Raw genomic sequence first — 112,791 nt, forward strand, 5'->3', positions numbered from 1 at the left:
GCGGAACAGGCCTGACCGTCCCGGCGGAGGCACTGCTCAGCCTCTTCTGAGAGTCGCGGCGCGGTCGGCGGGACACCTCTTCTGAGAGTCGCGGCGCGGTCGGCGGGACACCTCTTCTGGGAGTCGGGGCGCAGCGCGGCAGGCGGTCACGGCAGGTGGCGCCGGGAGCGGGTTCGGGGGCCGCCGAAGCTCGCCGGGGGGCCGCCGTCCGGATCCTCTGCCAGAAGGATGCCGCCGAGGAGGGCGCCGGTGAGGCCGGTGGCGTGGCCGTCGGGGAACGGGTTCCCATGGGCGCGCACGTCCCGTTCGGCCAGCTCCCGGGCCTGCCGGGCGAGCACGTCCGCCTCCGTACCCGAGTCCAGGGCCCTGACCGCCTGCGCCAGCCGGGCCCGTGCCTCTGCGCCCACCGCCCCCCGGTGCACGGCGACGAAGCTCTCCGCGGCGTCGACCGAGCCGCGCGACACGAGCAGCGCGGCGGCGTCCAGCACCCCGGACCGTCCCGCCTCCAGGCGCTCCACGGCCCGCGTGATCCGGCGCAGCGCGTCCAGCGGGTCGTACCGGCCGCCGGTCAGCTCGGCGCGCACGGCGGCCGGCGCGGCGTCGGCGTGCGCGAGGCGCGCCCGCAGCTCACCGCCGGTCAGGGAGGTGCGCCCGCCCTCCTTCCGTGCGCCGGCGATCACCGCCTCCGCTCCGGTCAGCGCGGCCGGCACCAGCGCGGCCGCCTCCCGCAGCCGGGCGGCGAGCCGTTCCACCCCGCCCACCAGGACGCCGGCCTGGGTGACACCGCCCTCGGCGGCGCGCAGCTGCCGGGCGGCGCGTGACAGCTCGCCCGAATCGGCGTCCTGACGCGCCTCGTTGAGCCGTTCGGTGGCGAACACCAGCCGGTCCTTGGCCTGTTCCAGGTACCCGGTGACGGGCGCGCCCGCCGAGGGCCCGTACCGCTCCCGCAGTCCGGCCGCCGTCGCCTGCGCCGCCGCCGTCCGCGCGGCCAGCCCACGGAACCGCGCCTCCGCGACCTCGAGGGCCGCGCTCACCCCCTGCTCCAGACCGCGCAGCCGGTCCAGCTCCGCCGCCTCGGCGTCCAGTCGCCGTCCCGCCTCCGCGCACCGCCCGATCACCCCCACCAGTGCCTGCCGCCGGGCCGTCGAGTCCCCCGGGACCCCCTCCTCGTACCGTCGCCATATCGCGAACGCGGCCGACAGTTCGGTCTCCGCGGCCCGCAGGGCGTGGGCGAACGGCTCGACCGCAGCCGCCCCGAACAGCTCCTCGGCGTAGGAGAGTTCCTCCCGGCTGCCGCGGACGCAGTCGTCGGCCAGCACCAGCGCGGCGCGGGCCTGCCGCTCGCTCTCGGCGGGAGTGGGCACGGGCGGCGCCGCCGGCACCACGCCCGGTGTGGTGCGGGTCCGGGCCCGCCGGGTGCGCCGCAGATACCCGTAACCGGCCAGCGCCCCGGCCGCGCCGAGGGCGGCGAGCGGCAGCACGAGGTCGGTCGTGGACGTCTCGTCCTGCCCCGGCGCGGCGGACCCGGCGACCGGTTGGGCCGGGGCGGCGGGAACCGGATCACCGCTTCCCGTCGTCATCACCGGCAACGCCAGCCACCCGGTACCCACGAGCGCACCGGCCGCGGCGAGCGCCAGACGCACCCGTACGGGCGCGCGAGTGTGCCGGGGCCGGCCGCGGATCGGGGAGGACGTCACATTTCGGAGCGTATGGGCAGGTAGGCGCCCGCGCGAGTGGGGCGGACGCGGCTGGGGGAACGCGATGACAGGGGGTCGGATGGGCACGGAACGGCGCGACCGGGAGACGGAACCGGACCAGGGGACACCACGAGACCGGTCCCTCGAGACCCCGCCCGCCCCTGACGCAGATCGGCCCGTGCCCGACGAACAGTCTGCCCCCGCCCGCGACGCAGATCGGCCCGCGCCCGACGAACAGTCCGCCCCCGCCCCCGACGCAGGCCGACCCGCGCCCGACCAGCAGCCCACCCCCGCAGCCCCCGACGAACAGCCCACCCCCGCAGCCGCCGATGAGCACCCCGCACCCACCGACGCCGACGAGCAGCCCGCCCCCACCCACGGCGGGAAGCCCGGACGGCGCCGGCTGCGCCGTGTCCTGCTCGCCGTCCTCCTGGTCCTGACCCTGCCCCTGCTCACCGCCGAGACGGCACTGCGCCTCAACTACAACGGCACTCCGGCCCCCGGCGCCCTCACCCGTCACAAGGACGCCCTCTGGCTGGGCCACGCCTGGGTGGACGGCCGCAAGACCGACACGGACGTGAAGGCCCTCGCCGATCGCCTCCGTGGCACCGGCATCCGCGACCTGTACGTCCACGCCGGACCCCTGGAGCACGACGGCACGCTGCCGAAGTCGGCATACAGGAGGGCGGGTTGGCTCACCGCGGCCGTGCACCGGGAGCTGCCCGGCGTCCGGGTCCAGGCCTGGCTCGGCGACGTGCTGGCCAGTGAGGGTCCCGACGGCATGCGCCTGGAGCGCGCCGCCACCCGCGAGGCGATCGTCGAGTCGGCCCGCGGCGTCCTCGCCGCCGGCTTCGAGGGCGCCCACTTCGACCTGGAGCCCCTCCACTCCGGCGACCGCGACTACCTCTCCCTCCTCGACGACCTGCGCGCCCTCACCCGCGCCCACCACGCCCTGCTCTCCGTCGCCGCCCACCAGATCGACCCGGTGCCCGGGTTCCACTCCTTCTGGGGCACGACCACCGGCCACCCCAAGTGGTGGTCGCAGGCCTACTTCGGGCAGGTGGCCCGCCGCGTGGACCAGATCGCCGTGATGTCGTACGACACCATGCAGCCCCTGCAGAGCCTGTACGGCGGCTACGTGGCCCAGCAGACCAGCCTCGCCCTGGAGGTCACGCCCAGGACGACCGACCTCCTCATGGGCCTGCCCTTCTACCACGAGAACCGCTTCGGCCACTGGAACCACGCCGAGACCGCCACCGCCGCCGTCCGCGGCGTCCGCCTCGGCCTGTCCCGCACCGACGCCGGCCGCACCCGCTTCGGCGTCGCCCTCTACGTCGACTTCGCGGCCACCGAGGACGACTGGACCGCGTACCGGAAGGGATGGGTGCGGGGGTAGTGCCCCGGTCCCGGGTGCGTGTCATGCTCAGCGCATGAACACGTTCCTGGTGATCGCGGGCGCGCTGGCCGTGGCACTGATGGCCGCCTCCGGGCTCGCGGCCGTGACGACCGGCTGGGTGGCGCCCTTCGGCCGCCGACGGGTCCTGCGGCCGAAACTGCACGGGTACGGCCAGCTGCTCGGAGCGGCCGCGGCGTCCCTGTGGATGTTCCTCGGCGTGTTCCCCGCGCGGTTCGACGTGCTCCCGCTCGTCGCCTGGGTCGTGTTCATGGGCAGCCTCGGCATCCAGATGCTCGCGCAGCGCCCCGGCCGCACCCCCGTGCCGCCCGCTACGGAGTCCGTCTCCTGATCTTCGAGCCCAGCCACACCAGGGGGTCGTACTTGCGGTCGACGGCGCGTTCCTTCAACGGGATCAGGGCGTTGTCCGTGATCCGGATGCCCTCCGGGCAGACCTCCGTGCAGCACTTGGTGATGTTGCAGTAGCCGAGGCCGTGCTCGTCCTGGGCCGCGCGACTGCGGTCCAGGCCCTGCTCGGCGGCCGCGTCCAGCGGGTGCATGTCCAGCTCCGCGATGCGCATCAGGAAACGCGGACCGGCGTACGCCCCCTTGTTCTCCTCGTGGTCGCGCACCACGTGGCAGACGTCCTGGCACAGGAAGCACTCGATGCACTTGCGGAACTCCTGCGAGCGCTCCACGTCCTCCTGCGACATGCGGTACTCGCCCGGGCCGAGACCGGCCGGCGGCACGAACGCCGGGACCTCCCTGGCCTTGCGGTAGTTGTAGCCGACGTCCGTCACCAGGTCCCGGACCACCGGGAAGGCCCGCAGCGGGGTGATGGTGACCGTCTCGTCCCGGTCGAAGACCGACATCCGGGTCATGCACATCAGCCGGGGCCGGCCGTTGATCTCCGCCGAGCACGAACCGCACTTGCCCGCCTTGCAGTTCCAGCGCACCGCGAGATCCGGGGCCTGGGTGGCCTGGAGGCGGTGCACGATGTCGAGCACCACCTCGCCGTCGTTGACCTCGACCGTGAAGTCCGCCAGGTCACCGCCGCTCACATCGCCCCGCCACACCTTGAAGCGGGCCTCGTAGCTGCTCACTCGTACAGCTCCTCTTCGGCGAGGTACTTGACCAGCTCCTCCTTCTCGAAGAGGGCGAGCAGGTCCGGGCGGACGGGTTCGGTGGTCTCCCGGGTGAGCCGGATCTGGCCCCGGGCGGGATCACTGCCGGTGAGGGTGCCGCCGGGGTCGGCGAGCGCGCACAGCAGGTTCACGTTGCGCCAGGAGCGGTCCATCGCGGGGTGGTCCTCGCGGGTGTGCCCGCCGCGCGACTCGGTGCGCTCCAGCGCGGCGCGCGCCACGCACTCGCTGACCAGCAGCATGTTCCTGAGGTCGAGGGCCAGGTGCCAGCCCGGGTTGAACTGGCGGTGCCCCTCGACGCCGGCCTGCCGGGCCCGTACCCGCAGCTCGGCCAGCTTGTGCAGGGCCTGCTCCATCTCGCCCTCGCGGCGGATGATGCCGACCAGGTCGTTCATCGTCTGCTGGAGCTCCTGGTGCAGGGTGTACGGGTTCTCCGGCGGGCCCGCCTCGCCTTCCGTCCGCGCGGAGAACGGGCGCAGGGCCTCCGCGGACGCCGTGTTGACCTGGGCCTCGTCGACCCGCGGGCGCCGGTCCGCCAGCGCCTGCGCGTGCTCGGCCGCGTGCCAGCCGGCCCGGCGCCCGAACACCAGCAGGTCGGAGAGCGAGTTGCCGCCGAGCCGGTTGGAGCCGTGCATGCCGCCGGCGACCTCACCGGCCGCGAACAGCCCCGGCACCCCGCGCGCCGCCGCCGTGTCGGAGTCGACGGCGATGCCGCCCATCACGTAGTGGCAGGTCGGTCCGACCTCCATCGCCTCCGCGGTGATGTCGACGTCCGCCAGCTCCTTGAACTGGTGGTACATCGACGGCAGCCGGCGCCGGACGACCTCGGCGGGCATCCGGGTGGACACGTCCAGGAAGACCCCGCCGTGCGGCGAGCCGCGGCCCTCCTTCACCTCGGAGTTGATCGCCCGGGCCACCTCGTCGCGGGGCAGCAGCTCGGGAGGCCGGCGGTTGTGCTCGGGGTCGTCGTACCACCGGTCGGCCTCCTCCTCCGACTCGGCGTACTTCTCCTTGAACACGTCCGGGACGTAGTCGAACATGAACCGCTTGTTCTCGGAGTTGCGCAGCACGCCGCCGTCGCCGCGCACCGACTCGGTGACGAGGATGCCCTTGACCGACGGCGGCCAGACCATGCCCGTCGGGTGGAACTGCACGAACTCCATGTTCAGCAGCGGCGCCCCGGCCAGCAGCGCGAGGGCGTGCCCGTCGCCGGTGTACTCCCACGAGTTGGAGGTGACCTTGAACGACTTGCCGATCCCGCCGGTCGCGACGACCACGGCCGGGGCCTCCAGGACGAAGAACCGCCCGGTCTCGCGCTCGTAGCCGAAGACGCCGCCGACCTGGTCGCCGTCCTTGAGGATCCGGGTGACCGTGCACTCCTGGAACACCTTCAGCCGCGACTCGGGGTCCCCGGACTCGCGGGCGTCCTCCTGCTGCAGCGAGACGATCCTCTGCTGGAGGGTGCGGATCAGCTCCAGGCCCGTACGGTCGCCGACGTGCGCGAGGCGCGGGTACTCGTGGCCGCCGAAGTTGCGCTGCGAGATCCGGCCGTCCTTGGTCCGGTCGAACAACGCGCCCCAGGTCTCCAGCTCCCACACCCGGTCCGGCGCCTCCCGGGCGTGCAGCTCGGCCATCCGCCACTGGTTGAGGAACTTGCCGCCGCGCATCGTGTCGCGGAAGTGGGTCTGCCAGGTGTCGTGCTCGTTGGCGTTGGCCATCGCCGCCGCGATGCCGCCCTCGGCCATCACCGTGTGCGCCTTGCCGAACAGCGACTTGCAGATCACCGCCGTACGGGCGCCCCGCTCGCGTGCCTCGATCGCGGCGCGCAGCCCGGCGCCGCCGGCACCGACCACGACGACGTCCCACTCCTGCCGGTCGACCACGGACATCAATCAGTCCCTCACTGGAGTCACTAGAAGAAGCGCGGATCGTCGAAGACGCCGGACGCGACGAGGTAGACGTAGAAGTCGGCGAGCGCCACGCTCACCAGGGACGTCCACGCGAGCAGCATGTGGTGGGCGTTCAGCCGCCCGACGACCTGCCACGCCTTGTAGCGCACGGGGTGCCGCGAGAAGTGCTTGAGCTTGCCGCCGACGATGTGCCGGCAGGAGTGGCAGGAGATCGTGTACGCCCAGATCAGCACGATGTTGGCCAGGAAGACCAGGGTGCCGAGGCCCATGTGCCCCCAGCGGTAGTGCGTGTCCCGGAAGGACAGCACGGTGTCGTAGGTCAGCACACCGGCGACCAGCAGGGCGGCGTAGAAGAAGTAGCGGTGGACGTTCTGCAGGATCAGCGGGAAGCGGGTCTCGCCGGTGTACCCGCGGTGCGGCTCGGCCACCGCGCAGGCGGGCGGGGACGCCCAGAAGCTGCGGTAGTACGCCTTGCGGTAGTAGTAGCAGGTCAGGCGGAACCCGAGCGGGAAGATCAGGATGATGATCGCCGGCGAGACGCCCCACCAGCTCCCGAAGAGGTCCGCGTTCGGTCCGGCGCGCATGGTGCGGCAGTTCTCCGCCAGGCAGGGCGAGTAGAACGGGGAGACGTACGGCGCCGCGTAGTAGTGCGCGTTGGAGAACGCCCGCCAGGTCGAGTAGACGACGAACGCGAGCAGACCGGCCGCGGTGACGGCGGGCGCCAGCCACCAGCGGTCGGTCCGCAGATGCGGTGCGGCGATCGCGGCGCGCGTGCCGCCGCGCACGCCGCCGCTGTCCGGTTGGGATTCCGTACCAGTAGCCAAGACGGGACTCCGGTCGGTTCGGGGTTCAGGGAGCGTGCCGGTCGCGGGCGCCCAGACCCTCGTCGTCCGAGTCCGTCCACAGGCTGATGTCGTACGGCGTGTCGGAGATGGTGACGAGGTCGGGCCGGTTGGCGGCGGCCGGGTGGTTCGCCGCCTCGCGCAGCAGCCGCAGGCTGTCGCGCAGATGGTCGGCGTCCATCCGGACCCGGCGCATCTCCAGGCCACCGCTGCCGAGCTGCTGCTCCAGGCGTCCGATCGACCGGTGCAGGTCGTCCAGGCAGCGCTGGACGGATGTCAGTTCGTCGTGCACGGACATGACTTGCCCTCACTTCCGCGGGTCTGCGGGCCTTGGGCGGCGACGTTCATGCGCCTTGGAGTGTTGCGCGTCACACCTGGTGCTGTGAAGAGATGTGCACCGATTGGCCGAGGCGTACGGATGCACTTTCGGTGTGTTGCGCCGCACGGGTGGGGTTCGTGTGCGTTGCCGACGTGTCGCCCGCTGTTGCCGGATCCTTTCCTCTTCAGTGGGTGCATAGATCTGATCAGCTCCATATACCGCCAAAAGTGATCATAACGCCCGCGGCTTCCCGGAGGTAGCAGAGATGTCCCACCACGGCGTCGGCCTGCGCGCGGTCCTGCGCCCGGCCGCCTTGCTCACCGCGGGCGCCCTCGCGGTGCCGCTCCTGGCCGGCTGCGGCTCCGACGAGGAGGCGAGCCGCCCGCTGGCCGGACCGGACATCGGCCTGGTCGCCCGTGACAAGGTCGCCGAGGGCGGAACGCTGAAGTGGGCCGTGGACGCCGTGCCGGAGACCCTGAACACCTACCAGGCCGACGCCGACGCGGGCACCAGCCGCGTCGCGCAGGCGGTGCTGCCGTCGATGTTCCGGTCCGACGCGAACGGCCGACCGCAGGTGAACCCCGCCTACCTGGAGTCCGCCAAGGTCATCGAGACCGAGCCGCGCCAGGTCGTGCTGTACAAGCTGAACCAGCAGGCGGTGTGGAGCGACGGCCGGGAGATCGGCGCCGCCGACTTCGCCGCCCAGTGGCGCGCCCTGTCCGGCAAGGACAGCGCCTACTGGACCGCCCGCAACGCTGGCTACGACCGCATCGAGAAGATCGAGCGCGGCTCCGGCGACCTCCAGGTCAGGGTCACCTTCTCCCGGCCCTACGCCGACTGGAAGTCGCTGTTCTCCCCGCTGTACCCGAAGGACGTCATGGGCACCCCGGACGCCTTCAACGACGGCGCCCGCCGGAAGCTGAACGTCACCGCGGGCCCGTTCAAGGTGGAGAAGGTCGACACCGCCGAGAAGGACGTCGTCCTCACCCGCAACCCGCGCTGGTGGGGCAGCCCCGCCAAGCTGAACGAGCTGGTGCTGCACGCGGTGGACCGCGACAAGCGGGTGTCCGCGCTCGCCGACGGGACCGTGCAGATCGCCGACATCGACGCCGCCGACGCCGAGCGCATCAAGGCGGCCGGCGGCGCGGCCGGCTCCCCGCTGCAGGGTGGCGGCAGGACCAGCGCGAGCAGGCTGCGGTCCTGGGCGCTCGCGCACGGCTTCGACGCCGAGCAGGTGAAGGCCGGCAGGAAGAAGCTGCGCAAGGCGATCACCCGGTACCTGGAGCAGCAGCAGGAACTGCGCGCCTTCGGCGTCCGCAAGTCGCTCGAGCCCGCCTACACCCAGCTCGCCCTCAACGGCGCCGGGGGCATGCTCGCCGACGAGCGGGTCCGCCGGGCCGTCGCGCGGGCCCTGGACCGCGAGGAACTGGCCAAGGTCGTGCTGACCCCGCTCGGCCTGCCCGCCGTGCCGGTCGGCAGCCACCTCGCCCTGTCCGGGCAGGACGCCTACGCCGACGGCAGCGGCGCCCTGGGCGGCCCGGACGTCAAGGAGGCGCAGGCGCTGCTCACCGACGCCGGCTGGGTGGCCGGCGGGCCGGTGAAGGAGCGGAAGCAGGGTGAGAAGGCGGCCGGCGCCGAGCGCGGCAAGGGCGACCAGGAGAAGAAGTCCGACGGCGGCAAGGACGGCGAGTACATCGTCGGCGAGGACGACGACAAGGCCGACCAGCAGGAGTCGGCCGAGGAGCGCCGGGAGAAGAGCGACGAGGGCGGCAAGCACCTCGCCCAGGACGGCCGGCAGTACTCCGGCAAGGACCTGAAGCAGGGCGGCGCCCCGGGCGCCTACGCCCCGCGGGGCACCGCCGCCCCGGCCGGCGCCGTGACCGCGCCGCTGGCGAAGGACGGCAAGGCGCTCGACCTGCGCTTCGTGCTTCCCTCAGGACCGGGGTCCCAGACGCTGGACACCGTGGCCGCCCGGATCTCGGCGATGCTGACGAAGGTCGGCATCCGCACGACGATCACCAAGGTCTCCGACGAGAGCTACTTCAAGGACCACATCGCCTCCGGCGACTACGACCTGGCCCTGTACTCGTGGCCCTCCTCCGCCTTCCCCGCCACCGACGCCCGGCCGATCTACGGCAAGCCGATCCCGGCCGCCGACGGCTCGGTGAACATCGAACAGAACTACACCCGGGTCGGCACCGACCAGGTCGACCAGCTCTTCGACCAGGCCGCGTCGACGCTGGACGAGGACGAGGCGCGCGACCTGATCCGCAAGGCGGACTCCCGCATCTGGGCCGCGGCCGCCTCCATCCCGCTCTACCAGCGGCCCGAGCTGGTCGGCGTGCGCAAGGACGTGGTCAACGCGGGCGCGTTCGGCTTCCGGACGCCGGTCTACGAGGACATGGGTTTCCTGAAGAAGGGCGCGAAGATCGCACCCGGCCCGACCGCCACGAAGTGAGGATCCCGGCTGTCCGGCGGGTGGACCGGAGCCCGTCCGGAACGTGAACACGGGCCGTCCGGCACCTGGCCCCGTGGCCCTGCGGAGGCCGTCACCCGCAGGGCCACGTACCATGGGGTGAGGCCGTGGCGTGTCCAGCCCGGCAGGGCCCGCGCATCAGCAAGACGTCCGCGCAGGGCAATCCTCATACTCCGGGAGTACGCCGCAATATGGCCACGCGCCACGACATCCGTAACGTCGCCATCGTCGCCCACGTCGACCACGGCAAGACCACCATCGTCGACGGCATGCTGAAGCAGGCCGGCGCGTTCGCCGCCCACCAGCTCGACCAGGTGGACGACCGGGTCATGGACTCGAACGACCTGGAGCGTGAGAAGGGCATCACGATCCTCGCCAAGAACACGGCGGTGAAGTACCACCCCAAGGACGGTGGGGACCCGATCACGATCAACATCATCGACACCCCCGGCCACGCCGACTTCGGCGGCGAGGTCGAGCGCGGTCTGTCGATGGTCGACGGCGTGGTGCTCCTCGTCGACGCCTCCGAGGGCCCGCTGCCGCAGACCCGCTTCGTGCTGCGCAAGGCCCTCCAGCAGCGCCTGCCCGTCATCCTGTGCATCAACAAGACGGACCGCCCGGACTCCCGGATCGACGAGGTCGTCAACGAGACGTACGACCTGTTCCTCGACCTGGACGCGGACGAGGACCAGATCGAGTTCCCGATCGTCTACGCCTGCGGCCGTGACGGCGTCGCCTCGCTGACCAAGCCGGACGACGGCACGGTCCCGGCCGACAGCGACAGCCTGGAGCCGTTCTTCTCGACGATCCTGGAGCACATCCCGGCCCCCACCTACGACGAGGCCGCCCCGCTCCAGGCCCACGTCACCAACCTCGACGCCGACAACTTCCTCGGCCGTATCGCGCTGCTCCGCGTCGAGCAGGGCGAGCTGCGCAAGGGCCAGACCGTCGCGTGGATCAAGCGCGACGGCTCCATCAGCAACGTGCGCATCTCCGAGCTGATGATGACCGAGGCGCTCACCCGCAAGCCCGCCGAGGTGGCCGGCCCCGGTGACATCTGCGCCGTCGCCGGCATCCCGGACATCATGATCGGCGAGACGCTGGCCGACACCGAGAACCCGGTCCCGCTGCCGCTGATCACGGTGGACGAGCCCGCGATCTCGATGACGATCGGCACCAACACCTCGCCGCTGGTCGGCCGGGGCGGCACCGGCAAGGGCGCCGACGCGAAGGCGGCCGTCAAGGACCGCAAGGTCACCGCCCGCCAGGTGAAGGACCGCCTGGACCGCGAGCTGATCGGCAACGTCTCGCTGCGCGTGCTGGACACCGAGCGTCCGGACGCCTGGGAGGTCCAGGGCCGCGGTGAGCTGGCGCTCGCCATCCTGGTCGAGCAGATGCGCCGCGAGGGCTACGAGCTGACCGTCGGCAAGCCGCAGGTCGTCACCAAGGACGTCGACGGCAAGACCTACGAGCCGGTCGAGCGCATGACGATCGACGTGCCCGAGGAGCACATGGGCGCCGTCACGCAGCTCATGGGCGTGCGCAAGGGCCGGATGGACAACATGTCCAACCACGGCTCGGGCTGGGTCCGCATGGAGTTCGTCGTGCCGTCCCGCGGTCTCATCGGCTTCCGTACCGAGTTCCTCACGCAGACCCGCGGCACGGGCATCGGCCACTCCATCCACGAGGGCTTCGAGCCCTGGTTCGGCACCCTGACGACCCGCAACAACGGCTCCCTGGTCGCCGACCGCTCCGGCGCCGTCACCGCCTTCGCGATGACGAACCTCCAGGAGCGCGGCGTGCTCTTCGTGGACCCGGGCACCGAGGTGTACGAGGGCATGATCGTCGGTGAGAACTCGCGCTCCGACGACATGGACGTGAACATCACCAAGGAGAAGAAGCTCACGAACATGCGGTCCTCGTCGGCCGACTCGTTCGAGGCGATCGTGCCGCCCCGCAAGCTCTCCCTGGAGCAGTCCCTGGAGTTCTGCCGCGACGACGAGTGCGTCGAGGTGACCCCGGAGGCGGTTCGCATCCGCAAGGTGAACCTGGACGCCCGCGAGCGCGCCCGCGCCGCGAGCCGCGCCAAGCACGGCTGACGCCGGCGCCCCGAGCCCACAGAACCCGGCCCTCCGCCTTCCGGAGGGCCGGGCTTTCGGCATGAATGGCGGCACTCCGCGCGGGGAGCGGTTCGGCGACCGGTTCGCCCGGACGGGCACCGGTGACAAGTGTTCGGATAGCGGGGACAAGCGCGTCAAGTTTCGGACATGTAACGAAAAAAAAGTCACGAGCTGTCCGATTTGCCGAGAACCCTTTGGTCGTGTCAAGCGCGCACAGGTGTCGATCTCTGCAATTTTTGCTCAAAATATTGACGGTAGGGAGATCCCTATGTCTTCCGCCCTTGACGCGCGTTGAACGCATTGGCGAAAGTTCCCCCAAACCGCAGAACTCTCCGGTATCTGCGCTGCGCTCAGCTCTCCAACCCCCCGGGGGAAGAACTCACATGTCCAGTCCTGCCAAGGCTGAAGGCTCCGGGCCGTCGGTTGCCCTGGAGCCCGAACTCGAGCCGGCTCCTGCGCCCGTGAAGGGCGAGACCACGCTCGAGGGTCGCTCTCCCGGTCAGTTGATGTGGCAGCGCTTCAAGCGTGACCGTACCGGTGTCATCTGTGCGGCGATAGTGATTTTGTTCTTCGTCGTCGGCCTGGCCGCGCCGCTGCTGACGAAGCTCAGCGGGACGGATCCCTACACCCTGTACGGGCAGGACCCGACGTACCAGGACAGCCCGGTCCTCGACGACTTCGGTCTGCCGCTCGGCTACTTCGGCGGCCTGTCCGGTTCGCACTGGTTCGGCGTGGAGCCGCAGTACGGCCGCGACGTGTTCGCGATGCTGGTCTACGGCATGCGCACCTCGCTGTTCATGGCGCTGGGCATCACGGTCCTGATGATGGTCACGGGTGTCATCCTCGGTCTCGTCGGCGGTTACTTCGGCGGCAAGACCGACTACTGGATCGGCCGCGTCACCGACTTCTTCCTCGCCTTCCCGCAGCAGCTGTTCTTCATCGCCTTCATGCCCGTGGTGACCGCGTTCTTCGTGGACCCGCGCGAGTCGACGCCCACGTACCTGCGTGCCCTGGCGATGCTCATCGTCCTCTGGCTCCTCGGCTGGATGGGCATGGCCCGTCTGGTGCGCTCGACCGTGCTGTCCCTGCGCGAGCGTGAGTTCGTCGAGGCCGCCAAGGTCTCCGGCGCCTCGCCCTGGCGGATCGTCCGCAAGGAGATCCTGCCGAACGTGGTGACGCCCATCCTGGTGCAGTTCACGTACACGCTGCCCAGCACCATCCTCACCATCGCGTTCCTGTCCTTCGCCGGTGTCGGCTTCGTCGAGCCGACCCCGGACTGGGGGAAGCTGTTCGCCAACGGTGCCAAGTACACCGAGCAGGACCCGGCGTTCCTCTTCTTCCCCGGTCTCGCCTTGGTGATCTTCGTCCTTGCCTTCAACCTCCTCGGAGACTCGGTACGGGACGCGTTCGACCCCAAGTCCGGGCGGTAGATCGTCCACTTGTGGGGGGATGACTGCCACCCCCGGAGTCGGCCTACCAGCCGCGTCAGGCAGTACTCAGGAATATCAACCGACAGGTAGGTGCATTCGCCTCATGAAGTCGTTCAGCTCGCGCAGAGCGCAGGCCATCGTCGTCGCCCTCGCGGCCGGCTCCCTCGTGCTCACCGGATGCTCCGAGAACAAGGGCTCCAACTCCGGCGCGGACTCCAAGAAGGACCAGCAGGAAGCCTCGGTCCAGTCGAAGGCGGTCACCTACGCCGACGCCGCCGGCTCCACCGGTCCGGCCGAGGACATAGCCGGCGCCCAGAGCGGCGGCACCATCACGGTGTACCAGGAGGCGGGCCTCTCGCACCTGGACCCGGGCCAGATCTACGTCTCCGACGCCGGCCAGGTCGCCAACCTGCTCTTCCGCCGCCTGACCCAGTTCAAGGAGGACGACAAGGGCAACGTCTCGGTCGTGGGTGACCTCGCGACCGACTCGGGCAAGTCCTCCGACGGCGGCAAGACCTGGACGTTCACCCTCAAGGACGGCATCAAGGACGCGAAGGGCAACGCCATCACGTCCGCCGACGTCCGCCACTCCGTCGAGCGCCTGTACGCGAAGTTCATCTTCGACGGCCCGACCTACCTGCAGACCTGGCTGAGCGGCGCCAAGTACCGCGACGCGCTGCCCAAGGGCGGCTTCGACGGCAAGCACCTGCCGAAGTCCGTCCTGGACACCCCGGACGACAAGACCGTCGTCTTCCACTTCGACACGCCGCGCCAGGACCTGCCGCAGACCCTGGCCATGGCCGGCTACGCGATCGTCCCGGCCAAGGACGACACGAAGGAGAAGTACGACTCGGCCCCGGTCGCCACCGGTCCGTACAAGGTCCAGACGTACAAGAACGGCAAGTCCCTGGTGCTCGTCAAGAACACCAACTGGGACCCGAAGACCGACTCCGTGCGTCACCAGTACGTGGACGGCTTCAACTTCCAGTTCGGCGTCACCGAGTCGACCCAGACCAAGCGTCTGATCGCCGACCAGGGCAACGACAAGAACGCCATCCAGTTCACCGGCGGCGTCGAGGCCACGCAGATCCAGGACGTCATCAAGACGCCGTCCGTCAACAAGCGCACGGTCAAGGGCTACCAGCCCTACGTCATGCAGCTGACGTTCAACCTGGACCGCGTGAAGGACCTGAAGGTCCGCCAGGCCATCGCCTACGCGGTGAACTCCAAGTCGCTCATCGCCGGTGAGGGTGGTGTCTACGGCGGCGACGTGGCCCCGAACTACTTCGCCCCGACGCTGCCGGGCTACGAGGCCAAGTACGACCCCTACGGCCGTCTGAAGACGCAGCAGGGCAACATCGCGAAGGCCCAGGAGATGCTGAAGGGCGTCCCGGCCGCCGAGAAGAAGGTCGTCTTCGCCTACCCGAACAGCGAGAACGGCCAGAAGCGCAAGGTCGCCATCGAGGACGCGCTGACCAAGGTGGGCTTCAACGTCGTCTCCAAGGAGGTCGACGCCGCGAGCTTCTACGAGCAGATCGGCAAGCTGAAGAACCCGTACGACATGTACATCACCGGCTGGGGCCAGGACTGGCCGTCGCCGTCGACGGTCGTCACCCCGATCTACGACGGTGACCAGGTCGCCGACGGTGCGTCGAACTACTCGCACGTGAACGACCCGAAGGTGCAGGCGCTGATCAAGAAGGCGCTCAACGAGAAGCCCGAGCAGGCCGCGGCCACCTGGAAGGAGGCGCAGCACTACCTGCTGGAGAAGGTCGTGCCGGCGGCTCCGCTGTGGTACACCAAGCAGTTCCAGCTCTCGGGCTCGAACGTGGGCGGTACCCGCTACAGCTCGGTGTCGAGCCTCCTCGACATCAACCACCTGTTCCTGAAGAAGTCGTAACTCTCTACGGCTGAACGCGGGGACGCGCACCAGGCGGAGCGCGTCCCCGCACCTCCGTGAAACCTCCCACTCGTCTCCGCAGAGAGCAGCCCTCCCGCCATGCTTCAGTTCATCCTCCGGCGCACGGTCGGTGCCCTGGTCACCCTGTTCCTCATCGGCGCCGTCACGTTCTTCCTCTTCGTAGCCGCGCCGTCCGATTACGCCTCCCTGGCCTGTGGCAAGGACTGCTCTCCCCAGCGGCTGGAGGACATCCGCCAGGCCCTCGGTCTCAACCTCCCGATCGCCCAGCAGTTCTGGGACTTCATGTCGGGCATCTTCACCGGCCGTGACTTCCCGGCCGGCCACTGCGACGCTCCGTGCCTCGGCCAGTCGTTCTACTCGGGCGAGATGGTCTGGTCGACGATCCTGGACCGCTTCCCGACCACGCTCACGCTGACCGCCGGCGGTGCGGTCGTCTTCCTCGTGGTCGGCGTGGGAGCCGGCATGATCGCCGCGTACAAGCGCGGCTCCGTGGTCGACAAGGTCGCCACCGGCGCCTCGATGGTGCTCAGCTCGTTCCAGATCTACCTGCTCGGCCCGATCGTCCTGTGGATCTTCGTCTACAGCACGGGCTGGATGGAGAACCCCGCGTACGTCCCCATCACCCAGGACCCCTGGGGCTGGTTCACCGGCATGCTGCTGCCGACCCTGGTGATGGCCACGATCTTCACCGCGCAGTACACCCGTATGGCGCGCTCCTCGATGATCGAGCAGCTCGCCGAGGAGCACGTGCGCACCGCCCGCGCCAAGGGCATGTCGCGCAAGTACGTCTTCTTCCGCTACGCCTGGCGTGGCGCGCTCATCCCGATCGTCACCGTCCTCGGCATCGACCTGAGCAGCATGCTCGGCGGCGCCGTCGTCACCGAGCTGACCTTCTCCCTGCAGGGCATCGGTCGCCTGGCCGTGGACGGCGCGATCCACAAGGACCTCCCCATGACCATGGGCGTCATGCTGTTCGGTGCCTTCTTCATCCTGATCTTCAACATCCTCACCGACATCGCGTACGCCTGGATCGACCCGCGCGTCCGGCTCTCCTAGGAAGAACGAACCACCGTGACCACACTGACCAAGACCGAGGACGCGTCGGCCCCGACCGGTCCGGAGAGCTTCCTCTCGGTGCGCGATCTGAAGGTGCAGTTCTCCACCGAGGACGGCATCGTCAAGGCGGTCGACGGCCTCTCCTTCGACGTCGAGCGCGGCAAGACCCTGGGCATCGTCGGCGAGTCCGGCTCCGGCAAGTCCGTCACCAACCTGACGATCCTGGGCCTGCACAACCCGCGGACCTCCCAGGTCGACGGCGAGATCGTCCTCGACGGCAAGGAACTCGTCACCGCCGGTGAGCGGGAGCTCGAGCGGCTCCGCGGCAACAAGATGGCGATGATCTTCCAGGACCCGCTGACCGCGCTGTCGCCGTTCTACACGGTGGGCCGCCAGCTGTCCGAGCCGTTCATGAAGCACCGCGGCGCCTCCAAGAAGGAGGCCAAGGACCGGGCCATCCAGATGCTGGAGAAGGTCGGCATCCCGCAGCCGAAGGTCCGCTTCGACGACTACCCGCACCAGTTCTCCGGCGGTATGCGCCAGCGCGCCATGATCGCCATGGCGCTGATGTGCGACCCCGAGCTGCTGATCGCCGATGAGCCGACCACCGCGCTCGACGTGACGGTGCAGGCGCAGATCCTCGACCTGCTGAAGGACCTCCAGCAGGAGTTCGGCTCCGCGATCATCTTCATCACCCACGACCTCGGCGTCATCTCGCACATGGCCGACGACCTGCTGGTGATGTACGCGGGCCGGGCCGTGGAGCGCGGCAGCGTCCGCGAGGTGCTGCACGAGCCGAAGCACCCCTACACCTGGGGCCTGCTCAGCTCGATGCCGCGTCTGGACAGCGACCTCGACCAGCACCTGACGCCGATCCCCGGCAGCCCGCCCTCGCTGCTCAACCCGCCCACCGGATGCCGCTTCCACCCGCGCTGCGCGTTCCGGGAAGAGGTGGAGGGCAACCTCTGCTCGGAGGTGCGGCCGCCGCTGGGCGAGGGTCGTGCCGCCGCGTGCCACCTCACGGCGGAGCAGAAGCAGACCATCTTCATCGACAAGATCCAGCCCCGGCTGCGCTAGGGAGAACCGAGACATGAGCGACAACCTCACCCTCCCGGCACAGCAGGACACCTCCGGCACCCCGGCGGAGGCGCTGCTCGAGGTCAAGGGCCTCACGAAGCACTTCCCGATCTACGGCGGCTTCCCGATCAAGCGGCGGGTCGGCGCGGTGCAGGCCGTCGACGGCATCGACCTGACCGTCGGTGTCGGCGAGAGCGTCGGCCTGGTCGGCGAGTCCGGCTGCGGCAAGTCGACGACGGGCCGGCTGATCACCCGGCTGCTGGAGCCGACCGCCGGCTCGATCACCTACGCCGGGCAGGACATCACGCACGCCTCGCGCCGGCAGATCGCGCCCGTGCGGTCCGAGATCCAGATGATCTTCCAGGACCCGTACTCCTCGCTGAACCCGCGGCAGACCGTCGGCTCGATCATCAAGTCGCCGATGGAGGTCAACGGGATCGACCCGGAGGGCGGCCGGGAGAAGAAGGTCCGTGAGCTGCTGGAGCTCGTGGGCCTGAACCCGGAGCACTACAACCGCTTCCCGCACGAGTTCTCCGGCGGTCAGCGTCAGCGCATCGGCGTCGCCCGCGCGCTGGCCCTGAACCCGAAGCTGATCGTGGCGGACGAGCCGGTCTCCGCGCTGGACGTGTCCATCCAGGCGCAGGTGGTGAACCTGCTCCAGGAGGTCCAGAAGGAACTGGGCATCGCCTTCCTGTTCATCGCCCACGACCTCGCCGTGGTGCGGCACTTCTCGCAGCGCGTCGCGGTCATGTACCTCGGCAAGATCGTCGAGGTCGGTGACCGCGAGTCGATCTACAACCGGCCGCGCCACCCCTACACGCACGCCCTGCTGTCGGCCGTGCCGGAGGTCGGCGTCGACGGGGACACCGCGGACCGGGAGCGCATCCGGCTCTCCGGCGACGTCCCCTCGCCGATCCACCCGCCGTCCGGCTGCCGCTTCCGCACCCGGTGCTGGAAGGCGCAGGACAAGTGCGCGACGGAGGAGCCGCCGCTGGTGCAGCTCTCCGGCAACCGTGCCGGCCACCTGACGGCCTGCCACTTCCCGGAGGAGCCGACGACCGAGGCCCGCGACGAGGACATCGTCATGGACCCGGCACTGCTGGCGCTGGAGGAGAGCGACACCCCGGAGGCCTAAGAAGCCCGGGCCACGGTGATGATCTCGGGGCCGGCGGGGGTCAGTGGCCCCCGCCGCCAGTCCCCGTAGCGCTCGGCGACGGTCAGTCCGGCCTCGCCGAGGAAGCCGTCAAGGGCGTCGGCGCCGAGGAACCGCAGGGTGCTGTGGCACACCAGCGGCCGGTCCCACCGCGCGCCCGCGTAGGTCTCCGTGAAACCGAGCCGGTCCCCGACGGGGGCCGGCTCGGCGTCGTGCCACACCTTCACGAGGCCGCCGTCCCCGTCGGGGATCTCGTACACCTTCTCCGGCGTCCAGCGCTCCCAGGCGCGGGCCGCCGGATTCCGCGTCTCGAAGACGAACCGGCCGCCCTCGGCGAGCGCCCGCCGGACCCCGCGCAGGCAGGCGCGCACGTCGTCGTCGCCGAGCAGTTCCTGGAAGGCGTGACCGGTCATCACGACCAGGTCGAACGCCCCCTCCCAGCGGTGCGTCGTGAGGTCCCCGAGCACCCACTCACCCGCCGGGTCGGCCCGCCGCGCCTGTACGAGCATGGCCGCGGCCGGATCCAGGCCGGTGAGCCGGCCCCGGTGTCCCGCGTCCCGGGCGGCGCGCAGCAGCCGGCCGGTTCCGCAGCCGACGTCCAGGACCGTCTCCGCCTCCATGACGAGCCCCAGGTAGAAGTCGTCGTCGGGGCCCCAGGCGTTCAACCTGTCGTACAGCGAGGCGAGTTCCATGTCGGCGAATGCGCGATCGACCATGCCGCGAGTCTGCCTGCTGATCCGCCGATCAGTAAGCGGATCGGGGAATCCGCCGCGAGGCGTGAGTTTTATCAGCCTTTTCACGTGATATGTCTGATTGTGTATCACGAGGAGGTGCCGATGCGCCCAACCGGGCACGCCCGACGGGCCGCGGGCGCGCTGGCCCTGGCTCTCGCCGCGACGGCCTGCGGGGGCGGCGCCGGCGGCGCGGGCGGCGCCGGGGTGCTGACCTCCTCCTGGGGCGACCCGCAGAACCCGCTGGAGCCGGCCAACACCAACGAGGTGCAGGGCGGCAAGGTGCTCGACATGATCTTCCGGGGCCTGAAGCGGTACGACCCGAGGACCGGCCAGGCGAAGGACATGCTCGCCGAGAGCATCGAGACCCGGGACTCCACGAACTTCACGGTCCGGGTCAGGGACGGCTGGACCTTCTCCAACGGCGAGAAGGTGACCGCGAGGTCCTTCGTGGACGCCTGGAACTACGGCGCGAGCCTGCGGAACAACCAGAAGAACGCCTACTTCTTCGGCTACATCGCGGGCTACGACAAGGTCCACCCCGACAGCGGCCGGCAGACCGCGGACACCCTGTCGGGCCTCAGCGTCACCGGCCCGCTGACCTTCACCGTCCGGCTCAACCAGAAGTTCTCCAGCTTCCCCGACACCCTCGGCTACGTCGCCTTCGCCCCGCTCCCGAAGGCGTTCTTCACCGACCACGCGGCCTGGGTGAGCAAGCCGGTCGGCAACGGGCCGTACCGGGTCCGTTCGTACACCAAGGGCTCGGCGATGGCCCTGGAGAAGTGGGACGCCTACCCGGGCCCGGACCGGGCCCGCAACGAGGGCGTCAGCCTGCTGGTCTACACGGACAACAACACCGCGTACACCGACGTGCTGGCCGGCAACCTCGACCTGGTCGACGACGTGCCCGCCACCCAGCTCAAGAACGTGCGGACCGACCTCGACGGCCGCTACATCAACACCCCGGCCGGCATCCTGCAGACCCTCGCCTTCCCGTTCTACGACCCCAGGTGGAACACCTCCGGAGCCCGGAAGGTGCGCACGGGCCTGTCCATGGCGATCAACCGCGCGCAGATCACCCGCACCCTCTTCCGCGGCACCCGCACCCCGGCCACCGACTGGACCTCCCCGGTCCTCGGCGCCAAGGGCGGCTACCAGTCCGGCCTGTGCGGCCACGCCTGCGACTACGACCCCGGCGGCGCCAGGAAGCTGATCCGGGAGGGCGGCGGCATCCCCGGCGGACGGCTGAAGATCACCTACAACGCCGACTCGGGCTCCCACAAGCAGTGGGTGGACGCCGTGTGCAACTCCATCAACAACGCCCTCGGCGACGACCGGGCCTGCGTCGGCAACCCGATCGGCACCTTCGCCGACTTCCGCAACCAGATCTCGCGGCACAAGATGCCCGGTCCCTTCCGGGCCGGCTGGCAGATGGACTACCCGTTGATCCAGAACTTCCTGCAGCCGCTGTACTACACGGGAGCCTCCTCCAACGACGGCACGTGGTCGAACAAGCAGTTCGACCGGCTCGTCGACCGGGCCAACGCCGAGACCGACACCGCCCGCTCGGTCGCGCTCTTCCAGCAGGCCGAGGGCGTGGTGCGGGACAACATGGCCGCCATCCCGCTGTGGTACCAGAACGGCAGCGCCGGCTACTCCGCGCGCCTGTCCCACGTCGCGCTCAACCCCTTCAGCGTCCCGGTCTACAACGAGATCAAGGTCGGCTGAGCCGTCATGGGGCGCTACGTGGTGCGGCGGCTGCTGCAGATGGTCCCGGTGTTCATCGGGGCCACGGCGCTGATCTTCCTGATGGTGAACGTCATGGGCGACCCCGTCGCCGGCCTGTGCGGCGAACGGAGCTGCGACCCGGCGACGGCGGCCCAGCTCAAGAGGGAGTTCGGCCTCGACAAGCCGATCCTGCAGCAGTACGGGACCTACATGGTGAACATCTTCACCGGGGACTTCGGGACGGCGTTCAACGGCCAGCCGGTCACCGAGCTGATGGCGGCGGCGTTCCCGGTCACCATCCGGCTGACGATCGTGGCGATCCTCTTCGAGATCGTCGTCGGCATCGCCCTGGGCGTGGTCACGGGGCTGAGGCGCGGCCGGCCCGTCGACACCTCGGTGCTCGTCGTCACCCTCGTGGTCATCGCCGTGCCCACCTTCGTCACCGGTCTGCTGCTCCAGTTGCTGCTGGGCGTCGAGTGGGGCTGGATCAAACCCTCGGTCTCCCCGGCCGCGTCCTTCGACGAGCTGATCGTGCCCGGCCTGGTCCTCGCCTCCGTCTCGCTCGCCTACGTCACCCGGCTGACCCGCACCTCCATCGCCGAGAACAAGCGGGCCGACTACGTGCGCACGGCCGTCGCCAAGGGGCTGCCCCGGCGCCGGGTGATCACCCGGCACCTGCTGCGCAACTCCCTCATCCCCGTGGTCACCTTCATCGGCACCGACATCGGCGCGCTGATGGGCGGCGCCATCGTCACCGAGCGGATCTTCAACATCCACGGCGTCGGCTACCAGCTCTACCAGGGCATCCTGCGGCAGAACACCCAGACGGTCGTCGGCTTCGTGACCGTGCTCGTGCTGGTCTTCCTGGTCGCCAACCTGCTGGTGGACCTCCTGTACGCCGTACTCGACCCGAGGATCCGCTATGCCTGAACGGCGACCGGAGCAGGACGGTGCGATCGCCGGAACCGGCATGGGAGGCGCCATGGATTTCGCGACCAGTGAGGCGACGACGCTCGAGCCGGCCCCGGGCGGCCCCGGCGCCGGGGCCGCGGCGGACACCGGCCGGCCGCGCTCGCTGTGGTCCGACGCCTGGCGGGAACTGCGCCGCAACCCGGTCTTCCTGCTCTCCGCCCTCGTCATCCTCTTCCTGGTCTTCATCTCCCTGTGGCCCTCGGCGATCGCCCCCGGCAGCCCCCTGAGCTGCGACCTGGCCAAGGCCCAGGACGGTCCCGGCCCCGGCGCCCCCTTCGGGTACGACGGCCAGGGCTGCAACGTCTACACCCGGACCGTGTACGGCGCCCGTACGTCCGTCACGGTCGGCGTCTGCGCCACGCTCGGGGTCGCGCTGCTCGGGTCGGTGCTGGGCGCCCTGGCCGGGTTCTTCGGCGGAGTGTGGGACTCGGTGCTCTCCCGCGGCACCGACATCTTCTTCGCCATCCCGGTCGTCCTCGGCGGTCTGGTCCTGCTGTCCGTCGTCACCAGCAACACGGTCTGGCCGGTCATCGGGTTCATGGTGCTGCTGGGCTGGCCGCAGATCTCCCGCATCGCGCGCGGCTCGGTCATCACCGTCCAGCAGAACGACTACGTCCAGGCGGCCCGCGCCCTCGGCGCCTCCCACTCCCGGATCCTGCTGCGGCACATCGCCCCGAACGCCGTCGCCCCGGTGATCGTCGTCGCGACCATCGCGCTCGGCACGTACATCGCGCTGGAGGCGACCCTGTCCTACCTCGGCGTCGGCCTCAAGCCGCCCAGCGTCTCCTGGGGCATCGACATCTCCGCCGCCTCGCCCTACGTCCGCAACGCCCCGCACGCGCTGCTGTGGCCCGCGGGCGCCCTCGCCGTCACGGTCCTGGCGTTCATCATGCTCGGCGACGCGGTGCGCGACGCCCTCGACCCGAAGCTGAGGTGACCGGCCGCATGCTGCTCGAAGTGCGCGACCTGCACGTGGAGTTCCGGACCCGGGACGGGGTCGCCAAGGCCGTCAACGGGGTGTCGTACGCCGTCGACGCCGGGGAGACCCTGGCGGTGCTCGGCGAGTCCGGCTCGGGGAAGTCGGTGACCGCGCAGGCCGTGATGGGCATCCTCGACACGCCCCCGGGCAGGATCACGGGCGGGGAGATCCTCTTCCAGGGCCGGGACCTGCTGCCGCTGAAGGAGGAGGAGCGGCGCGCCGTCCGGGGCTCGGAGATGGCGATGATCTTCCAGGACGCCCTGTCCGCCCTCAACCCCGTGCTCAGCGTGGGCGACCAGCTCGGCGAGATGTTCGTGGTGCACCGGGGCATGTCGAAGAAGGACGCCCGGGCCGGGGCGGTCGAGCTGATGGACCGGGTGCGCATCCCGGCCGCCGCGCAGCGGGTGCGGGACTACCCGCACCAGTTCTCCGGCGGCATGCGCCAGCGCATCATGATCGCCATGGCGCTGGCCCTGGAGCCCGCGCTCATCATCGCCGACGAGCCCACCACCGCCCTGGACGTCACCGTGCAGGCCCAGGTCATGGAGCTGCTGGCCGAGCTGCGGCGCGAGTACCGGATGGGCCTGATCCTGATCACCCACGACCTGGGGGTCGTCGCGGACGTGGCCGACCGCATCGCGGTCATGTACGCGGGCCGGATCGTGGAGTCGGCCCCCGTGCACGACATCTACAAGGCGCCCGCGCACCCCTACACCCGCGGCCTGCTGGACTCCGTCCCGCGCCTGGACCTCAAGGGCAAGGAGCTGTACGCCATCAAGGGCCTGCCGCCCAGCCTGACGCACATCCCGCCCGGCTGCGCCTTCCATCCCCGCTGCCCGATGGCACGGGACGTCTGCCGCACCGACGAGCCGCCGCTGTACCCCGTCTCCGCGGAGCGCGGCAGCGCCTGCCACTTCTGGAGGGAGTGCCTGGATGACCGCGACCACTGAGCCCGTCCTGGAGGTCGGCGGCCTCGTCAAGCACTATCCGCTGACCCGGGGCATCGTCTTCCAGAAGCAGATCGGCGCGGTCAGGGCGGTCGACGGCGTCGACTTCCACCTGGGCCGGGGCGAGACCCTCGGCATCGTCGGCGAGTCGGGCTGCGGCAAGTCGACGGTGGCGAAGATGCTGTGCAACCTGGAACGGCCGACCGCGGGCTCGATCCGGTTCAAGGGCGAGGACATCACCGGACTGTCGGGCCGGGCCCTGAAGGCCGTCCGCCGCAACATCCAGATGGTCTTCCAGGACCCCTACACCTCGCTCAACCCCCGGATGACGGTGGGGGACATCATCGGGGAGCCGTACGAGATCCACCCGGAGGCGGCCCCCAAGGGGGACCGCAGGCGCCGGGTCCGGGAACTGCTGGACGTCGTCGGTCTCAACCCGGAGCACATCAACCGCTACCCGCACCAGTTCTCCGGCGGCCAGCGCCAGCGCATCGGCATCGCGCGGGGCCTGGCGCTGCGCCCCGAAGTGATCGTCGCCGACGAGCCGGTCTCCGCCCTGGACGTCTCGGTGCAGGCGCAGGTGATCAACCTCCTGGACCGCCTCCAGTCGGAGTTCGACCTCTCCTACGTGTTCATCGCGCACGACCTGTCGATCGTGCGGCACATCTCGGACCGGGTCGGGGTGATGTACCTGGGGCGCATCGTGGAGACCGGCACCGACACCGAGATCTACGAGCATCCGACCCACCCGTACACCCAGGCGCTGCTCTCGGCGGTCCCGGTGCCCGACCCGGACTCCAGGGAGGACCGCGAGCGGATCATCCTGTCCGGCGACGTGCCGTCGCCCACCGACATCCCCTCCGGCTGCCGCTTCCGCACCCGCTGCTGGAAGGCCCGGGAGCGGTGCGCCCGGGAGGTGCCGGCCCTGGCCGTGCCGGAGGCGTTCCGCCCGGGCAGCGGCCCGGCCGCGCACGACTCGGCCTGCCACTTCGCCGAGACGCTGCCCGTGAGGCGCCCCGGCGCCGACGGGACGCGGGAGGCCGGGCAGCCCGCCGGCAACGGCAGCGGGCCGGGATGACATGGCGCATCCCGGCCCGCTCACGGCACCCGCACGGCCGTACGTCGATCAGTCTCGCGCGTGCGTATATCGGCACCGCTTCCGCGAAGTTGCCTGTTCGTTAAGGCGCTTCACGCAGATTCGCCCGGCTGCGGCAGCGAACGGCGCAGGAAGTCGAGCTGCAGGCGCAGCAGGTTCTCCGCGACGGTCTCCTGCGGGGTCATGTGGGTCACCCCGGACAGCGGCAGCACCTCGTGCGGCCGGCCCGCGGCCAGCAGGGCGGAGGACAGCCGCAGGGAGTGGGCGACGACCACGTTGTCGTCCGCCAGGCCGTGGATGACCATCATCGGCCGGTGCGGCTCGGCCGCGTCGACCAGGCCCGCGTCGTCGATCAGCGAGTTGCGGCGGTACACCTCCGGCTGCTCGTCCGGCAGACCGAGGTAGCGCTCCTGGTAGTGGGTGTCGTACAGCCGCAGATCGGTGACCGGCGCGCCCACCACCGCCGCGTGGAAGACGTCCGGGCGGCGCAGCACCGCCAGCGCCGCCAGGTAGCCGCCGAAGGACCAGCCCCGGACCGCCACCCGGCCGAGGTCCAGCGGGAAGTCCCCGGCGAGCGCGTGCAGCGCGTCGACCTGGTCCTGGAGCACGACGGCCGCGAGGTCGTCCCGGATCTCCTTCTCCCACGCCGGCGAGCGGCCCGGCGTGCCCCGCCCGTCGGCCACGACCACCGCGAACCCCTGATCGGCGAACCACTGCGAGGTCAGGTGCGCGTTGTGCGCGGCGACCACCCGCTGGCCGTGCGGGCCACCGTAGGGGTCCATGAGCACGGGGAGGGGAGTGTCACCGTGGTAGTCCGTAGGCATAAGCACGGCGCACGGAATTCGGCGTGCGCCCCCCTGGGTGAGCGTCACGCGGGGGGACAAACCGGGATCTTCGGCGTGAGAGGTGACAGTGGCCGTTCGTTTTCCGTCACGCAGCACCTGGACACGGGTCCCCGGACTGTCCAGCGTCGCCGACACCAGCACCGTCACGTCCCCGGCCCGCACGGCCGTGTGCACGCCCGGCTCCTGCGACACGCGCTCCACGCCCAGCTCGTTCACCCGGTAGACATGGATCTCGCCGATCTCCGGCGCCGCGGCCTCCTCGCCCGCCGAGGCCGTGACCAGTACGTCGTCGGCCGTCACGTCGAGGACCGAACGGATGTGCAACTGCGGCCCGGTCAAAGGGCGTTCGCCCACGGTCAGCACCCGCGCGCCGCCCTCGTCCGCGATCCGGACGAGCTGCCCGGACGGGCTCCAGCAGGGCACTCCGCCGAACAGTTCCAGCCATGTTGGATCTTCGTCGGCATGCACCATCCGGGTCGCGCCGGTGTCCGGGTCCACCGCGAGGAAGAGCTGGCTGCGCTGGTCCCTGGACTGCACCAGGATCAGCGGCGCCCCCGCCTCTGACCAGTGCACTCGCGCCAGATACGGATAGCGCCCCCGGTCCCACGCGACCTCCGTGCGCCCCCCGTCGAGACCCAGGACGAAGAGCCGGACGTCCGCGTTAGGGGTCCCCGCCGCCGGGTACGCGACGTGGTTCGGGTCACGCTCCGGGTGGGCCGGGTCGGCGATCCACCAGCGCCGCACCGGCGTGTCGTCCACCCGCGCCACCAGCAGCCGGTCCGAGGCCGGAGCCCACCAGAAACCCCGGCTGCGGCTCATCTCCTCGGCCGCGATGAACTCCGCGAGCCCGTAGGTCACCTGCTCGGCCTCCGGCTCCGCCAGCGCCCGGTCGTCCTCGCCCTCGGCGCCCGTCACCCGCAGCGCGCCCCGCGCCACGTACGCGATGTGCCGTCCGTCCGGCGACGGCCGCGGATCGATCACCGGCCCCGGAACCCGCAGTTCGCGTGCGGTGCCGGCCCGCAGTTCGGCCGTGAAAAGCCGCCCTGACAAGGCGAAAGCCGCCAACTCCACGGCCGCGTCGGTGGCGTGGCCGACGATGCCGGCCCCGCCCTCCCGGCTGCGCTCCCGGCGTGCCCGCTCCTCGGGCGGAAGCTCCTCGGAGGCGCCCTGCAGCAGGGCGGCCGGATCGGCCGCCAGGCGCTCCGAGCCGTCCGCCGGGTCCAGGACCCAGAGCGAATTGGCCCGGTCGGTACCGGAGTTGGAACGAAGGAACGCGACACGCGAACCGTCGGGTGCCACCGCGAACGCACGCGGCGCGCCGAGCGTGAACCGCTGCGTGCGGGCGTGCCGACGGGGGAAGGAGTGAGCCTCGGTCGTCATACCCCGACCATATTGGCCATGCGCCCCCTTGTGCGGCCGTGCGCCGAGCGATGCGCGAGCACGGATAGTTATGATCACTACCGCTGAGTGGGTATGAACCCGCTGGCGTCCGCATGGACTTGCCGTACGGATCGACGCCCGGCATACGACCGGGTCACAACCCCCATAGTCCGAACCCCCCGCGTCCCTGGGATTTTTGGAGGTGAGCCGCCGTGGCACTCTCGATTTCGGCGGTGGTGCTGCTGGCGATCATCGTCTTCTTGCTGATCAAGAAGTCGGGACTGAAGGGCGGTCATGCGGTCATCTGCATGCTGCTCGGGTTCTACCTCGCCTCCTCCACCGTGGCCCCCACGATCAGCGAGCTGACGACCAACGTCGCCAGCATGATCGGCAGCATCAAGTTCTGAGGGCTGCCGACGCCGGACAGCGGCGGCAGCGGCCCGGTCAGCCCTCGACCGCGTACGGCACGAAGCGGGACCAGGCGGCGGGGGCGAAGGCGAGGCGCGGCCCCTCGGCGTCCTTGGAGTCACGGACGTGCACGGTGCGGGGGGCTGTCGCGATCTCCACGCAGGAGTCGCCGTCGGGGCCGCTGCTGTAGCTGCTCTTGAACCACGCCAGGTCAGAGGTTTCCCAGGTGGAAGCCTTGTGGGTCATGTCTCTCCAAGCAGTCGCTCGATGAGGGCCAGTGACTCCCCGGGCGGGAGAGCCTGGGCTCGGATCGTGCCATATCGCAGTTCGAGGATGCGTAGTTGCCTCGGACTGGAGGCCGGGCGGCCGTTGAACGCGCCGTCGGAGCGTCCCACCCCTGTCCCGTCCTCGAACTTCAGCAGCTCGATCCTGCCTCCCATGCCTGAGTGGGCCGCACTGTCCATCGGCATGACCTGGAGTGAGACGTTGTTCAACCGCCCCACGTCCAGCAGATGTTCGATTTGTTGCCTCCGCACCATTGTGCCCCCGACCCGGCGGAGGAGGACCGACTCCTCCAGGACGAAGCTGAGGAACGGCGCCGGTGACCGGTCGAAAACGGACTGCCTGGCCATGCGCGCGGCCACCCTTCGTTCCAGATCCTCCGTCGAGTAGGCGGGCAGCCAGCACTCCAGCAACGCCCGGGCGTGCTCAGGAGTCTGCAGCAGGCCCGCGATGCTGCTGCACTCGTAAACCCCGATCTCGACCGCCCGCGCCTCCATCTCCGCCAGATCCCGCACCTTCTTCGGGTACCGGACCTTCCTCACGTCCTCCTTCATGGCCGCGACGAGGCCCCCGGCGTCCAGCACCTCGTCCGCCGTGTCCAGGAACTCGGGCCGGGGGATCCGCTTGCCGGCCTCGATCTTGTAGACGAGGTCCTCGCCGTAGCCGACCGCCGCCGCGAACTCGCCGGCCCGCATCCCGGCCGCCTCCCGGCGCAGCCGCAACTGCCTCCCCACGGTGGCCACCACGGCGAGCGCCCAGTCGTCGTCCGGGTCCACCTCCCATCCCGCCTCATCGGCCTGCGCCGCACCGGCCCGGACCCGCACCGCCTCACCGTCCACCGACATCCGCGCCCCTCCGTAGTTCCAGTGACCGTGCGCGACGGCGCGATCACTCATCAAGGTAGGGGTGACCCCGCGCCGTGGGGCGCGTGAATCGGGAAAATCGTGAGATCGCCGATGGGGGAGCCGGCTTCCGGACGACGCCGCGCGACGCCTCGTAGGGTGGTCCCATGACGGAACTGCCCGACCGGCGTCTGCTGCTGGTGCACGCGCACCCGGACGACGAGTCGATCAACAACGGCGCGACCATGGCCCGGTACGCGGCCGAGGGCGCCCATGTGACCCTGGTCACCTGCACCCTCGGTGAGCGGGGCGAGGTCATCCCGCCCGAGCTGCGGCACCTGTCCGGCGCCGCGCTGGGGGCGCACCGCCGCGGCGAGCTGGCCGCGGCCCTGCGCGAGCTGGGCGTGACGGACTTCCGGCTGCTCGGCGGCGCGGGCCGCTACGGCGACTCGGGGATGATGGGCATCCCCGACAACGAGGACCCCGGCTGCTTCTGGCAGGCCGACCTGGACACCGCCGCCGGGTCGCTCGTGGAGGTGATCCTGGAGGTCCGCCCGCAGGTCCTCGTCACCTACGACGACGACGGCGGCTACGGCCACCCGGACCACATCCAGGCCCACCGCGTCGCCATGCGCGCCGTCGAGCTGGCGGCCGAGCAGGGGCACCGGATCCAGAAGGTCTACTGGAACCGCGTCCCGCGCTCCGTCGCCGAGGCCGCCTTCGCCCGCCTCCAGGACGAACTTCCCGCGCTGCCGTTCGCAAAGGGCGCCTCCCTGGCCGACGTGCCCGGAGTGGTCGACGACGAGCGGATCACCACCGCCGTCGACGGCTCCGCGCACGCCCCGGCCAAGGCCGCCGCGATGCGTGCCCACGCCACCCAGATCGAGGTGGCCGAGCCCTACTTCGCGCTCTCCAACGAGCTGGCGCAGCCGCTGTTCACCACCGAGTACTACGAGTTGGTGCGCGGTACCGCCGAGCCCGGGGAGACCGACCTGTTCGCAGGTGTCACCGGCAACGAGGAGGCGTCATGAGCACCGCAGGACGCGGTTCCGCGCTGGCCCAGCCGCTGCAGCGCCCCCCGGCCGGGCGGATGGCCGCCTACGCCGGGCTGTTCCTGCTCGGCGCGGTCGTCGGCCTCGCCGGGGCCCTGGTCCAGGGCGCCTGGTTCCCCGGCGGCCTGCTGCTCGCCCTCGCGGGCGCGGCCGGGCTCTTCCTCGGCGGCGCGTACGCGCTGCGCGGCCGGGGCGGGGCGGTGGCGCCGGTGGCCGGCTGGATCGTCGCCGTCATCCTGCTCACCGCCAGCCGCCCGGAGGGCGACTTCCTGTTCAGCGCCGGACTGGGCTCCTATCTCTTCCTGTTCGGCGGCATGGCGGTGGCTGTGATCTGCGCCACCCTTGCTCCGGGACGGCAACCCGGCGGCGGCGCTGCCCGACTTGGCAAGTGACGTACCACTTCGCCGTGCGGCGCGCGTGCGAGTCCGGTGTGCATTTCCTCGGCGGTCATGGGATACGCGCCAGAAGTGGCCAGTATGGTGGTGCGCGCCGCCGAACTGCCCGCTGAGGTCGTAACGGGCGGTGGAGCCAACCGGGAGAACCTGCCTTGAGTCGTGAAACTGACACTCCGTCCTCCGGGCCCAACGGGCGCGGCGGAGCCGCATACCCCTCCGGGACGCCTCCGTACGGAACCCCCGTCGCCTCCGAAGCCGGTGCGGACGCGGGCCGTTCGGCCGCGCAGCCGGAGGAACGCAAGACCGAGACCACGCTGACGACCCGGATCCGGATCAACATCCCCGGGTCCCGGCCCATCCCGCCGGTCGTGGTGCGCAAGCCGGTCGGCGACGCCGAGGGCGCCAAGGACGACACGGGTTCCGACCCGCGGCCGGCTCCGGCCGCCCCGGCGCCCGCCGCGGCCGAGAAGCCCGCCGAGCCCGCGCCGCAGGCCGAGGAGAAGACCAGCGACTGGTTCGCGCCCCGCAAGTCGTCCGCGCCCAAGGGCGGTCCGGGCGGCGGCGGCACGAACGGCGCCGGACTGCCCGGCGGTTCGGCGGCGCCGTCCGCACCCGCCGCACCCGCCGCACCCGCCGCACCGGCCGCACCGGCCCCGCGGCCGGCCGCCGGCCGCCCCGGCGGTGTGGTCGGCGCCATGGGCGCACCGGGCGGCTCCCGACCCGGCGGCACCAACGGCGCCGGCCTGCCCGGCGCCACCGGCGGCCCGGTGGCCCCGGGCCACGGCGGCGGCACCGGCTCCTTCGACGTGACCGAGGCGCTGGCCGCGGGCTCGCGCGGCGGCGCCCGCCCCGGCGGCGCCGACGAGCCGAGCCGCGACGACCTGCCGTTCTTCTCGGACGGCGGACAGAACGGTCCCGCCGGCGCGGCGGGCGGTGCCGGCGGACTCGGCGGCCCGGGCGGCTTCAACGGCCAGGGCGGCCGCGGACCGAAGGGCCCGGCGGGCCCGACGAGCGGACCGGTCACCGGTGACGGACCGAGGATTCCGCCGGCCGTTCCCAGGAGCGCGCTCAGCGACCTGGACCGCGATCCGGGCGAGTCCTTCGGCGGCTACGGGGACGCCGGCAGCCACGCGCTGCCCGGCGACACGGGCAGCCACCCCCGGCCGGGCGACACCGGCAGCCACCCCCGGCCCGGCGACACCGGCAGCCACTCGCTGCCCGGCGGCGCGAACGGCCAGGGCCGGCAGGGCGGCCCGCTGGCCCCCGGCGCCTTCGCCGGCCCCGGCGGCGGCCTCAGCGACGACACCGCGATCCTCACCCCGCAGAAGCCGGCCCCCGAACCGGGCACGCCCGGGTACCGCGCCGCCGGCAACGTCTCCGGGCAGACCGTCACCAGCGGCATCCCGGTCGTCCCGTCCGCCGGGAACTCGCCGTTCGGCCCCGGCGCGCCCACCGACGGACCGGTGCCGCACCAGGCGCCCAAGCTGCCCGACCCGGCCCCGCAGTCCAAGGCGCCCGCCAAGCCGAAGAAGAAGGGCCGCAGCAAGCTGGTGCTGCTCACCGTCGGCGTGGTCGTCGTCGCGGCCGGCGTCTACGGCGCCGGGCTGCTGATGAACCACACCGACGTGCCCAAGGGCACCACCGTGCTCGGCGTCGACATCGGCGGCGGCACCCGCGACGAGGCCGTCAAGAAGCTCGACGACGCCTTCGGCGGGCGCGTGAACAAGCCGCTGAAGCTGGCCGTGGGCGGCAAGACCGTGTCCATCGCGCCCGACAACGCGGGGCTGCAGTTCGACTTCGCGGCCACGGTGAGCGACGCGGCGCAGAGCGACTACAACCCGGTCTCCGTGATCGGCTCCGTGTTCGGGCAGAAGCGCGAGGTCGAGCCGGTCATGCCGGTGGACGAGGAAAAGCTGCAGGCGGCCCTCCAGCAGACCGGCGGCGGCTCCGGCTCCGTGGTCGAGGGCGGCGTCGAGTTCCGCTCCGGCAAGGCCGTCGCCGTCTACGGCAAGGAGGGCAAGGCCATCGACGCGGCCGGCTCGGCCCGGGCGGTCGCCCAGGCCTACCGCGCGCTGGTGGAGACCGATACCGCCACCCCCGTCTCCGTGCCGACCGCCACCAGGCAGCCGACGGTCACCAAGGCCGAGGTCGATCGGGAGATGAAGGAGTTCGCGGAGCCGGCGATGTCGGCCAACGTGACGGTGCGGACCGACGCCCTGCACTCGATCCAGATGAGCCCGCAGAAGTCGCTGTGGAAGTTCCTCCGGGTCGCGGCCACGCCCGACGGCAAACTCACCGACAAGCCGGACCTGGACGCCCTGAAGCAGCTCTACGGCCAGACCTTCGACGGGGTGCTCATCACCCGGGGCAACGGAAAGAAGACGCCGGTCACCCCGCAGGACGTGTACGTCGCCCTGCGCCAGGCGCTGACGAGCCGGACGAACCGGGTCGCGGTCATCGACACGAACCCGAGCTAGCCGGGCGGGAAAGGGGGGCGTCCGCGGGCCGGACGCCCCCCTTCGCCATGTCACCGGAACCCCCGTGGCGTCACCGCGACCGCATGACATCTGTCATCCGGCACCGAGGACCGCCGACACTGCCGGGCCACCGCCCCCACCGGCCAGCATGGGGACATGACAACGACAGCGGCACCGGCCACCACCACCCCGGTGGTCGGGTTCGACCAGGTGACCAAGACGTACGGGGACGTGCGGGCCGTCGACGGCCTCTCGCTCCGGCTGTACCCGGGGGAGACCGTCGCACTGCTCGGCCCGAACGGCGCCGGCAAGTCCACCACCCTCGACCTCCTGCTCGGGCTCAAGCACCCCGACGGCGGCACGGTCGGCGTGTTCGGCACCAGCCCGCGCGAGGCCATCGTCGCCGGGCGGGTCGGGGCCATGCTGCAGAGCGGCGGGCTGATGGACGAGGTCACCGTCGCCGAACTGGTGAAGCTGGCCTGCTCCCTGCACCCGAAGCCGTACAAGGCGGCCGACGTCCTCGCCCGCGCGGGCATCGCGCAGATCGCCGACCGCAAGGTAAACAAGCTCTCCGGGGGCCAGGCCCAGCGCGTCCGCTTCGCCCTCGCCACCGCCGGCGACAGCGACCTGATCGTCCTGGACGAGCCCACCACCGGCATGGACGTCTCCGCCCGCCAGGCCTTCTGGGCCACCATGCGCGAGCAGGCCGACCAGGGCCGTACGGTCCTCTTCGCCACCCACTACCTCGAAGAGGCCGACGCCATCGCCGACCGGGTGCTGGTGCTGCACCGGGGCCGGCTCCTCGCCGACGGCACCGCGGCCGAGATCAAGGCGCGCGCCGGAGCCCGCCGGATCTCCTTCGACCTGGAGGGGACCATCGACGAGGCGGCCCTGCGCGGGCTTCCGTTCCTCACGTCCTTCGACGTCTCGGGGCAGACCGTCCGCATCCAGTCGTCCGACGCCGACGCGACCGTCCACGGCCTGTACGGCCTCGGTCTCTACCCCCGCAACCTGGAGGTCGCCGGGCTCGGCCTGGAGCAGGCCTTCGTCGCCATCACGGAGGCCGAGGAGGCCAGGCAGTCATGAACTCGCTGATCAGACTGGAGCTGACCCGCTCCCTGCGGAACAAGAAGTTCCTGTTCTTCTCGGTGCTCTACCCCTCGTTCATCTACCTGATCTTCTCCAGCAGCGCCGGCTCCGGCGAGAAGGTCGGCGCGACCGGCCTGACCGTCGCCACCTACCTGATGGTCTCCATGGCGTCCTTCGGCGCCCTGACCGCCGTCCTCATGGGCAACAGCGAGCGCATCGCCAAGGAGCGCGAGAGCGGCTGGGTGCGGCAGCTCCGGCTGACCCCGCTGCCCGGTCGCGGCTACGTCCTCGCCAAGACCGCGAGCGCGGCCGTGGTGAGCCTGCCGTCCATCATCGTGGTGTTCCTCGTCGCCGCCGCCTTCAAGGACGTGCGCCTGGACGCCTGGCAGTGGCTGGCCCTCACCGGGGTCATCTGGGCGGGCAGCCTGGTCTTCGCGGCGCTCGGCGTCGCCATCGGCTACCTCGCCTCCGGGGACGCGGTCCGCCCGATCACGATGATCGTCTACTTCGGCCTGTCCATCCTCGGCGGCCTGTGGATGCCCTCCACCACCTTCCCGCGGATCCTGCAGGACATCGCCGAGTGGCTGCCGACGCACGCGTACGCTGCACTGGGGCGGGCGATCGAACAGAGCGAGGCCCCGCACACGACGGACATCGCCGTCCTCGCCGTCTACTTCGTCCTCTTCGCGGGCGGCGCGGCCTGGCTGTACCGGAAGGACACGCTGAAGGCGTGAGTGCCATGACGACCGAGGACCGCTGCCCGGAGCGGGCGACGGGGCTGGGGCAGACGCCCCGCAACCGGCGTGAGCTGCTGCGCAAGCTCGTCTGGGTCGGCGTCTGGCTGGTCTTCATGAGCTCGCCGGTCCACGACCTGGCCGCCGGCCACCACACGCCCGCCGGCACCGCGGCCGGCTGGCTCGGCCTGACCGTGTTCGCCGGGGTCTACCTGCTGCTGGTCTTCCGGAACATGGGGCGGCCGATGCGCCGGCCCCTGGTCGCCGGCCTCATCGTCGTCCTCTGCCTGCTGGCCGTCGTGCTGTGCCTCACGCTCGGCGCCGCCTGGCTCGGCCTGTTCTGCTACGTCTCCGTCGCCTGCGGGGCGGCCCTGCCGCTCCGGGCGGCCTACTGGGCGGTCCCGGCGACCGGCGCGGTGATGATGCTGGTCGGCCTGGCCACCGACCTGGAGACGGCCTGGAACCTGGTGCTGGTGGTGGTGCTCATCGGATTCGCGATGACCGGCGTCGTCCAGCTCATCCGCACCACGGTCGAGCTGCGCGAGGCCCGGGCCACCGTCGCCCATCTCGCCGCCAACGAGGAGCGGTTGCGGCTCGCCCGGGACCTGCACGACCTCCTCGGCCACTCGCTGTCCCTGATCACGCTGAAGAGCGAGCTGGCCGGCCGGATGCTGCCTGGGCACCCCGACAAGGCGGCCCAGCAGGTCGCCGACATCGAACAGGTCAGCCGCCAGGCCCTGGTGGACGTCCGGGAGGCCGTCACCGGGTACCGGCGCCCCCGGCTGTCCGCCGAGCTGGCCGGCGCCCAGGTCGCGCTGACCGCGGCCGGGGTGAGCGCCGAGCTGCCCGCCGAACCGGACCTCGCCGGCGCCGGGGAGGACAGCGAGGCGGCGCTCGCCTGGGCGCTGCGCGAGGCGGTCACCAACGTGGTCCGGCACAGCGGCGCCCGCCGCTGCGTCGTCCAGCTCCTGCACCGCCAGACCCTGGACGGCCCGATGCTCGAACTCTCCGTGGAGGACGACGGGTCCGGCGGCTCCGGCGGCGACCGGGGCAACGGCCTGACCGGCCTGACGGAGCGGCTGGAGAAGGCCGGCGGGATGCTGGAGGCCGGGCGTGCCCGGCAGGGCTTCCGGCTGGTCGCCCGTGTGCCGCTGACGCCCTGAGGGCACGTAGGATCCGGGCATGAGCAGCCCGATCAAGGTCCTCCTCGCCGAGGACCAGTCGATGGTCCGTGAGGCGCTGGCCGCCCTGCTCGGCCTCGAGGACGACATCGAGGTCGTCGCCCAGGTGGCGCGCGGCGACGAGGTGCAGGCGGCCGTCGGCGCGCACGGCGTGGACGTGGCCCTGCTCGACATCGAGATGCCCGGCTGCACCGGCATCGAGGCGGCGGCCCGGGTGCGCCGGGAGTTCCCCGACGTGAAACTCGTCGTGCTCACCACCTTCGGCCGCCCCGGCTACCTGCGCAGCGCGATGGAGGCCGGCGCCGACGCCTTCCTGGTCAAGGACGCGCCGGCCGCCCAACTCGCCGCCGCGGTGCGCAAGGTGCTCGCCGGGGAACGGGTCATCGACCCCACGCTGGCCGCCGCCGCCCTCGCGGAGGGCGCCAACCCCCTCACCGACCGCGAACGCGAGATCCTGCGCGCGGCGGCCGACGGATCCACCAACGCGGAACTCGCGGCGGCCCTGCACCTGTCCCAGGGCACGGTCCGCAACTACCTCTCCACGGCCATCCAGAAACTCGCGGTCCGCAACCGGGCGGAGGCGGTCCGCACGGCCCGTGAGAAGGGCTGGCTCTGAGACCCGGGCCGGGCCCGGCCTCCTAGTTGAGCATCGCCCGGGCGGTCCGGGCCTGGCGGCGCACCCGGTCGGCGGCCGGTTCGTCGACCACCTCGATCAGATGCGCGTACGCGTCCAGCTCCGTGGCGCCCTCCTCGAACTGGCCCCGCTGCACCAGCAGCTGACCGCGCTCGTAGCGCAGCCGGGCCGGATGCGCGGGCAGCAGCAGGCTCAGCTCCACCGCCCACAGCGCGACGTCCGACCGCTCGGGACGGGCGGAGGCCCACGCCCGGACGTTGTTGAGGATGCGCTGCACGACCTCCAGCGGGGGCGCGGGCTCCAGCATCGACGGCTGCAACGGCGCCCCGGTCGCCCCGGCCACCAGCAGCTCGGCGTCCGTACCGGTCAGCACCCGCCCGCCGTCGAACGGATCGGCCAGCACCTGCTCCCGCGCCGTCCCGAACCCGACCACGAAGTGCCCCGGAAGCGCGACCCCGTACACCGGCGCCCCGGCCCGCCGGGCGACCTCCAGCCACACCACCGACAGCAGGATCGGCAGCCCGCGCCGCCGCCGCAGCACCTCGTGCAGCAGCGAGGACTCCAGCCGCTGGTAGTCGGCGGGGACGCCGTGGAACGCCTCGCCCTCGCCCAGGAGCCGGCACACCGCCTCCGCCCACGCCCGCGGCCCGCCCGGCCGGTACGGCAGCCGCCCGGCCAGCCCGTCCAGCTCCTGCTGGGCCGCGTCGATCCCGTCCTCGCCCAGCGAGCCGTCCGCCTCCGCGCCGATCAGCAGGCACAGCGCCGACAGGTCCGGCCGCTCGGACCGGGCCTCGGCGCCGAACCGCCGCCGCAGCTCCGCCGACCGCTCCGGCGGGGGCGGGTACGGGGGCGGGAGTCGAGGGTGCCGCATGTCTGGGTCATGCCCTCCCACGGCGATCGCTACGGCCCTCCGGCGCCACCGGTGTCCGGCAGGCGGTAGTGGTGGTACGCGTGGTGGGGTGCGAGGCCCAGCCGGGCGTACAGCCCCCGGGCCCCCTCGTTGTCGCTCTCCACCTGCAGCCAGGCCGCCGAGGCGCCCTCGTCCAGGGCCCGCCGGGCCAGCGCGGCCATCACCTCGGTGGCGAGACCCTGCCGGCGGCGGGCGGGATCGACCTCCACCGCGGCGAACCCGGCCCAGCGTCCGTCCACCACGCACCGTCCGATGGCCGCCGGAGCCTCGCCGGCGGCGCCGGGCACGGTCGCGAACCACACCGAGGGGCCTTCCCCGCTCCCGGCCCCGCCCGAGCGGGAGGACCCCGACCCCAGCACCCGCAGGGCCGCCTCGCTCACCCCCTTGCGCTGGTACCGGGCGAGCCACGCCTCGTCCGCCTCCCGGGACAGCGCCACCCCGGCCCCCTCCGCGGCGTCCGCGAGCGGCGCCAGCGCCCCGGTCCACAGCTCGGCGGTCACCTCGCGCACCCAGCCGCGCCGCTCCAGCTCCGCGCACAGCAGCTCCTGCGTGCCCTCGGCGCCGGTGGCGGTCTGCACGTAGGCGGGCAGGCCCCGCTCGCCGTACCAGCGCCGCACGGCCTCCAGGGCGGCGTCGAGGCCGAGCCCCGGATCGCCGAGCGGCAGCACGCTGTTGGCGCGCCGGGTGAACCCCTGGGCCGCGCGCAGCTCCCACTCGCCCAGCCGCTCGCTCTCCACCGGCCGCCACGCCCGGGCGGCGACCCGGGCCAGCTCCGCGTAGGTGGCGGAGGGGCCCCGGCGGCGGGCCGGTGCGGCCGGGATCACCTTGCCCGCGACCAGCGCGGACTCCGCGAACCGGACGTTCCGCCCGTCCCGCGATGTGATCATGAGCACGCCGTCGTCCCATGATGTGAGAACACCGACCGTGTCGGTGAACTTCTCCGGCCCCGTCCCGGGCTCGCTCAAACGCCGTACCGAGACGCGTTTTCCCACGTCAGCAGCGGTGATGCGGACCTCGAGGCGTCCGTGCGCCGAGATTTCCACTGGTCAGTTCACCCCTCCTGTTCGGATCTTGCCCCAGAACGGAGATACTAGGGGCGGGCATCGACGACGCCGCGCTCCCGCGCGCCAGGCGGCGGAGCCTACGGAGGCCCGCCAGCGCCCTATCGAGGAGGAACGACAGCGTGACCTACGTCATCGCGCAGCCTTGTGTCGACGTGAAGGACAAGGCGTGCATCGAGGAGTGCCCGGTCGACTGCATCTACGAGGGCCAGCGGTCCTTGTACATCCACCCGGACGAATGCGTCGACTGTGGTGCCTGTGAGCCGGTCTGCCCGGTCGAGGCGATCTTCTACGAGGACGACACTCCGGAGGAGTGGAAGGACTACTACAAGGCGAACGTCGAGTTCTTCGACGAGCTGGGTTCCCCCGGCGGGGCCAGCAAGCTGGGCCTGATCGAGCGGGACCACCCCTTCATCGCCGCGCTGCCGCCGCAGGCCTAGTGACCCGCTGGGCGGCGGCCCAGCGGCCCGCAGCGCGCCGCCCCGGTCCCGTACGGCCGATCACCTCGATCAGCGCCGTACGGGACCGTGGCGTTCTCCGAAGCAGAAAGTGAGCCAGCACCCGTGTCCGCAGTCTCCGACCGGCTCCCGGCCTTCCCCTGGGACAAGCTGGAGCCGTACAAGAAGACGGCCGCGGCCCACCCCGGCGGCATCGTCGACCTGTCCGTCGGCACGCCGGTCGACCCGGTCCCCGAACTGATCCAGAAGGCGCTGGTCGACGCGGCCGACTCGCCGGGCTACCCGACGGTCTGGGGCACCCCGGCGCTGCGCGACGCGATCACCGGCTGGCTGGAGCGCCGGCTGGGCGCGCGGGACGTCACCCACCGGCACGTCCTGCCGATCGTCGGCTCCAAGGAACTGGTGGCCTGGCTCCCCACCCAGCTCGGCCTGGGCCCCGGCGACAAGGTCGCGTACCCGCGTCTGGCCTACCCGACGTACGAGGTCGGCGCCCGCCTGGCCCGCGCCGGGTACGAGGTCTACGACGACCCGCGCGACCTGGACCCGGCGAACCTCCGGCTGCTGTGGCTCAACTCCCCGTCGAACCCGACCGGCAAGGTCCTGTCCAAGGGCGAGCTGACGGAGATCGTCGCCTGGGCCCGCGCCCACGGCGTGCTCCTGGTCTCCGACGAGTGCTACCTGGAGCTGGGCTGGGAGGCCGACCCGGTGTCGGTCCTGCACCCGGACGTCAACGGCGGCTCGTACGAGGGCATCGTGGCCGTCCACTCGCTCTCCAAGCGGTCCAACCTGGCCGGCTACCGCGCCGCGTTCGTCGCGGGCGACCCGGCCGTGCTGGGCCCGCTGCTGGAGATCCGCAAGCACGGCGGCATGATGACCTCGGCGCCGACGCAGGCCGCGGTGATGGCGGCGCTGGGCGACGACGAGCACGTGCGGGTCCAGCGCGAGCGCTACGCCGCCCGCCGCGCGCTGCTGCGCGAGGCCCTGCTCGGCCACGGCTTCCGCATCGAGCACAGCGAGGCCAGCCTCTACCTGTGGGCGACCCGCGACGAGTCCTGCTGGGACACCGTCGCCCATCTGGCCGGCCTGGGCATCCTGGTCGCGCCCGGCGACTTCTACGGCGAGGCCGGCGACCGGTTCGTGCGCGTGGCCCTCACCGCGACGGACGAGCGGGTGCGCGCGGCGGTGGAGCGCTTGGCGCCCTAGCCCGTCACCGCACACGCGAACGGGGTCCGGGAGCGTTTCCCGGACCCCGTCGGCCGTGCGCCGGTGACGGCGGAGCTCAGCCGCCGAGCGGGAGCTGCGCGGCCGGCAGGGACGACGTCGGCAGCCCGCCCTGGGTCAGCGAGCCCGTGGACAGCCCGCCCGCCGCACCGGTCGCGGTGCGCCCGATGACGCCGCCGGCCGCCCGGGCCGCGTTCCCGGCCGCGTCCTTCGCCGCGGGCGCCGCCTTCTTCACGGTGCCGGCGCCGGTCCTGGCCACGGACGGGCCCGCCTTCTTGACCGCCTTGCCGCCCGTGTTGCCGGCGATGCCGGTGACGTGCTGCGCCGCACCGTCGACGGTGCTGCCGACGTTGGCCGCGCTGTCCAGCGCGGTCAGGCCGCCCAGCTCCGGGGTGGCCACCGGCTGGTTCGTGGCCGCGCCGGCAGAGCCGGCCGCACCGACCCCGGCGGCCGCTCCCGCTGCGACGAGCAGCGCGGCACGGGCGATCCGGCGGGTCAGGGGGAGGGACATGATGCTCCATTCGACGGGAGGAACGGTGGTGAGCCCGGGCCGGGCCCGGACGCCGTGCTTACCGCTCGAGGCCGATGAAGGTTGCGGACGCCGAAGGTAAAGAATGCGCAACGCATCGCATTATCGTTTGTGGATAAAAACGGGCAAAGGCGGCCCCTCGGGGGTGGTGCAGAAACCTTACGGCCCTTGAATCCCAAGGGCGGTCGAAGAGCCGTCCGCCCCCGGCCGCGGACGCGCCCGCCGCGCGGCCGCACAACCCGGCCGGGTGAGTCCCCGTACTACTGTCCGGCCACGATCCGGACCGACCCCGCGGACTTCTCCGCACCGCCGGCGCCGTCCGCGCCGATCCGGTGCCAGGTGCCGCCGCCGTCCCGCGCGGTCCACTCCCGGTCCGCGTAGGACACCCGCTGGATGTGCAGCGCCGAGGAGTTGGCCACCGCCCAGTGCGCCAGCTGCCAGCCCCGCTCGCGCTCCCGCTCGCCCGTCGCGCCCGCGGCCCCGCGCGCGCCCTCGGACACCGGCACGGTCACCGTCCGCCCGTGCGCGGTCGCCGTCACGCTCGGCGACGGCGACGGCGAGGGCACCGGCGTACCGCCCACCACGGCGTTCGTCTCCTGCAGCGCGTCCCGCCCGAAGTCCCGTACCAGCGCCGCCCGCACCGCGTCCGGGCCCGTCGCCCGCGCGGTGCGCTCCGGGCGGCCGGCGCAGGTCAGCGAGGCCGCCGCGCGGCCGGTCAGCGCGGCCGCCAGCAGCTCGGCGTCCGGCTCGTGCTTGGCGTACGCCTCCGGGTAGCCGCTGCGCTGCACCCGCTGCGCGGCCACCGTCAGCGGCAGGCCGGCGTAGTCCGGCACCTTGGCCAGGTGGGCGTAGAAGATGCCCGCCGCGTAGGCCGGGTCCATGATCTGCCGCTCGGTGCCCCAGCCCTGCGAGGGCCGCTGCTGGAACAGGCCGATGGAGTCGCGGTCGCCGTGTTCGAGGTTGCGCAGGCCCGACTCCTGGAGGGCGGTCGCCAGCGCGATCGTTATGGCCCGCTCCGGCATGTTCCGCCCGGTGCCCACGGCGGCGATCGTCGCCGCGTTCACCGCCTGCTCGGGCGTGAACTCGTACGACGGCCCGTCGTCGCCGGCGGCGACCACCCTGCAGCCGCGGGCGCCCGGACCGCCGGTGACGTACTGCACCACGAGGTAGGCGGCGACGCCGCACAGGACCAACAGCGCGGCGCCGAAACGCAGGAGGCGGCCGCGACGCTTGGGACGGGTGGGGGACGGCTCTGGCACGCGTACAAGGTACTGGAGGCCCTACCGCCCCGGGCGGCGGGTTCCGCACAGCGCGGCGCGGACCCGTCCCGAGGCCATGGCCTAGGGTCGGGACCATGGCCGACACCTCGCTTGACCTCACGCTGGACGCCGCCGAGCTCACCGCCCGGCTCGTGGACTTCCCGTCCGAGAGCGGCACCGAGAAGCCCCTCGCGGACGCCATCGAGGCCGCCCTGCGCGCCCTTCCGCACCTGACGGTCGACCGCCACGGCAACAACGTGATCGCGCGCACCGATCTCGGCCGCGCGGAGCGGGTCGTGCTGGCCGGCCACATCGACACCGTCCCCATCGCCGGCAACGTGCCGTCCCGGCTCGACGAGGACGGCGTCCTGTGGGGCTGCGGCACCTGCGACATGAAGTCGGGCGTGGCGGTGCAGTTGCGCATCGCGGCGACGGTCCCCGCCCCCAACCGCGACCTGACCTTCGTCTTCTACGACAACGAGGAGGTCGCCGCCGAGCTCAACGGCCTGCGGCACGTCGCCGAGGCCCACCCGGACTGGCTGCGCGGCGACTTCGCGGTCCTGCTGGAGCCCTCCGACGCCCAGGTCGAGGGCGGCTGCCAGGGCACGCTGCGGGTGCTGCTGAAGACCCGGGGCGAGCGGGCGCACTCGGCGCGCGGCTGGATGGGCTCCAACGCCATCCACGCGGCCGCCCCGATCCTGGCCCGGCTCGCCTCCTACGAGCCGCGGTGGCCGGTCATCGACGGCCTGGAGTACCGGGAGGGCCTCAACGCCGTGGGGATCTCCGGGGGAGTGGCGGGCAACGTCATCCCCGACGAGTGCGTGGTGACGGTCAACTTCCGCTACGCCCCCGACCGCACCGAGGAGGAGGCGGTCGAGCACGTCCGCGAGGTGTTCGCGGACTGCGGGGTGGAGGAGTTCGTGATCGACGACCACAGCCCCGGCGCGCTGCCCGGCCTCTCCCACCCGGCCGCCGCGGCCTTCATCGAGGCGGTGGGCGGCACCCCGCAGCCCAAGTACGGCTGGACGGACGTCTCCCGCTTCTCCTCGCTCGGCGTGCCCGCCGTCAACTACGGCCCCGGCAACCCGCACCTGGCACACAAGCGGGACGAGCGGGTAGAAGTGGCCAAGATCCTCGCGGGCGAGGAGCGGCTGCGGTCCTGGCTCACCGCGTAGCGGGGGCCACCGGGCGCCGCACGCCGGACATGCTCACGTCCCCCGTCCGAAACCCGCGTGGATCTAGGCTGGGGCCGTACTACCCGCAAGCGGAGGGAGCGCACATGGCGACCGGCAACCCCCTGGGGAAGAAGCAGCCGCCGGACGAGCAGCGGCTCGGACCGGTCCTCCGACGGCGGGACAAGGTGACGGCCAGCACGACCGACCAGCGGCTGCTGGACGAGCGCGCCCCCGCCGACTGGGTCCACACCGACCCCTGGCGGGTGCTGCGGATCCAGTCGGAGTTCGTCGAGGGCTTCGGCACGCTGGCCGAACTCCCGCCCGCGATCAGCGTGTTCGGCTCCGCCCGGACACCGGTGGACTCCGCGGAGTACGACGCGGGCGTGCGGCTCGGCCGCGGGCTGGTCGAGGCCGGCTGGGCGGTGATCACCGGCGGCGGCCCGGGCGCCATGGAGGCGGCCAACAAGGGCGCCTGCGAGGCCGGCGGCACCTCGGTCGGGCTGGGCATCGAGCTGCCCTTCGAGCAGGGACTGAACCCCTACGTCGACATCGGCCTGAACTTCCGCTACTTCTTCGTCCGCAAGATGATGTTCGTCAAGTACGCGCAGGGCTTCGTGGTGCTGCCGGGCGGCCTGGGCACCCTGGACGAGTTCTTCGAGGCCCTCACCCTGGTCCAGACCCAGAAGGTGACCCGCTTCCCGATCGTGCTGTTCGGCACCGAGTACTGGGGCGGGCTGGTGTCCTGGCTGAAGAACACGCTGGTGGCCCAGGGGAAGGCGACCGAGAAGGACCTGCTGCTGTTCCACGTGACCGACGAGGTCGAGGAAGCGGTGGCGCTGGTGTCCAAGGAGGCGGGGCGCTAGGCGCTGTGCCGGGGAGTGGCCGGGGCCGGGGCTCAGCCCCGGCCCCGCTTGCGCTCCGCCCTCGGCTACGCCAGGCCGCGGCGGGCCACCGCCGGGGGGCGGTGGCCGGCGATGGACGCGACCATGTCCAGCACCTGGCGGGTCTCGGCGACCTCGTGCACGCGGTACACCTGCGCCCCCAGCCACGCCGACACCGCGGTCGTCGCCAGCGTGCCGATCAGCCGTTCCTTCACCGGCCGGTCCAGCGTCTCGCCCACGAAGTCCTTGTTGGACAGCGACACCAGCACGGGCCACCCCGTGGCGACCATCTCGTCCAGCCGCCGCGTCGCCTCCAGGCTGTGCCGCGTGTTCTTGCCGAAGTCGTGCCCGGGATCGATCAGCACCGACTCGCGGGGCACCCCGAGGGCGACGGCGCGCTCCGCCAGCCCCAGGGTCACCTCCAGGACGTCGGCCACGACGTCGTCGTAGGCCACCCGGTGCGGGCGGGTCCGGGGCTCGGCCCCGCCCGCGTGCGTGCACACCAGCCCCGCGCCGTGCCGCGCGGCGACCTCCGCGAGGGCGGGGTCGACGCCGCCCCACGCGTCGTTCAGCAGGTCCGCGCCCGCCTCGCACACCGCCTCGCCGACCTCGGCCCGCCAGGTGTCCACGCTGATGACCACGTCGGGGAAGCGGCGGCGTACCTCGGCGACGAAGCCCACCGTCCGGCGTGCCTCCTCCTCGGCCGTGACCTCCTCGCCCGGTCCCGCCTTCACCCCGCCGATGTCGACGATCGCGGCGCCCTCGGCCACCGCCCGCTCCACACGGGCGAGGGCCGCCTCGTCCTGGAAGGTGGCCCCCTGGTCGTAGAAGGAGTCCGGGGTCCGGTTCACGATCGCCATGATCACGGGCTCATGCGGCCCGAATTCCCGCTTCCCCAGCCTGAGCATCCCCTGTGACCTCTCCTCGTACGTGCCTCGGTACAGCCGCCTGCGACCCTAACCGCCCCGATCGCATGGCACGATCGGAGCCTGACAGATTCGTCTTCCGGCACAGCGTCCGGTACCGAGCGTGGGGACCCCTGGCGATGCTGATGTTCTTGTTCCTGGTCGTCGCCCTGGCCGTCGTGGTGGCCGCGGTGACACTCGCCGTGGTCAGCGGCGGCGAGCGCGGCCCCTTGCCGGAGGCCGCCCCGGAGCGGCTGCGGGACCCCCTGCCCCCGGACCGCCCGGTCGGCGGCCAGGACGTGGAGAACCTGCGCTTCCCGCTCGCGCCGCGCGGCTACCGCATGTCCGACGTGGACGACGCCCTCGGCCGGCTCGCCGCCGAACTCGCCGAGCGGGACGCCCGGATCGCCGACCTGGAGTCCGCGCTGGCCGGCGCCCGCGCCGCCGCGCACACCCGGCTGGACAAGCCGGGCCAGGGGGACCAGCGATGACCGCCGGAGCCGCCCTGGCCGGGCCCGACGGCAGGGCACGCTGCCCGTGGGCCCTGTCCGCCGAGGACTACGTCTCGTACCACGACGAGGAGTGGGGCCGGCCGGTCCACGGCGACGACGCCCTCTTCGAGCGGGTCAGCCTGGAGGCCTTCCAGTCGGGCCTCTCCTGGATCACGATCCTGCGCCGCCGCCCGGGCTTCCGCGCCGCGTTCGCGGGCTTCCACATCGAGAAGGTCGCCGCGTTCACGGACGAGGACCGCGAGCGGCTGCTGGCCGACCCGGGCATCATCCGCAACCGCGCCAAGATCGACGCGACGCTCTCCAACGCGCGCGTGCTCGCCGGCTGGGCCGAGGGCGAGCTGGACGAGCTGATCTGGTCGCACGCCCCCGACCCGGCGGGCCGCCCGGTGCCGCGGACCCTGGCCGACGTCGCCGCCGTCACCCCCGAGTCCACGGCCCTGTCCAAGGCGCTGAAGAGGCGGGGCCTGAAGTTCGTCGGCCCCACGACGGCGTACGCGCTGATGCAGGCCTGCGGCCTGGTCGACGACCACCTGGAGGGGTGCGTCAGCCGCACCTCTCCGGTGGTCCGGCCGCTCGGTTAGGTCGTGTCCGCGAAGTCGCGTCGTTCGCCCGTGACGCATACGCGACTTTGCGGACCCGGCCTAGCGGGTCAGCGGCCCAGGTACTTCGGCTTCTCCTTGTTCACGAAGGCCTGGACCGCGATCGCGTGGTCCTCGGAGCTGCCCGCGCGGGTCTGCAGCTCGTCCTCCTTGTCCAGGGTCTCGGCGAGGGAGTGCGTCAGGCCGTAGGCCACCGCCTCCTTGATCGCCGAGTACGCCACCGTCGGGCCCTCGGCCAGGGCCCGGGCCACCTTCTCGGCCTCGGTCCGCAGCTCGGCGGCCGGCACCAGCCGGTTGGCGATGCCCAGCTCCAGGGCCTCCTGCGCGCTGATGTTGCGCGGGAAGAGCAGCAGGTCGGTGGCGCGGCCCGGGCCGACCACCCGGGGCAGCGTCCAGGAGATGCCCGAGTCGGCGGTGAGCGCGACGCCGGCGAACGAGGTGTTGAAGGCCGCGGTGTCGGCCACCACCCGGTAGTCGGCGGCCAGCGCGAAGCCGAAGCCGGCCCCGGCGGCGACCCCGTTCACCGCGGCGACCACCGGCTTCGCCGCCGCGGTCAGCGCCCGCACGATCGGGTTGTAGTGCTCCCGGACCGTGGTCATCGTCTGCCCGGACCCGGTCTCGCGGTCCGTCATCAGCAGCCCGATGTGCTCCTTGAGGTCCTGGCCCACGCAGAACGCCCGGTCCCCGGCCGCGGTCAGCAGGATCGCCCGCACGGCGTCGTCCCCGGCCGCGGATTCCGCCGCCTCCCGGAGGGCGACCTTGGTCGCGACGTTCAGCGCGTTCATCGCCTCCGGGCGGTTCAGCGTGATCGTCGCGAGTCCGTCGGTCACCTCGTAGAGAACGGTGTCGGCCATGGGGCATCTCCTCCGGTGAGAAGTGGTGAGAAGTGGTGACGTACCGCTCAGTACGCCACGGTCCGAAGGACAGCATGGCGGACTTCGCCGCGCGGGCGCCCTGCCGGAGGTGTGACCTGCGTCAAACAAAAAGCGGGCGGCGCCGCTCGCGGCAGGTCCGTGCGGTGGCGAAGTATCGCAGCCACATCGCCGAATTGAGTGGTTTTGCTCGCGCGCGTTGCGCAAGCGATGCTGACTGATGTTGGTCATCGGGTCCTGCGATGCGGGATAATGGCCTGGAAGCAATGTGTTCGATGCCGGTGTCGCGTGTCCGGTACTAGGACCGCGGGGTGCCCTTCGTGGGGCTTCGGCAGACGATGAGCCTGGTTTCAGGAAGGGGAACGAGCATGGCGGCCATGAAGCCGCGGACGGGTGATGGCCCGCTCGAGGTGACCAAGGAGGGGCGGGGCATCGTCATGCGCGTTCCGCTCGAAGGCGGCGGTCGACTCGTCGTCGAGCTGACCCCTGACGAGGCCGAGGCGCTCGGCGACGCCCTCAAGAAGGTCGTCGTCTGACGAGCCGGCGATCCTGTCCTTCCGTCCGCCCCGGCATCGTATGCGGTGCCGGGGCGGACGTGCGTCCGGACCCCCCGGGCGCCCGTCTCACCGCTTGACGGCGCAGAGCAGTCCGTCGCCCACCGGCAGCAGTGACGTCACCAGCTCCTGGCTCTCCCGCACCGTGCGCAGCAGCTCGCGCAGCCGCAGCACCTCCGAGGGCTGCGGTCCCGAGTCGACGGTGCGGCCGTTGGCGAAGATCCCCTCGAAGACCACCAGGCCGCCCGGGCGCAGCAGGCGCAACGATTCAGCTAGGTAGTCCGAGTACTCCTGCCGGTCCCCGTCGCAGAAGACGAGGTCGTAGCCGGCGTCCGCGAGCCGGGGCAGCACGTCCAGCGCGCGGCCCGGGATGAACCGGGCCCGGTTGCTGGCGAAGCCGCAGGCCCGGAAGGCCTGCCGGGCGAACTGCTGGTGCTCCGGCTCCGGGTCGACCGTGGTGAGCACCCCGTCCGGGCGCATGCCGTGCAGCAGGTGGATCCCGGACACCCCGCAGCCGGTGCCGATCTCCGCGACCGCCTTCGCGTCCACGGAGGCGGCGAGCAGGCGGAGCGCGGCACCCGTGCCGGGCGACACCGAGCGCAGCCCTGCCTCGCGGGCCCGGTCGCGGGCCCAGCGCAGCGCTTCGTCCTCGGCGACATAGGCGTCGGCGAACGCCCAGCTAGTCTGCCGGTTGGCGGTAATGACGCTCTCCTGTCCCCGTGGGTGCCTGGGCGTGACTGTATCCGTTGGCGTCGGGAACCCGCAGATGGGACCGCGCGTTTACAGGGTTGAGACGAAGGGCCCGGACGCGATGGGGGGCGAGCGGTGGATCGGGACGCCGAGCACATGCTGACGCAGCCGTATGAGCCGTATCAGCCCAGATCAATTTCTCGTAAAACCGCTTATCCGGTCCTAACGGGCGAGGTGGCTATGGTAGGGGCTCCACTGGACACCACCAGAGCTGACAGGGGAGGTGCGGCTGCGCCTGTTGACCGGAGAAGGACGCTGAGGCGTCTTCTCGGGGCGGCGGGGAAGCCGAAATCCGTGACCGACACTGCTGCTGACCACAGCCGGACCGCCGGCACCGCCGGCGCCGCCCAGACCGCGAGCTTCTCCACCGACGCGGACGGGCAGGCGTGGACTCCGCCCACCTGGGAGGAGATCGTCAGCACGCACAGCGGCCGGGTCTACCGCCTGGCCTACCGCCTCACGGGCAACCAGCACGACGCCGAGGACCTCACCCAGGAGGTCTTCGTCCGTGTCTTCCGCTCCCTGTCGACGTACTCGCCGGGCACCTTCGAGGGCTGGCTGCACCGCATCACCACCAACCTGTTCCTGGACATGGTCCGGCGCAAGCAGCGCATCCGTTTCGACGCCCTCGGCGAGGACGCGGCCGAGCGCCTGCCCAGCAAGGAGCCGACCCCGCAGCAGGTCTTCAACGACGCGCACTTCGACGCCGACGTGCAGCAGGCGCTGGACACCCTCGCGCCCGAGTTCCGCGCCGCGGTCGTGCTCTGCGACATCGAGGGACTGTCGTACGAGGAGATCGCCGCGACCCTCGGCGTGAAGCTCGGCACGGTCCGCTCCCGCATCCACCGCGGCCGCTCCCAGCTCCGCAAGGCCCTCGCCCACCGGTCGCCCGAGGCCCGCAAGGCCGAGCGGCGCTCCTTCGTGGCCCGTGTCCCCGCTCTGGGGGGAGGGGGCGCGACCGCGTGAACGGATCCCGTCCGAAACCCGCTCAGCCGCACCTCGCCGAGCAGCACCTGGGAGACCGCCTCTCCGCCCTGGTGGACGGGGAGCTGGGTCATGAGTCGCGCGAGCGCGTCCTCGCCCACCTGGCCACCTGCGCCCGGTGCAAGGCGGAGGCGGACGCCCAGCGCCGGCTGAAGAACGTGTTCGCCGAGGCGGCCCCGCCGCCCCCCTCGGAGAGCTTCCTGGCCCGTCTCCAGGGCCTTCCCGGCGGAGGCGACCTCGACGGCGGCGGCACGCCGGCGCACGGGGGAGGATTCCCCGGGCGCGGCTCCGACACCGGGGTCTTCGGCGTGAGGCGCGAGGAGCGCTTCGAGTTCGGCTACGTGCCGGCCCACGCCGCGGCCCCCGCCTCCGAGCAGCGCGGCTTCCGCATCCATCCCGTCGGCCGCGACGCCGACCGCTCCGCCTCGCGCGGACTGCGGTTCGCGGCGGCCGCCGCCGGGGCGGTGTCGCTGGCCGCGGTCGCGCTCGGCGGCGTCACCACCGCCATCCCCGGCGACCTGGCCGCGGACGCCCGCGGCGGCTCCGGCACCGGCAACGTGGTCCCGGCCCGCTCGGCGGGCGCGGGCGCGGGTGCCGGCGCGGTCACGCCGGACACGCAGCGCCGCCGTGCCGTGGGTCCGCTGCTCGCCCAGGGCGGCAGCCCGCTCGGCCCGGGTCCGGCGGCGCCGACCTCCCTGTCCGCCCCGCTGCTGCCCGGCGCCCAGCCGCCCCTCGCGGGGCAGGTCCAGGACGTCATGCGCGATCTGACGGCGCCCGTGATGGCCGGCGCCGCCGCGGTCTCCCCGCTGATACGCCCGCTGGACGACATCACGCCGCTGCCCCTGACGTCGCGGCCCGCGACGCCCCGGGTGAACGGTCCGGTCCCGCTGAACGCCCCCGTTCCCGACACGCCCTCGGCCTCCGTCACCTCCTCGGCCGTCTCCGAGCCGTCCTCCGGACGGAACTGACCCAAGTCTCACCACCGGGCGGTACCCGTCCGACAGGTGGGCCGGGTACCGTTGAGCGACCGAGGATCGCAAGGAGCGTCAGGTGTTCAATGACATAGGACCACTCGAGCTGGTGACCATCATTGTTCTCGCCGTGCTCGTCTTCGGTCCGGACAAGCTCCCCAAGGTCATCCAGGACGTCATGCGGACGATCCGGAAGATCCGCGAGTTCTCGGAGAGCGCCAAGCAGGACATCCGCACCGAACTCGGCCCGGAGTTCAAGGACTTCGAGTTCGAGGACCTCAACCCCAAGAACTTCATCCGCAAGCAGCTGGACAACGAGGACCTGGGGCTGAAGGAGATCCGCAACGGCTTCGACCTGAAGAAGGAGATGGCCGAGGTCACCGACGCGGTGCACAGCCGCGACGGCCAGGGCTCGTCCTCCTCGTCGGGCGGGCGGATCGACATGGCCAAGAAGCCCGAGGAGCCCGGCAAGGGCGCCCCTCCGCCGTTCGACGCGGACGCCACCTGATCCTAACCGGGCCGGAGTGACGCACTTCACAGCCCGTTCACGTCGCACAGGACCCGGGTGGGCCGTCCGCGCGACCCACGCGCCGGGCGGTTTCCCTGCTGCCCTCACCGGTGTGGATATGCTGCCGAGTTGTTGTGCGGACCGGACGAGTACGCCCGAAGGGGGGCGGGCCTCCCGGTCCGACGAGAGCGAGGAGGCGTCCGGGCAGATGGAGACGACAAGTCGGGTGGGCGCAGACGCGCCGGCCGCGGAGGGCGGGCAACCGGCCCCCTCCGCCCCGCGCACCATCGACGGGTACCTGCGGGCGCCCTTCCCCTGGTACGGCCTCGACGAGGCCTTCACGGGGCCGCGCTGGCTGATGCAGGTCGGTACGGCGGCCGACGGCGCCGTGGAGCACGGTTCGATCGGGCACGGCGACGAGCCCTCCGTGCGCAACGAGCACATGGCCGCGGCCACGGACGAGCCGCGCGAGAAGTTCGCGGTCGTCGTCACCGTGGCCGCGAACCCGTCCCGCCGCAGCGCCGACGGCACGGGACTGCTGGAGGCGACGTCGGTCTCCTCGGCGGCCTGGCTCGCGGGCGTGGGGCTGCTGTCCTTCACCTGGCCCGGGCAGATGGACCACACCCTGCGCGACGACTGGCTGGACCAGCAGACCGAGACCGCCTGGGCGCTGGCCGACGACCTCGGGGGACCGGAGTGGTCCGGACTCTCGCTGCCGGTCGACGGGGTGCCCGTGCCCTTCTACTACCGGGAGTCCGAGTTCGGCTGGGTGCTGGCCGGCACCACCGGGTCCGGCGTGCACGTCGGCGCCTACGGGCGGGGCATGAGCGCCTACGGACTCGGCTTCGCGATCGTCAAGGACGTCGCCGCGTACGCCTGAGGATCCGGTCGGCGTGCGCCCGGGGAACCGGCCGCGTACGCCCGACGGACCCCGCGCACGGCAAAGGGGCGCCAGTACCTCCCGGCGCCCCTTCGTCCCGGGCCGTGCGGCCGCGGGAACGCTCAGAACTTGTTCTTGGGGGTCAGCCCCAGGGACAGGCCCGACAGGCCGCGCTGACGGCCGCCCAGCTTCCCCGCGATCGCCCGCAGGGCGGAGCCCGCCGGGGACTCCGGGTCGCTCAGGACCACCGGCTTGCCCTCGTCGCCGCCCTCGCGCAGCCGGACGTCGATCGGGATGCTGCCGAGCACCGGGACCGACGCGCCCGTGGTGCGGGTGAGGCCGTCGGCGACCGTCTGGCCGCCGCCCGTGCCGAAGACGTCGACCATCTCGCCGCAGTGCGGGCAGGGCAGCCCGGACATGTTCTCCACCACGCCGACGATCTTCTGGTGGGTCTGCACGGCGATGGAGCCGGCTCGTTCGGCCACCTCGGCCGCCGCCTGCTGAGGCGTCGTCACGACCAGGATCTCGGCGTTCGGGACGAGCTGCGCCACCGAGATCGCGATGTCGCCGGTGCCGGGCGGCAGGTCCAGCAGCAGGACGTCCAGGTCGCCCCAGTACACGTCCGCGAGGAACTGCTGCAGCGCGCGGTGCAGCATCGGGCCGCGCCAGACGACCGGCGCGTTGCCCGGGGTGAACATGCCGATGGAGATGACCTTCACGCCGTTCGCCGACGGCGGCATGATCATGTTCTCGACCTGGGTCGGACGGCCGTCCGCGCCCAGCATGCGCGGCACGCTGTGGCCGTAGATGTCGGCGTCCACGACACCGACCTTCAGGCCGTCGGCCGCCATCGCCGCCGCCAGGTTCACCGTCACCGAGGACTTGCCGACGCCGCCCTTGCCGGAGGCGACCGCGTAGACCCGGGTGAGGCTGCCGGGCTTGGCGAACGGGACCTCACGCTCGGCCTGGCCGCCGCGCAGGGCGTTCGCCAGCTCCTTGCGCTGCTCGTCGCTCATCACGTCCAGCGACACGTCGACCCGGGTGACGCCCTCGACCCGGGAGACCGCCTCGGTCACCCGCTGCGTGATCGTCTCGCGCATCGGGCAGCCGGAGACCGTCAGGTACACGGTGACCGCGACCGCGCCGTCCTCCCCGATCTCCACCGATTTGACCATCCCCAGCTCGGTGATGGGTCGGTTGATCTCGGGGTCGTTCACCGTCGCCAGTGCCTCGCGCACCGCGTCTTCCGTAGCCATAGAGACGATGGTACGGCGCTCCGTGGGGCCCGCGGGTAGCCCCTCAGCGGTCTTCTGCGTCACGTCCGGGCGACCGTTCCGCCCGCTCTGCCGGGAATACGACATGCCCGTCGTGGCGCCGCCGTTCCTCCAGTTCCTTCACCAGGTCCTGCAGCTCCGAGCGGATCCAGTCCCGGGTGGCCACCTCGCCGAGGCCGGTGCGCAGCGCGGCGACCTCCCGGGTCAGGTACTCGGTGTCGGCGATCGACCGCTCGTTCTGCTTGCGGTCCTGCTCGAGGTTGACCCGGTCGCGGTCGTCCTGCCTGTTCTGCGCCAGCAGGATCAGCGGGGCCGCGTAGGAGGCCTGCAGGGACAGCATCAGGGTCAGGAAGATGAACGGGTACTGGTCGAAGCGCAGCCCCGCCGGCGCGGCGATGTTCCACAGCACCCACAGGATGATGACGACCGTCATCCAGACGATGAAGCGTCCCGTGCCGAGGAAGCGGGCGATCCGCTCCGACAGCCGGCCGAACGCCTCCGGGTCCCACTCGGGCAGGATCCGGCGCCTCGGCGGGCGCGGCTGGTCCAGACGCGGGGCGCGGGGCCGGGTGGCGGCCGTGGCGCCCACCGGGTTGCGCTCGCGGGTCGCGGTGTCGCGCTCAGGAGCCATGAGTGGCCGCCTCCTCTCCCTCGTCCAGATGGAACTCCGTCTCCCGCCAGTCGTCGGGCAGCATGTGGTCGAGGACGTCGTCCACGGTCACCGCGCCGAGCAGCGCGCCGGACTCGTCCACCACGGGGGCGGCCACCATGTCGTACGCGGCGAAGAACCCGGCGACGACCGGCAGGGCGGCGTCCGGGTCCAGGGTCTGCAGATCGTCGTCGACCATCGAGCTGACCAGGGTGTACGGAGGGTCGCGCAGCAGCCGCTGGAAGTGGACGGTGCCCAGGTACTTGCCGGTCGGGGTCTCGTCGGGCGGCCGGCAGACGTAGACCTGGGCGGCGAGCGCGGGGGAGAGGTCCTGGTTGCGGACCCGGGCGAGCGCGTCGGCGACGGTCGCGTCCGGGCGCAGCACGATCGGCTCGGTGGTCATCAGACCGCCCGCGGTGTGCTCCTCGTACGACATCAGGCGCCGCATGTCGGCCGCGTCGGCGGGCTTCATCAGGCTCAGCAGCCGCTCCTTGTCCGCCTCCGGCAGTTCGGCCAGCAGGTCGGCCGCGTCGTCCGGGTCCATGGCCTCCAGCACGTCCGCCGCGCGCTCCTCGGCCAGCTTGCCGAGGATCTCGATCTGGTCGTCCTCCGGCAGCTCCTCCAGGACGTCGGCGAGACGGTCGTCGTCCAGGGCCGCCGCGACCTCGGCGCGGCGCTTGGCGGACAGGTGGTGCAGCACGTTGGCGAGGTCCGCGGGACGCAGTTGCTCGAACGTGGCGAGCAGGTTCTCGGCGCCCTGGCCGTGCTCCTCCAGGGAGAAGCCGGTCACGGACGACCACTCGACGGTCAGGGTCTCGCCCTTGGCCCGGCGGAAGGCGCCGCCCTTCCTCCCCCTGCGGACGAAGACGCGGTCGATCTCCCAGTCCCGGCGGGCGGGGAGCTGCTGCACGGACAGGTCGAGGACGGTGACCTCCTCGTCGCTCTCCACCAGGCGCACCCGCCGGTCCAGCAGCTCGCCGAAGACGAGCCGCTCGGTGGGCCGCTGCTCGAAGCGGCGCACGTTGAGCACGCCGGTGGTGATGACCTGGCCGGACTCGATACCGGTCACCCGGGTCATGGGCAGGAAGATCCGGCGCCGGGTGGACAGCTCGACGACCAGTCCGAGGACGCGCGGGGGCCGTCGCCCGACGCGCAGCATGACCACCAGGTCGCGTACGCGGCCCACCTGGTCGCCGGCCGGGTCGAAGACGGGGACCCCGGAGAGGTGCGAGACGAAGATCCGGGGGGCGCCGGCTGCCATGACTGTGCTTCCTTTGCTCGCCTTGCTGTGGGATTGCTGTTCTCTGCCCGCTCGCGTGCGCTTCAGGCTAGCCCGTACCGATCCGGTACGCCCTGGTGGGCGCTCCGGACGGACTGGCTCCGCCGAGCGGGCGGGGCCCCGGTACGCTGCCGTACGCCGCTCAGCCACCGTCAGAAAGGCAGCCCCACCTGTGACTGCGATGCCCCTGGGCCGTGTTCGCCGGGCCGCGCTGGTGACCGCGACATGCGCACTGGCCGTGACGGGAGCGACGGTGCTGACGGGGTGCAGCGACGACCCGGACGCCGGGACCAACGGGGTGGGGAAACTGCCCGCGGCCCAGATCCAGGCGAAGACCCGCGCCGCCGCCGACGCCGCTCCCGCGGTGCGGCTGGCCGGGACCGTGGTCACCAGCGGCCGCACGTACCGGCTGGACATGCGGCTGAAGGACGACGGCGGCACCGGCTCGGTCACCTCCCGGGGCGCCACCTTCGGCCTGCTGCGGGTCGGCACGCAGCTGTATCTGAAGGCCGACGCGGAGTTCTGGAACGGCGGCGACAAGTCCGCGGCGGGCAAGCTCGACGGCAAGTACGTGAAGGTGCCGCAAGGAGACCCCGCGTACAAGAAGTTCAGCGGCTTCACGGACAAGGACCTCCTCCTCGACGGTCTGCTGACCCTGCACGGTTCGCCGGCGACCGACGGCCACCACGAGACGGCGGGTACCCGCACCATCCGGATCACCGGCGACGACGGCGACGGCGGCACCCTGGACGTCTCCCTGGAGGGCAAGCCGTACCCGCTGCGCCTGGAGCGCGCCGGTTCCGCGGGCACGCTCACCTTCTCCGACTGGGGCAAGGACTTCACCGTGACCCGGCCCGCGAAGGGCGAGACGGTCGACTACGGCAGGCAGCTCCCGGCGTCGTAGCCCGGCGGAACCCCGCGCTACCTCTTCTTCCGCAGCCCGGCCAGCAGCCGCGGCAGGGCGGCCGGGACCGGCCGGCGCGTCGTCGCCGGCGATGGCACCGGACGCTCCGCCAGGCTCCCGGCGGGCAACGGGAGCGGCGGTCCGGCCGGAGCCAGACGAAGCACCCTGCACTCACGGGCCCACCGCGCGGGCATCTCCTCGCCGTCGGGGGCGTTCAGCCGCTTGCCCTTCAGCTCGGCCACGGCGGCCTCCCACTCCGGCGAGCCGGGGGCCGGCTCGGACACGGTGGCCCGCCAGGTCACCAGCCGGCCGCCCTTGTCCTTGCTGCGCACGGTCACCTCGGCCGAGCCGCCGTCGGCCAGGCCGGGCAGCGGCTGCTCCCCGGGCCCGTCGCCGACCAGGCACACCGCGCCCTCGTGCCACACGTGCCACAGCGCACGCGCGGCCGGGGCCCCGTCGCCCCTGACCCAGATGAGGCCGGACTTCTTGGTGGCCTCCTCGACGAGGGCCTGGTCGAGCAGCTCGCTTGTCATGCGCCCAGCCTAACCAGGGCCTACAGCCAGCCGTTGCGCTTGAGGGTGCGGTGGATGCCCAGACACAGGGCGACCGTGACGCCCATGATCACCGGGTAGCCGTACCGCCAGTGCAGCTCGGGCATGTACTTGAAGTTCATGCCGTAGACCCCGCACACCATCGTCGGCACGGCGATGATCGCGGCCCAGGCGGTGATCTTGCGCATGTCCTCGTTCTGCGCGACGGACGCCTGCGCCAGGTTGGCCTGGAGGATGGAGTTGAGCAGTTCGTCGAAGCCCAGCACCTGCTCCTGGACGCGGGCGAGGTGGTCGGCGACGTCCCGGAAGTACTTCTGGATGTCCGGGTCGACCAGCCGCATCGGCCGCTCGCTCAGCAGCTGCATGGGCCGCAGCAGCGGGGCCACCGCCCGCTTGAACTCCAGCACCTCGCGCTTGAGCTGGTAGATCCGCGCCGAGTCCACACCGCGCGAGACACCGCCCCGGCGGCCCGGCGAGAAGACCTCGGTCTCCACCTCGTCGATGTCGACCTGCACCGCGTCGGCCACCGCGATGTAGCCGTCCACCACGTGGTCGGCGATCGCGTGCAGCACGGCCGAGGGGCCCTTGGCGAGCAGTTCGGGGTCGTCCTGGAGCCGGTGCCGCAGCGCCCGCAGCGAGCCCTGGCCGCCGTGCCGGACGGTGATGAAGAAGTCCCGGCCGGTGAAGCACATGACCTCGCCGGTCTCCACCACCTCGCTGGTCGCGGTGAGCCGGTCGTGCTCGACGTAGTGGATGGTCTTGAAGACGGTGAACAGCGAGTCGTCGTACCGCTCCAGCTTGGGCCGCTGGTGGGCCTGCACCGCGTCCTCCACGGCCAGCGGGTGCAGCCCGAACTCGCGTGCGATACCGGCGAATTCCGACTCGGTCGGCTCGTGCAGCCCCATCCACACGAACCCGCCGTCGCGGCGCACCAGCCGCATCGCCTCCTGCGGGCTCAGCGGCTCCGCGCTGCGCACCCGGGCGCCGTCGCGGTAGACGGCGCAGTCGACGACGGCCGAGGGCGTCGCGGGGTCGCGCGTGGTGTCGTACGGCGCGCTCTGCTCCTTGCGCAGCGAGACACGGGACGACGGGCGGACCACGGCGCGCAGGTCGCGGATCATCGACATGGGCAGGCTCCTTCGCGGGCGGGCAGCGAAAGCGCGTGTCGACGGGTGGAACCACCCGGAATGGGGACGTCCGGCGGAAGTCCTCCCGGCCTCCGGCGGGGAAGGATGTTTGGCACGTCCACAAAGCGGGGAGCACCGCACCGTCGCGGTGGCGACTTCGCTACTGATGCAGAACTGATTCAGGTCAGACAGATCAGGCAAAGCGAGACGAAGTGCTCTTCCGAACGACGACGCGAAAGGGAAGGCGGCGGCCAGCCGGTAACTAGATCAGCAGCCGGAAGAGCGAGTGGTACTGCACGGTCGACTTCGATCCATGACAGCCCCACCTCCTCCGGCCGGTCCCTCGTAAGGGAGTCTCAGCGTCGGGACTCGATAGCGACGCTTCTGCGTGCTGCCCCGAACCACCGGCTCAGCGTAGCAGCAGCGTGTGGTGTCAAGGCGCCGCTTTGCCCGGAGCTGACGAGTTCTATGCTCACCGCATGGTTGATGTTCTTCCTCTGGTCGAGGCACGGTTGAGCACCGCGCTGGGCGCACCGGACGCGCGGGCCGCGGTCACCTTCCTCGGTACCGACCGCATCGAGGTGCTCCGGTTCCACGAGGGGGATGTGGTCCGTTACGCCTCGCTCGGCATGTCGGCGCACCCCATGACCGACCCCACGGCGATGCTCGCCGACCCCGTCAAGGGCCCGCGCGCCGAGCTGGTCCTGTCGGTACGCGCCGGCCTGGCCGACACCGACAAGGTGCTCCGCGCGCTCGCCGTGCTCGCCGCCTCCCCGCAGGTGGAAGGTGTGGTCGTGGCGCCCGGGGCCTCGCTCGACGTCGGTGAACCGCTGTGGCCCGGCGCTCCGTTCAGCTCCGTGCTCGTGGGCGAGCCGGGCGGGCTCGTCGAGGACCTGGCGCTGGACGACCCGATGGACCCGGTGCGGTTCCTGCCGCTGCTGCCGATGACCCCCAACGAGGCGGCCTGGAAGCGGGTGCACGGCGCCCCGGCCCTCCAGGAGCGCTGGCTGGCGAACGGGACGGACCTGAGGGATCCCACCCGCAGGTCCGTCCCGCTGGACGCCGCACCCGAGTGAGCAAGCTCACCAAGGCCCGTCGCCGAGGCGTCAGTTGGCGAAGACGCCGACCCCGTCCTCGGTGGCGTGCCGCGGCTGGAGCTCCTCGGCCTCGTGCGTGAGCGCCCTGCGCCGTACGAGGACCACGACCGCGCCGAGCACGGCGGTGACCGCCGCGACCACGAACGGGACGTGGATGTCGGTCCACTCCTCGATCTTCGGAGCGAAGTAGGGCGCGGCGGCCGCCGCGAACCAGCGGACGAAGTTGTAGCCCGCGCTCGCCACCGGGCGCGGCGCGTCCGACACGCCGAGGGCCAGTTCGGTGTAGACCGTGTTGTTCACGCCGATGAAGGCGCCGGACAGGATCGTGCAGACGACGGCCGTCGTGTGGTCGCCGTAGCCGAGCACGAGCACGTCCACCGCGAGCAGCACCAGCGAGCCGCCGAGCACCTTCAGCGAGCCGAACCGCTTCTGCATGCGCGGGGCCACGATCACCGAGAAGACGGCGAGCAGCAGGCCCCAGGCGAAGAACACGGCGCCCGAGCGGTACGGGGTCATGTTCAGCACGAACGGGGTGAAGGCCAGCACGGTGAAGAACGTGTAGTTGTAGAAGAACGCCGAGACGGCCGCCGAGGCCAGGCCGCCGTGGCCGAGGGCCTTGATCGGGTCCAGTATCGAGGTCTTCCGGGCGGGCTTCGGCTGCTCCTTCAGGAACGCCGCGATGCACAGGAAGCCGATCGCCATCAGGGTGGCGGTGCCGAAGAAGGGGTAGCGCCAGCTCGCGTTGCCGAGCAGCGCGCCGAGCAGCGGGCCGCAGGCCATGCCGAGGCCGAGGGCGGACTCGTAGAGCAGGATCGCCGCCGCGCTGCCGCCGGCCGCCGCGCCCACGATCACCGCGAGGGCGGTGGAGACGAACAGCGCGTTGCCGAGGCCCCAGCCCGCGCGGAAGCCGACGAGCTGCCCGACCGAGCCGGAGGTGCCGGCCAGGCCCGCGAAGACGACCACGAACGCGAGGCCGACCAGCAGGGTCCTGCGGCCGCCGATGCGGCTGGAGACGAAGCCGGTCAGCAGCATCGCCACCGCCGTGATCAGGAAGTACGAGGTGAAGAGCAGGGACACCTGGCTGGGTGTGGCGCGAAGGCCCTGCGCGATGGACGGCAGGATCGGGTCGACCAGGCCGATGCCCATGAAGGCGACGACGGAGGCGCCGGCCGTGGCCCACACCGCCTTGGGCTGTCGCAGGATGCCGCCGGCTCCCGCGTCGAAGGAGTCCATGTGCCTCTCCCGTCTCCCGGCTAGATAGTTGGTTTATGCACATACTAAGTTAGCCGAGCTAATTAATGCAAGGTGCACCTAGTTTCTCCTGGTGGGGTGGGCGCGCGGCTTCCGTCCGGACGGGTGATCGTCCTTGACGCGGGCCGGTCCGGGTAGGACCGTGGGGCCCTATGAGGGGCGAACCCAGTTGCCCGAAGTGTGGTGGCCGGGTCAGGGCTCCCGGCCTCTTCGCCGATTCCTGGCAGTGCGACGCGCACGGGACGGTGTATCCGCTGCAGCCCGTGATCCCGCCCAGCGTCGAGGCGCTCAACGTCGTCGTGCACCGCACGCAGGTCCCGGTGTGGATGCCGTGGCCGCTGCCCGTGGGGTGGCTGTTCACGGGCGTGACCTACGCGGGGGACGACCGCAGCGGCGGCCGCGCCACCGCCGTGGCGTGCTCCGGTCCCGGTCCGCTGGGCGGCATGGGCGAGCTGATCCTCGTCGCCGAGGAGCTTGGTGTCGGACTCGGCGCGCACTACGCGGGCATCGACGGCCCGGACCCGGGCCCTTACATGAACGTCGAGAAGCCGCCCCAGGCCAAGGTCCTGGCCGCCGGGCGCCCGACCCCGCTCTGGCACGTCTCCGGCGGTCCCGACGACCGCGCGGTGTTCGCGGGCGAGGCGCTGGGGCTGTGGCTGTGGGCGGTGGTGTGGCCCGAGCAGTCGGGCCTGCTGATGTACGACGAGCTGGTGCTGGCCGATCTGCGGGACGCGGGCGCCGAGATAGACCTCGTGCCGTGCGGCGCGCTGTCGCCGAGGCTGCTCGACCCCTGAGTGCCGGCTGTAGGGGGCGCCGGGCGGTTACGGGTGTGACAGGGCATCCGGTTCCTGCCGCTATCCTTAGGTGTCCCCACCGTCCCGTCACCGCCTGGAGCAGCCGTGCGCATCGACCTGCACTGCCACTCCACGGCCTCCGACGGCACGGACACCCCGGCCGAGCTGGTCCGCAACGCCGCCGCGGCCGGCCTGGACGTCGTCGCGCTGACCGACCACGACACCACCCGCGGGTACGCCGAGGCGATCGCCGCGCTGCCCGCGGGGCTCACCCTGGTCACGGGCGCCGAGCTGTCGTGCCGGGTCGACGGCGTCTCCATGCACATGCTGGCCTACCTCTTCGACCCCGAGGAGCCCGGTCTGCTCGCCGAGCGCGAGCTGGTCCGGGACGACCGGGTGCCGCGCGCCCAGGGCATGGTCGCCAGGCTGAACGAGCTGGGCGTGCCGGTCACCTGGGAACAGGTGGAGCGGATCGCCGCCGGCGGTTCCGTGGGGCGGCCGCACGTCGCCACCGCGCTGGTCGAGCTGGGCGTCGTGCCGACCGTGAGCGACGCGTTCACCGAGGAGTGGCTCGCCGACGGCGGCCGGGCCTTCGTCGAGAAGCACGAGACCGACCCCTTCGAGGCGGTCCGGCTGGTCAAGGGCGCGGGCGGGGTGGCCGTCTTCGCGCACCCGGCCGCCGTCAAGCGCGGCCGCACGGTGCCGGAGTCGGTCATCGCCGAACTGGCGGCCGCCGGTCTGGACGGCATCGAGGTCGACCACATGGACCACGACGCCGACACGCGGGCCCGGCTGCGCGGCCTCGCCGGGGAGCTGGGACTGCTGGTCACGGGGTCCTCGGACTACCACGGCAGCCGCAAGACCGTCTCGCTGGGCGCGTACACGACCGATCCCGAGGTCTACGGCGAGATCACCCGCCGGGCCACCGGGGCGTTCCCGGTGCCGGGGGCCGGCGGAGCCTGAGGCGGCCGGCCCGCCTCACCCGATCGTCCCCGTTTCTCTCTTCAGCAAGGCCTGTAGCACCACCATGTTCGACCTCGCCGTCTTCGGCTCCCTGTTCCTGACCCTTTTCGTCATCATGGATCCCCCGGGGATCACCCCGATCTTCCTCGCCCTGACCGCCGGCCGTCCGGCCAAGGTGCAGAAGCGCATGGCCTTCCAGGCCGTGTGCGTGGCGGGCGGGGTCATCGCCACCTTCGGCGTCCTGGGCCACCAGATCCTCGACTACCTGCACGTGTCCGTCCCCGCGCTGATGATCGCGGGCGGTCTGCTGCTCCTGCTGATCGCGCTGGACCTGCTCACCGGCAAGACCGACGAGCCGAAGCAGACCAAGGACGTCAACGTCGCCCTGGTGCCGCTGGGCATGCCGCTGCTGGCGGGGCCCGGCGCCATCGTGTCCGTGATCCTCGCCGTGCAGAAGGCCGGCAGTGCGGCCACGCAGCTCTCGGTGTGGGCCGCGATCCTCGCGATCCACGTGGTGCTGTGGCTGGTGATGCGTTACTCGCTGCTGATCATCCGGGTCATCAAGGACGGCGGTGTGGTCCTGGTGACGCGGCTCGCGGGCATGATGCTCTCCGCGATCGCCGTGCAGCAGATCATCAACGGGGTCACTCAGGTGATCCGGGGGAGCTGAGAAGCGGGCCTCGGCTCCCCCGGAAAGCTTGAGTGAGCGCCGGGTGTTACGAGGCCGGGCTCTCGGCCGGGCGGATCCAGAGGCGCTGTCCTACGGCTGCGGCCTGCTGAACGATCCGGTTGACGGAGGCGGCGTCCACGACGGTGCTGTCCACGGTGGTGCCGTCGACCTCGTCGAGTCGCATGATTTCGAAGCGCATGGGCTTCTCCCTTCGTCTGGTCATCCTCCTGCGGAGAACTACTGGGGTGACGTGCTGTCGTAGGTATTCAACGCGCTGCGTGTTACAAACATTCCCTACACTAAATAAATTTTTCGAACGGCTAATTACTGACCGGTAAGCGGCGTTGGCGGGACTGACCGAGAGCGGTTGTGTTCGCAGCGTGATCGCCAGGACAATGGTGGCGATGAACGACGACCTGGCGGACCTCGCCGCCCGCATCGACCACACCAACGAGCTGCTGCAGCGCATGCTCGCCGAGGTGGCGAAGACGCCCTCGACCCACGCGATCTTCGTCGACGCGGGATACCTCTACGCGGCCGCGGGCCGGCTCGTCGCCGGGACGGAGGACCGGCGCGCCTTCGACCTCGACGCCGAAGGCCTGATCGACGCCCTCATCGACAGGGCCCGCACGATCTTCGCCGACAGCCGGCTGCTGCGCGTCTACTGGTACGACGGCGCCCGCCGCCGCATCCACACGGCCGAGCAGCAGACCATCGCCGAACTGCCCGACGTCAAGGTCCGCCTCGGCAACCTCAACGCCAACAACCAGCAGAAAGGCGTCGACTCCCTCATCCGCAGCGACCTGGAGTCACTGGCCCGGCACCGCGCCATCAGCGACGCGGCCCTGCTGGGCGGCGACGAGGACCTGGTGTCCGCGGTCGAGGCGGCCCAGGGCTACGGCGCCCGCGTCCACCTCTGGGGCATCGAGGCCCCCGAGGGCCGCAACCAGGCCGAGCCGCTGCTCTGGGAGGTCGACAGCCAGCGCACCCTCGACCTCGAGTTCTTCAAGCCCTACGTCTCCCGCCGCACGGCCGCCGCCTACGAGCCCGCCACCGGAACCCGGCCCACCCGCGAGGACGTCCGCTTCGTCGGCGCCCGGATCGCGGCCAAGTGGCTCTCCGCACGCGGCCGCGAGGCCTTGGTCGAGCTGCTCCCCGGCCACCCCTACCTCCCGGGCTCCGTCGACCAGGACCTCCTCGTCGAGGCCGAGGGCATGCTCCAGTACTCCCTGCGCGGCCAGGCCGACCTGCGCCGCGCCCTCCGGGACGGCTTCTGGGAGCACCTGCAGACGCAGTACTAGCCGGCCGCCCACGACGCCGGCCCCGAGCCGCCGGTCCGCCCGGCCGGGTGCGTGCCGTCGGTCAGGCGGTGGGGGCGGGGTGGGTGTCCCAGAAGTCGGCCAGGGCGCGGGCCGTGGCGAGGGGCTGGTCGGTGTTGGGGGAGTGCTCGGCGCCTTCGACCACCGTCCGCCGGGCCCCCAGCCGCACCGCCATGTCGTCGAGCAGGGCCAGCGGCCAGGTGTCGTCCAGCGCGCCCGACAGCACGTGGAACGGCAGCGGCACGGCCGCGAGTTCGGCGACCCGGTCCGGCTCGGAGCACAACTGGCGTCCGGTGGACAGGAGTTGGGCGGGCTTGTTGCCCATCCAGCGGCGCCGCAGGTCGGCCCGGTTGTCGAGGCCGCCGTCCAGTCCGCCGGTGGCGGTCTCCTCCGGCGCCTCCATCGCCTGGATCGCGTCCCACACCTCGGCCATCGTCATCACCGCGAGCGCGTCCCGCAGCAGCTTCACGCGCTGCTGCTGGGAGACCGAGATCTGCGCGGGCCCCGAGGCCATCAGGGTGAGCGAGGCGAAGGGGGAGTGGTCCAGCAGCACGGCGGCGCGCGAGACCTGCCCGCCCAGCGAGTGCCCCAGCAGATGCACCGGCGCCGCCCCGAGGGCCGCCGCCTGCGCGAGTACGTCCTTCGCCAACTCCTCCTGGACGTAGGCCGTTTCGTCGTGCTCGGGACCGTCCGTCTCGAACTGCCCGCGCCCGTCCACGGCCACGGTCCGGTACCCGCGCTCGGCCAGCGGCACGTGCAGCGGGTTGAAGTCCTCCTTGCTGCCGGTGAAGCCCGGCAGCAGCAGCGCGACCCCTCGGGGTTCGACCCCGTCGGCGACGGGCGCGTCGACCACGGCGAACTCGCCGCGCGCGGTCCGCAGGGAGTACGCGCGGGCACCGGCGGGCGGGGCGAAGGTGGCAGGCCTGCTCATGGGAAGAGGCTAACCGGCGTCGCCGCCCGGCGGGTGACGGGCCGTGTGCCGGTCGGAGGCGGGGAGGGAACGCCGACGGCCCGGCCCACCGAGGTGGGCCGGGCCGTCCGGTCGATGCCGTCGTGCCGTCCGGCTGGTGCGCCGGTACGCCGATCAGGCTTCGGGAGCCTCCGCTGCGGCCGCCGTCTTCCGGGTCCGGCGCGCCTTCGGAGCCGCCTCGGCGGACTCGGCGGCGGGCGCCGTCGCCTTGCGGGTGGTCCGGCGGCGCGGCTTGGCCTCCGGCTCGGCGGTGGCCTGTGCCGGAATCTCCGGGACGGCCGCCTCGGCGACGGCCTTGCGGGTCCGCCGTGCCTTGGGCGCGGCCACCTCGGCCCCGTCCACCGCGGCCTCGGCGGCAGCGGCGGTCTTGCGGGTGCGGCGGGGCTTGGCCTCGGCCTCGGGCGCTTCGGCGGTCTCCGGAGCGGCGACCGCCTTCTTGCGGGTGCGGCGGGGCTTGGCCTCGGTGGCTTCCGCGGCGTCCGCGGCGGCCTCGGCGGCAGCGGCGGTCTTGCGGGTCCGGCGCGGCTTGGCCTCGGCCTCGGGCGCTTCGGCGGTCTCCGGAGCGGCGACCGCCTTCTTGCGGGTGCGGCGGGGCTTGGCCTCGGTGGCTTCCGCGGTGTCCGCGGCGGCCTCGGCGGCAGCGGCGGTCTTGCGGGTCCGGCGGGGCTTCGCCTCAGTCTCCGTCTCCGTCACCTCGGGTGCGGCGGCGGCGGTCTTGCGGGTGCGGCGGGGCTTGGTCTCCGTGGCTTCCGCGGTGTCCACGGCGGCCTCGGCGGCCGGTTCCGCCGTCTTGCGGGTCCGGCGGCGCGGCTTCGGCTCGGCGGCCTCGACCACGGCCTCGGGCGCTGCCACCACGGGGGCGGACTCCGCCACGGGCGTCTCGACCGCGGGCGCCTCGGCAGCGGCGGTCTCGGCCGGCTGTGCGGCCTTCCGCGTGCGGCGGCGGCGCGGCTTCTCCGGGGTGTCCACGGTGGCCGGGCCCTCGGCCGTGTCCACCGTCGCGACGGCGGCCGGGTCGACGGCGGGCGTCGCGACGGCGGGCGTCTCGACGGTCGCGGCAGCGGCCGTCACCGGCTCGGCCGCGCTCCCGCCGCGCGTGCGGCGACGACGGCGCGGGGTACGGGCTCCAGAGGGCTCCTCGGCGGTGCCGGACTCGGCGGCCGGCGCCGGAGCGGTGGAGGCGTCCGTCGGGGCCCCGCCGCGCGTGCGGCGGCGACGGCGCGGGGTACGGGCCGGGCGCTCGCTCTCGGCCGACGGGGCGGCACCGGACTCGGCGCGGCCGCCACGGCCACCCCGGCCCCGGCCGCGCGCTCCGCGGCCGCCGGTCTCGCCCAGGTCCTCCAGCACCTCCGCGTCGAGCCCGGCGCGGGTCCGCTCCGAACGCGGCAGTATGCCCTTGGTGCCCTCGGGGATGCCGAGGTCGGAGAACAGGTGAGGGGAGCTGGAGTACGTCTCCGCCGGGTCGCTGAAGCCCAGCTCCAGCGCCTTGTTGATGAGCTGCCAGCGCGGGATGTCGTCCCAGTCGACGAACGTGATCGCCGTGCCCTTGGCGCCCGCGCGGCCGGTGCGGCCCACGCGGTGCAGGTACGTCTTCTCGTCCTCGGGGGACTGGTAGTTGATGACGTGGGTCACGCCCTCGACGTCGATGCCGCGCGCGGCGACGTCGGTGCAGACGAGGACGTCGACCTTGCCGTTGCGGAAGGCCCGCAGGGCCTGCTCGCGCGCGCCCTGGCCGAGGTCGCCGTGGACCGCGCCGGAGGCGAAGCCGCGCCGCTCGAGCTGCTCGGCGATGTCGGCGGCGGTGCGCTTGGTGCGGCAGAAGATCATCGCGAGCCCGCGGCCCTCGGCCTGCAGGATGCGGGCGACCATCTCGGCCTTGTCCATCGAGTGCGCGCGGTAGACGAACTGCTTGATGTTCGCGACCGTGGCGCCCTCGTCGTCCGGCGAGGTGGCGCGGATGTGGGTCGGCTGCGACATGTAGCGGCGCGCGAGGCCGATGACCGCGCCCGGCATGGTCGCGGAGAACAGCATGGTCTGGCGCCTGGCCGGAAGCATGTTGATGATCTTCTCGACGTCGGGCAGGAAGCCCAGGTCGAGCATCTCGTCGGCCTCGTCGAGGACCAGGCTCTTGATGTGGTTCAGGTTCAGCTTCTTCTGGCCCGCGAGGTCCAGGAGCCGGCCCGGGGTGCCGACGACCACGTCGACGCCCTTCTTCAGGGCCTCGACCTGGGGCTCGTAGGCCCGGCCGCCGTAGATCGCGAGGACGCGCACGTTGCGCACCTTGCCGGCGGTGAGCAGGTCGTTGGTGACCTGCTGGCAGAGCTCGCGCGTGGGAACGACGACGAGCGCCTGCGGGGCGTCGGTCAGGGCCTCGGGGGCGGCGCGGCCGGCCTCCACGTCGGCGGGGACCGTCACGCGCTCCAGGAGCGGGAGGCCGAAGCCCAGCGTCTTGCCGGTGCCGGTCTTGGCCTGGCCGATGACGTCCGTGCCGGACAGGGCTACGGGAAGCGTCATCTCCTGGATGGGGAAGGGAGTGACGATGCCGACGGCCTCCAGGGCCTCGGCCGTCTCGGGAAGGATTCCGAGGTCTCGAAACGTCGTAGTCAGGGTGCTGCCTCTTCTGTGTGGCGCGGCGCGAGGCGAGCGCGGGGGTCTTTGACGGACCGTGCCGGGGGACGTCGGTTGCCATACGGGCGAACCACTCGGGTCAGCCGTAAAGCACGGGACCTCTGCCGACGCTCTAGCGCTCGTACCGCTGAGGGTGTCCCTCCGGTCGACGTACGTATGTGCCGTACGGCCGGGGAGGGCTGTCGGGTCGGAGCCGATCGGGCCACCGACCGGGCATCCTCATGCGTGCGGCCTGTCGGGACGCGTCGAACATCGTCGACGCACTCAGCCAGGCGCATTACCACCATACCCCGGAATCGCGCACATGCGATGGCCGGTTTGCTCACGTAGTCGTCGTCACACTGCTCGGCCATGGGCTTCCGGGGCAGGACGAGCGGACTATTCTGCGCCTCATGACTAGCTCTGACAAGCCTGAGAACGCGTCCGCCGCCGCGGCCGGACCCACCGGCATCGCCGCCCAGGACTGGACCCGGGCCTCCGCCGACCCGCAGTACCGCGCCGCGGTCGTGGACCTGCTCGGAGCGCTCGCGTACGGCGAGCTCGCGGCGTTCGAGCGGCTCGCGGAGGACGCCAAGCTGGCGCCGACGCTCGCGGACAAGGCGGAGCTGGCCAAGATGGCGTCGGCCGAGTTCCACCACTTCGAGCGGCTGCGCGACCGGCTGACCGAGATCGGCGAAGAGCCGACCGCCGCGATGGAGCCGTTCGTGGCGGCCCTGGACGGCTTCCACCGGCAGACGGCGCCGTCGGACTGGCTGGAGGGCCTGGTCAAGGCCTACGTCGGCGACTCGATCGCCAGCGACTTCTACCGGGAGGTCGCGGCCCGCCTGGACGCCGACACACGCGAACTGGTCCTGGCCGTCCTCGACGACACCGGGCACGCCGGCTTCGCGGTGGAGAAGGTGCGCGCCGCGATCGACGCGGACCCGCGCGTGGGCGGGCGGCTGGCGCTGTGGGCGCGGCGGCTGATGGGCGAGGCGCTGTCGCAGTCGCAGCGCGTGGTCGCCGACCGGGACGCGCTGTCCACGATGCTCGTGGGCGGTGTGGCCGACGGGTTCGACCTCGCCGAGGTGGGCCGGATGTTCTCCCGTATCACCGAGGCGCACACCAAGCGGATGGCCGCGCTGGGCCTCGCGGCCTGAGGCCGCGGCCCGGCGTCCGGGGCGGCTGCGGTCGGGGGGCGGTACGCGCCCCCTCGGCGGCGCGGCCCGCTACGCCGGGATCGATCGTCGGCGCAGCCGGCGGCCGGCCGGGCGGAGCAGCAGGGACAGCGAGGCCGCCGAGACGACCGCCGCGCCCAGCAGGCTCAGCAGGGCCGTGCCGGGACCGAGCGCGCTGTGGGTGACGAAGTCGCCGAAGAGGGCGCCGGCGACACCCGTCGCGAAGACCAGGGCGGGGGCGGGAAGCCGGTGGGCCAGCCGCTGCGTCGCCGCCCAGGCGAGGAGCAGACCGACCAATGCCGATCCGAGTGCTTCCAGGATCATCTCCGGGTCCCTCCCACGGCCGGCCGGTGCTTCGCGGTCGTAGCCCGTCCTACCCGTGACCTGCGGAGTGCAACCCTCCTCTGTGGACGACTTGTGCTCCATCCGTGCGCGGACGGAAGGCGGAAGGGGCCCGGCGGCACATGCCGCCGGGCCCCTTCCGCCGAACGAGACCTACAGGGTGCCGAAGCCGACCTTGCGGACGGTCGGCTCGCCGATCTCCACGTACGCCAGACGGTCCGCCGGCACCAGGACCTTGCGGCCCTTCTCATCCTCGAGGCTGAGCAGCGGCGTCTTTCCGGCCAGGGCCTCAGCCACCACGCGCTCGACCTCGGCGACGCTCTGACCGCTCTCCAGAACGATCTCGCGGGGCGCGTGCTGCACGCCGATCTTGACCTCCACGGCTATGTCCCTCCGACGGTCAGTGCTGTGCGCGATCTTCCGCGCCGTACCAGCACACATTAGCCCGGTGAGGGGACGTAGACGCCGCGGGCCGGAACGCCATCAGCGAACACCGTGGGGGAACAGATGAACGTCAGTGGTGATCGAGGCCGTGCAGCGGGAAGCCTGCGATGCCCCGCCAGGCCAGTGAGGTCAGCAGCTGCACCGCCTGGTCGCGCGGCACGCTGCGGTCGCTGTGCAGCCAGGAGCGCGCCACCACCTGGGCGAGGCCGCCGAGACCGGAGGCCAGCAGCATCGACTCCGCGCGCGAGAGACCGGTGTCCTCGGCGATGACGTCGCAGATGGCCTCGGCGCAGTCGTTGGTCACCTTGTCGACGCGCTCGCGCACCGCGGGCTCGTTCGTCAGGTCCGACTCGAACACCAGGCGGAAGGCGCCGCCGTCGTCCTCCACGTAGGCGAAGTAGGCGTCCATGGTGGCGCGGACGCGCTGCTTGTTGTCGGTCGTCGAGGCGAGCGCGTTGCGCACCGACTGGATCAGCGCCTCGCAGTGCTGGTCCAGCAGCGCGAGGTAGAGGTCCAGCTTGCCGGGGAAGTGCTGATAGAGCACCGGCTTGCTGACGCCGGCCCGCTCGGCGATGTCGTCCATCGCCGCGGCGTGATAGCCCTGAGCGACGAAGACCTCCTGGGCGGCGCCCAGCAACTGGTTCCGTCGGGCTCGGCGTGGCAGCCGTGTGCCACGTGGGCGTGCCGCCTCAGTCTGCTCGATGGCTGTCACGCCGCCTCCCAAAGTCGTCCACGTGCGGCGTAGGCCGCGCGGCCATCGTACTTTTCGGTAACCGTGCTGTGCGCGGTGCGAGCGCAGAATTTCACGGACCGGACGGCGATGAAAGCGGTTGACGTCCCCCTGGCGCGGCCGAACGGGTTCCGCGGGCCGGCCGCGGGGTCAGCGGTAGTCGTCCTCGTCGAGGGAGACGACGCGCCGCTGCTCGACGAGATCGGCCTCGTTGCCGCGGGCCGGGTCCACGTCCGTCAGGGGGTCGTCGTGCTCCGGTGCGATGTCCCTGTGCTGCTCGGCGGAGTCCACCTCGGGGGCCTCGACGTCGATGTCCGTGGAGTCGTCGTTCTCCCGGTCCTCGATCGCCTCGGGCTCGATCGGGTCCTCGATGGAGTCGTGGGTCATGGTGGGCTCCCTTCCTACGAACGTCCCTGGAACCGGCAGGGGCCACATCCGGGTGCCCTCTGTACGAGCCTAGGAGACACCTGATCCCGGTGCCATGCCATGGACGTCGGTCGGCCGTGTGATCGCGCGGGTCCGGAAGAGGGCGTCACCTCGTCCGGGTCCGCGCCGCGTTCCCGGTCCTGTGTCCGTGACGCACCGGTGCAATCTGTGACGGCGAACACATGAGCCGCTATGTGATCGTCTCGTAACATTGCCGCATGTCTTCGACCGAGTCGCCGTCCGTTCCGGCCGCAAGTGTCCTTCCCAGGGTCGCGCCCGTCCGGGTCGGCGAGGGCGAGCGGCTGCGGACGGTGGGACTGCCGGGGGTCACCCTGTCGCTGCGCTCGCGGCCGCCCGCGCGCGCGGGGCTGCCGCCGGCGTTCTTCGTCCACGGACTCGGCGGTTCCTCGCAGAACTGGTCCTCGCTGATGGCGGAACTGGACGGCGTCGTCGACGGCGAGGCCGTGGACCTGCCCGGCTTCGGCGACTCCCCGCCTCCGGACGACGGCGACTACTCGATCACCGGGCACGCGCGCGCGGTCATCCGCTGTCTGGACGCCGCCGGCCGCGGCCCGGTGCACCTCTTCGGCAACTCCCTCGGCGGCGCGGTCGCCACGCGCGTGGCCGCCGTACGGCCGGACCTCGTCCGCACCCTCACCCTGGTGTCGCCCGCCCTGCCGGAGCTGCGGATCCAGCGGACCGCGGTGCCGACGGGGCTGCTGGGCGTCCCCGGCATCGCCGCGCTGTTCACCAGGCTCACCCGGGAGTGGACGGCCGAGCAGCGGGTGCGCGGGGTCATGGCGCTCTGCTACGGCGACCCGGGGCGCGTGTCGCCCGAGGCGTTCGGGCACGCCGTGGAGGAACTGGAGCGGCGGCAGCAACTGCCGTACTTCTGGGACGCGATGGCGCGCTCCGCGCGCGGTATCGTCAACGCCTACACCCTGGGCGGACAGCACGGGCTGTGGCGCCAGGCCGAGCGTGTGCTCGCCCCCACCCTCCTGATCTACGGTGGTCGCGACCAACTGGTCGGCTTCCGCATGGCCCGCAAGGCCGCCCGCTCCTTCCGCGACTCGCGTCTGCTGTCGCTGCCGGAGGCGGGGCACGTGGCGATGATGGAGTATCCGGAACTGGTCGCGGGGGCGTTCCGGGAACTCCTCGCGCAGGCCGGGACACCGGGCGGCGACACGGCCGCCGACACGGACACGGAGAGCTGAGGGCTGGTGGGACGCCACAGTCGCCGCGGAGCGGCCCCCAAGGGCGACTCCGTGGACACAAACGCACAGGGAGAGACGCGGGGCGCGGCCCCCGCGGCCGGCCGCGAGGCGGAAGGACGCGAGGTCCGGCTGCCCGGCCAGCGGCAGGCCCCGGCGGGCGGCCCGGGCGCCCAGGGGGCCCCGCCGCGTCCGGCGCCGGGGACACCCGCCTTCCCGCCAGGCACGGCCCCGCGTGGTGTGCGCCGTTTCCCGGACGGGACTCCCGCGCAGGGCGTGCCGCGCCTTTCGGACGGCACGCCGGCCCAAGGAGTGCCCCGTCTCCCGGGTTTCCCGGACGGGACACCGGCTCACGGTGTGCCGCGGTTCCCGAACGGGACACCGGCGCAAGGAGTACCGCGCTTCCCGGACGGGACTCCCGCGCACGGCGTGCCGCGCCTTCCGGACGGCACGCCGGCCCGTGGGGTGCCGCGGCTGCCCGACGGGACGCCCGCCCAGGGAGTGCCGCGGGTCGGCGGTGGCGCCTTCCGGGCCCGTGGCGGACATCCCGAGCAGCGTGAGGCCGGGGGCGGCTGGGGCGAGTTCAAGGGGGCGGCCGGCGATGCCGGGACCGCTCCCGGCGGGCGGCCCGGGGCCCCCGGCGGACCGGCGGCCTCCGCGGCAGCCGGCGTCAGGCGGGGCCCGGCCGGCCCCGGCGCGGCCCTCCCGCGGCAGCGGCGCAAGGGCGGCCCCCGGCAGGACTACCTGGACGCCTTCGACGAGGACATAGACGTCTTCGAGCCCGGATCCGGCCGCCGTGCCGATCAGGGCGGCGGCCAGGGGCCGCACGACTCCGACACGGACCGGGCCGCTGCCGGGGCGGGTTCCGGTCCCGGCGGCGACGGGCCCGAGACCGCCGTGCCCGCGCCGCGGTCCGGCGGCAGGAGCCGGACCTTCACCGGTATCGCGGCCGCCGCCGTCACCACCGCACTGGCGATCGTCGTCGCCGGGCAGGTCGCCGACGGCCACGAGGACAGCGGCGTCCAGGCCCGGTCCACGGCCGGACGGTCGGGCGACGCCGCCCCCGGCGGTACGGCGCCCGGCGCCGCGCCCCATGTGGCGGCGCTGACGTACGACCAGAAGATGGCCCGGACGTATCCGCTGAGCGCCAAGCTGAAGGGCTCGGGCAAGTTCGACGCGGTCCCGGGCCTCGACAGGGCGCCCGGCAAGGGGCAGAAGTACACCTACCGGGTGGACGTCGAGCAGGGGCTCGACCTGGACGGCGCGCTGTTCGCCGAGGCCGTGCAGAAGACGCTGAACGACGACCGCAGTTGGGCCCACGACGGTGCCCGTACCTTCGAGCGGGTCTCCTCCGGCAAGCCGGACTTCGTGATCACGCTGGCCAGTCCGGGCACCACCGCCGAGTGGTGCGCCAAGTCCGGCCTGGACACCACGGAGGACAACGTCTCCTGCGACTCGGCGTCCACCGAGCGCGTGATGATCAACGCCTACCGGTGGGCGCAGGGCAGCGAGACATACGGGGACAAAATCCACGCATACCGGCAAATGCTCATCAATCACGAAGTGGGTCACCGGCTCGGCCACGGCCATGTGACCTGTGACAAGGACGGCGAACTCGCGCCGGTCATGCAGCAGCAGACCAAGTTCCTCGACCACGACGGCATCCACTGCAGACCCAACCCCTGGCCGTATCCCAGGAGTTGACGGGAGGCGCTTATGTCACTTTGACATGAGTCGCATGTTCGTTCATATTTCTCGGCATGTGGTCCCGTCACACCGTCTCGCGCAGCGCAGCCATCGAGCTGGCGCTGTTCGGTGTGACCGCGCTCTGCGTGGCCGACATCCACTGTCGCTGACGCCGCCTCCCTGGCGTTCGCGTCGCGACTTCTTCCCTTTTTCCCGTCCGTGACCGTGTCACGGGTGTCTTCGACGACCCGACGCCGGGGCCGACGTCTGTCCGCAGTCGTCTCACTCCTCGTTCATCCGTCTCACTTGTCGAGAAATCCTCGATCAGCCCCGAGAGGTCGTCATTCCGATGCGTCAACCGTCCGTCACAGCGCGCCGCGTGGCAGCGGCATCCGTCAGCCTGGTCGTGGCAGCGGGCGTCGCCGCCTGCGGTCCGCAGGACACCGATGCCAAGGGCTCGGCCGGCGACTCCGCGCCGCACAAGGGCGGCACCCTCACGGTGCTGAACTCGAACCCGCAACAGGACTTCGACCCCGCCCGCCTGTACACCTCCGGCGGCGGCAACGTCCCCTCGCTCGTCTTCCGCACCCTCACCACCCGCAACCGCGAGAGCGGCGCGGCCGGCGCGAAGGTCGTCCCTGACCTCGCCACCGACACCGGGCGGCCCAGCAAGGGCGCGACCGTGTGGACGTACACGCTGCGCAAGGGCCTCAAGTACGAGGACGGCACCCCGATCACGTCCGCCGACGTCAAGTACGGCATCGAGCGCTCCTTCGCGCCCGAACTGTCCGGCGGCGCGCCCTACCTGCGGGACTGGCTGGTCGGCGCCGCCGGCTACCAGGGTCCGTACAAGGACAAGAAGGGCCTGTCGGCGATCGAGACGCCGGACGAGCGGACCATCGTCTTCCACCTGAACAAGCCCGAGGGCGAGTTCCCGTACCTGGCCACCCAGACCCAGTTCACGCCCGTGCCGAAGGCCAAGGACACGGGCACGAAGTACGAGGAGCACCCGGTCTCGTCCGGCCCCTACAAGGTCGTCAGCAACGAGAACGACGGCGAGCACCTCGTCCTGAAGCGCAACACCCACTGGTCCACGGCCGTCGACGCCGAGCGCAAGGCCTACCCGGACACCATCGACGTCCGCTCCGGCCTCGACTCCTCCGTGATCAACCAGCGGCTGTCCGCGTCCCAGGGAGCGGACGCCGCCGCCGTCACCACGGACACCAACCTCGGCCCCGCCGAACTCGCCAAGGTCACCGGCGACAAGGACCTGGCCGCGCGCGTGGGCACCGGCCACTTCGGCTACACGAACTACATCGCCTTCAACCCGAAGGTGAAGCCCTTCGACGACCCCAGGGTGCGGCAGGCGATCTCCTACGCCATCGACCGGTCCTCGGTGGTCAACGCGGCCGGCGGCAGCGCGCTCGCCGAGCCCGCCACCACCTTCCTGCCCGACCAGAAGTCCTTCGGGTACACGCCCTACGACCCGTTCCCGGCCGGCAGGTCCGGCAACGCGGCCAAGGCCAGGGAACTGCTCGCGCAGGCCGGCCACAAGAACGGCCTCACCGTCACGCTGACCCACTCCAACAGCAAGGACTTCGAGACCAGCCCCGAGATCGCGACCGCGATCCAGGACGCCCTGAAGAAGGCCGGCATCACGGTCAGGCTGCAGGGCCTGGAGGAGAACGACTACGCGGACAAGATCCACAGCGTGAAGACCGAGCCGGGCTTCTTCCTCGCCCACTGGGGTGCCGACTGGCCCTCCGGCGGCCCCTTCCTCGCCCCCATCTTCGACGGCCGGCAGATCGTGAAGGACGGCGCGAACTTCAACACGGGCCTGCTCGACGACACGTCGGTCAACGACGAGATCGACGCGATCAACAAGCTGACCGACCTCGACGCGGCCGCCGAGCGGTGGGGCGCGCTGGACAAGAAGATCGGCGAGAAGGCCCTCGTGGTGCCGCTGTTCCACCCCGTCTACAAGCGCCTGTACGGCGAGGACGTCCGGAACATCGTCATCAGCGACTGGACCGGCGTGCTCGACATCTCCCAGGTCGCGGTGAAGTGACGCCGTGAGCGAGGCACTTGCCGCCACCCAGGCCCCCGGGACGGACACCGCCGTCCCGGGAGCCTCGGGGGCCCGTCAGTTCTGGCGGCGGCTGCGGTCGCAGCGCGCCGCACTGGTCGCCGCGGCCGTCGTCGCGCTGCTCGTCCTGGTCGCGCTCGCCGCGCCGCTGCTCACCGCCCTGGAGGGCCAGGACCCCACCACCTACCACCCGTCGCTGATCGACTCCGCGCGCGGGGGCGTGCCCGTCGGCTCGTTCGGCGGCGCCGGCGGCGGCCACTGGCTGGGCGTGGAGCCGCAGACCGGACGCGACCTGTTCGCCCGGCTGGTCTACGGGGCCCGGGTGTCGCTGGGGGTCGCGCTCGCCGCGACCGCGATCCAGGTCGCCCTCGGCGTGCTGATCGGCGTCGCCTCGGCGCTCGGCAGCCGGCTCGTCGACCAGCTGCTGAGCCGGCTCACGGACATCATCGTCGCCCTGCCGCTGATGATCATGGCGCTGGCGCTGCTCGCCATCGTCCCGACCAGCTTCCCCCGGCCGGTGCTGGTCACCTTCGTGATCGGCCTGATCGCCTGGGGCAACATCGCGAAGATCACCCGCGCGCAGACCCTCACCCTCAAGGGGCTCGACCACGTGGCCGCCGCCCGGCTCAGCGGCTGGGGCACCTGGCGGATCGCCCGCCGCGAACTGCTGCCCGGGCTCGCCGCGCCCGTCATCACCTACGCGGCCCTGCTCGTCCCCATCAACATCTCGATCGAGGCGGCCCTGTCGTTCCTCGGCGTGGGCGTGAAGCCGCCCACGCCCTCCTGGGGGCAGATGCTCACCGCCGCCGACGTCTGGTACCAGGCGGCGCCGCAGTACCTGCTGCTGCCCGCCGGGGCCCTCTTCGTCACCGTCGTCGCGCTGACCGTCCTCGGCGACGGGGTGCGCACCGCGCTGGACCCGCGCGCGGCCTCGCGGCTGCGGGTCGGCACCGGCGCCAGGGGCGAGGGCAGGGCGGCGGCCGGGACCGGCGGGGCCGACGACGGCACGGCCGGAACCGGCGACCACGCCGGTGCTGCGGCCGGATCCGGCAAGGAGGGCGCCGCGTGAACGGGTTCGGCGGTTTCGTGCTGCGCCGCACCGTCGGCGCCCTGATCACCCTGCTCGCCATCTCGGTGATCATCTACGTCGTCTTCTACGTCACCCCCGGCAACGTCGCCCAGATCAGCTGCGGCCCGCGCTGCTCGCCGGCCCAGGTCCAGCAGGTCGCCCAGCAGCTCCACCTGGGCGACCCCCTGTACCTGCGCTACTGGCACTTCCTGCAAGGCATAGTCGTCGGCCAGGACTACTCGACCGGCACCTCGGTGGCCCACTGCCCGGCGCCCTGCCTCGGGCTCTCCTACCAGAGCGACCGGCAGGTCACCGACGTCATCCTGACCAAGCTCCCGGTCAGCCTGTCACTGGTGACGGGCGCGATGGTGATCTGGCTGGTCCTCGGCGTCGGCACCGGGGTGCTCTCCGCCTGGCGGCGCGGCCGGTTCACCGAGCGGGCGCTGACCGCGGTCACCCTCGCGGGCACGGCCACCCCCGTCTTCGTCATCGGCCTGGTCCTGATGATCGTGGTCTGCGGTGAGCTGCGGCTGCTGCCGTTCCCGCAGTACGTGAAGTTCACCGACGATCCCGAGCAGTGGGCGTGGAACCTGCTGCTGCCCTGGCTCTCGCTCGCCCTCATCGAGGCCGCGGCCTTCGCCCGCCTGACCCGGGCGGCCATGCTGGAGACCCTCGCCGAGGACCACGTACGGACCTTCCGCGCCTACGGCGTCTCCGAACGCGCGGTCGTCGGACGGCACGCCCTGCGCGGGGCGCTCGCGCCGGTCATCGCGCTGAACGCCAACAACTTCGGCGGAGCCGTCGGCGGGGCCGTCCTCACCGAGACCCTCTTCGGGCTCCCCGGCATCGGGCAGGAACTGGTCCACGCGGTCAAGGTGGTCGACCTGCCGGTCGTCGTCGGCATGGTCCTGGTCATCGGCTTCTTCGTGGTCATCGCCAACGCCGTCGCGGACGTCCTGTACGCGGTGGCCGACCGACGGGTGGTACTCGCATGAGCCTGGTCGAAGTCACGGACCTGACGGTCGAGTTCGGGTCCCTGCGGGCCGTGGACGGCCTGTCCTTCCGGCTGGAACGGGGCGAGGCCCTCGCGCTGGTCGGCGAGTCCGGTTCCGGCAAGTCCACGGTCGCCGGCGCCCTGCTGGGCCTGCACCGGGGCACCGGGGCACGGGTCGGCGGCTCGGTCCGCGTCGCGGGCACGGACGTACGGCAGGCCTCGGACGAGGAACTGCGCCGGCTGCGCGGCGCCGGGGCGGCCATGGTCTTCCAGGACCCGCTGTCCTCGCTCGATCCGTACTACGCGATCGGCGACCAGATCGCCGAGGTCCACCGCGTGCACACGCGCGTGTCGCGTCGCGCCGCACGCGCGCGTGCCGTCGAGGTGCTGGACCGGGTCGGCATCCCGGACGCGGCACGGCGGTCCCGCTCCCGCCCGCACGAGTTCAGCGGCGGCATGCGCCAGCGCGCCCTGATCGCCATGGCGCTCGCCTGCGAGCCGGAACTGCTGATCGCCGACGAGCCCACCACGGCACTCGACGTCACCGTGCAGGCCCAGATCCTCGACCTGCTGCACACGCTGCGCGCGGAGACCGGCATGGGCCTGCTGCTCGTCACCCACGACGTCGGGGTCGCCGCCGAGAGCGCCGACGAGGTGCTGGTCATGCGGCACGGCAGAGCCGTCGAACACGGCCCGGTCGGCACGGTCCTGGCGTCCCCCGGGCAGGCGTACACCCGCGAGCTGCTCGACGCCGTCCCGCGGGTGGACGCGCCCCGGGCCGCCGCACCGGCGGCCGGGGAGGTCGTACTGGAGGCCGCCGGCCTGCGGCGCGAGTTCGGGCGCGGCAAGCACGCGTTCACGGCGGTGGACGACGTCTCGCTGACCGTCCGCCGGGGCGAGACCCTGGGCGTCGTGGGGGAGAGCGGCAGCGGCAAGACGACGCTCGGCCGCATGCTGGTCGGGCTGCTGGAGCCGACCACCGGCTCGATCCGCCGCACCGGACGCCCGCACACCGGTGTGGATCCGGCCGTGCAGATGGTCTTCCAGGACCCGGTCTCCTCGCTCAACCCGCGCCGCAGCGTGGGCGAGTCCGTCGCGGACCCGCTCCGCGCGCGCGGGGAGCGCGACGAACGGCGCATCCGGGGGCGGGTGAGCGAACTGCTGGAGCGCGTGGGGCTGGAGGCGGCGCACTACGACCGCTACCCGCACGAGTTCAGCGGCGGCCAGCGCCAGCGCGTGGGCATCGCGCGGGCGCTCGCCGCGGACCCGCGCGTCATCGTCCTGGACGAGCCGGTCTCCGCGCTCGACGTCACCACGCAGGCGCAGGTGGTGGCGCTGCTCGGCGAGCTGCAGCGGGAACTCGGCCTCGCGCTCGTGTTCATCGCGCACGACCTCGCCGTGGTCCGCCAGGTCAGCGACCGGGTCGCGGTGATGCGCAACGGACGGATCGTGGAGTCCGGTCCCGCGGACGAGGTCTACGACGCCCCGCGCGAGCCCTACACCAAGCAGCTCCTGGCCGCCGTGCCCGCGCTCGACCCGCGGCTCGCGGCCGAACGGCGTGCGATCCGGCGCGAGTTGGCCGCGGCGTAACGTTTCATGCGCGGAGGATCACCTTCCGCAGTCATAGCGCGACGGAACGCGACCCGCACCGGAAAGTTACGCCCGTTCACCCCTTTTGGTGGCGCGATGGACAACCGTCCATCGCGCCACCGCCTTGTCCGCATACGTTCGTCCCGCTGCGAGCCGCCGGGACGAAGGCGGCTTCCCACTCGCGGAGATCGGGGGTGCACACGTGCGCATCGGACTGCTTACGGAGGGTGGCTACCCGTATGTGGGCGGTGACGCCGGGCTCTGGTGCGACCGGCTCGTGCGCGGGCTCGCCCAGCACGAGTTCGACGTCTACGCGCTCAGCCGCGGCCGGCAGCAGGAGGCCGCCGGCCGGTCTCCGCTCCCGCCGCAGGTCGGCCGGGTGCGTACCGCTCCGCTGTGGAAGGCCGAGGACGACGGCGTCGCCCACGGCAGGCGCGCGCGCCGGCGCTTCACCGAGTGCTACGGCGAGCTGGTCGAGGCCCTGAGCGGCGGACCCGGCGCGGCCTCGGGCTCGGCCGCCGGACCCGGGGCCGCCCCCCAGACGGACCGTTTCGGCAACGCGCTGTACGGCCTCGCCGAACTCGCCCGCGACGAGGGCGGACTGGTCGGCGCACTCCGCTCCGACACCGCCCTGCGCACCCTGGAGCGCGCCTGCCGCGCCCCCGGCGCGCCGCGCACGGCGCGCGAGGCGCGCGTGGCCGATCTGCTCACGGTCACCGCCCACCTCGAACGCGCCCTGCGCCCCCTCTCCCTGGACTGGTACGGCGACGACGGCCTCGGCGCCGCCGACCTCTGCCACGCCACCGCCGGCGGCACGGCCGCCCTGCCCGGACTGCTCGCCCGGCACCTGTGCGGAGTGCCCCTGCTGGTCACCGAGTACGGCGTACAGCTCCGCTCGCACTACCTGGCCCTCGGGCCGGACACCGCCGCCCCCGCCGTACGCGCCCTGCTCGCCGCCTTCCACGGCCTGCTCGCCACCGAGGTCTACCGGCGCGCCACCCTCCTCACCCCGGGCAACGCGCACGCCCGCCGCTGGCAGGAACGGTGCGGCGCCGACCGGGCCCGGATCCGCACCGTGCACCCCGGCATGGACGCCTCCTGCTTCACCGAGGCCGGCGAGTCCCCGGACCGCGCCGATCCGTACACGCTCGGCTGGGTGGGACGCGTCGAACCGGCCAAGGACCTCGTGTCGCTGCTGCACGCCTTCGCCGAGGTCCGCAGGGAGGAGCCGAAGGCCCGGCTGCGGATCGTCGGCACGCCGGCGGGCCCCGAGGGCGAGGCCTATCTCGGGCACTGCCGGGTGCTCGCCGCGCAGCTCTTCCCGGACGAGGCGGAGGGCGTGCACGCGGTCGGCGACAACCCGGTCTCCTTCGAGGAGATCGGCGGACCCGAGGTGCCGACCCTGCCCGACGCGTACGCGGGCGCCGCCGTCGTCGTCCTCTCCAGCGTCGTGGAGGGCTTCCCGAACACCCTGGTGGAGGCCATGTTCAGCGGCCGCGTCACGGTGTCCACCGACGTCGGCGCGGTGGTGGAGGTCATCGGCGGCACCGGCCTCGTCGTACCGCCGCGCAACCCCCGGGCGCTCGCCGAGGCGTGCGTGACGCTGCTGCGCGATCCCGAGCGCCGTGAGCGCCTCGGTGCCGCCGCCCGCGCCCGCGCACTCGAACTGTTCACGGTCGAGCAGAACATCGCGGCGTTCAACGGCATCTACCTGGAGATCGTCTCGCGCTGCCCGGTGCGCCGGGTCGCCCTCGACGAGACGGGCGACCCGCTGCCGTTCGCCGCCCCCGCCGAGACCCACGTCCCCGTCCACTGGACCGGCACCACGGCCCGGGGACGCACCCGGGAGGCGTCCGCCCGGGCGTCCGGCGACCCGGTCCGCGCGACCTCGGGAGCGGCATGGGGAGCGGCTTCGGAGGGGGCGCTGTGAGCGGCACCGAAGGCGGCGCGCGGAGCGGTCCCGGCTGGGCGGAGAGCCTCGACGGCGCCAGGGACGCCGTGCGGGCGTCGCACGGCACGGACGCGCCGAGCGGTGGCGACGAGCCGGACCGCGCGGACGCGCCGGGCGGTCGAAACGAAACGCACGGCGCGGACGCGCTGGACTTCATGGACCGGCTGGGCGAACTGGACCGCCCCGGGATGCCGGCCGGCGGCACGGCCTGGGACGAGCGGTCGCGTGAGGTGCTCACCGGTGCCGTGGCGCACGCCGGAACGGCCGCGGAGGGCCGCCCGGACCCGGCCGGCGCCGGTTCGACGCCCGCACCCCCGGCCCGGAAGGGCGCGGACGCCGCGCCCGGCGGAACCCGCACGGCCCCGTTCCGGCGCGGAAACGCCGACCCGGTGAAGAGCCTGCTGCACCGGCACCGTGAACTGTGCGAGCGGGCCGTGGACCCGCTGGAGATCGCCGCCGGACTGGAGGCGCGCGGCGTCACCGACCGGACCGCCGCCCGGTTCCGCCACCGCGACGTCTTCTCGCTCGCCGAGGAGCTGTACGCGCGCGTGCCGCGCGACGGCGCACCGGTCCCGAGCCCCGCGTCCGCACGGGGACCCCGCGTCCGGACCGGCTGGGTCCTGCTCACCCTCCTGCCAGGAGCGCTCGCCGCGGCCACCCTGACCGGACTGCGCCTGGTCCACGGCGAGCCCCGGTTGCCGGTGACCGCCGCCGGCCTGCTCGCCCTGGCCGCCGCGACGCGCGCCGCCCTGCGCCGCGGCCCCCTCGCCGCGGTGCCCGGCCCGGTCCCATGGCGCACGGCGGCCGGCACGCGCGCGTGGACCCTCTGGCTGCTCGGCTACGCGCTGCTCGGCGACGGACTCCTGCGGACCGTCGTCGCCGGCGGTCCCGACGCACCACCCACCGGCGCTCCCGACGGCCCCTGGCCGATGACCGCCGCCCCCGTGCTGGCGCTCGCCCTGGCCTGCGCCCCGGCCGCCTGGTGCGCCCACCTCCTCGCCGCCGGCGCCCGCCGCAGGCTCGCCGGCAGCCGGGGACTCGAGGACTTCACCAGCGCCGCCCGGCCCCTGCTGGCCGGTGTCCTCGTCCTGTTCCTCGGCGCCCTCACCGGCCTGCTCGCCCTGTGCGGCACGGTCCTGCACGAGAGCGCGGCCTACCCGCAGGGTCTCGCCCTGGGCGCGCTCCTGCTGCTCGCCCGCCTGCTCGTCGCGCACCGCCGGCGACACGCCCCCGTGCTCGCCCTCGGCGCGGCAGCGGTCGCCGAGGCGACCGCGCTCGCCCTGCTGCTGGCCGCCCGGCTCCCCGGCTGCGCCTTCCTCGCCACGCCCGTGCAGACCGTGGTGGACACCTGGGGCCCGGGCGCCGTGCCGGCGCTCGCGTGCGGCGCGGCCGCGCTCGCCCTGCTGGTCCACGCGCTGCGCACCCTCACCAGGGCCTCGGCCCATGCCCCGGCGGGAGCACCCGAGTGAACCTTCCGCCACCTGCCCCGCCCGCGTCCGCCGCCACCCGCCCCGAGCGGGCGGCGGCACCCGGCCCCGGCCACGGCGTCCGGCCCCCCACCGCAGGCCACCGCATCACCCCTTCTAAGGAGAAGACCAGATGACCACCTCCCGACACGGAACGCCCGGAGCGTCCGGAGCCTTGGGAGCCGCCGGAGCGCACACCCCGGGAGCCGTCCGATGAGGGTCCTGCTGATCGGAGCCAACGGATACATCGGCCGCTTCGTCGCCGACCGCCTGCTCGCCGACCCGGCCGTCCAGCTCACCGCGCTCGGCCGCGGCGACGACGCCGACGTCCGGTTCGACCTCGCCTCGGGCAGCCCGGGGGCGCTCACCCGCTTCCTGGACGCGGTCCACCCCGGAGTGGTCGTCAACTGCGCCGGCGCCACCAGGGGCGGCGCCCGCGACCTCGTCCGGCACAACACCGTCGCCGTCGCCACCGTCTGCGAGGCGCTGCGCCGCAGCGGTTGCGGGGCCCGGCTGGTCCAGGTCGGCTGCGGGTCCGAGTACGGCCCCAGCCAGCCCGGTTCCTCCACGGCCGAGGACGCCGTGCCCCGCCCCGGCGGCCCCTACGGCGTCAGCAAGCTCGCCGCCACGGAGCTGGTCCTCGGCTCAGGACTCGACGCCGTCGTGCTCCGCGTCTTCTCGCCCGCCGGACCCGGGACCCCGGCCGGCTCCCCGCTCGGCAGGCTCGCCGAGGCCATGCGCCGGGCCATGCAGTCCGGTGACGGCGAACTCAAGCTCGGCGGACTCGGCGTCCAGCGCGACTTCATCGACGTCCGCGACGTCGCACGCGCCGTGCACGCCGCCTCCCTCTCCGCCGCGCAGGGCGTCATCAACATCGGCTCCGGCCGCGCCGTCCGCCTCCGCGACGCCGCCGCCGTCCTCGCCCGGGTCGCCGGGTACGGCGGCGCCCTGCACGAGCTCGACGCGCCCCCCGGGCCGCTGCGCAGCCCCATCGGCCACCCCCGCGCCGACTCCGAGCACGCGGCCCCGGTCGCCTACCCGTATCCCGACGGCTGCGGCAGCTGGCAGCAGGCCGACGTGCGCACCGCCCGCGACCGGCTCGGCTGGCGCCCCCGCATCAACCTCGAGGAATCCCTGGCCGACATCTGGATGGAGGCGGCATGCCGCATCTGACCAGCACCACAGCGAGCACCGCCGGTACCGGCGTCCGTACCGGCCTCGGCGTCCCCGGCTACGCCCATCCGCTGGTCGCCCCGGCCCAGTGGGCCGCACTCGCCCGCCCCGGCACACCGTTGGACTGGGTGGTGCTCAACGTCGCCTCCGGGCCCGGCAGCCGTCCCGACCCGCACTGCCTGGAGGCCGCGGGCCGGCTGCGCAACGGGGGCGTGCGCGTCCTCGGGTACCTGAACCTCGCCCACGGCGCGCGCCCCTTCGGCGAGCTGCTCTCCGACGCGCACCGCCACCTCGAGTGGTACCGCGTCGACGGCTTCCTGCTCGACCGGTGTCCCACCGCGCGCGGTGGGCTGCCCGAGGTCCGCCGGGCGATCGGCACCCTGCGGGCGATCAGTGACTCCGCCCACATCGTCCTGGGCCACGGCAGCCACCCGCATCCGGGATACGCGGAGAACGCCGACCAGTTGGTGACGTTCGCGGGCCCCTGGGCCGACTACCGCTTCTCGCAGGCCGCCGAGTGGACCGCCGACTACCCGCCCGACCGCTTCTGCCACTTCGTGCACGGTGTGCCGCGCGGTCATCTGGAGGAGGCGCTGCGCATCGCCCGCTGGCAGGGCGCGGGCACGATCTACCTCACCGACCGCACCGACCGCGGCGGCCGGGCCGACCCCTGGGAGACGATGCCCGGCTACTGGGACGAGATCGTCTCGCGGATCGGAACAGGTGTCTCGGAATGAAGAAGGCCGTGGCAGTGTTACAGGGAGAACAACCGTAGTGATCGACCGACCAACGGAGTCCCCGTGTCGCTGCCACCCCTGGTCGAGCCAGCCTCTGAGCTCACCGTAGACGAGGTCCGCCGGTACTCCCGCCACCTGATCATCCCCGACGTGGGGATGGACGGGCAGAAGCGGCTGAAGAACGCCAAGGTGCTCTGTGTGGGCGCCGGCGGCCTGGGCTCGCCGGCGCTGATGTACCTGGCCGCCGCGGGCGTCGGCACGCTCGGCATCGTGGAGTTCGACGAGGTCGACGAGTCGAACCTGCAGCGCCAGATCATCCACAGCCAGGCCGACATCGGCCGCTCCAAGGCCGAGTCCGCCCGCGACAGCGTCAAGGGCATCAACCCGTACGTGAACGTGGTCCTTCACGAGGAGCGGCTCGAGGCCGACAACGTGATGGACATCTTCAGCCAGTACGACCTGATCGTCGACGGCACGGACAACTTCGCGACCCGCTACCTGGTCAACGACGCGTGCGTGCTGCTGAACAAGCCGTACGTGTGGGGTTCGATCTACCGTTTCGACGGCCAGGCCTCGGTCTTCTGGTCCGAGCACGGCCCCTGCTACCGCTGCCTCTACCCGGAGCCCCCGCCCCCGGGCATGGTCCCCTCCTGCGCCGAGGGCGGCGTGCTGGGCGTGCTGTGCGCGTCCATCGGCTCCATCCAGGTCAACGAGGCCATCAAGCTCCTCGCCGGCATCGGTGAGCCGCTGGTCGGCCGCCTGATGATCTACGACGCCCTGGAGATGCAGTACCGCCAGGTCAAGGTCCGCAAGGACCCGGACTGCGCGGTCTGCGGCGAGAACCCGACCGTCACCGAGCTCATCGACTACGAGGCCTTCTGCGGCGTCGTGTCCGAGGAGGCCCAAGCGGCGGCCGCCGACTCCACGATCACTCCCAAGCAGCTCAAGGAGTGGATCGACGACGGCGAGAGCATCGACATCATCGACGTCCGCGAGCCGAACGAATACGAGATCGTCTCCATCCCCGGCGCCCGTCTGATCCCGAAGAACGAGTTCCTCATGGGCACCGCCCTGGAGAGCCTTCCGCAGGACAAGAAGATCGTCCTGCACTGCAAGACGGGTGTCCGCAGTGCGGAAGTCCTCGCGGTCCTGAAGTCCGCGGGCTTCTCGGACGCGGTGCACGTCGGCGGCGGCGTCATCGGCTGGGTCAACCAGATCGAGCCCGACAAGCCGGTGTACTGACCACCCCTCCCGCCTGCCGGCGGACCTGACGAAGCCCACGGCTCTGACCAGCTCAGAGCCGTGGGCTTCGGGTTTTTCCGGGGTGTGCGGTGGGCGTGGCACTCTCCCGGGCGAGTGCCGCGCCCACCTGTTCAGCGGGAACGAGGGTCAGCGTTCACCGGCTCGCGGGAGACGGTCAGCGGCGGGTGCGGTGGTCACCGTCGCGGTGGTCGCGGTCGCCGCGGTGGTCGCGGTCACGGTGGTCGCGGTCGCGGTGGTCACGGCCCCACGAGGCGTCGTCGACGAAGCGGCCGCGGTCGTTGCGCAGGGTCGCCGTGTCCGAGCGGTCCCAGACGGACCGGTTGCGGTCCTGGAACAGGTCGCGGCGGGTGTCGTGGCCGTAGCCGGTGTGGACGCGGACGGTGGAGCGGCCGTCCAGCCGGTAGTGGTGGAAGGTGTAGGTGTGGCCGTCCCGGTCGGAGAGGGTCCAGCCGCTGAGGTTGACCGGGCGGCGCGAGTTGTTGGTGATGTCGACCCACTCCCGGTTCAGGGCGCGGCTGGAGCGGTCGTCGCGTCCCGGGGCGTCGTACCGCACGCTGCTGATGTACACCGCGTCGCGGTGGTGCCGGCCGGGGTAGTGGTCGGCGGCCGCGGCCGGCAGGGCCACGGCTCCCACGGCGGCGGCCGACACGGCGGCGACGGCGGTCATGCGGCGCACGGATGCGGAAATGGTCACGAGGATCCCCCTACAGGAGTCCATGGCACCCCCCTTACGGATCTGCGCACGTGAGAACGCCGCAGGCCAGTGGTGGTGCGTTGTACGAGCGGCGGCCGGCTGGCCGCGCACTCACACTGTGCAAGCCATGCGCCCGGTTTGTGGGGGAGATGTGCGCGGCATTACGGCTTCAACATATTCCTGTGACTCTCTGCTGCATCGTCCATGTATGACTCCAACACGTCGAATTGAACGTTCGTCAGGAAAAGAGCCGCTTCAGCACTGGCTTGTCCGTCACGCGGCAGTGCCCAGGCGTCCTGCCGGGGTGAGCCGGTGTCACCCGAAAGTGAGTAACAGGAACGCCCCCTACCGATCGGACTAGTCCGCCACGGCACGGCCGTGTCCCGTGCCGGAACGCCTGTTCAGGACACCGCCCGCGTCAGGAGCAGACCTTGCCGTCCCGCGGCACCGTCCCGTCGAGCAGATAGGCGTTCACCGTCGAGTCGACGCAGTCGCTGCCGTTGCCGTACGCCCCGTGTCCCTCGCCCTTCCAGGTGAGTTCGACGCCGACGCCCTCGCCCAGCTCGTCGGCCATCCTGCGGGCGCCCTCATAGGGGGTCGCCGGGTCCCCGGTGTTCCCGACCAGCAGGATCGGCGCCGCGCCCGGCGCGCTCACCCGCGGGGTGTCGTACTGCCCGGCGACCGGCCAGTCGTGGCACCAGCCGGCCGTGTCCCAGCCGAGGTAGTCCCCGAAGACCGGCGATATCCGCTCGAACTCGGGCAGCAGTCTCTTGGTCCGCGCGAGCGTGGGCCGCTGCTTGTCGTCCAGGCACGATATGGCGCGCTGGGCGTGGCTCCTGGTCCCGTAACGGCCGGATGACCTCCGCTCGTTGTACTGGTCCGCGAGGGCGAGGAGTCTCGAGCCGTCGCCCTGCCCGGCCGACTTCAGCGCCTCGGTCAGCCTGGGCCAGCCGGCCTCGCTGTACAGCGGCAGGATGATGCCGGTGAGGGCGAGCGTCTGGGTCAGCTTCCGTCCGGACGCGGTCGGCAGGGGTCTGGCGTCGATGCTCTTCAGCAGCGCCGCGATCCTCCGTGTGCCCCGCTCCGGGTCCTGGCCGGTGGACCTCAGATAGTCCTCCAGCGCCCGCTGGAAGCCCCGCGCCTGGTTCTTCGCGTGGCCCACCGTGTCCGCGGTCGGGTCCACCACCGCGTCGAGGATCATCCGGCCCACGCGCCGGGGGAACAGGTGGGCGTAGACGCCGCCGAGTTCGGTGCCGTAGGAGATGCCGAAGTAGTGCATCGTCCGGTCGCCCAGCACGTGGCGCAGCAGATCCATGTCACGGGCGGTGTCGGTGGTCGAGAGGTGCGCCAGCAGCCGTCCCGCGGCCCGCTCGCACCCCTTCCCGAAGTCGGCGGCGTCCTGGAAGTACGCCTTCTCCTCGGCGGGATCGTCAGGCGTGGCGTCCACCGCCTCGGCGGCCTCGGTGTCCCGGTCGCCGCGGCAGCGCACGCCCTCGCTGGCGCCGACCCCGCGCGGATCGAAGCTCACCAGGTCGTAGCGCTCGCGCAGCTCGGAGGCGAGGGCTCCGTAGTACGGCATCGTCGACACCCCCGAGCCGCCGGGGCCGCCGAAGTTGAACACCAGGGAACCGATCCGGTGGTCCCCGGTCGCGCGGGCCCGGATGAGGGCGAGGCCGATCGTCGCACCACCGGGCTTCGACCAGTCCAGCGGCGCCTTGAGCGTGGAGCACCGCCACTCGTCACCGGGTGCCGCGGAGTCCTCGGCGGCCCCGCACCGGCGCCACTGGAGCCGCTGCGAGGTGAGCGACGAGGGTGGATCCGCAGCGGACGGCACGGCCGTCGCGGAAGCCTCGCCGGGCCGGCCGGCGGGGCTCGTCCCCTTGGCCTCGTCAGGGCCGCCGCCCGAGCCGCCGCCACCGCACCCGGCCACCAGCAGCGCCGCGGCCACCCCCGCCGTCCACCGCAGAACCCGAAGCATGCGCACCCCCCTCGCAGGCCCCCCGCGTCGTCCCGCGGCAGGCGTTCACGTCATGGTAGGCGGCGGGGCGCAAACCCGTTGCGGGCTGTGGATAAGCCTCTGACCTGCGTATTTGCCATGGCCGACCCGTGCTTCAGGAGCAGACCGTGCCGGCCTTCGGCACCTTCCCGTCCAGCAGGTATCCGTTCACCGCGCTCTGCACGCACTTGTTCTTGCTGTCGTACGCGCCGTGCCCCTGGCCCTTGTACGTCAGCTCGACGCCGACGCCCTTGCCGAGCGCGTCCACCATCTTCCGCGCGCCCTCGTAGGGGGTGGCCGGGTCGCCGGTGTTGCCGACGACGAGGATCGGCGCCGCCCCCGGTGCGCTGACGTCGGGATGGTCGGCGGCGCCCGGCACCGCCCAGTCGGTGCAGCTCAGCATGCCCCAGGCCAGATAGTCCCCGAACAGCGGCGAGGCGGCCCGGAACTGCGGCAGCCGCTGCCGGACCTCGTCCGCGGTGTAGCGCTGCTTCTCGTCGGCGCAGTTGATGGCGATGTTCGCCGCGGCGATGTTGCTGTACTCGCCGTTCTCGCTGCGCCCGTTCATCGAGTCGGAGAGCAGCATGAGGATCTTGCCGTCGCCCTCGTAGGCCTGCTGCAGCCCCTCGGTGAGGTACTCCCAGAAGTCCTTCGAGTAGAGGGCCTGCGCGATGCCGTTGGTCGCGGCGGTCTGGGTGAGCTGCCTCGGGAAGGCGCCGGGGATCGGCTTCTTCTCCAGATCCGCGAGCAGCTTGGCGATGCGGTCCTTGACGTCCTGCGGGGTGTCCCCGACCGGACACTCCTCCGTCTTCGACGTGCAGTCCGCGGCGAAGTTGTCGAGCGCCAGCTGGAACCCCTGGGTCTGGCCGAGCGCGCTCTGCGCGGGGTCCTTGGTGGGGTCGACGACCGCGTCCAGGACCGCGCGGCCGACGTGCCCGGGGAACAGGTGGGCGTAGACGCCGCCGAGTTCGGTGCCGTAGGAGATGCCGAAGTAGTGCAGCTTGTCGTCGCCGAGCACCTGGCGCATGAGGTCCATGTCGCGGGCCGCGTCGGTGGTGCGTACGTGCGGCAGCATCTTCCCGGAGTGCTTCTCGCAGTTCGCGTTGAACTCCCTGGTGCGGTCGACGAGCTGCTTCTGCTCGGCCTTGTCGTCGGGTGTGGCGTCCTGCTGGAAGTACTGGTCGAGCTGGGCGTCGCTCTCGCACTCCACGGGCCCGCTCCGGCCGACTCCGCGCGGATCGAAGCTGACCAGGTCGTACCGGGTGTTGAGGGTGGCGTAGTCCTGCCCGAACGCGGGGAGCGTGGTGACGCCGCTGCCGCCGGGGCCGCCGAAGTTGAAGATCAGCGAGCCGATCCGCTTGCCGGGGTCGCCGCTCGCCCTGGCCCGGATCAGCGCGATGTCGAGGGTGTCGCCCTTGGGCCTGCTCCAGTCCACGGGGGCCTTCATCGTGGCGCACTGCCACTGGGTGCCGTCCGGCAGCGGCGACGGTGAGGAGCCGCCGCCCTCCGCGGCCGAGGGGGCCGGGCAGTCCTTCCAGTCCAGTTTCTGCGCCGTCGGGTCCCCGTTCCCGGCACCGTCGCCGCACCCGGCCAGCAGGGCGGCCAGCAGCACGGCGCTGGTGGTCAGGGCAGCGGCACGCAGCCTGGAGGGGTTCGCCATGCTTCCATCGTGCGCGTGTGCGGGCCGGGCCGCGCGGGGCACGGGCCGTACGAGCGACGGCCGGGCCCCGGCCCGCGGGGAGCGCCTACAGGGCGCCCTTGCGGGTGAGCTGGTTGAACGCGAGCCAGCCGGGCAGCACCGGCAGCCACAGCGTGAGCAGCCGGTACAGCAGGACGGCCGGTGCGGCGACCTCCTTGGGCAGGCCGACGGCGATCAGGCCGAGCGTGAGGCTCGCCTCGACCGCGCCGACGCCGCCCGGGGTGGGCGCCGCGGAGCCGAGCGCGTTGCCGGCGAGGAAGACCACGGCCACGCTGGCGATGCTCAGCGAGGTCGAGCCGTCGCCGAAGGCGCGGATGGAGGCGTCCAGGCACATCACGAAGCAGGCGGTCAGCAGCAGCATGCCGCCGATGCCGGTGACGAGCTTCTGCGGCCGCTGGAGCACGTCGAGCATGCGCGGCACGACACCGGCGAACAGCGACCTCACGCGCGTGACGACGAACTTCCGCAGGAACGGCACCGACGTCACCACCAGCACCAGCACCGCCACCGTCAGCAGGCCGGCGATGACCGTCCGGGACGGCGACAGCGAGGGCGTCTTCTCGGTTCCCGTCAGGTAGCCGAAGGACAGCAGCATCAGGATGTGGCAGCCGAGGCCGAACAGCTGCGAGGCGCCGACGCTGGCGACCGCGAGCCCCGGGCGCACTCCGGCGCGCTGCAGGAAGCGCGTGTTGAGGGCCACTCCGCCGACCGCCGCCGGCGCCACGATCTTCACGAACGATCCCGCGACCTGGGCGCCCACGGTCCTCGGCAGCGGCACCCGCTCCGGCACGAAGCCGAGCAGCGCCATGGCGGCGGCCACATAGCTGAGCGCGGAGAAGAGCACCGCCGCCAGCACCCAGCCCCACTGGGCGTTGGCGACCAGCGGACCGAACTCGATGTGGGTGAGCTGCGTCAGCAGGTAGTACGCGCCGATCGCGCCGGCGATGAAGCTGATCAGCGTGCGCGGCCGCACCCGCTCCAGCCGGGCCGGCTCCACGGGGGCCTGGGGCCTGATCCGCAGCACCTCGTGCCGGATCTGGGTGAGCAGGTCCTCCTCGCGGGCCTCGTCCAGGGCCTCGTCGATGGCCCGCTTCTCCGCCCGCTGCTCGGCCCGGACCGTCTTCTTGTCGGGCTTTCCGGGTGCGGGGCCGGCCGTCGCGGAGGCGGTCTCCTCCGCCCGGGCCAGCTTGGCCTGCCGGGAGGCCTCGAGCACCGCCTCGCGTTCGCGCTGGGCCCGCTCGCGGCCGAGGCGGCGCAGCGTCGCGCGGGTGGCGCGGGTCAGGGCGATGGGCTGCAGCATCGGCAGGCAGTCCGCGACCGCGTCCGGGCCGAGCACGCCGACGGCCGAGGCCACCGCCCGTTCGGCGCCCGCCCGCAGGCCGAGCGTGGTGATCAGCTGGGCGACGTCCATGCGCAGCAGCAGGTCGCCGGCCGCGATCTCGCCGCCGCGCAGCTCGGTGAGGATCACCCTGCCGGAACGATCCACCAGAATCGCGTCGCCGGCCAGCCTGCGGTGCGCGATCCGCCGGGACTGCAGCGCCTGCGCCTGACGCCAGATGTTGCGCAGCAGCTCGTCGGTGATCTCCTCGTCCGCGAGCGAGTCCAGTGTGCGCCCGCCGGTGTGCTCGTAGACGAGCATGACCGCGTCCGGACCGAGCTCGGAGGTGGCGATCAGCTTGGGCGCGTTGGCGCCGGCCGCGATCGCCGCGTACGCCAGCAGCGCCTCCTGCTCCAGGGCCTGGCGCAGGGACTGCAGGCTGGAGCGGGTGGCGAAGCCCCGCAGGGTCAGGTTGCGCCAGGCCCGGTAGAAGAAGCCCTGGGCCTGCTGCTCCCGGTCGACGACCGTGACGTCCAGCGGACGGCCGTCCTCCAGGGTGACGAAGTAGCGCCGGCCGCGGTCGCCGTTCTCCGACTCCGCGGTCTCCTCGCGGGCCGCGGCGACCGGGTGGAAGCCGACGTGCCTGAGGCCCGCCATGAGCGTCCGCCCGGTGGGGCGGACGTTCGGCGAGCCGACCGCGTACAGCGTGCCGTAGGCGACGGTCCAGCCGATCAGCACGGTCAGGATGATCGAGAAGGGCGTCGTGTAGCCGGTGACGAGCATCGAGAACGCGTCGAGCAGCAGCACGATCCACAGCACCGCGCGCCATCGGGGTCTGCGGGACATCCCCACCGCCGTCATGTAGGCGATGACGGGTGCGAGATAGCCGTGCACCGGGTCGGTGAGGGCGTGGATGTCGCCCGGCGAGGGCTGGGTGAGCGCCTCCTGGATGGAGCCGGGCGCGGCCCGGGCCACCCACAGGTCCGTGGCGAGGGTCACTCCGTGCGCGAGGACGGCCGCGAGCACGCCGTCGGCGATCCGCAGCCCGTCCCGTTTGATCAGCCGTTCGATCGCGAAGGCGACCGGCACCAGCAGGATCGCGATGCTGGAGGCGAGCCCCGCGATCTTGATCAGCAGGTCGGGGGCCTGCCCCGTGCCCTTGTTGATGTCCTGTTCGAGGCCCGAGGTGGTCCCGTGCGCGAACGCCGCGACCGCGAGCAGCACGACGATGGCGAGCACGCCCACCAGCAGCCGCATGAGGTCGGAGGGACGGTGCACGCGCGCGGGAAGCAGCGGTTCGTCGCCTTCCACCTCCTCCGGGTGAGCCTCGTCACCGGCGCTCGCGTCCGGCCGCGGGGCGCCGGGGAGCGTCCCCTCGGCGGCCTCCGCGCCGTCCTCACGCGCGCGCGTGGCGTCCTCGCGCGTCCCCTCGCCGGTCGCGGCGCCGCCGTCCCGGCCCGTCGCGCCGGTGCCCTCCGGTGCGGAGGCGGCGGCGTCGGGACGCGCGGACGCGTCAGGGGTGCCCGCCGCGCCTTCGGGGTGCACACCCTGCTGCTTCATGGTCTCTTCTTGGTCTCGTATCACCGGTCACCGCCCGCACGATGGTGGCATGCCCCACCGGCACTCGCGGGCATCAGGGTGCAGATGCGGGGTCGGACAGTCTGCCGGAAGCGCCGCCCGAGGGCGAGGGGCCCCTGCCCGGCCTTCCGCGCCGCGTTGTCGGTGGGGTGCGGCAGGATGGGGCGAATGAGCGAGCGGAGCCCTGCCGAGGACACCCGTGACGGATGCGAGGACGCGCTGCCCGAGTACGCGGAGCGGGTCCTCGAGGTCGCCGACCAGATCCCGCCGGGGCGGGTCATGACGTACGGCGACGTCGCCGAGTGGCTGGAGGAGGGGGGACCGCGCCAGGTCGGCCGGGTGATGTCCCTCTACGGGGGCGGCGTGCCGTGGTGGCGCGTGGTCCGCGCCGACGGCGTGCTGCTGCCCGGCCACGAGATCGGCGCGCTCGCCCACTACCGGGCGGAGGGCACCCCGCTCAAGGCGGCGGGCAGGAGCGCCGAGGGCCACCTGCCGCGACTCGACATGAGACGGGCGCGATGGGACGGCGGCACGGGCACGGACGGTCACACCTGACAGCTTCCGCCATCGGATGCCCCCGAGGGGAATCGGTGGCCCGTACGAGGGACACCGGGGACGTTCGTTGCATGACGTACGTTCGTTGGTCGAGGGACACGCGTGACACCGGGGCTCCGAGGGGCCCGGGAGTCGCACGGGAAGAAGCGGAAGCCCTGCTTCCGCCCGATGCGGCGGCGTAGCGTCGGCTGCACGCGTCCCCCTCACCCCGCGGCCACCGCCTCGCACGCGTGACCGCCCGCCCACCAGCACGACCACCAGGACCGGCGAACCACGTGAGCTCCTCCTCCACCACCAGCCGTCTGCCGCACCCTCCGGTGCGGCAGGGGAACCGTGGCGCCTACCGGCTGGTCCGTAACCCGCCCGCCGCGATCGATCCCCCTCGACTGGACGCCGCCCAGCGCGCCGTGGTTGACCACGCCGCCGGCCCGCTGCTCGTCCTCGCCGGTCCCGGCACCGGGAAGACCACCACCCTGGTGGAGTCCGTGGCCGCGCGCGTCGCCCGCGGCGCCGACCCCGAGCGCATCCTGGTGCTGACGTTCAGCCGCAGGGCCGCCGTCGACCTCCGCGACCGCATGGCCCAGCGCATCGGCGCGGCCCGCGCCCCCCGGGCGACCACCTTCCACTCGTACTGCTACGCCCTGCTCCGCGCCCACCAGGACAGCGGTCTGTTCGCGGAGCCGCTGCGCCTGCTCTCCGGACCCGAGCAGGACGTCACCGTCCGCGGGCTGCTCGCCGGGCAGCCCGACCTGGAGCGGCTCGGCCTGAACCACGTGCGCTGGCCCGACGAGCTGCGCGCCTGCCTGACGACCCGCGGCTTCGCCGACGAGGTCCGCGCCGTCCTCGCCCGCAGCCGCGAGCTGGGCCTCAGCCCCGGCGCCCTGGACGCCTTCGCCCGCCGCATCGGCCGCCCCGACTGGCGCGCCGCCGCCGCCTTCCTCGCCGAGTACCTCGACGTCCTCGACCTCCAGGGCGTCATCGACTACGCCGAACTCGTCCACCGCGCCGTGCTGCTCGCCCGCCGCCCCGAGGTCGCGGCCCGGCTCGCCGCCCAGTACGACGCCGTGTACGTCGACGAGTACCAGGACACCGACCCGGCCCAGGTGCGCCTCCTGCACGCCCTGGCCGGCGGCGGCCGCACCCTGGTGGCCTTCGGCGACCCCGACCAGTCGATCTACACGTTCCGGGGCGCGGACGTGAACGGCATCCTGGACTTCCCGGCGGCCTTCCCGCGCACGGACGGCCGGCCCGCGCCCGTCGAGGTGCTGCGCACCGCCCGCCGCTCCGGCGCCGCCCTGCTGGCAGCCACCCGCCTGATCACCCGGCGCATGCCGCTGACCCGCCTGCCCGCCGAGAAGGTGCGCGCACACCGGGAGCCCGAGGCCGTGCGCGACGGCGGCCGGGTCGAGGTGCAGACCTACCCGACGCCCGGCGCGGAGACCGACAACATCGCCGACATCCTGCGCCGCGCCCACCTGGAGGACGGGGTCCCCTGGCGCGAGATGGCCGTCCTGGTCCGCGCCGGCTCCCGGAGCATCCCGACGCTCCGCCGGGCCCTCACCGCGGCGGGCGTCCCCCTGGACATCGACGGCGACGACCTGCCGCTGCGCCACGAACCCGCGGTGGCACCCCTGCTCACCGCCCTGCGCACGGTGGCCACGGCCGAGTCGCGGCAGGGACCCGCGGAGGAGGCCGAGGCCACGTCCTCCGGCGCGGAAGCGGACGACGAGAAGCGCGACGCCTCCTGGCTCGACGCCGAGACCGCGCTCACCCTGCTCGCCTCCCCGCTCGCCGGCATGGACACCGCCGACCTGCGCCGCCTCGGGCGCGCCCTGCGCGAGGAGGAGCGGGCCGCCGGGAACCCGCTGCCGGCGCCCTCCGACGAACTCCTCGCGCGGGCGCTCGCCGAACCCGAGCGCCTCGTCGCCCACGACCCGGCCTACGCGCGCGGTGCGCAGCGGCTGGGCGCGCTGCTCCGCACGGCGCGCGAGCGCCTCGCCGCCGGCGGCACGGCCGAGGAGGCGCTGTGGGACCTGTGGCAGGGCACGCCCTGGCCCGGCCGGCTGGAACGCGCCGCCCGGCGCGGTGGCGCGGCCGGCCGCAACGCCGACCGCGACCTGGACGCGGTGTGCGCGCTGTTCGCCACCGCCGCGCGCGCGGAGGAGCGCGTCGGCGGCCGCGGCGCCCTGAACTTCCTGGAGGAGATCGAGGCCCAGGACATCGCCGCCGACACCCTCACCCGCCGGGCCGTACGCCCCGACGCCGTCCGCCTGATGACCGCGCACCGCGCCAAGGGCCTGGAGTGGCGGCTCGTCGTCGTGGCGGGCGTCCAGGAGGGGCTGTGGCCCGATCTGCGCCGCCGCGGCTCCCTGCTGGAGGCCGACCGCATCGGCCGCGACGGACTGGCCGAACCGCTCACCCCGGGCGCGCTCCTCGCCGAGGAACGCCGCCTGTTCTACGTGGCCGCCACGCGCGCACGTGAACGTCTCGTCGTCACCGCCGTGAAGGCGCCGGCCGACGACGGCGACCAGCCCTCCCGCTTCCTCACCGAGCTGGGCGTCGAACCGCGGGACGTCACCGGCCGCCCCCGGCGGCCGCTGTCCGTGGCCGCGCTCGTCGCCGAGCTGCGCGCCACCACCGTCGACCCGGACGCCTCCGCCGCGCTGCGGGAGGCGGCCGCACACCGCCTGGCGAGGCTCGCCGCCCTCGCCGACGAGGACGGCCGGCCCCTGGTGCCGTCCGCCCACCCGGACCGCTGGTGGGGCATGTTCGAGCCGACCGAGAGCAAGGTGCCGCTGCGCGACCGCGACCAGCCCGTCGTGCTCTCCGGCAGCGCCCTCGACCAGCTCGCCAACACCTGTGCCCTGCAGTGGTTCCTGGGCCGCGAGGTGAAGGCCGACGCGCCCGCCACCGCCGCCCAGGGCTTCGGCAACGTCGTCCACGTCCTCGCCGACGAGGTCGCCTCCGGCCGCACCCCCGCCGACCTCGACGTCCTGATGGAACGCCTGGACTCGGTGTGGAACGCGCTCGCCTTCGACGCGCCCTGGAAGTCGGCCCAGGAGAAGGACAACGCGCGCGCGGCCCTGGAACGCTTCCTGAACTGGCATGTGCTGGACCGCACCGGCCGCACCCCGGTGGCGAGCGAGCAGGACTTCGACGTCACCCTCGGAGCGGGCGACTACCAGGTCCGCATCCGCGGCCAGATGGACCGGGTCGAGGCGGACGGCGAGGGCCGCGCGTACGTCGTGGACTTCAAGACCGGCAAGCAGGCGCCCAGCGGCGCCGAGGTGGCCCGCCACCCGCAGCTCGCCGTCTACCAGCTCGCCGTCCGCGAAGGCGCCGCCGACGACGCCTTCGACGGCGTGCGCCCCGAGGCGGGCGGCGCCGAACTCGTGCACCTGCGGCAGGGCGCGAACCGACGCGACGGCGGGGAGACCCTGCCCAAGGTGCAGAGCCAGGAGCCGCCGGCGGGGGAGTGGGTCGGCGAGCTGCTGGCCACCGCCGCCGGGAAGGTCCTCGACGAACGCTTCACGCCCACCACCGGCCAGCACTGCGCCCACTGCGCGTTCCGTGCCTCGTGCAGCGCCCGGCCGGAGGGCCGGCACGTGGTCGAATGACTCCCACGAGGCACCGTGACGCACGGCACCACACGCGCTGACCTGCGGTTCTTCCTGGCCGGACAGTCGGTGCGGTCCCGGTTGTCAGTGCTCGCCGCTAGCCTCTGACGACATGCCCGCCCGTATCACCGACCCCGAGCAGCTCAAAGAGCTCCTCGGCATCCCGTTCACCCCGGAGCAGACGGCCTGCATCACCGCGCCGCCCGCCCCGCAGGTGATCGTGGCCGGAGCCGGCTCGGGCAAGACCACGGTGATGGCGGCCCGCGTGGTCTGGCTGGTCGGCACCGGCCAGGTCGCCCCCGAGCAGGTGCTCGGCCTGACCTTCACCAACAAGGCCGCGGGCGAACTCGCCGAACGCGTCCGCACGGCGCTGATCAAGGCCGGCGTCACCGACCCCGACGCCCTCCCGGCGCCCGGCCTCCACCCCTCGCCGGCCGCGCCCGCCGGCCCCGCGTGGCCGGACCCGGAGAACCCGCCGGGCGAGCCGGTCATCTCGACCTACCACGCCTTCGCCGGCCGGCTGCTGACCGACCACGGCCTGCGCATCGGTCTCGAACCCACCTCCCGGCTGCTCGCCGACGCCACCCGCTACCAGCTCGCCGCGCGCGTGCTGCGCGAGGCCCCGGGCCCCTACCCCGCGCTCACCCGCTCCTTCGCCGACCTCGTCAGCGATCTGCTCACCCTCGACTCCGAACTCGCCGAACACCTCGTCGAGCCGGAGGAACTGCGCGCCTGGGACACCGGCCTGCTGCACACCCTGGCCGGCGCCAAGCTCACCAACGCCGATCTGCGCAAGGTCCCCGAAACCGCGGCCGCCCGCCGGGAGCTCGCCGGCCTCGTCCTGCGCTACCGGGCCGCCAAACGCGAACGCGACCTGCTCGACTTCGGCGACCAGATCGCGCTGTCCGCGCGTCTCGCCGGCGTCCCCGAGGTGGGACGCCTGCTGCGCGAGGAGTTCCGCGTCGTGCTCCTGGACGAGTACCAGGACACCTCCGTCGCCCAGCGCGTCCTGCTCTCGGGCCTGTTCGGCGGCGGCACCGGCCATCCCGTGACCGCCGTCGGCGACCCCTGCCAGGCCATCTACGGCTGGCGCGGCGCCTCCGTCGCCAACCTCGACGACTTCCCCGACCACTTCGCGCGCGGCGACGGCCGCCCCGCCACCCGCCAGGCGCTCAGCGAGAACCGCCGCAGCGGCGGCCGTCTCCTCGATCTCGCCAACGGCCTCGCCGAACCGCTGCGCGCCATGCACGCGGGCGTGGAGGCCCTGCGCCCGGCCCCCGGCGCCGAGCACGACGGCACGGTCCGCTGTGCCCTGCTGCGCACCCACGCCGAGGAGACCGAATGGATCGCCGACTCCGTCGCCCACCTCGTCCGCACCGGCAGGGCGCCCGGCGAGATCGCCGTGCTGTGCCGCACGGCCACCGACTTCGCCGAGATCCAGGGCGCCCTCGTCGCGCGTGACGTACCCGTCGAGGTGGTCGGGCTCTCCGGGCTGCTGCACCTGCCCGAGGTCGCCGATCTCGTCGCCGTCTGCGAAGTCCTCCAGGACCCCGGGGCCAACGCCTCCCTCGTCCGCCTGCTCACCGGTCCCCGCTGGCGCATCGGGCCCCGCGACCTGGCCCTCCTCGGCCGCCGCGCCCGCCTGCTGGTCGCCCACGCGCGCGGGGACGGCGCCGACGACCCCGACCGCAGGCTCGCCGAGGCCGTCGAGGGAACCGACCCCTCCGAGGTGATATCGCTCGCCGACGCCCTGGACACGTTCCTGGAGTCGCCGCTGCGCGAGGACGACCGGGACGACGACGCACTGCCGTTCTCAGCGGACGCGCGCGTGCGCTTCGCCCGCCTCGCCGCGGAGCTCCGGGACCTGCGCCGCTCGCTGTCCGACCCGCTCATGGACGTCCTGCACCGCGTCCTCGCCGTCACCGGCCTGGAGGTGGAGCTGTCCGCCTCCCCGCACGCGCTCGCCGCCCGCCGCCGCGAGACCCTGTCCAACTTCCTCGACATCGCCGCCTCCTTCGCGGCCGGCGACGGCGAGGCCACCCTGCTGGCCTTCCTCGGCTACCTGCGCACCGCCGCCCAGTACGAGAAGGGCCTCGACAACGCCCTGCCCGGCGGCGAGAACACCGTCAAGGTGCTCACCGCGCACAAGTCCAAGGGCCTGGAGTGGGACGTCGTGGTGGTCCCCGGGCTGGTGAGCGGCACCTTCCCGAGCGCCCAGGGCCGCGAGAAGTGGACCGCGCAGGCCAAGGTGCTGCCCCATGTCCTGCGCGGCGACGCCGACACCCTCCCCGACGTCGGGTCCTGGGACTCCCGGGGCTTGAGGGCCTTCCACGAGGCGATGAAGGAGCACCAGCACACCGAGGAACTCCGCCTCGGATACGTCACCTTCACCCGCCCCCGCTCCCTGCTCCTCGGCTCCGGCCACTGGTGGGGGCCCAGCCAGAAGAAGCCGCGCGGGCCCTCCGACTTCCTCCAAGCCCTGTACGACCACTGCGCCGCCGGCCACGGCGAGATCGAGGCCTGGGCCGACGAGCCCGCCGAGGACGAGGAGAACCCGGCGCTGCACACGGCCGGCGCCGAACAGGCGTGGCCGCTGCCGCTGGACGACACCGCCCTGGCCCGGCGCCGCGCGGCCGCCGGGACCGTCCGCGCCCACCTGGACGCCCTGGCCGCCCGGCCGCCCGCCGACCACGGCTCCGGCACCGTCGACGACCCGGACTGGCCGACACCTCCGGACGACGAGGACTTCCCGTACGACGAGGAGACCGCCTACGAGGAGGACCTCCCGTACGGCGAGGACCCGTACGACGACATGCCCCACGAGGCCGGCTTCTCCCCCGACGAGCCGGCGCTCGCCCCCGGCGAGCCCGGCGGCTGGGACTCCTGGACCGCCGAGCGGCCGGCCGTGCCCCACCAGGCGCCCGCCCCCGACGAGCGCACGCACCGGCGCGCGCACACCCACCCCGGCGAACCGGCGGACCCCGCACCCCGCGCCTCGGACGAGATCCGTGTCACACCCGAGGAGGCCCGCGCCATCGCCTCCTGGGACCGCGACCTCGACGCGCTCACCGGCGAGCTGCTGCGGGCCCGCCGCGGCATCACCGACGTCCCCCTGCCGGCCACCCTCACCGCGACCCAGCTCATGCGCCTCGCCCAGGACCCCGACGGGCTCGCACAGGAACTCGCGCGCCCCATGCCCCACCCTCCGCGACCCGCCGCACGCCGGGGCACCCGCTTCCACGCCTGGGTCGAGGCCCGCTTCGAGGCACTCACCCTGCCCATGCTCGAACCGGACGAGCTGCCCGGCAGCGATGCCGAGATCACCGACGAGCGCGACCTCGAAGCCCTCAAGGAGGCCTTCGAACGCACCGAGTACGCCCACCGCACCCCCTACCGGATCGAGGCCCCCTTCCAGCTCACCCTCGCCGGCCGGGTCGTACGCGGCCGCATCGACGCCGTCTACAGGCACCGCGACGGCGACCGGACCACCTACGAGATCGTCGACTGGAAGACCCACCGCGCCCACACCGCCGACCCCCTCCAGCTCGCCGTGTACCGGCTCGCCTGGGCCGAGCAGCAGGGCGTACCGCCCGAGTCGGTCACGGCCGCCTTCCTCTACGTGCGCACCGGCGAGGTCGTGCACCCCGAGGCCCTGCCGGACCGCGCCGCCCTGGAACGGCTGCTCACCGACGAGCGCCCGGACCACCCGCGCGAGACGGCCTGGAGCGCCCGAGTGTGACGAAGAGCCCGCCGAGGATGCCCCCGCGGGCCGATAGGCTCGTGAGCATGAGCCAGACCCCGGACAGCGCCGTCCGCACGTACATCGAAGAGCACCGCGCCGCCTTCCTCGACGACCTCACCGCCTGGCTGCGCATCCCCTCCGTGTCGGCCCAGCCCGAGCACGCCTCCGATGTACGGCGCAGCGCCGAATGGCTCGCCGCCAAGCTGGCGGAGACCGGGTTCCCGACCGCCGAGGTCTGGCCGACCCCGGGCGCCCCGGCCGTCTTCGCCGAATGGCCCTCCGGCGACCCCGAGGCCCCCACCGTCCTCGTCTACGGCCACCACGACGTGCAGCCCGCCGCCCGCGAGGACGGCTGGGACAGCGAGCCGTTCGAGCCCGTCGTCCGCGGAAACCGCCTCCACGCGCGCGGGGCCGCCGACGACAAGGGCCAGGTGTTCTTCCACACACTCGGGGTCCGCGCCCACCTCGCCGCCACCGGCCGCACCGCCCCCGCGGTCAACCTCAAGCTGCTGATCGAGGGCGAGGAGGAATCCGGCTCGCCGCACTTCCGCGCCCTCGTGGAGGAGCGGGCCGAACGGCTCGCCGCCGACGCCGTCATCGTCTCGGACACCGGCATGTGGTCCGAGGACACCCCGACCGTCTGCACCGGGATGCGCGGCCTCGCCGAGTGCGAGATCCGCCTCCACGGCCCCGACCAGGACATCCACTCCGGCTCCTTCGGCGGCGCCGTGCCCAACCCCGCCATCGCAGCGGCCCGGCTGGTCGCCGCCCTGCACGACGAGCACGCGCGCGTGGCCGTCCCCGGCTTCTACGACGGCATCGTCGAGCTGACCGACCGCGAGCGCGAGCTGTTCGCCCAGCTCCCCTTCGACGAGGCGACATGGCTGCGCACCGCCAAGTCGCGCGCCGCCCACGGCGAGGCCGGACACACCACCCTGGAACGCATCTGGGCCCGCCCCACCGCCGAGGTCAACGGCATCGGCGGCGGCTACCAGGGCCCCGGCAGCAAGACGATCATCCCGTCCTCCGCCGTGGTGAAGCTCTCCTTCCGCCTGGTCGCGGGCCAGGACCCGGACCACGTCGAGAAGGCCGTCCGCGCCTGGGCCGCCGAGCAGGTGCCCGCCGGCATCCGGTACGAGATCGACTTCGGCTCCGCCACCCGCCCCTGCCTCACCCCCCTCGACCACCCCGCGCTGCAGTCCGTCGTGCGCGCCATGAGCCGCGCCTTCGAAGGGCCGGTCCGCTACACCCGCGAGGGCGGCTCGGGACCCGCCGCCGACCTCCAGGAGGTCCTCGGCGCCCCCGTCCTCTTCCTCGGCATCTCCGTCCCCTCCGACGGCTGGCACGCCCCCAACGAGAAGGTGGAGCTCGACCTCCTCCTCAAGGGCGTCGAGACCAGCGCCTACCTGTGGGGCGACCTCGCCGGGAACTGGCGGCACGCCCCCTGACCCCGGCAGGCGCCGCAAGGGACGGCACCGCGCGCGGGGCACACTGGACGTACCGCCCGCACGCCCCGCCCGCGCCCCGGCCCGGTGCCCGCACGCCCCACGTCCGCCGAACCACCCGCCGAAACGAACCGTTGCACCTTGCTCTGGGGGAGTTGGAAGCACCCGTGACCACCTGGACCGACCAAACCGCCGACCGCCCCGTCTCGCTGACCGCCCCGAGCGGCATCGACCGCGCCGCCCACCACCGGCTCGACGAAGCCTGGCTCGCGGCGGCGTGGAGCCACCCCACGACCCGCTGCTTCGTGGTCTCCGGCGGCCAGGTCCTCATCGACGAGACGCCCGACGGACGCACCGAACTCGTCATGACCCCGTCCTTCGAGGCGCCGCTCACCGAGGCCCACCGCTACTTCCTCGGCAACGACGCGGAGGGCGTCAGCTACTTCGCGCTGCAGAAGGACGCCCTGCCCGGCCGTATCGACCAGTCCGCCCGCCCCGCCGGCCTGCGCGAGGCCGGACTGCTGCTGTCGCCGCGGGACGCGGGCCTCATGGTGCACGCCGTCGGCCTGGAGAACTGGCAGCGCACCCACCGCTTCTGCTCCCGCTGCGGCGAACGGACGGTCATCGCCGCCGCCGGTCACATCCGCCGCTGCCAGGCCTGCGGCGCCGAGCACTACCCACGCACCGACCCGGCGGTGATCATGGCCGTCACCGACGAGGAGGACCGGATCCTGCTCGGCCGGCAGGTCCACTGGCCCGAGGGCCGCTTCTCCACGCTCGCCGGCTTCGTCGAGCCCGGCGAGTCCATCGAGCAGTCCGTGCGCCGCGAGGTCTTCGAGGAGGTCGGCGTCCACGTCGGCCCGGTCGAGTACGTCGCCAGCCAGCCCTGGCCCTTCCCGTCCAGCCTCATGCTCGGCTTCATGGCCCGCGCCACCTCCACCGAGATCAACGTCGACGGCGACGAGATCCACGAGGCCCGCTGGTTCTCCCGCGACGAGCTGCGCACCGCCTTCGAGACCGGCGAGGTGCTGCCGCCCTACGGCATCTCCATCGCCGCCCGCCTGATCGAGATGTGGTACGGCATGCCGCTGCCGACGCGCAGCTTCGTCTGAGGCAGCGGGCGGGCCACCGTCCACGACCCCGTCGGCCCGTCGAGGCAGGCGGGGTCGCGTCGTGTCAGGGGAGCAGGGGGCGCCCCTCCCTCGCGGCCTCGAAGTGCTCGTCCCTGAGCGCGTCGTATCCGTGCTCAGCGGCGAACCGCTCGATGCGGCCGAGCGGGGAGTCGGGCGGGGGCGGCTCCTCGCTGATCGTGAAGCCGAGGATCTGCGCCCAGAACGCGGCGGCCACGTCCTGCGGGTCGTTCATGTCCATGCCGCGCACGGTAGCCCTGGGGTCTGACAATCAGATCGGCGCGGAGGGCGACACACGAAACCCCCGAGCGGCCGTGGAAGCCGTCGGGGGCTTGTGAAGCGAGGGTCAGGCGCCGAGCGCCTGCTTCACCTGGGCGAGGCTCGGGTTCGTCATCACGACCTCCGTGCCACCGCCGGAGGGAACCACCTGGACGGTCGGGACGGTCTGGTTCCCGCCGTTCGCCTTCTCCACGAAGGCCGCGGACGCCGGGTCCTGCTCGATGTTGATCTCGGTGTACGCGATGCCCTCCCGGTCCATCTGGCTCTTCAGCCGACGGCAGTAGCCACACCAAGTCGTGCTGTACATCGTCACAGTGCCCTGCATGTCTCTCGCGCTCCTCAGGCAGCTCGGGAAGGTCGTCCAGGGAGAGAACGCGAGGGAGAGGGCGGGCATTCCCCGCCCGGCCGGGGGCCGCCGTGCGGCCGCTCACGGGGCCCGGCGTCCCACCCGTGTCCGTGACACCTGCCGCATTGGTACGACCGCGGGCCCCCGCCTGTGGACAACCGGCACGGTGGTCCCGGGCGACCTGGCAGCATGGCAATGTGACAGCAGCAACGCACTCCACCCTCTTCCCGCAGGTACCGGACACGGCCGACGCGGTGCTCGAAGGGCTGGACCCCGAGCAGCGCGAGGTGGCCACGGCCCTGCACGGACCGGTGTGCGTCCTGGCCGGAGCGGGCACCGGCAAGACCCGGGCGATCACCCACCGCATCGCCTACGGGGTCCGGGCAGGCATCCTCCAGCCGTCCAGCGTGCTCGCCGTCACCTTCACCAACCGCGCCGCCGGAGAGATGCGCGGGCGTCTGCGCCAGCTCGGCGCCCAGGGCGTCCAGGCCCGCACCTTCCACTCCGCGGCCCTGAGGCAGCTCCAGTACTTCTGGCCGAAAGCCGTCGGCGGCTCCATGCCCCGGCTCGTCGACCGCAAGATCCAGCTCGTCGCCGAAGCGGCCGCCGCCTGCAACCTCCGCCTCGACCGGGGCGAGCTGCGCGACGTCACCGCCGAGATCGAATGGTCCAAGGTCACCCAGACGGTCCCCGCCGACTACGCGTACGCGGCCGCGAAGGCCGGCCGGGAGGCCCCGCGCGACCAGGCGGAGATCGCCCACGTCTACGCGGCCTACGAGGACCTCAAGCGGAACCGCGCGGTCATCGACTTCGAGGACGTCCTGCTGCTGACCGTCGCCGTCCTTCAGGACCGGCACGACATCGCCGATCAGGTACGCGCCCAGTACCAGCACTTCGTCGTCGACGAGTACCAGGACGTCAGTCCGCTGCAGCAGCGGCTGCTGGAACTCTGGCTCGGCGACCGCGACAGCCTCTGCGTCGTCGGGGACGCCAGCCAGACGATCTACTCGTTCACCGGAGCAACGCCCGACCACCTCCTCGACTTCCGCACCCGCCACCCGCGCGCCACCGTCGTCAAACTGATCCGCGACTACCGCTCCACCCCCCAGGTGGTCCACCTGGCCAACGGTCTGCTCACCCAGGCCCGCGGCCGCGCCGCCGACCACCGGCTGGAACTGGTCTCCCAGCGGGCGCCCGGACCCGAGCCCGTCTACAGCGAGTACACGGACGAGCCCGCCGAGGCCGAAGGCGCCGCCCGGCGTATCCGCGAGCTCATCGACGCCGGCGTCCCGGCCTCCGAGATCGCCGTCCTGTTCCGTACGAACTCCCAGTCCGAGACCTACGAGCAGGCCCTCGCCGACGCCGGAGTGCCCTACCAGCTGCGCGGCGCCGAACGGTTCTTCGACCGGCCCGAGGTCCGCAAGGCGGGCGTGGCCCTGCGCGGCGCGGCCCGCTTCGGCGGCAACGACTCCCTGCTGGACGACGTCGTCGACCTGCCCTCGCAGGTACGCGCCGTGCTGTCGGGGGAGGGCTGGACCAGTGCGCCGCCGGCCGGCTCCGGCGCCGTCCGGGAGCGCTGGGAGTCCCTGGCCGCCCTGGTCAACCTCGCCCACGACTTCTCCGCCGCCCGTCCCGGCGCCACCCTCGGCGACTTCGTCGCCGAACTGGACGAGCGGGCGGGCGCCCAGCACGCCCCGACCGTCCAGGGCGTCACCCTGGCCTCGCTGCACGCGGCCAAGGGCCTGGAATGGGACGCCGTCTTCCTCGTCGGCATCGCCGAGGGGATGATGCCGATCACCTACGCCAAGACCGACGAACAGATCGAGGAGGAGCGCCGCCTCCTCTACGTCGGCGTGACCCGCGCCAGAGAGCGGCTCCACCTCTCCTGGGCCCTGTCCCGCGCACCGGGCGGACGGCCCAACCGCAGGCCCAGCCGCTTCCTCGCCGGCCTGCGCCCCGGCACCGCCGCCACCGCCGCCCGCGCAGGCGCCGGAGCGGCAGGCGGCGGCATCGAGCGCGGCGCGGCCGCCCGCACCCCGGCCGCCGTCCCCCGGCGCACCCAGCGCACCGTGGCCCGCTGCCGGGTGTGCGGCCGCACCCTCACCGACGCCGGTGAGATGAAACTGATGCGCTGCGAGGACTGCCCCTCCGACATGGACGAGGGGCTCTACGAGCGGCTGCGCGAATGGCGCGCGGTCCAGGCCGAGCGCAGCGGGCAGCCGGACTTCTGCGTCTTCACCGACCGCACCCTGATGGCCATCGCCGAGGCGTGCCCCGAGGACCCCGCCGGACTCTCCCGCATCCCCGGTGTCCGCGCCCGCAAGCTGCAGCGTTATGGAGCCGATGTTCTGGCCATCTGCGCAGGTCGGGAGATCGGGGCGGACGACGGGCGCGACTGATGCGAACTCGTCGAAAAAATAGTTTGCGCATGCCCCGGCAATCCCCATAGGTTCTAGGCACGGAAGCGGCGGCCTTCTCCAAGGTCCTGACTCCGTGTTGTACTTGCATATCCGTGCGGATCGGTTCACCCCGGTCCCCAAGACGCCGAGAGGAGGCGAGTCCAGTGATCAGCATCGAGACCAACATCAGCGCGGCCAAACTGACCGATCGCTCGGCCGTCTCCACGTGCATGCTCGGCGCCTCGAACCAGGGCACCGGTCTGTCCGGCATTCGTGCCGTCCGTCCGGCGTCCTCCCCTGCTCTCGCGGTCCTTCCCGTCCGTGAGCGCAATGAGCGACCGACGAAGGCACTGGAAGCGGTAGCGGCACAGGCACATGCCTATGCCTTTGCGGCGGCCGGTGCCGGATTCCGGAAGCAGACGACGCAGCACCACCTGATGTGGGCCTTCCGTGGGCCAGAACCCTGGAGTGATCCAGCCTGATCGCCGATCAGGCCGGCGCCTTCAGGGCCGCGGAACCCCACCCGGGATCCGCGGCCCTTCTGTTTTCCCCGAACGGGGACGACGGAGCGAAGGGGCCTCGGGACAGGAACAGAACCCGGTACCAAGCCGACGCCCGGTCAACAGGCCGGAACGACCAGACGAGGAAGACCGAACCGTGCAACTCGAAGCGCACGCCCCGTCAGTACCGCCTTCACGAACGATCCCCCCGCCCGGCCTCACGGAGGACCCCACCTTGATCCCCCTCACCGCGCTCACCGCGCTCGACGACGCCATCGAGAACCTCGGCGTACCCGTCCCCTGCCGTTCCTACGACCCCGAGGTCTTCTTCGCCGAGTCGCCGGCCGACGTCGAGTACGCCAAGTCCCTCTGCCGTACCTGCCCGCTGATGGAGGCGTGCCTCGCCGGGGCCAAGGAGCGGCGTGAGCCCTGGGGCGTCTGGGGTGGCGAGCTGTTCGTCCAGGGTGTCGTCGTCGCCCGGAAGCGGCCGCGTGGCCGCCCGCGCAAGAACCCGGTCACAGCATGAACATCACAGGAACCATCGACCGTCCCCTCACGCACGACCCCAAGAAGCAGGCCCCGATGAAGCCGTCCACCAGCGAGCCCGCAGGCTCCGCGACCCCAGACTTCACCACCACCGGCGCGAACGACTCGCGTCAGAACAGGACCCGAGAGATGCAACTCATCCCAGAAGCCCTGGCTCGTGCGCATATGCACGACATGCTGCAAGGCGCCGAGCAGGAGCGCCGGGCCGCCCGTGTGGCGACCGCCCGCCGCATGCAGCGCCGGGCGGAGCGCGCCTCGATGCGCGCCCGCCGTGCGCTGGCCATGGCCGTCATGCAGTGATCCAGCACACCTGAAGCGGTGGCCTCCCGGTGCGGGGAGGCGAAGCCTTCACCACGGGGGCCGGTCCGTCCGAACGGACCGGCCCCCGCCGTGCGTCACGGCACTACGCCTCGGCCGCCGGCTCCTCCTCGTCCAGTTCGTCCGCCGGGACGAAGCCGGGCAACCACTCCTCCAGCTCCTCACGGAGCCGCACCGTGGCCCCGAGCTGGCAGAGCACACCGATGGTGCTCAGCGTCACCCGGTGGATCAGCAGGTAGGCCGGCGGCAGATTGAGCTGCTTGCCCAGCTGGTAGGCGGGGGAGCGGACGTCGGCGATGCGGGCGGCCTGGCTGCGCATCCAGGAGCGGGTGAAGGTGAACGCCTCGACCCGGGCCGGTTCGATGATCGGCAGCAGGTAGTCGAGAACCGCGTCGGGGTCCAGCTCTATGGACTCCTTGACGAACCCCTCCGTGCACAGCAGCTCGTAGACCGGGTCCGCCTCGCCGTCGAGAGTCATCCGCAGCGAGACGCCTATCGGCTCGGGCAGGCCGCCCGGGAGCCGGTCGACGGTGCCGAAGTCCAGCACGCCCAGGCGCCACTCGCCGCCACCGTCCGGATCGCCGGGCAGCAGACGGAAGTTCCCCGGGTGCGGATCGGCGTGCAGCAGACCGGTGCGGGCCGGGCCGGAGAAGAGGAAGCGGGCCAGGAGCTGGCCGGCCCGGTCGCGCTGCTCCTCGGTGCCGTCGTTGATGATCTCCGACAGCGGGATCCCGTCGATCCACTCCGTGACCAGGATCTGGTCGCACTGGTGCACCACCGCCGGGACCACCACGTCCGGGTCGTCCGCGAACTCGTCCGCGTGCGCCTGCTGGGCCTGCGCCTCCAGCGCGTAGTCCAGCTCCTCGGAGACCCGGTCCCGCATCTCCGCGATCAGCGGCTTGATGTCCATGCCCGGGATCAGCGGCCCCAGCAGCCGCGCGAAGCGGCTGAGCTGGGTCAAGTCGGACAGCAGGGCCTCTCCCGCGCCCGGGTACTGCACCTTGACCGCCACCTCGCGGCCGTCGTGCCACACCGCGCGGTGGACCTGCCCGATGGAGGCCGCGGCCGCCGGCTTGTCCTCGAACTCCAGGAACAGCTCGCGCCACTCCGCTCCCAGCCGCTCCTCGAGCACCGCGTGCACCGTGCGGGTCGGCATCGGCGGCGCCGCGTCCTGGAGCTTGGTGAGCGCGGCGCGGTAGGGGCCGGCGATCTCCTCGGGCAGGGCGGACTCGAAGACGGACATCGCCTGCCCGAACTTCATGGCCCCGCCCTTGAGCTCGCCGAGGACCTTGAACAGCTGCTCCGCGGTGCGCTGCTGCAGTTCCCGGCCGACGATCTCCGCTGACTCGCCCACTATCCGCTTGCCCAGCCCCCAGGTCGCCCGGCCGGCGAAGCCGAGCGGGAGCGCGGCGAGCTTGGCGGTACGGGTGACCGCCTTGCGCGGAAGATCAGACATGCGCCCTCCAAGTCTCGGTCGGCCGCAACGCGCCTGCTTTGCGTCGTTGCTCCGGCGACGGCCGTCGCACCGCCATTGTCTCGCGCGGCTCCCCGTCCGTGGAGGAGTGCTTCCCCACACCTCTCTCCGCCGCCCCGCATCCGCATGCCGGGTGCGGCCGGATCGGCCGGGAGTGCCAGGTCAGACCGGGTAGGGACGCCTCCCAGCGGGCGCCGGCGCTGGACGGTGACTCCCCGTCCAGGAAGGCGAGGGCGTGGGCCGCGGCCAGTCCGGCGACCGCCGTGGCGAGAGCCAGATCACACGCCCCCACCCGGCGGGCGTTGCCGGAGCGCCACTGGGCGACCAGCCGGGGCCAGACCGGGTCGCGGTCCGTGCGGGCCTGGTGCATGCAGCCCGTGCAGCCCGTCCCGCCCGGCAGGACGAGGGGCCCGACGACGCCCGTGCCCTCGACGACCCCCGCGTACAGATGAGGCGTGCCGGAGGCCATGAGCGGTTCGGCGGTGAACGGGTCCGGTGCGTGCACCGCGACGTCGTCCCGCGGGGCGAGGATCACGAGGGACACACCGGGCTCGTCGGTTCCGGTGCCCGCGGCGTCCGCGGTGGCCGCGGCGCGAGCGGAGCGGGTGCGGCGCGCGGGCCGGCCCGGGGCCGCGCGGCGGACCGCCGCCCGCGCCGCGTCCTGCCTGCGTTCGCGCAGCGAGTCGGCGGGGAGCCCGCCCGGGGCCACGTCCCACGGCTCGACACGCCCCACGTCGCGCACGTCGACCTCCCCGACACCGGCTCCCGACAGCACCGACGCCAGCACGGCCCCGACCCGGCCCGCCCCTCTCACCTGAACGCGCAGCGAGCCGCGGGCGGCGAGCCGGGCGAGCGCGGCGCCCGGTTCCGCAGTGGTCAGGGACAGCGAGGCGAGGTCGGGGCGCAGCCGCTCCAGGACGTCCGTCCGCTCCCGCAGGGCGTCCGCGGCCGGTCCGCCGCCGCGTGTGTCGTCCAGCAGGCCGGCTCGGGTCAGCCGCTCGAGCAGCGCGTCGACCTGGCCTTCCGGCAGGTCTATACGCCGGCCCTCGTCCTGCAGCAGAGGCAGGCCGCGAGTGCCGTTGAGCAGGTCCATGAAACTGCCGGTCGCCGTGTCCATCGGTCCCAGTGTCATCGCGTGCGCCGGGGTCATCCCGAACTGCACGGTGTTGAGGTCGCGCCAGCCGCGCCGCAGCGCGGGTTTCACCATCGGATGCATGACAGTCCCCGTGTCCGTCGCATTCTCCTGAATTGTTCCCCGGGTAGGCAAACGTCCCATGGCCGGGGCGTCCCGTGTCCCGTGGGCCGGTGAAGTCGGTCACGCTGCACCCGCCTCCGCCAGCATGCCGGGCGGTGCCGTGGTGGTGCCCGAAGTTGTCCACAGGCCGGGGGTGTTAGTCATACCGATCGGCGGCGCGACTCGGGCATATCGGTCGTACAAATCAAACACATGGTGGAGCACCGGCATCCGGGCGCCCCGGAGCCGGGACTTCGGCCCGCCCCAGCGGGTAACGTCGGGGCGTGCCCGCCGACCCCCTGCACCGCGCCGGAAAAACACAGCGCAGCACGACGAGCCAGCCGCCGAGCGGCTCGGGGGCGAGCGCGATCGAGGTCCGCAGGAGTACCCGGCGCCGCCGGACGGTCTCCGCGTACCGCGAGGGCGATCGCACCGTCGTGCTGATCCCCGCCCGGATGTCCGAGGCGGAGGAGCAGCGCTGGGTGACCCTCATGCTCGCCAAGCTCGCCGCCCAGGAGAGCAAACGGGTGCTGGGCGACGCCGAGCTGACCGAGCGTGCCGAGCGGCTGTCGGCCCAGTACTTCGGCGGCCGGGCGCGTCCCGCCTCCGTGCGCTGGGTCACCAACCAGAACACCCGCTGGGGTTCGTGCACCCCGGCCGAGGGCAGCATCCGCCTCTCGCACCGGCTGCAGGGGATGCCGGAGTACGTCATCGACTACGTCCTGTGCCACGAGCTGGCGCATCTGCTGGTGCCCGGTCACGGGGCCGACTTCTGGCGGCTGCTGGAGTCCTATCCGCGCACCGAGCGGGCCCGCGGCTACCTCGAAGGGGTGGTGGCGGCCGCGCGGCTGCCGCACGTGCCCGGCGCGCGCGGCGAGTGACCGGACCGCGCGCGGGGCGCGCGGCCGGTTGTGTACCGGGTCTGTACCGACTCGCACCTGCCGCGTCCTTTGCCGAAATTTGCGGTTAGCCTGTCGCGACGCACTCACATTCGGGATGGGGGACGGTCGTAACGCATGGCCAGGGAATTCCAACGCGGCCACAAGGCCAGGATCAGTGACCTGACGGCGGGCACCGATCTGTACGTAGGCGTGCAGATCTCGGCCCCCGGACTGACCTTCGACATCAGCTGCTTCGGTCTGGACGCCGACGAGCGCCTCTCGGACGACCGTTACTTCATCTTCTTCAACCAGCCGAAGTCCCCGGAGGAGTCCGTCCAGCTGCTGGGCGCCCAGGCCGGCGACACGGAGTCGTTCCGCGTTACGCTGGACCGCGTCCCGGAAGCCGTCCGGAAGCTGTCCTTCACGGCGACCGTCGACGGGGCCGGGCAGATGTCGCAGATCGGCCCCGGCTACCTGCGCATCGTGGCCGGCGGAGAGGAGGTCGCTCGGTACTCCTTCGACGGCTCGGAGTTCTCCACCGAGCGGGCCGTCATGCTCGGTGACTTGTACTTCAAGGACGTCTGGCGCTTCGCCGCGGTCGGGCAGGGCTTCGACGGCGGTCTCGAGGCGCTGCTGAGGAACTTCGGCGGCGAGGTGCTGGAGGAGGAGGCGCCGGCCGCCCCGCAGCAGCCGCAGCCGACGGCCGCCCCCGGCTTCGCCCCGCCCGCCCAGTCCGCCGCCCCGCCCGCGTTCGGCGCCCCCGCCGCCCCGGCGCCCGCGCCCGCACCCGCACCGGCCCCGCAGGGCTTCACCCCGCCCCCGGCCCCCGCGCCCGCCCCGAACGTGCACGGCGCGCCGACGGTCATCGCGCCGCTGGCCCCGCCCGCCGGTGGATCCGTGCCGCCCCCGGCTCCGGCGCCCGCGCCCTACGGCCAGCCGCCGCAACCGCCGTACGGCGGTCAGCCCAGCGCCCCGATGCCCCCGGGCTACGGCCAGCAGCCCTCCCACGGCGGACAGCCCGGCGCGCCCATGCCTCCCGGCTACGGCCAGCAGCCGCCGTACGGCCAGGTCCCCGGCCAGCAGGGCGCCGGCTACGGCGTCCCGCAGGGCGCCCCCCAGGGCGGCGCCGGAGTGACGGCCGCGCTGCAGAAGTTCCGGGAGACGCCCACCGGGCAGCGCTGGACTGCGCAGAACTCCAAGCTGATCCGCGTCGACCTCGGCGTCGGCGGCCAGCCCGTGCTGGCCCGGCAGGGCAGCATGGTGCTCTACCAGGGCAAGGTCGACTTCAGCTACAAGGGCGCCGGGTTCGCCGGGCGGATCGTGGGCAACGCGACCGGCCAGGAGATGCAGTTGATGCGCTGCACCGGCCAGGGCCAGGTCTTCTTCGCCGAGAACTCCACCCACGTGCACCCCGTCGAGCTCCAGGGCGACGCGATCTGCGTCTCCGCGGAGAACGTCCTCGCCTTCGACGAGAGCCTCCAGTACGAGGTCCGGCGGATCGAGGGGCACGGCATCCCCGGCGGCGCGCTGTTCACGATGCAGTTCCAGGGCACCGGCACGATCGTCGTCAAGACGCACGGCACGCCCGTCGTGCTGCCGGTGACGCCGACGACGTTCGCCGACTGCCACGCCGTGGTCGCCTGGTCGGCGGCCTCCCAGGTGATCGTCTCCAGCCAGGTGCGGATGCGCCGCAACGCCTATCCGGGCGACACCGGCGAGAGCGTCAACCTGCAGTTCCGGGGCGCTCCCGGCAACTTCATCGTCGTCCAGCCGTACGAGGTCTGAGGGAGCCCGTCATGAACCAGCCGCTCGCGGGCTACGCCCCCGCACCCGTCACCGCCCGCATGGAGAACCACGGCAACCACATGCTGAAGGTCGCCATGCAGACCGGCAACGACCTCC

Annotated in this window: 101 protein-coding genes (1 of these 101 only partly in view); 64 read left to right on the plus strand and 37 right to left on the minus strand. The window is 72.6% G+C overall.

Going from position 1 to position 112,791, the window contains the following annotated elements; all coding sequences use genetic code 11:
* Positions 1-146: 146 nt before the first annotated feature.
* Positions 147-1,697: a hypothetical protein gene (locus tag ACFYU0_RS23745; RefSeq protein ID WP_389303985.1), complete on the minus strand. Its 1,551-nt coding sequence runs from the start codon at positions 1,695-1,697 to the stop codon at positions 147-149.
* 178 nt (positions 1,698-1,875) lie between these two features.
* Here ACFYU0_RS23745 and ACFYU0_RS23750 point away from each other — a divergent pair, with 178 nt between their 5' ends.
* Both ACFYU0_RS23750 and ACFYU0_RS23755 read left to right on the plus strand, forming a co-directional pair.
* On the plus strand, positions 1,876-3,093 hold the full coding sequence (locus tag ACFYU0_RS23750; protein WP_389303987.1) for a hypothetical protein: 1,218 nt from the start codon (positions 1,876-1,878) through the stop codon (positions 3,091-3,093).
* A 34-nt stretch (positions 3,094-3,127) separates the two neighbouring features.
* Positions 3,128-3,442, plus strand: a complete 315-nt coding sequence (locus ACFYU0_RS23755; RefSeq protein WP_389303989.1) for a hypothetical protein — start codon at positions 3,128-3,130, stop codon at positions 3,440-3,442.
* On the opposite strand, the gene ACFYU0_RS23760 is transcribed toward ACFYU0_RS23755, so the two are convergent.
* The 4 genes from ACFYU0_RS23760 to ACFYU0_RS23775 are packed head-to-tail and all read right to left on the minus strand — an operon-like array spanning position 3,423 to position 7,282.
* The gene (locus ACFYU0_RS23760; protein WP_389303991.1) at positions 3,423-4,193 is read right to left on the minus strand and encodes a succinate dehydrogenase/fumarate reductase iron-sulfur subunit; all 771 of its coding nucleotides are present in this window, start codon (positions 4,191-4,193) and stop codon (positions 3,423-3,425) included. The two genes, ACFYU0_RS23755 and ACFYU0_RS23760, sit on opposite strands and share 20 nt — an antisense overlap.
* The gene (locus tag ACFYU0_RS23765) at positions 4,190-6,121 is read right to left on the minus strand and encodes a fumarate reductase/succinate dehydrogenase flavoprotein subunit (RefSeq protein WP_389303994.1); all 1,932 of its coding nucleotides are present in this window, start codon (positions 6,119-6,121) and stop codon (positions 4,190-4,192) included. The genes ACFYU0_RS23760 and ACFYU0_RS23765 overlap by 4 nt, the downstream gene beginning before the upstream one ends.
* 23 nt (positions 6,122-6,144) lie before the next feature.
* Positions 6,145-6,966, minus strand: coding sequence for a hypothetical protein (locus ACFYU0_RS23770; RefSeq protein ID WP_389303996.1), 822 nt, complete (start codon positions 6,964-6,966; stop codon positions 6,145-6,147).
* A 25-nt stretch (positions 6,967-6,991) separates the two neighbouring features.
* On the minus strand, positions 6,992-7,282 hold the full coding sequence (locus ACFYU0_RS23775) for a hypothetical protein (protein WP_351662364.1): 291 nt from the start codon (positions 7,280-7,282) through the stop codon (positions 6,992-6,994).
* Positions 7,283-7,568: 286 nt separating this feature from the next.
* Between ACFYU0_RS23775 and ACFYU0_RS23780 the strand changes: the two genes are divergently transcribed.
* From ACFYU0_RS23780 to ACFYU0_RS23810, 7 genes are all read left to right on the plus strand, one after another.
* A complete protein-coding gene (locus ACFYU0_RS23780; RefSeq protein ID WP_389303998.1) occupies positions 7,569-9,761 on the plus strand; it encodes an ABC transporter family substrate-binding protein in 2,193 nt (730 codons plus the stop codon).
* A gap of 209 nt (positions 9,762-9,970) precedes the next feature.
* Positions 9,971-11,878: a translational GTPase TypA gene (gene typA / locus ACFYU0_RS23785; protein ID WP_351662370.1), complete on the plus strand. Its 1,908-nt coding sequence runs from the start codon at positions 9,971-9,973 to the stop codon at positions 11,876-11,878.
* A gap of 404 nt (positions 11,879-12,282) precedes the next feature.
* Complete coding sequence (locus ACFYU0_RS23790) at positions 12,283-13,329, plus strand: ABC transporter permease (RefSeq protein WP_389304001.1); 1,047 nt, start codon at positions 12,283-12,285, stop codon at positions 13,327-13,329.
* Positions 13,330-13,432: 103 nt separating this feature from the next.
* Positions 13,433-15,229, plus strand: coding sequence for an ABC transporter substrate-binding protein (locus ACFYU0_RS23795; protein WP_351662376.1), 1,797 nt, complete (start codon positions 13,433-13,435; stop codon positions 15,227-15,229).
* Positions 15,230-15,328: 99 nt separating this feature from the next.
* Positions 15,329-16,306 (plus strand): ABC transporter permease, encoded by a 978-nt coding sequence (locus tag ACFYU0_RS23800; RefSeq protein ID WP_389304003.1) that lies wholly within the window; start codon positions 15,329-15,331, stop codon positions 16,304-16,306.
* Between the two features lie 15 nt (positions 16,307-16,321).
* On the plus strand, positions 16,322-17,383 hold the full coding sequence (locus ACFYU0_RS23805; protein WP_351662382.1) for an ABC transporter ATP-binding protein: 1,062 nt from the start codon (positions 16,322-16,324) through the stop codon (positions 17,381-17,383).
* Between the two features lie 13 nt (positions 17,384-17,396).
* Entirely contained in the window at positions 17,397-18,518 is a 1,122-nt protein-coding gene (locus ACFYU0_RS23810) for an ABC transporter ATP-binding protein (protein ID WP_389304006.1), read from the plus strand.
* On the opposite strand, the gene ACFYU0_RS23815 is transcribed toward ACFYU0_RS23810, so the two are convergent.
* Positions 18,515-19,252 (minus strand): class I SAM-dependent methyltransferase, encoded by a 738-nt coding sequence (locus tag ACFYU0_RS23815; RefSeq protein WP_389304009.1) that lies wholly within the window; start codon positions 19,250-19,252, stop codon positions 18,515-18,517. The genes ACFYU0_RS23810 and ACFYU0_RS23815 overlap by 4 nt on opposite strands.
* Positions 19,253-19,372: 120 nt before the next feature.
* On the opposite strand from ACFYU0_RS23815, the gene ACFYU0_RS23820 reads away from it, so the two are divergent.
* Genes ACFYU0_RS23820 through ACFYU0_RS23840 form a run of 5 tightly spaced genes read left to right on the plus strand, consistent with a single transcriptional unit; the run spans position 19,373 to position 24,971 of the window.
* Positions 19,373-20,995 (plus strand): ABC transporter substrate-binding protein, encoded by a 1,623-nt coding sequence (locus ACFYU0_RS23820; RefSeq protein WP_389304011.1) that lies wholly within the window; start codon positions 19,373-19,375, stop codon positions 20,993-20,995.
* Positions 20,996-21,001: 6 nt separating this feature from the next.
* The gene (locus tag ACFYU0_RS23825; RefSeq protein WP_351662391.1) at positions 21,002-21,925 is read left to right on the plus strand and encodes an ABC transporter permease; all 924 of its coding nucleotides are present in this window, start codon (positions 21,002-21,004) and stop codon (positions 21,923-21,925) included.
* Positions 21,918-22,904 carry an ABC transporter permease gene (locus ACFYU0_RS23830; protein WP_389304014.1) on the plus strand — a complete coding sequence of 329 codons (987 nt, stop codon included), beginning with the start codon at positions 21,918-21,920 and terminating at the stop codon, positions 22,902-22,904. The genes ACFYU0_RS23825 and ACFYU0_RS23830 overlap by 8 nt, the downstream gene beginning before the upstream one ends.
* Before the next feature lie 8 nt (positions 22,905-22,912).
* Entirely contained in the window at positions 22,913-23,896 is a 984-nt protein-coding gene (locus tag ACFYU0_RS23835) for an ABC transporter ATP-binding protein (protein ID WP_351662397.1), read from the plus strand.
* Positions 23,880-24,971 (plus strand): dipeptide ABC transporter ATP-binding protein, encoded by a 1,092-nt coding sequence (locus tag ACFYU0_RS23840; RefSeq protein ID WP_351662399.1) that lies wholly within the window; start codon positions 23,880-23,882, stop codon positions 24,969-24,971. Before ACFYU0_RS23835 ends, ACFYU0_RS23840 begins: the two co-directional genes overlap by 17 nt.
* 110 nt (positions 24,972-25,081) lie before the next feature.
* Here ACFYU0_RS23840 and ACFYU0_RS23845 read toward each other — a convergent pair whose 3' ends face one another.
* Positions 25,082-27,214 carry a prolyl oligopeptidase family serine peptidase gene (locus ACFYU0_RS23845; protein ID WP_389304017.1) on the minus strand — a complete coding sequence of 711 codons (2,133 nt, stop codon included), beginning with the start codon at positions 27,212-27,214 and terminating at the stop codon, positions 25,082-25,084.
* 212 nt (positions 27,215-27,426) lie between these two features.
* Here ACFYU0_RS23845 and ACFYU0_RS23850 point away from each other — a divergent pair, with 212 nt between their 5' ends.
* On the plus strand, positions 27,427-27,621 hold the full coding sequence (locus ACFYU0_RS23850) for a hypothetical protein (RefSeq protein ID WP_020942059.1): 195 nt from the start codon (positions 27,427-27,429) through the stop codon (positions 27,619-27,621).
* A gap of 37 nt (positions 27,622-27,658) precedes the next feature.
* Here ACFYU0_RS23850 and ACFYU0_RS23855 read toward each other — a convergent pair whose 3' ends face one another.
* Together ACFYU0_RS23855 and ACFYU0_RS23860 are read right to left on the minus strand one after the other, a co-directional pair.
* Positions 27,659-27,868, minus strand: a complete 210-nt coding sequence (locus ACFYU0_RS23855) for a DUF397 domain-containing protein (RefSeq protein WP_389304019.1) — start codon at positions 27,866-27,868, stop codon at positions 27,659-27,661.
* On the minus strand, positions 27,865-28,749 hold the full coding sequence (locus ACFYU0_RS23860) for a helix-turn-helix domain-containing protein (protein ID WP_389304131.1): 885 nt from the start codon (positions 28,747-28,749) through the stop codon (positions 27,865-27,867). Before ACFYU0_RS23860 ends, ACFYU0_RS23855 begins: the two co-directional genes overlap by 4 nt.
* A gap of 164 nt (positions 28,750-28,913) precedes the next feature.
* On the opposite strand from ACFYU0_RS23860, the gene mshB reads away from it, so the two are divergent.
* The 7 genes from mshB (at position 28,914) to ACFYU0_RS23895 (ending at position 36,290) form a co-directional block, all read left to right on the plus strand.
* Positions 28,914-29,777 carry an N-acetyl-1-D-myo-inositol-2-amino-2-deoxy-alpha-D-glucopyranoside deacetylase gene (gene mshB / locus ACFYU0_RS23865; protein WP_389304021.1) on the plus strand — a complete coding sequence of 288 codons (864 nt, stop codon included), beginning with the start codon at positions 28,914-28,916 and terminating at the stop codon, positions 29,775-29,777.
* The gene (locus ACFYU0_RS23870) at positions 29,774-30,190 is read left to right on the plus strand and encodes a DUF6113 family protein (RefSeq protein WP_351662408.1); all 417 of its coding nucleotides are present in this window, start codon (positions 29,774-29,776) and stop codon (positions 30,188-30,190) included. The genes mshB and ACFYU0_RS23870 overlap by 4 nt, the downstream gene beginning before the upstream one ends.
* Positions 30,191-30,345: 155 nt before the next feature.
* Entirely contained in the window at positions 30,346-32,670 is a 2,325-nt protein-coding gene (locus tag ACFYU0_RS23875; protein WP_389304024.1) for a hypothetical protein, read from the plus strand.
* A 156-nt stretch (positions 32,671-32,826) separates the two neighbouring features.
* Complete coding sequence (locus ACFYU0_RS23880; RefSeq protein ID WP_389304026.1) at positions 32,827-33,756, plus strand: ABC transporter ATP-binding protein; 930 nt, start codon at positions 32,827-32,829, stop codon at positions 33,754-33,756.
* A complete protein-coding gene (locus ACFYU0_RS23885) occupies positions 33,753-34,493 on the plus strand; it encodes an ABC transporter permease (RefSeq protein ID WP_351662416.1) in 741 nt (246 codons plus the stop codon). The genes ACFYU0_RS23880 and ACFYU0_RS23885 overlap by 4 nt, the downstream gene beginning before the upstream one ends.
* Before the next feature lie 5 nt (positions 34,494-34,498).
* Entirely contained in the window at positions 34,499-35,656 is a 1,158-nt protein-coding gene (locus ACFYU0_RS23890) for a sensor histidine kinase (protein WP_389304133.1), read from the plus strand.
* Positions 35,657-35,675: 19 nt separating this feature from the next.
* Positions 35,676-36,290, plus strand: coding sequence for a response regulator transcription factor (locus ACFYU0_RS23895; RefSeq protein ID WP_351662419.1), 615 nt, complete (start codon positions 35,676-35,678; stop codon positions 36,288-36,290).
* 22 nt (positions 36,291-36,312) lie between these two features.
* Here ACFYU0_RS23895 and ACFYU0_RS23900 read toward each other — a convergent pair whose 3' ends face one another.
* Both ACFYU0_RS23900 and ACFYU0_RS23905 read right to left on the minus strand, forming a co-directional pair.
* A complete protein-coding gene (locus ACFYU0_RS23900) occupies positions 36,313-37,179 on the minus strand; it encodes a transglutaminase-like domain-containing protein (protein WP_351662422.1) in 867 nt (288 codons plus the stop codon).
* A 29-nt stretch (positions 37,180-37,208) separates the two neighbouring features.
* Positions 37,209-38,261 (minus strand): GNAT family N-acetyltransferase, encoded by a 1,053-nt coding sequence (locus tag ACFYU0_RS23905; protein ID WP_389304029.1) that lies wholly within the window; start codon positions 38,259-38,261, stop codon positions 37,209-37,211.
* Positions 38,262-38,401: 140 nt separating this feature from the next.
* Between ACFYU0_RS23905 and fdxA the strand changes: the two genes are divergently transcribed.
* Together fdxA and ACFYU0_RS23915 are read left to right on the plus strand one after the other, a co-directional pair.
* Positions 38,402-38,719 (plus strand): ferredoxin, encoded by a 318-nt coding sequence (gene fdxA, locus ACFYU0_RS23910; protein WP_004926152.1) that lies wholly within the window; start codon positions 38,402-38,404, stop codon positions 38,717-38,719.
* Positions 38,720-38,842: 123 nt separating this feature from the next.
* Positions 38,843-39,940, plus strand: coding sequence for a bifunctional succinyldiaminopimelate transaminase/glutamate-prephenate aminotransferase (locus tag ACFYU0_RS23915; RefSeq protein WP_389304031.1), 1,098 nt, complete (start codon positions 38,843-38,845; stop codon positions 39,938-39,940).
* A gap of 76 nt (positions 39,941-40,016) precedes the next feature.
* Here the strand turns inward: ACFYU0_RS23915 and ACFYU0_RS23920 are convergent, their stop codons facing one another.
* Together ACFYU0_RS23920 and ACFYU0_RS23925 are read right to left on the minus strand one after the other, a co-directional pair.
* On the minus strand, positions 40,017-40,469 hold the full coding sequence (locus ACFYU0_RS23920; protein WP_389304033.1) for an ATP-binding protein: 453 nt from the start codon (positions 40,467-40,469) through the stop codon (positions 40,017-40,019).
* 278 nt (positions 40,470-40,747) lie between these two features.
* Entirely contained in the window at positions 40,748-41,746 is a 999-nt protein-coding gene (locus ACFYU0_RS23925; RefSeq protein WP_389304034.1) for a heavy metal transporter, read from the minus strand.
* A gap of 95 nt (positions 41,747-41,841) precedes the next feature.
* On the opposite strand from ACFYU0_RS23925, the gene dapE reads away from it, so the two are divergent.
* Together dapE and ACFYU0_RS23935 are read left to right on the plus strand one after the other, a co-directional pair.
* Entirely contained in the window at positions 41,842-42,921 is a 1,080-nt protein-coding gene (dapE, locus tag ACFYU0_RS23930; protein WP_389304036.1) for a succinyl-diaminopimelate desuccinylase, read from the plus strand.
* Between the two features lie 104 nt (positions 42,922-43,025).
* Positions 43,026-43,784 (plus strand): TIGR00730 family Rossman fold protein, encoded by a 759-nt coding sequence (locus ACFYU0_RS23935; RefSeq protein WP_351662438.1) that lies wholly within the window; start codon positions 43,026-43,028, stop codon positions 43,782-43,784.
* Between the two features lie 65 nt (positions 43,785-43,849).
* Here ACFYU0_RS23935 and folP read toward each other — a convergent pair whose 3' ends face one another.
* Positions 43,850-44,710 (minus strand): dihydropteroate synthase, encoded by an 861-nt coding sequence (gene folP / locus ACFYU0_RS23940; RefSeq protein WP_351662440.1) that lies wholly within the window; start codon positions 44,708-44,710, stop codon positions 43,850-43,852.
* Positions 44,711-44,847: 137 nt separating this feature from the next.
* On the opposite strand from folP, the gene ACFYU0_RS23945 reads away from it, so the two are divergent.
* Complete coding sequence (locus tag ACFYU0_RS23945) at positions 44,848-45,198, plus strand: DivIVA domain-containing protein (protein ID WP_351662442.1); 351 nt, start codon at positions 44,848-44,850, stop codon at positions 45,196-45,198.
* The gene (locus tag ACFYU0_RS23950; RefSeq protein ID WP_351662444.1) at positions 45,195-45,800 is read left to right on the plus strand and encodes a DNA-3-methyladenine glycosylase I; all 606 of its coding nucleotides are present in this window, start codon (positions 45,195-45,197) and stop codon (positions 45,798-45,800) included. The genes ACFYU0_RS23945 and ACFYU0_RS23950 overlap by 4 nt, the downstream gene beginning before the upstream one ends.
* A 68-nt stretch (positions 45,801-45,868) precedes the next feature.
* Here ACFYU0_RS23950 and ACFYU0_RS23955 read toward each other — a convergent pair whose 3' ends face one another.
* Entirely contained in the window at positions 45,869-46,672 is an 804-nt protein-coding gene (locus tag ACFYU0_RS23955; protein ID WP_389304040.1) for an enoyl-CoA hydratase/isomerase family protein, read from the minus strand.
* Positions 46,673-47,058: 386 nt separating this feature from the next.
* On the opposite strand from ACFYU0_RS23955, the gene ACFYU0_RS23960 reads away from it, so the two are divergent.
* Positions 47,059-47,226, plus strand: coding sequence for a DUF3117 domain-containing protein (locus ACFYU0_RS23960; protein WP_018544333.1), 168 nt, complete (start codon positions 47,059-47,061; stop codon positions 47,224-47,226).
* Between the two features lie 87 nt (positions 47,227-47,313).
* Here the strand turns inward: ACFYU0_RS23960 and ACFYU0_RS23965 are convergent, their stop codons facing one another.
* Positions 47,314-48,012: an O-methyltransferase gene (locus ACFYU0_RS23965; protein ID WP_351662982.1), complete on the minus strand. Its 699-nt coding sequence runs from the start codon at positions 48,010-48,012 to the stop codon at positions 47,314-47,316.
* 162 nt (positions 48,013-48,174) lie between these two features.
* Here ACFYU0_RS23965 and sigE point away from each other — a divergent pair, with 162 nt between their 5' ends.
* The 4 genes from sigE (at position 48,175) to ACFYU0_RS23985 (ending at position 51,337) form a co-directional block, all read left to right on the plus strand.
* Positions 48,175-48,960 (plus strand): RNA polymerase sigma factor SigE, encoded by a 786-nt coding sequence (gene sigE / locus ACFYU0_RS23970; protein WP_389304042.1) that lies wholly within the window; start codon positions 48,175-48,177, stop codon positions 48,958-48,960.
* Complete coding sequence (locus tag ACFYU0_RS23975) at positions 48,957-49,946, plus strand: anti-sigma factor family protein (RefSeq protein ID WP_389304043.1); 990 nt, start codon at positions 48,957-48,959, stop codon at positions 49,944-49,946. The genes sigE and ACFYU0_RS23975 overlap by 4 nt, the downstream gene beginning before the upstream one ends.
* 82 nt (positions 49,947-50,028) lie before the next feature.
* Positions 50,029-50,457: a sec-independent translocase gene (locus ACFYU0_RS23980; protein ID WP_351662453.1), complete on the plus strand. Its 429-nt coding sequence runs from the start codon at positions 50,029-50,031 to the stop codon at positions 50,455-50,457.
* A gap of 208 nt (positions 50,458-50,665) precedes the next feature.
* A complete protein-coding gene (locus ACFYU0_RS23985) occupies positions 50,666-51,337 on the plus strand; it encodes a hypothetical protein (RefSeq protein WP_351662455.1) in 672 nt (223 codons plus the stop codon).
* Between the two features lie 122 nt (positions 51,338-51,459).
* Here ACFYU0_RS23985 and ACFYU0_RS23990 read toward each other — a convergent pair whose 3' ends face one another.
* From ACFYU0_RS23990 to ACFYU0_RS24000, 3 genes are read right to left on the minus strand one after another with little or no spacing between them, the layout of a single operon-like run.
* Complete coding sequence (locus tag ACFYU0_RS23990) at positions 51,460-52,593, minus strand: Mrp/NBP35 family ATP-binding protein (protein WP_389304046.1); 1,134 nt, start codon at positions 52,591-52,593, stop codon at positions 51,460-51,462.
* A gap of 43 nt (positions 52,594-52,636) precedes the next feature.
* Positions 52,637-53,242 (minus strand): DUF1003 domain-containing protein, encoded by a 606-nt coding sequence (locus ACFYU0_RS23995; protein WP_351662459.1) that lies wholly within the window; start codon positions 53,240-53,242, stop codon positions 52,637-52,639.
* Positions 53,232-54,521 (minus strand): magnesium transporter MgtE N-terminal domain-containing protein, encoded by a 1,290-nt coding sequence (locus tag ACFYU0_RS24000; RefSeq protein WP_351662461.1) that lies wholly within the window; start codon positions 54,519-54,521, stop codon positions 53,232-53,234. The genes ACFYU0_RS23995 and ACFYU0_RS24000 overlap by 11 nt, the downstream gene beginning before the upstream one ends.
* Positions 54,522-54,720: 199 nt before the next feature.
* Between ACFYU0_RS24000 and ACFYU0_RS24005 the strand changes: the two genes are divergently transcribed.
* Positions 54,721-55,443, plus strand: coding sequence for a hypothetical protein (locus ACFYU0_RS24005; RefSeq protein ID WP_351662985.1), 723 nt, complete (start codon positions 54,721-54,723; stop codon positions 55,441-55,443).
* Positions 55,444-55,460: 17 nt separating this feature from the next.
* Here ACFYU0_RS24005 and ACFYU0_RS24010 read toward each other — a convergent pair whose 3' ends face one another.
* On the minus strand, positions 55,461-55,976 hold the full coding sequence (locus ACFYU0_RS24010; protein WP_389304047.1) for a hypothetical protein: 516 nt from the start codon (positions 55,974-55,976) through the stop codon (positions 55,461-55,463).
* Positions 55,977-55,996: 20 nt separating this feature from the next.
* Positions 55,997-57,121, minus strand: a complete 1,125-nt coding sequence (locus ACFYU0_RS24015; RefSeq protein ID WP_351662465.1) for a magnesium and cobalt transport protein CorA — start codon at positions 57,119-57,121, stop codon at positions 55,997-55,999.
* A gap of 479 nt (positions 57,122-57,600) precedes the next feature.
* Here ACFYU0_RS24015 and ACFYU0_RS24020 point away from each other — a divergent pair, with 479 nt between their 5' ends.
* Entirely contained in the window at positions 57,601-58,197 is a 597-nt protein-coding gene (locus ACFYU0_RS24020) for a suppressor of fused domain protein (protein ID WP_351662467.1), read from the plus strand.
* Positions 58,198-58,227: 30 nt separating this feature from the next.
* Here the strand turns inward: ACFYU0_RS24020 and ACFYU0_RS24025 are convergent, their stop codons facing one another.
* A complete protein-coding gene (locus ACFYU0_RS24025; RefSeq protein WP_389304049.1) occupies positions 58,228-59,451 on the minus strand; it encodes an MFS transporter in 1,224 nt (407 codons plus the stop codon).
* A 170-nt stretch (positions 59,452-59,621) separates the two neighbouring features.
* On the opposite strand from ACFYU0_RS24025, the gene ACFYU0_RS24030 reads away from it, so the two are divergent.
* The 3 genes from ACFYU0_RS24030 (at position 59,622) to ACFYU0_RS24040 (ending at position 61,896) form a co-directional block, all read left to right on the plus strand.
* Positions 59,622-60,263 (plus strand): DUF6758 family protein, encoded by a 642-nt coding sequence (locus tag ACFYU0_RS24030; protein WP_389304051.1) that lies wholly within the window; start codon positions 59,622-59,624, stop codon positions 60,261-60,263.
* Positions 60,264-60,368: 105 nt separating this feature from the next.
* The gene (locus tag ACFYU0_RS24035) at positions 60,369-61,226 is read left to right on the plus strand and encodes a PHP domain-containing protein (protein ID WP_389304052.1); all 858 of its coding nucleotides are present in this window, start codon (positions 60,369-60,371) and stop codon (positions 61,224-61,226) included.
* A gap of 64 nt (positions 61,227-61,290) precedes the next feature.
* Positions 61,291-61,896, plus strand: coding sequence for a MarC family protein (locus tag ACFYU0_RS24040; protein ID WP_389304053.1), 606 nt, complete (start codon positions 61,291-61,293; stop codon positions 61,894-61,896).
* Positions 61,897-61,942: 46 nt separating this feature from the next.
* Here ACFYU0_RS24040 and ACFYU0_RS24045 read toward each other — a convergent pair whose 3' ends face one another.
* Positions 61,943-62,095 carry a hypothetical protein gene (locus ACFYU0_RS24045; RefSeq protein ID WP_174266095.1) on the minus strand — a complete coding sequence of 51 codons (153 nt, stop codon included), beginning with the start codon at positions 62,093-62,095 and terminating at the stop codon, positions 61,943-61,945.
* Between the two features lie 205 nt (positions 62,096-62,300).
* On the opposite strand from ACFYU0_RS24045, the gene ACFYU0_RS24050 reads away from it, so the two are divergent.
* A complete protein-coding gene (locus ACFYU0_RS24050; protein WP_389304055.1) occupies positions 62,301-63,197 on the plus strand; it encodes an NYN domain-containing protein in 897 nt (298 codons plus the stop codon).
* Between the two features lie 61 nt (positions 63,198-63,258).
* Here ACFYU0_RS24050 and ACFYU0_RS24055 read toward each other — a convergent pair whose 3' ends face one another.
* Both ACFYU0_RS24055 and ACFYU0_RS24060 read right to left on the minus strand, forming a co-directional pair.
* Positions 63,259-64,146, minus strand: coding sequence for an alpha/beta fold hydrolase (locus tag ACFYU0_RS24055; RefSeq protein ID WP_389304056.1), 888 nt, complete (start codon positions 64,144-64,146; stop codon positions 63,259-63,261).
* A 153-nt stretch (positions 64,147-64,299) separates the two neighbouring features.
* Entirely contained in the window at positions 64,300-66,699 is a 2,400-nt protein-coding gene (locus tag ACFYU0_RS24060; protein ID WP_389304058.1) for a DEAD/DEAH box helicase, read from the minus strand.
* 497 nt (positions 66,700-67,196) lie between these two features.
* Here ACFYU0_RS24060 and ACFYU0_RS24065 point away from each other — a divergent pair, with 497 nt between their 5' ends.
* A complete protein-coding gene (locus ACFYU0_RS24065; protein ID WP_351662991.1) occupies positions 67,197-67,952 on the plus strand; it encodes a ferritin-like fold-containing protein in 756 nt (251 codons plus the stop codon).
* A gap of 69 nt (positions 67,953-68,021) precedes the next feature.
* On the opposite strand, the gene ACFYU0_RS24070 is transcribed toward ACFYU0_RS24065, so the two are convergent.
* The 4 genes from ACFYU0_RS24070 to ACFYU0_RS24085 form a co-directional block, all read right to left on the minus strand.
* On the minus strand, positions 68,022-68,294 hold the full coding sequence (locus ACFYU0_RS24070; RefSeq protein ID WP_351662479.1) for a hypothetical protein: 273 nt from the start codon (positions 68,292-68,294) through the stop codon (positions 68,022-68,024).
* A 171-nt stretch (positions 68,295-68,465) separates the two neighbouring features.
* Positions 68,466-68,693, minus strand: coding sequence for a DUF3107 domain-containing protein (locus ACFYU0_RS24075; protein WP_351662481.1), 228 nt, complete (start codon positions 68,691-68,693; stop codon positions 68,466-68,468).
* A 133-nt stretch (positions 68,694-68,826) separates the two neighbouring features.
* Positions 68,827-69,468, minus strand: a complete 642-nt coding sequence (locus ACFYU0_RS24080; RefSeq protein ID WP_199211900.1) for a TetR family transcriptional regulator — start codon at positions 69,466-69,468, stop codon at positions 68,827-68,829.
* A gap of 168 nt (positions 69,469-69,636) precedes the next feature.
* Positions 69,637-69,873: a hypothetical protein gene (locus tag ACFYU0_RS24085; protein ID WP_351662483.1), complete on the minus strand. Its 237-nt coding sequence runs from the start codon at positions 69,871-69,873 to the stop codon at positions 69,637-69,639.
* Positions 69,874-70,130: 257 nt separating this feature from the next.
* Here ACFYU0_RS24085 and ACFYU0_RS24090 point away from each other — a divergent pair, with 257 nt between their 5' ends.
* The 12 genes from ACFYU0_RS24090 to moeZ all read left to right on the plus strand — a co-directional run bounded on the left by ACFYU0_RS24090 (position 70,131) and on the right by moeZ (position 85,117).
* On the plus strand, positions 70,131-71,126 hold the full coding sequence (locus ACFYU0_RS24090; protein WP_389304060.1) for an alpha/beta fold hydrolase: 996 nt from the start codon (positions 70,131-70,133) through the stop codon (positions 71,124-71,126).
* Positions 71,127-71,132: 6 nt separating this feature from the next.
* Positions 71,133-72,827: a DUF3152 domain-containing protein gene (locus tag ACFYU0_RS24095; RefSeq protein WP_389304062.1), complete on the plus strand. Its 1,695-nt coding sequence runs from the start codon at positions 71,133-71,135 to the stop codon at positions 72,825-72,827.
* Positions 72,828-72,883: 56 nt separating this feature from the next.
* Positions 72,884-72,979, plus strand: a complete 96-nt coding sequence (locus ACFYU0_RS24100; protein WP_351662488.1) for an Ms4533A family Cys-rich leader peptide — start codon at positions 72,884-72,886, stop codon at positions 72,977-72,979.
* Between the two features lie 179 nt (positions 72,980-73,158).
* Positions 73,159-74,877 (plus strand): ABC transporter substrate-binding protein, encoded by a 1,719-nt coding sequence (locus ACFYU0_RS24105; RefSeq protein ID WP_351662490.1) that lies wholly within the window; start codon positions 73,159-73,161, stop codon positions 74,875-74,877.
* A gap of 4 nt (positions 74,878-74,881) precedes the next feature.
* Entirely contained in the window at positions 74,882-75,964 is a 1,083-nt protein-coding gene (locus tag ACFYU0_RS24110; protein WP_351662492.1) for an ABC transporter permease, read from the plus strand.
* On the plus strand, positions 75,961-76,959 hold the full coding sequence (locus ACFYU0_RS24115) for an ABC transporter permease (RefSeq protein WP_351662494.1): 999 nt from the start codon (positions 75,961-75,963) through the stop codon (positions 76,957-76,959). The genes ACFYU0_RS24110 and ACFYU0_RS24115 overlap by 4 nt, the downstream gene beginning before the upstream one ends.
* Entirely contained in the window at positions 76,956-78,548 is a 1,593-nt protein-coding gene (locus ACFYU0_RS24120) for a dipeptide ABC transporter ATP-binding protein (RefSeq protein WP_389304065.1), read from the plus strand. The genes ACFYU0_RS24115 and ACFYU0_RS24120 overlap by 4 nt, the downstream gene beginning before the upstream one ends.
* A gap of 202 nt (positions 78,549-78,750) precedes the next feature.
* Positions 78,751-80,478: a DUF3492 domain-containing protein gene (locus tag ACFYU0_RS24125; RefSeq protein WP_389304067.1), complete on the plus strand. Its 1,728-nt coding sequence runs from the start codon at positions 78,751-78,753 to the stop codon at positions 80,476-80,478.
* 176 nt (positions 80,479-80,654) lie between these two features.
* Positions 80,655-81,968: a hypothetical protein gene (locus tag ACFYU0_RS24130; protein ID WP_389304136.1), complete on the plus strand. Its 1,314-nt coding sequence runs from the start codon at positions 80,655-80,657 to the stop codon at positions 81,966-81,968.
* Between the two features lie 210 nt (positions 81,969-82,178).
* Positions 82,179-83,138: an NAD-dependent epimerase/dehydratase gene (locus tag ACFYU0_RS24135; RefSeq protein ID WP_351662500.1), complete on the plus strand. Its 960-nt coding sequence runs from the start codon at positions 82,179-82,181 to the stop codon at positions 83,136-83,138.
* Positions 83,126-83,875, plus strand: a complete 750-nt coding sequence (locus ACFYU0_RS24140; RefSeq protein ID WP_389304069.1) for a spherulation-specific family 4 protein — start codon at positions 83,126-83,128, stop codon at positions 83,873-83,875. The genes ACFYU0_RS24135 and ACFYU0_RS24140 overlap by 13 nt, the downstream gene beginning before the upstream one ends.
* A 63-nt stretch (positions 83,876-83,938) precedes the next feature.
* A complete protein-coding gene (moeZ, locus tag ACFYU0_RS24145; RefSeq protein ID WP_351662504.1) occupies positions 83,939-85,117 on the plus strand; it encodes an adenylyltransferase/sulfurtransferase MoeZ in 1,179 nt (392 codons plus the stop codon).
* 175 nt (positions 85,118-85,292) lie between these two features.
* Here moeZ and ACFYU0_RS24150 read toward each other — a convergent pair whose 3' ends face one another.
* From ACFYU0_RS24150 to ACFYU0_RS24165, 4 genes are all read right to left on the minus strand, one after another.
* Positions 85,293-85,805: a lamin tail domain-containing protein gene (locus ACFYU0_RS24150; protein ID WP_351662997.1), complete on the minus strand. Its 513-nt coding sequence runs from the start codon at positions 85,803-85,805 to the stop codon at positions 85,293-85,295.
* A 445-nt stretch (positions 85,806-86,250) separates the two neighbouring features.
* Entirely contained in the window at positions 86,251-87,810 is a 1,560-nt protein-coding gene (locus tag ACFYU0_RS24155; RefSeq protein ID WP_389304071.1) for an alpha/beta hydrolase, read from the minus strand.
* 133 nt (positions 87,811-87,943) lie between these two features.
* The gene (locus ACFYU0_RS24160) at positions 87,944-89,488 is read right to left on the minus strand and encodes an alpha/beta hydrolase (RefSeq protein WP_389304073.1); all 1,545 of its coding nucleotides are present in this window, start codon (positions 89,486-89,488) and stop codon (positions 87,944-87,946) included.
* A gap of 85 nt (positions 89,489-89,573) precedes the next feature.
* Complete coding sequence (locus tag ACFYU0_RS24165) at positions 89,574-92,405, minus strand: YbhN family protein (protein ID WP_389304075.1); 2,832 nt, start codon at positions 92,403-92,405, stop codon at positions 89,574-89,576.
* A 186-nt stretch (positions 92,406-92,591) separates the two neighbouring features.
* On the opposite strand from ACFYU0_RS24165, the gene ACFYU0_RS24170 reads away from it, so the two are divergent.
* From ACFYU0_RS24170 to nudC, 5 genes are all read left to right on the plus strand, one after another.
* Positions 92,592-92,978: an MGMT family protein gene (locus ACFYU0_RS24170; protein ID WP_351662513.1), complete on the plus strand. Its 387-nt coding sequence runs from the start codon at positions 92,592-92,594 to the stop codon at positions 92,976-92,978.
* Between the two features lie 275 nt (positions 92,979-93,253).
* A complete protein-coding gene (locus ACFYU0_RS24175) occupies positions 93,254-96,595 on the plus strand; it encodes an ATP-dependent helicase (protein WP_389304077.1) in 3,342 nt (1,113 codons plus the stop codon).
* A gap of 112 nt (positions 96,596-96,707) precedes the next feature.
* A complete protein-coding gene (locus tag ACFYU0_RS24180) occupies positions 96,708-100,334 on the plus strand; it encodes a UvrD-helicase domain-containing protein (protein WP_389304078.1) in 3,627 nt (1,208 codons plus the stop codon).
* Positions 100,335-100,381: 47 nt separating this feature from the next.
* Positions 100,382-101,785, plus strand: coding sequence for a dipeptidase (locus ACFYU0_RS24185; protein WP_389304080.1), 1,404 nt, complete (start codon positions 100,382-100,384; stop codon positions 101,783-101,785).
* Positions 101,786-101,949: 164 nt separating this feature from the next.
* Complete coding sequence (nudC, locus tag ACFYU0_RS24190; RefSeq protein ID WP_351662524.1) at positions 101,950-102,894, plus strand: NAD(+) diphosphatase; 945 nt, start codon at positions 101,950-101,952, stop codon at positions 102,892-102,894.
* Between the two features lie 64 nt (positions 102,895-102,958).
* On the opposite strand, the gene ACFYU0_RS24195 is transcribed toward nudC, so the two are convergent.
* Together ACFYU0_RS24195 and ACFYU0_RS24200 are read right to left on the minus strand one after the other, a co-directional pair.
* Complete coding sequence (locus ACFYU0_RS24195; RefSeq protein ID WP_351662527.1) at positions 102,959-103,153, minus strand: hypothetical protein; 195 nt, start codon at positions 103,151-103,153, stop codon at positions 102,959-102,961.
* A 105-nt stretch (positions 103,154-103,258) separates the two neighbouring features.
* Complete coding sequence (locus ACFYU0_RS24200; RefSeq protein WP_351662530.1) at positions 103,259-103,516, minus strand: mycoredoxin; 258 nt, start codon at positions 103,514-103,516, stop codon at positions 103,259-103,261.
* Between the two features lie 131 nt (positions 103,517-103,647).
* Between ACFYU0_RS24200 and ACFYU0_RS24205 the strand changes: the two genes are divergently transcribed.
* The 4 genes from ACFYU0_RS24205 to ACFYU0_RS24220 all read left to right on the plus strand — a co-directional run bounded on the left by ACFYU0_RS24205 (position 103,648) and on the right by ACFYU0_RS24220 (position 107,282).
* Positions 103,648-105,936: an ATP-dependent DNA helicase UvrD2 gene (locus tag ACFYU0_RS24205; RefSeq protein WP_389304138.1), complete on the plus strand. Its 2,289-nt coding sequence runs from the start codon at positions 103,648-103,650 to the stop codon at positions 105,934-105,936.
* Positions 105,937-106,100: 164 nt separating this feature from the next.
* Entirely contained in the window at positions 106,101-106,418 is a 318-nt protein-coding gene (locus ACFYU0_RS24210) for a hypothetical protein (RefSeq protein WP_351662536.1), read from the plus strand.
* Between the two features lie 175 nt (positions 106,419-106,593).
* A complete protein-coding gene (locus ACFYU0_RS24215) occupies positions 106,594-106,962 on the plus strand; it encodes a WhiB family transcriptional regulator (RefSeq protein WP_351662539.1) in 369 nt (122 codons plus the stop codon).
* A complete protein-coding gene (locus ACFYU0_RS24220) occupies positions 106,959-107,282 on the plus strand; it encodes a hypothetical protein (RefSeq protein ID WP_351662542.1) in 324 nt (107 codons plus the stop codon). Before ACFYU0_RS24215 ends, ACFYU0_RS24220 begins: the two co-directional genes overlap by 4 nt.
* A 103-nt stretch (positions 107,283-107,385) precedes the next feature.
* On the opposite strand, the gene ACFYU0_RS24225 is transcribed toward ACFYU0_RS24220, so the two are convergent.
* Both ACFYU0_RS24225 and ACFYU0_RS24230 read right to left on the minus strand, forming a co-directional pair.
* On the minus strand, positions 107,386-108,756 hold the full coding sequence (locus tag ACFYU0_RS24225) for an ABC1 kinase family protein (RefSeq protein WP_389304084.1): 1,371 nt from the start codon (positions 108,754-108,756) through the stop codon (positions 107,386-107,388).
* A complete protein-coding gene (locus ACFYU0_RS24230; protein ID WP_389304086.1) occupies positions 108,749-109,990 on the minus strand; it encodes a TOMM precursor leader peptide-binding protein in 1,242 nt (413 codons plus the stop codon). The genes ACFYU0_RS24225 and ACFYU0_RS24230 overlap by 8 nt, the downstream gene beginning before the upstream one ends.
* Before the next feature lie 302 nt (positions 109,991-110,292).
* On the opposite strand from ACFYU0_RS24230, the gene ACFYU0_RS24235 reads away from it, so the two are divergent.
* The 3 genes from ACFYU0_RS24235 to ACFYU0_RS24245 form a co-directional block, all read left to right on the plus strand.
* On the plus strand, positions 110,293-110,889 hold the full coding sequence (locus ACFYU0_RS24235) for a M48 family metallopeptidase (RefSeq protein WP_351662551.1): 597 nt from the start codon (positions 110,293-110,295) through the stop codon (positions 110,887-110,889).
* A 135-nt stretch (positions 110,890-111,024) separates the two neighbouring features.
* Positions 111,025-112,674, plus strand: coding sequence for a TerD family protein (locus ACFYU0_RS24240; RefSeq protein WP_389304088.1), 1,650 nt, complete (start codon positions 111,025-111,027; stop codon positions 112,672-112,674).
* Positions 112,675-112,685: 11 nt separating this feature from the next.
* Positions 112,686-112,791, plus strand: partial view of an AIM24 family protein gene (locus tag ACFYU0_RS24245; RefSeq protein ID WP_389304090.1) — the 5' end (the start) only. The gene runs 575 nt beyond the window's last position; only the first 106 of its 681 coding nucleotides appear in the window; it begins with the start codon at positions 112,686-112,688; the stop codon falls past the right edge of the window.

It is taken from the genome of Streptomyces sp. NPDC003720, from assembly GCF_042875075.1.
Classification (GTDB): domain Bacteria; phylum Actinomycetota; class Actinomycetes; order Streptomycetales; family Streptomycetaceae; genus Streptomyces.

What these genes read in the sequence shown, in the direction of transcription:
- ACFYU0_RS23810 (WP_389304006.1), top strand. Translation starts at nt 17,397, where the DNA reads ATGAGCGACAACCTCACCCTCCCGGCACAGCAGGACACCTCCGGCACC.
- ACFYU0_RS23840 (WP_351662399.1), top strand. Translation starts at nt 23,880, where the DNA reads ATGACCGCGACCACTGAGCCCGTCCTGGAGGTCGGCGGCCTCGTCAAG.
- ACFYU0_RS24220 (WP_351662542.1), top strand. Translation starts at nt 106,959, where the DNA reads ATGAACATCACAGGAACCATCGACCGTCCCCTCACGCACGACCCCAAG.
- ACFYU0_RS24195 (WP_351662527.1), bottom strand. Translation starts at nt 103,153, where the DNA reads ATGGACATGAACGACCCGCAGGACGTGGCCGCCGCGTTCTGGGCGCAG.
- ACFYU0_RS23790 (WP_389304001.1), top strand. Translation starts at nt 12,283, where the DNA reads ATGTCCAGTCCTGCCAAGGCTGAAGGCTCCGGGCCGTCGGTTGCCCTG.
- ACFYU0_RS24050 (WP_389304055.1), top strand. Translation starts at nt 62,301, where the DNA reads ATGAACGACGACCTGGCGGACCTCGCCGCCCGCATCGACCACACCAAC.
- ACFYU0_RS24060 (WP_389304058.1), bottom strand. Translation starts at nt 66,699, where the DNA reads ATGACGCTTCCCGTAGCCCTGTCCGGCACGGACGTCATCGGCCAGGCC.
- ACFYU0_RS23765 (WP_389303994.1), bottom strand. Translation starts at nt 6,121, where the DNA reads ATGTCCGTGGTCGACCGGCAGGAGTGGGACGTCGTCGTGGTCGGTGCC.
- ACFYU0_RS23960 (WP_018544333.1), top strand. Translation starts at nt 47,059, where the DNA reads ATGGCGGCCATGAAGCCGCGGACGGGTGATGGCCCGCTCGAGGTGACC.
- ACFYU0_RS23885 (WP_351662416.1), top strand. Translation starts at nt 33,753, where the DNA reads ATGAACTCGCTGATCAGACTGGAGCTGACCCGCTCCCTGCGGAACAAG.
- ACFYU0_RS24005 (WP_351662985.1), top strand. Translation starts at nt 54,721, where the DNA reads ATGCCCCTGGGCCGTGTTCGCCGGGCCGCGCTGGTGACCGCGACATGC.
- ACFYU0_RS23775 (WP_351662364.1), bottom strand. Translation starts at nt 7,282, where the DNA reads ATGTCCGTGCACGACGAACTGACATCCGTCCAGCGCTGCCTGGACGAC.
- ACFYU0_RS24020 (WP_351662467.1), top strand. Translation starts at nt 57,601, where the DNA reads ATGGTTGATGTTCTTCCTCTGGTCGAGGCACGGTTGAGCACCGCGCTG.
- ACFYU0_RS24010 (WP_389304047.1), bottom strand. Translation starts at nt 55,976, where the DNA reads ATGACAAGCGAGCTGCTCGACCAGGCCCTCGTCGAGGAGGCCACCAAG.
- ACFYU0_RS23955 (WP_389304040.1), bottom strand. Translation starts at nt 46,672, where the DNA reads ATGGCCGACACCGTTCTCTACGAGGTGACCGACGGACTCGCGACGATC.
- ACFYU0_RS23985 (WP_351662455.1), top strand. Translation starts at nt 50,666, where the DNA reads ATGGAGACGACAAGTCGGGTGGGCGCAGACGCGCCGGCCGCGGAGGGC.
- ACFYU0_RS24120 (WP_389304065.1), top strand. Translation starts at nt 76,956, where the DNA reads ATGAGCCTGGTCGAAGTCACGGACCTGACGGTCGAGTTCGGGTCCCTG.
- ACFYU0_RS24015 (WP_351662465.1), bottom strand. Translation starts at nt 57,121, where the DNA reads ATGTCGATGATCCGCGACCTGCGCGCCGTGGTCCGCCCGTCGTCCCGT.
- ACFYU0_RS24105 (WP_351662490.1), top strand. Translation starts at nt 73,159, where the DNA reads ATGCGTCAACCGTCCGTCACAGCGCGCCGCGTGGCAGCGGCATCCGTC.
- ACFYU0_RS24200 (WP_351662530.1), bottom strand. Translation starts at nt 103,516, where the DNA reads ATGCAGGGCACTGTGACGATGTACAGCACGACTTGGTGTGGCTACTGC.
- sigE (WP_389304042.1), top strand. Translation starts at nt 48,175, where the DNA reads ATGGTAGGGGCTCCACTGGACACCACCAGAGCTGACAGGGGAGGTGCG.
- dapE (WP_389304036.1), top strand. Translation starts at nt 41,842, where the DNA reads ATGGCCGACACCTCGCTTGACCTCACGCTGGACGCCGCCGAGCTCACC.
- ACFYU0_RS23890 (WP_389304133.1), top strand. Translation starts at nt 34,499, where the DNA reads ATGACGACCGAGGACCGCTGCCCGGAGCGGGCGACGGGGCTGGGGCAG.
- ACFYU0_RS23895 (WP_351662419.1), top strand. Translation starts at nt 35,676, where the DNA reads ATGAGCAGCCCGATCAAGGTCCTCCTCGCCGAGGACCAGTCGATGGTC.
- ACFYU0_RS23820 (WP_389304011.1), top strand. Translation starts at nt 19,373, where the DNA reads ATGCGCCCAACCGGGCACGCCCGACGGGCCGCGGGCGCGCTGGCCCTG.
- ACFYU0_RS23945 (WP_351662442.1), top strand. Translation starts at nt 44,848, where the DNA reads ATGCTGATGTTCTTGTTCCTGGTCGTCGCCCTGGCCGTCGTGGTGGCC.
- ACFYU0_RS24155 (WP_389304071.1), bottom strand. Translation starts at nt 87,810, where the DNA reads ATGCTTCGGGTTCTGCGGTGGACGGCGGGGGTGGCCGCGGCGCTGCTG.
- ACFYU0_RS24240 (WP_389304088.1), top strand. Translation starts at nt 111,025, where the DNA reads ATGGCCAGGGAATTCCAACGCGGCCACAAGGCCAGGATCAGTGACCTG.
- ACFYU0_RS24055 (WP_389304056.1), bottom strand. Translation starts at nt 64,146, where the DNA reads ATGAGCAGGCCTGCCACCTTCGCCCCGCCCGCCGGTGCCCGCGCGTAC.
- ACFYU0_RS23920 (WP_389304033.1), bottom strand. Translation starts at nt 40,469, where the DNA reads ATGTCCCTCCCCCTGACCCGCCGGATCGCCCGTGCCGCGCTGCTCGTC.
- folP (WP_351662440.1), bottom strand. Translation starts at nt 44,710, where the DNA reads ATGCTCAGGCTGGGGAAGCGGGAATTCGGGCCGCATGAGCCCGTGATC.
- ACFYU0_RS24030 (WP_389304051.1), top strand. Translation starts at nt 59,622, where the DNA reads ATGAGGGGCGAACCCAGTTGCCCGAAGTGTGGTGGCCGGGTCAGGGCT.
- ACFYU0_RS24170 (WP_351662513.1), top strand. Translation starts at nt 92,592, where the DNA reads ATGAGCGAGCGGAGCCCTGCCGAGGACACCCGTGACGGATGCGAGGAC.
- ACFYU0_RS24040 (WP_389304053.1), top strand. Translation starts at nt 61,291, where the DNA reads ATGTTCGACCTCGCCGTCTTCGGCTCCCTGTTCCTGACCCTTTTCGTC.
- ACFYU0_RS24130 (WP_389304136.1), top strand. Translation starts at nt 80,655, where the DNA reads ATGGACCGGCTGGGCGAACTGGACCGCCCCGGGATGCCGGCCGGCGGC.
- ACFYU0_RS23900 (WP_351662422.1), bottom strand. Translation starts at nt 37,179, where the DNA reads ATGCGGCACCCTCGACTCCCGCCCCCGTACCCGCCCCCGCCGGAGCGG.
- ACFYU0_RS24150 (WP_351662997.1), bottom strand. Translation starts at nt 85,805, where the DNA reads ATGACCGCCGTCGCCGCCGTGTCGGCCGCCGCCGTGGGAGCCGTGGCC.
- ACFYU0_RS23755 (WP_389303989.1), top strand. Translation starts at nt 3,128, where the DNA reads ATGAACACGTTCCTGGTGATCGCGGGCGCGCTGGCCGTGGCACTGATG.
- ACFYU0_RS24135 (WP_351662500.1), top strand. Translation starts at nt 82,179, where the DNA reads ATGAGGGTCCTGCTGATCGGAGCCAACGGATACATCGGCCGCTTCGTC.
- ACFYU0_RS23855 (WP_389304019.1), bottom strand. Translation starts at nt 27,868, where the DNA reads ATGACCCACAAGGCTTCCACCTGGGAAACCTCTGACCTGGCGTGGTTC.
- ACFYU0_RS24165 (WP_389304075.1), bottom strand. Translation starts at nt 92,405, where the DNA reads ATGAAGCAGCAGGGTGTGCACCCCGAAGGCGCGGCGGGCACCCCTGAC.
- ACFYU0_RS23830 (WP_389304014.1), top strand. Translation starts at nt 21,918, where the DNA reads ATGCCTGAACGGCGACCGGAGCAGGACGGTGCGATCGCCGGAACCGGC.
- ACFYU0_RS24025 (WP_389304049.1), bottom strand. Translation starts at nt 59,451, where the DNA reads ATGGACTCCTTCGACGCGGGAGCCGGCGGCATCCTGCGACAGCCCAAG.
- ACFYU0_RS23860 (WP_389304131.1), bottom strand. Translation starts at nt 28,749, where the DNA reads ATGTCGGTGGACGGTGAGGCGGTGCGGGTCCGGGCCGGTGCGGCGCAG.
- ACFYU0_RS24140 (WP_389304069.1), top strand. Translation starts at nt 83,126, where the DNA reads ATGCCGCATCTGACCAGCACCACAGCGAGCACCGCCGGTACCGGCGTC.
- ACFYU0_RS23870 (WP_351662408.1), top strand. Translation starts at nt 29,774, where the DNA reads ATGAGCACCGCAGGACGCGGTTCCGCGCTGGCCCAGCCGCTGCAGCGC.
- ACFYU0_RS23950 (WP_351662444.1), top strand. Translation starts at nt 45,195, where the DNA reads ATGACCGCCGGAGCCGCCCTGGCCGGGCCCGACGGCAGGGCACGCTGC.
- ACFYU0_RS24180 (WP_389304078.1), top strand. Translation starts at nt 96,708, where the DNA reads ATGCCCGCCCGTATCACCGACCCCGAGCAGCTCAAAGAGCTCCTCGGC.
- ACFYU0_RS24045 (WP_174266095.1), bottom strand. Translation starts at nt 62,095, where the DNA reads ATGCGCTTCGAAATCATGCGACTCGACGAGGTCGACGGCACCACCGTG.
- ACFYU0_RS24230 (WP_389304086.1), bottom strand. Translation starts at nt 109,990, where the DNA reads ATGCATCCGATGGTGAAACCCGCGCTGCGGCGCGGCTGGCGCGACCTC.
- ACFYU0_RS24000 (WP_351662461.1), bottom strand. Translation starts at nt 54,521, where the DNA reads ATGGCAGCCGGCGCCCCCCGGATCTTCGTCTCGCACCTCTCCGGGGTC.
- ACFYU0_RS24225 (WP_389304084.1), bottom strand. Translation starts at nt 108,756, where the DNA reads ATGTCTGATCTTCCGCGCAAGGCGGTCACCCGTACCGCCAAGCTCGCC.
- ACFYU0_RS23800 (WP_389304003.1), top strand. Translation starts at nt 15,329, where the DNA reads ATGCTTCAGTTCATCCTCCGGCGCACGGTCGGTGCCCTGGTCACCCTG.
- ACFYU0_RS24160 (WP_389304073.1), bottom strand. Translation starts at nt 89,488, where the DNA reads ATGGCGAACCCCTCCAGGCTGCGTGCCGCTGCCCTGACCACCAGCGCC.
- ACFYU0_RS23995 (WP_351662459.1), bottom strand. Translation starts at nt 53,242, where the DNA reads ATGGCTCCTGAGCGCGACACCGCGACCCGCGAGCGCAACCCGGTGGGC.
- ACFYU0_RS23815 (WP_389304009.1), bottom strand. Translation starts at nt 19,252, where the DNA reads ATGGTCGATCGCGCATTCGCCGACATGGAACTCGCCTCGCTGTACGAC.
- ACFYU0_RS24100 (WP_351662488.1), top strand. Translation starts at nt 72,884, where the DNA reads ATGTGGTCCCGTCACACCGTCTCGCGCAGCGCAGCCATCGAGCTGGCG.
- ACFYU0_RS23825 (WP_351662391.1), top strand. Translation starts at nt 21,002, where the DNA reads ATGGGGCGCTACGTGGTGCGGCGGCTGCTGCAGATGGTCCCGGTGTTC.
- ACFYU0_RS23880 (WP_389304026.1), top strand. Translation starts at nt 32,827, where the DNA reads ATGACAACGACAGCGGCACCGGCCACCACCACCCCGGTGGTCGGGTTC.
- ACFYU0_RS24185 (WP_389304080.1), top strand. Translation starts at nt 100,382, where the DNA reads ATGAGCCAGACCCCGGACAGCGCCGTCCGCACGTACATCGAAGAGCAC.
- mshB (WP_389304021.1), top strand. Translation starts at nt 28,914, where the DNA reads ATGACGGAACTGCCCGACCGGCGTCTGCTGCTGGTGCACGCGCACCCG.
- ACFYU0_RS24070 (WP_351662479.1), bottom strand. Translation starts at nt 68,294, where the DNA reads ATGATCCTGGAAGCACTCGGATCGGCATTGGTCGGTCTGCTCCTCGCC.
- ACFYU0_RS24090 (WP_389304060.1), top strand. Translation starts at nt 70,131, where the DNA reads ATGTCTTCGACCGAGTCGCCGTCCGTTCCGGCCGCAAGTGTCCTTCCC.
- ACFYU0_RS23780 (WP_389303998.1), top strand. Translation starts at nt 7,569, where the DNA reads ATGTCCCACCACGGCGTCGGCCTGCGCGCGGTCCTGCGCCCGGCCGCC.
- ACFYU0_RS24085 (WP_351662483.1), bottom strand. Translation starts at nt 69,873, where the DNA reads ATGACCCACGACTCCATCGAGGACCCGATCGAGCCCGAGGCGATCGAG.
- ACFYU0_RS23935 (WP_351662438.1), top strand. Translation starts at nt 43,026, where the DNA reads ATGGCGACCGGCAACCCCCTGGGGAAGAAGCAGCCGCCGGACGAGCAG.
- ACFYU0_RS23845 (WP_389304017.1), bottom strand. Translation starts at nt 27,214, where the DNA reads ATGACGACCGAGGCTCACTCCTTCCCCCGTCGGCACGCCCGCACGCAG.
- typA (WP_351662370.1), top strand. Translation starts at nt 9,971, where the DNA reads ATGGCCACGCGCCACGACATCCGTAACGTCGCCATCGTCGCCCACGTC.
- ACFYU0_RS23795 (WP_351662376.1), top strand. Translation starts at nt 13,433, where the DNA reads ATGAAGTCGTTCAGCTCGCGCAGAGCGCAGGCCATCGTCGTCGCCCTC.
- ACFYU0_RS23835 (WP_351662397.1), top strand. Translation starts at nt 22,913, where the DNA reads ATGCTGCTCGAAGTGCGCGACCTGCACGTGGAGTTCCGGACCCGGGAC.
- ACFYU0_RS23990 (WP_389304046.1), bottom strand. Translation starts at nt 52,593, where the DNA reads ATGGCTACGGAAGACGCGGTGCGCGAGGCACTGGCGACGGTGAACGAC.